The organism is Thermosporothrix hazakensis (genome assembly GCF_003253565.1).
GTDB classification, from domain to species: Bacteria; Chloroflexota; Ktedonobacteria; order Ktedonobacterales; family Ktedonobacteraceae; genus Thermosporothrix; species Thermosporothrix hazakensis.
Genome location: NZ_QKUF01000008.1, coordinates 57672 through 173014 on the forward strand (window position 1 = coordinate 57672; position 115343 = coordinate 173014).

General features: G+C 54.1%; 99 protein-coding genes, 1 tRNA gene and 1 riboswitch (1 of these 101 only partly in view). Of the genes, 52 read left to right on the forward strand and 48 right to left on the reverse strand.

Annotated features, from left to right (window positions below; genetic code table 11):
- The 3 genes from EI42_RS13390 to EI42_RS13400 form a co-directional block, all read left to right on the forward strand.
- Positions 1–54, forward strand: partial view of a glycosyltransferase family 9 protein gene (locus EI42_RS13390; RefSeq protein WP_111322764.1) — the 3' end only. The gene continues 1053 nt to the left of window position 1, outside the view; only the last 54 of its 1107 coding nucleotides appear in the window; the start codon falls outside the window, past its left edge; the stop codon is at positions 52–54.
- 49 nt (positions 55–103) lie between these two features.
- Positions 104–1015, forward strand: a complete 912-nt coding sequence (locus EI42_RS13395; RefSeq protein WP_111322766.1) for a Gfo/Idh/MocA family protein — start codon at positions 104–106, stop codon at positions 1013–1015.
- A 141-nt stretch (positions 1016–1156) separates the two neighbouring features.
- On the forward strand, positions 1157–1570 hold the full coding sequence (locus EI42_RS13400; RefSeq protein WP_111322768.1) for an NUDIX hydrolase: 414 nt from the start codon (positions 1157–1159) through the stop codon (positions 1568–1570).
- An 80-nt stretch (positions 1571–1650) separates the two neighbouring features.
- Here EI42_RS13400 and EI42_RS13405 read toward each other — a convergent pair whose 3' ends face one another.
- Positions 1651–2688, reverse strand: coding sequence for an NAD(P)-dependent oxidoreductase (locus tag EI42_RS13405; RefSeq protein WP_111322770.1), 1038 nt, complete (start codon positions 2686–2688; stop codon positions 1651–1653).
- Positions 2689–2860: 172 nt separating this feature from the next.
- Positions 2861–3058 carry a hypothetical protein gene (locus EI42_RS13410; protein WP_111322772.1) on the reverse strand — a complete coding sequence of 66 codons (198 nt, stop codon included), beginning with the start codon at positions 3056–3058 and terminating at the stop codon, positions 2861–2863.
- Between the two features lie 571 nt (positions 3059–3629).
- Between EI42_RS13410 and EI42_RS13415 the strand changes: the two genes are divergently transcribed.
- The 3 genes from EI42_RS13415 (at position 3630) to EI42_RS13425 (ending at position 6229) form a co-directional block, all read left to right on the forward strand.
- Positions 3630–4121, forward strand: coding sequence for a hypothetical protein (locus tag EI42_RS13415; protein WP_111322774.1), 492 nt, complete (start codon positions 3630–3632; stop codon positions 4119–4121).
- A 27-nt stretch (positions 4122–4148) separates the two neighbouring features.
- Positions 4149–5189 carry a hypothetical protein gene (locus EI42_RS13420; RefSeq protein WP_111322776.1) on the forward strand — a complete coding sequence of 347 codons (1041 nt, stop codon included), beginning with the start codon at positions 4149–4151 and terminating at the stop codon, positions 5187–5189.
- 83 nt (positions 5190–5272) lie between these two features.
- Complete coding sequence (locus tag EI42_RS13425; RefSeq protein WP_111322778.1) at positions 5273–6229, forward strand: NAD-dependent epimerase/dehydratase family protein; 957 nt, start codon at positions 5273–5275, stop codon at positions 6227–6229.
- Positions 6230–6276: 47 nt separating this feature from the next.
- Here the strand turns inward: EI42_RS13425 and EI42_RS13430 are convergent, their stop codons facing one another.
- A complete protein-coding gene (locus tag EI42_RS13430; protein WP_111322780.1) occupies positions 6277–7686 on the reverse strand; it encodes a sensor histidine kinase in 1410 nt (469 codons plus the stop codon).
- Positions 7687–8363: 677 nt separating this feature from the next.
- Between EI42_RS13430 and EI42_RS13435 the strand changes: the two genes are divergently transcribed.
- From EI42_RS13435 to EI42_RS13445, 3 genes are all read left to right on the forward strand, one after another.
- On the forward strand, positions 8364–9641 hold the full coding sequence (locus tag EI42_RS13435) for an amidohydrolase (RefSeq protein ID WP_111322782.1): 1278 nt from the start codon (positions 8364–8366) through the stop codon (positions 9639–9641).
- Positions 9642–9799: 158 nt separating this feature from the next.
- Positions 9800–10492 carry a hypothetical protein gene (locus EI42_RS13440; protein ID WP_111322784.1) on the forward strand — a complete coding sequence of 231 codons (693 nt, stop codon included), beginning with the start codon at positions 9800–9802 and terminating at the stop codon, positions 10490–10492.
- Positions 10493–11122: 630 nt separating this feature from the next.
- The gene (locus EI42_RS13445; protein WP_111322786.1) at positions 11123–12013 is read left to right on the forward strand and encodes a CPBP family intramembrane glutamic endopeptidase; all 891 of its coding nucleotides are present in this window, start codon (positions 11123–11125) and stop codon (positions 12011–12013) included.
- 228 nt (positions 12014–12241) lie between these two features.
- Here the strand turns inward: EI42_RS13445 and EI42_RS13450 are convergent, their stop codons facing one another.
- Complete coding sequence (locus EI42_RS13450; RefSeq protein WP_111322788.1) at positions 12242–12817, reverse strand: HXXEE domain-containing protein; 576 nt, start codon at positions 12815–12817, stop codon at positions 12242–12244.
- A 17-nt stretch (positions 12818–12834) separates the two neighbouring features.
- On the reverse strand, positions 12835–13437 hold the full coding sequence (locus EI42_RS13455; protein WP_111322790.1) for a TetR/AcrR family transcriptional regulator: 603 nt from the start codon (positions 13435–13437) through the stop codon (positions 12835–12837).
- Positions 13438–13586: 149 nt separating this feature from the next.
- On the opposite strand from EI42_RS13455, the gene EI42_RS13460 reads away from it, so the two are divergent.
- Complete coding sequence (locus EI42_RS13460; protein WP_170142601.1) at positions 13587–15029, forward strand: multicopper oxidase family protein; 1443 nt, start codon at positions 13587–13589, stop codon at positions 15027–15029.
- A gap of 33 nt (positions 15030–15062) precedes the next feature.
- On the opposite strand, the gene EI42_RS13465 is transcribed toward EI42_RS13460, so the two are convergent.
- Complete coding sequence (locus EI42_RS13465; RefSeq protein ID WP_111322794.1) at positions 15063–15557, reverse strand: LURP-one-related/scramblase family protein; 495 nt, start codon at positions 15555–15557, stop codon at positions 15063–15065.
- Between the two features lie 564 nt (positions 15558–16121).
- On the opposite strand from EI42_RS13465, the gene EI42_RS13470 reads away from it, so the two are divergent.
- Together EI42_RS13470 and EI42_RS13480 are read left to right on the forward strand one after the other, a co-directional pair.
- Entirely contained in the window at positions 16122–16958 is an 837-nt protein-coding gene (locus tag EI42_RS13470; protein ID WP_111322796.1) for a sugar phosphate isomerase/epimerase family protein, read from the forward strand.
- Positions 16959–17419: 461 nt separating this feature from the next.
- A complete protein-coding gene (locus tag EI42_RS13480) occupies positions 17420–18049 on the forward strand; it encodes a LysE/ArgO family amino acid transporter (protein ID WP_111322800.1) in 630 nt (209 codons plus the stop codon).
- A gap of 99 nt (positions 18050–18148) precedes the next feature.
- Here EI42_RS13480 and EI42_RS13485 read toward each other — a convergent pair whose 3' ends face one another.
- Positions 18149–18631, reverse strand: coding sequence for a GNAT family N-acetyltransferase (locus EI42_RS13485; protein ID WP_111322801.1), 483 nt, complete (start codon positions 18629–18631; stop codon positions 18149–18151).
- A gap of 635 nt (positions 18632–19266) precedes the next feature.
- The gene (locus tag EI42_RS13490) at positions 19267–20994 is read right to left on the reverse strand and encodes a hypothetical protein (protein ID WP_111322803.1); all 1728 of its coding nucleotides are present in this window, start codon (positions 20992–20994) and stop codon (positions 19267–19269) included.
- A 327-nt stretch (positions 20995–21321) separates the two neighbouring features.
- Here EI42_RS13490 and EI42_RS13495 point away from each other — a divergent pair, with 327 nt between their 5' ends.
- The 5 genes from EI42_RS13495 to EI42_RS13515 all read left to right on the forward strand — a co-directional run bounded on the left by EI42_RS13495 (position 21322) and on the right by EI42_RS13515 (position 27794).
- Positions 21322–22425 carry a LacI family DNA-binding transcriptional regulator gene (locus tag EI42_RS13495; protein ID WP_111322805.1) on the forward strand — a complete coding sequence of 368 codons (1104 nt, stop codon included), beginning with the start codon at positions 21322–21324 and terminating at the stop codon, positions 22423–22425.
- A 164-nt stretch (positions 22426–22589) separates the two neighbouring features.
- Positions 22590–24293 carry an ABC transporter substrate-binding protein gene (locus EI42_RS13500; RefSeq protein ID WP_246046268.1) on the forward strand — a complete coding sequence of 568 codons (1704 nt, stop codon included), beginning with the start codon at positions 22590–22592 and terminating at the stop codon, positions 24291–24293.
- A gap of 75 nt (positions 24294–24368) precedes the next feature.
- Positions 24369–25346, forward strand: coding sequence for an ABC transporter permease (locus EI42_RS13505; protein WP_111322809.1), 978 nt, complete (start codon positions 24369–24371; stop codon positions 25344–25346).
- Between the two features lie 16 nt (positions 25347–25362).
- Positions 25363–26343: an ABC transporter permease gene (locus EI42_RS13510; RefSeq protein ID WP_111322811.1), complete on the forward strand. Its 981-nt coding sequence runs from the start codon at positions 25363–25365 to the stop codon at positions 26341–26343.
- A gap of 53 nt (positions 26344–26396) precedes the next feature.
- Positions 26397–27794, forward strand: a complete 1398-nt coding sequence (locus tag EI42_RS13515; RefSeq protein WP_111322813.1) for a GH1 family beta-glucosidase — start codon at positions 26397–26399, stop codon at positions 27792–27794.
- Between the two features lie 469 nt (positions 27795–28263).
- Here EI42_RS13515 and EI42_RS13520 read toward each other — a convergent pair whose 3' ends face one another.
- Genes EI42_RS13520 through EI42_RS13535 form a run of 4 tightly spaced genes read right to left on the reverse strand, consistent with a single transcriptional unit; the run spans position 28264 to position 32965 of the window.
- Positions 28264–29055, reverse strand: coding sequence for an enoyl-CoA hydratase family protein (locus EI42_RS13520; protein WP_111322815.1), 792 nt, complete (start codon positions 29053–29055; stop codon positions 28264–28266).
- Between the two features lie 14 nt (positions 29056–29069).
- Complete coding sequence (locus EI42_RS13525; RefSeq protein WP_111322817.1) at positions 29070–29864, reverse strand: SDR family NAD(P)-dependent oxidoreductase; 795 nt, start codon at positions 29862–29864, stop codon at positions 29070–29072.
- Positions 29865–29920: 56 nt separating this feature from the next.
- On the reverse strand, positions 29921–32065 hold the full coding sequence (locus EI42_RS13530; protein ID WP_111322819.1) for an oxidoreductase: 2145 nt from the start codon (positions 32063–32065) through the stop codon (positions 29921–29923).
- A 33-nt stretch (positions 32066–32098) separates the two neighbouring features.
- Positions 32099–32965, reverse strand: coding sequence for an LLM class flavin-dependent oxidoreductase (locus EI42_RS13535; RefSeq protein ID WP_111322821.1), 867 nt, complete (start codon positions 32963–32965; stop codon positions 32099–32101).
- A 360-nt stretch (positions 32966–33325) separates the two neighbouring features.
- On the opposite strand from EI42_RS13535, the gene EI42_RS13540 reads away from it, so the two are divergent.
- The gene (locus EI42_RS13540; RefSeq protein WP_111322823.1) at positions 33326–34255 is read left to right on the forward strand and encodes a GNAT family N-acetyltransferase; all 930 of its coding nucleotides are present in this window, start codon (positions 33326–33328) and stop codon (positions 34253–34255) included.
- A 100-nt stretch (positions 34256–34355) separates the two neighbouring features.
- Here EI42_RS13540 and EI42_RS13545 read toward each other — a convergent pair whose 3' ends face one another.
- Entirely contained in the window at positions 34356–35525 is a 1170-nt protein-coding gene (locus EI42_RS13545; protein ID WP_111322825.1) for a zinc-dependent alcohol dehydrogenase, read from the reverse strand.
- Positions 35522–36310 (reverse strand): SRPBCC family protein, encoded by a 789-nt coding sequence (locus EI42_RS13550; protein ID WP_111322827.1) that lies wholly within the window; start codon positions 36308–36310, stop codon positions 35522–35524. The genes EI42_RS13545 and EI42_RS13550 overlap by 4 nt, the downstream gene beginning before the upstream one ends.
- Positions 36311–36532: 222 nt before the next feature.
- On the opposite strand from EI42_RS13550, the gene EI42_RS13555 reads away from it, so the two are divergent.
- Positions 36533–37264 carry a GNAT family N-acetyltransferase gene (locus EI42_RS13555; RefSeq protein ID WP_111322829.1) on the forward strand — a complete coding sequence of 244 codons (732 nt, stop codon included), beginning with the start codon at positions 36533–36535 and terminating at the stop codon, positions 37262–37264.
- A 5-nt stretch (positions 37265–37269) separates the two neighbouring features.
- Here the strand turns inward: EI42_RS13555 and EI42_RS13560 are convergent, their stop codons facing one another.
- Both EI42_RS13560 and EI42_RS13565 read right to left on the reverse strand, forming a co-directional pair.
- On the reverse strand, positions 37270–38523 hold the full coding sequence (locus EI42_RS13560; protein ID WP_111322831.1) for an adenosylhomocysteinase: 1254 nt from the start codon (positions 38521–38523) through the stop codon (positions 37270–37272).
- A gap of 29 nt (positions 38524–38552) precedes the next feature.
- On the reverse strand, positions 38553–39278 hold the full coding sequence (locus EI42_RS13565) for a TrmB family transcriptional regulator (RefSeq protein WP_111322833.1): 726 nt from the start codon (positions 39276–39278) through the stop codon (positions 38553–38555).
- A 353-nt stretch (positions 39279–39631) separates the two neighbouring features.
- On the opposite strand from EI42_RS13565, the gene EI42_RS13570 reads away from it, so the two are divergent.
- The gene (locus EI42_RS13570; protein ID WP_111322835.1) at positions 39632–40036 is read left to right on the forward strand and encodes a hypothetical protein; all 405 of its coding nucleotides are present in this window, start codon (positions 39632–39634) and stop codon (positions 40034–40036) included.
- Here EI42_RS13570 and EI42_RS34345 read toward each other — a convergent pair.
- Both EI42_RS34345 and EI42_RS13575 read right to left on the reverse strand, forming a co-directional pair.
- Positions 40033–40164: a hypothetical protein gene (locus EI42_RS34345; protein WP_281278844.1), complete on the reverse strand. Its 132-nt coding sequence runs from the start codon at positions 40162–40164 to the stop codon at positions 40033–40035. The genes EI42_RS13570 and EI42_RS34345 overlap by 4 nt on opposite strands.
- 212 nt (positions 40165–40376) lie before the next feature.
- Positions 40377–41159, reverse strand: coding sequence for a phosphorylated adapter RNA export RNA-binding domain-containing protein (locus EI42_RS13575; RefSeq protein WP_111322837.1), 783 nt, complete (start codon positions 41157–41159; stop codon positions 40377–40379).
- 320 nt (positions 41160–41479) lie between these two features.
- A riboswitch (FMN riboswitch) is annotated at positions 41480–41630 on the forward strand.
- Between the two features lie 411 nt (positions 41631–42041).
- On the opposite strand from EI42_RS13575, the gene ribA reads away from it, so the two are divergent.
- Genes ribA through EI42_RS13590 form a run of 3 tightly spaced genes read left to right on the forward strand, consistent with a single transcriptional unit; the run spans position 42042 to position 44449 of the window.
- A complete protein-coding gene (ribA, locus tag EI42_RS13580; protein WP_111322839.1) occupies positions 42042–43253 on the forward strand; it encodes a GTP cyclohydrolase II in 1212 nt (403 codons plus the stop codon).
- A gap of 10 nt (positions 43254–43263) precedes the next feature.
- On the forward strand, positions 43264–43731 hold the full coding sequence (ribH, locus tag EI42_RS13585; RefSeq protein WP_111322841.1) for a 6,7-dimethyl-8-ribityllumazine synthase: 468 nt from the start codon (positions 43264–43266) through the stop codon (positions 43729–43731).
- Positions 43732–43747: 16 nt separating this feature from the next.
- Positions 43748–44449 carry a riboflavin synthase gene (locus EI42_RS13590; RefSeq protein WP_170142602.1) on the forward strand — a complete coding sequence of 234 codons (702 nt, stop codon included), beginning with the start codon at positions 43748–43750 and terminating at the stop codon, positions 44447–44449.
- Here EI42_RS13590 and EI42_RS13595 read toward each other — a convergent pair.
- Positions 44385–45068, reverse strand: coding sequence for a LamG domain-containing protein (locus tag EI42_RS13595; protein WP_111322845.1), 684 nt, complete (start codon positions 45066–45068; stop codon positions 44385–44387). The genes EI42_RS13590 and EI42_RS13595 overlap by 65 nt on opposite strands.
- A gap of 286 nt (positions 45069–45354) precedes the next feature.
- Here EI42_RS13595 and EI42_RS13600 point away from each other — a divergent pair, with 286 nt between their 5' ends.
- From EI42_RS13600 to EI42_RS13615, 4 genes are all read left to right on the forward strand, one after another.
- Entirely contained in the window at positions 45355–45786 is a 432-nt protein-coding gene (locus EI42_RS13600; protein ID WP_111322847.1) for a nitroreductase family deazaflavin-dependent oxidoreductase, read from the forward strand.
- 283 nt (positions 45787–46069) lie between these two features.
- Positions 46070–47509, forward strand: coding sequence for an amino acid permease (locus EI42_RS13605; RefSeq protein ID WP_111322849.1), 1440 nt, complete (start codon positions 46070–46072; stop codon positions 47507–47509).
- 225 nt (positions 47510–47734) lie between these two features.
- Positions 47735–48598 carry a hypothetical protein gene (locus EI42_RS13610; RefSeq protein WP_111322851.1) on the forward strand — a complete coding sequence of 288 codons (864 nt, stop codon included), beginning with the start codon at positions 47735–47737 and terminating at the stop codon, positions 48596–48598.
- Between the two features lie 190 nt (positions 48599–48788).
- Positions 48789–49745: a hypothetical protein gene (locus tag EI42_RS13615; protein ID WP_111322853.1), complete on the forward strand. Its 957-nt coding sequence runs from the start codon at positions 48789–48791 to the stop codon at positions 49743–49745.
- Here EI42_RS13615 and EI42_RS34875 read toward each other — a convergent pair.
- The gene (locus EI42_RS34875; RefSeq protein ID WP_428843953.1) at positions 49716–49928 is read right to left on the reverse strand and encodes a hypothetical protein; all 213 of its coding nucleotides are present in this window, start codon (positions 49926–49928) and stop codon (positions 49716–49718) included. The genes EI42_RS13615 and EI42_RS34875 overlap by 30 nt on opposite strands.
- A 125-nt stretch (positions 49929–50053) precedes the next feature.
- Between EI42_RS34875 and thiC the strand changes: the two genes are divergently transcribed.
- Complete coding sequence (thiC, locus tag EI42_RS13620) at positions 50054–51826, forward strand: phosphomethylpyrimidine synthase ThiC (RefSeq protein ID WP_111322855.1); 1773 nt, start codon at positions 50054–50056, stop codon at positions 51824–51826.
- Positions 51827–51884: 58 nt separating this feature from the next.
- On the opposite strand, the gene EI42_RS13625 is transcribed toward thiC, so the two are convergent.
- From EI42_RS13625 to EI42_RS13635, 3 genes are all read right to left on the reverse strand, one after another.
- Positions 51885–52856 (reverse strand): neprosin family prolyl endopeptidase, encoded by a 972-nt coding sequence (locus EI42_RS13625; protein WP_170142603.1) that lies wholly within the window; start codon positions 52854–52856, stop codon positions 51885–51887.
- Between the two features lie 201 nt (positions 52857–53057).
- Positions 53058–54236, reverse strand: a complete 1179-nt coding sequence (locus tag EI42_RS13630; protein WP_211326161.1) for a S53 family peptidase — start codon at positions 54234–54236, stop codon at positions 53058–53060.
- Between the two features lie 542 nt (positions 54237–54778).
- The gene (locus EI42_RS13635) at positions 54779–56659 is read right to left on the reverse strand and encodes a WD40 repeat domain-containing serine/threonine protein kinase (protein ID WP_111322859.1); all 1881 of its coding nucleotides are present in this window, start codon (positions 56657–56659) and stop codon (positions 54779–54781) included.
- A gap of 185 nt (positions 56660–56844) precedes the next feature.
- Between EI42_RS13635 and EI42_RS13640 the strand changes: the two genes are divergently transcribed.
- Positions 56845–56931 (forward strand) — tRNA-Leu (locus EI42_RS13640).
- 55 nt (positions 56932–56986) lie between these two features.
- Here EI42_RS13640 and EI42_RS13645 read toward each other — a convergent pair.
- The 3 genes from EI42_RS13645 to EI42_RS13655 form a co-directional block, all read right to left on the reverse strand.
- Complete coding sequence (locus EI42_RS13645; RefSeq protein WP_111322861.1) at positions 56987–58897, reverse strand: glycosyltransferase; 1911 nt, start codon at positions 58895–58897, stop codon at positions 56987–56989.
- A gap of 445 nt (positions 58898–59342) precedes the next feature.
- Positions 59343–59822 carry a hypothetical protein gene (locus tag EI42_RS13650; RefSeq protein ID WP_146505368.1) on the reverse strand — a complete coding sequence of 160 codons (480 nt, stop codon included), beginning with the start codon at positions 59820–59822 and terminating at the stop codon, positions 59343–59345.
- 16 nt (positions 59823–59838) lie between these two features.
- Positions 59839–60537 (reverse strand): hypothetical protein, encoded by a 699-nt coding sequence (locus EI42_RS13655; protein WP_111322865.1) that lies wholly within the window; start codon positions 60535–60537, stop codon positions 59839–59841.
- 935 nt (positions 60538–61472) lie between these two features.
- On the opposite strand from EI42_RS13655, the gene EI42_RS13665 reads away from it, so the two are divergent.
- On the forward strand, positions 61473–62798 hold the full coding sequence (locus tag EI42_RS13665; RefSeq protein ID WP_111322869.1) for a peptidoglycan recognition protein family protein: 1326 nt from the start codon (positions 61473–61475) through the stop codon (positions 62796–62798).
- Between the two features lie 57 nt (positions 62799–62855).
- Here the strand turns inward: EI42_RS13665 and EI42_RS13670 are convergent, their stop codons facing one another.
- Entirely contained in the window at positions 62856–64712 is a 1857-nt protein-coding gene (locus EI42_RS13670; RefSeq protein WP_111322871.1) for a DUF4832 domain-containing protein, read from the reverse strand.
- Positions 64713–64925: 213 nt separating this feature from the next.
- Here EI42_RS13670 and EI42_RS13675 point away from each other — a divergent pair, with 213 nt between their 5' ends.
- The 4 genes from EI42_RS13675 (at position 64926) to EI42_RS13690 (ending at position 67936) form a co-directional block, all read left to right on the forward strand.
- Complete coding sequence (locus tag EI42_RS13675) at positions 64926–65597, forward strand: hypothetical protein (RefSeq protein ID WP_111322873.1); 672 nt, start codon at positions 64926–64928, stop codon at positions 65595–65597.
- Between the two features lie 62 nt (positions 65598–65659).
- On the forward strand, positions 65660–66472 hold the full coding sequence (locus EI42_RS13680; RefSeq protein ID WP_170142604.1) for a nucleotidyltransferase domain-containing protein: 813 nt from the start codon (positions 65660–65662) through the stop codon (positions 66470–66472).
- A gap of 15 nt (positions 66473–66487) precedes the next feature.
- Complete coding sequence (locus tag EI42_RS13685) at positions 66488–67453, forward strand: aldo/keto reductase (RefSeq protein ID WP_111322877.1); 966 nt, start codon at positions 66488–66490, stop codon at positions 67451–67453.
- Between the two features lie 219 nt (positions 67454–67672).
- A complete protein-coding gene (locus tag EI42_RS13690; protein WP_211326162.1) occupies positions 67673–67936 on the forward strand; it encodes a hypothetical protein in 264 nt (87 codons plus the stop codon).
- Between the two features lie 127 nt (positions 67937–68063).
- Here EI42_RS13690 and EI42_RS13695 read toward each other — a convergent pair whose 3' ends face one another.
- From EI42_RS13695 to EI42_RS13720, 6 genes are all read right to left on the reverse strand, one after another.
- Entirely contained in the window at positions 68064–68270 is a 207-nt protein-coding gene (locus EI42_RS13695) for a hypothetical protein (RefSeq protein ID WP_111322881.1), read from the reverse strand.
- An 18-nt stretch (positions 68271–68288) separates the two neighbouring features.
- Positions 68289–69632, reverse strand: coding sequence for a phenylacetate--CoA ligase family protein (locus EI42_RS13700; RefSeq protein ID WP_111322883.1), 1344 nt, complete (start codon positions 69630–69632; stop codon positions 68289–68291).
- 113 nt (positions 69633–69745) lie between these two features.
- Positions 69746–70897 (reverse strand): acyl-CoA dehydrogenase family protein, encoded by a 1152-nt coding sequence (locus EI42_RS13705; RefSeq protein WP_111322885.1) that lies wholly within the window; start codon positions 70895–70897, stop codon positions 69746–69748.
- Between the two features lie 26 nt (positions 70898–70923).
- A complete protein-coding gene (locus EI42_RS13710) occupies positions 70924–71328 on the reverse strand; it encodes a RidA family protein (RefSeq protein WP_111322887.1) in 405 nt (134 codons plus the stop codon).
- Between the two features lie 80 nt (positions 71329–71408).
- Positions 71409–72254: a class I SAM-dependent methyltransferase gene (locus tag EI42_RS13715; protein ID WP_111322889.1), complete on the reverse strand. Its 846-nt coding sequence runs from the start codon at positions 72252–72254 to the stop codon at positions 71409–71411.
- Between the two features lie 136 nt (positions 72255–72390).
- Positions 72391–73212 (reverse strand): metallophosphoesterase family protein, encoded by an 822-nt coding sequence (locus tag EI42_RS13720; protein WP_111322891.1) that lies wholly within the window; start codon positions 73210–73212, stop codon positions 72391–72393.
- A gap of 317 nt (positions 73213–73529) precedes the next feature.
- On the opposite strand from EI42_RS13720, the gene EI42_RS13725 reads away from it, so the two are divergent.
- Together EI42_RS13725 and EI42_RS13730 are read left to right on the forward strand one after the other, a co-directional pair.
- Positions 73530–74579, forward strand: a complete 1050-nt coding sequence (locus EI42_RS13725; protein ID WP_111322893.1) for a S66 family peptidase — start codon at positions 73530–73532, stop codon at positions 74577–74579.
- A gap of 32 nt (positions 74580–74611) precedes the next feature.
- Positions 74612–76312: a thiamine pyrophosphate-binding protein gene (locus EI42_RS13730; RefSeq protein WP_111322895.1), complete on the forward strand. Its 1701-nt coding sequence runs from the start codon at positions 74612–74614 to the stop codon at positions 76310–76312.
- A 90-nt stretch (positions 76313–76402) separates the two neighbouring features.
- On the opposite strand, the gene EI42_RS13735 is transcribed toward EI42_RS13730, so the two are convergent.
- The 3 genes from EI42_RS13735 to glk form a co-directional block, all read right to left on the reverse strand.
- A complete protein-coding gene (locus EI42_RS13735; RefSeq protein WP_170142605.1) occupies positions 76403–77560 on the reverse strand; it encodes a cytochrome P450 in 1158 nt (385 codons plus the stop codon).
- 442 nt (positions 77561–78002) lie between these two features.
- Positions 78003–78719 carry a PadR family transcriptional regulator gene (locus tag EI42_RS13740; RefSeq protein WP_111322899.1) on the reverse strand — a complete coding sequence of 239 codons (717 nt, stop codon included), beginning with the start codon at positions 78717–78719 and terminating at the stop codon, positions 78003–78005.
- 116 nt (positions 78720–78835) lie between these two features.
- Positions 78836–79822: a glucokinase gene (gene glk, locus EI42_RS13745; RefSeq protein WP_111322901.1), complete on the reverse strand. Its 987-nt coding sequence runs from the start codon at positions 79820–79822 to the stop codon at positions 78836–78838.
- A 257-nt stretch (positions 79823–80079) separates the two neighbouring features.
- Here glk and EI42_RS13750 point away from each other — a divergent pair, with 257 nt between their 5' ends.
- The 5 genes from EI42_RS13750 (at position 80080) to EI42_RS13770 (ending at position 86754) form a co-directional block, all read left to right on the forward strand.
- Positions 80080–80604: an RNA polymerase sigma factor gene (locus tag EI42_RS13750; RefSeq protein WP_211326163.1), complete on the forward strand. Its 525-nt coding sequence runs from the start codon at positions 80080–80082 to the stop codon at positions 80602–80604.
- Positions 80594–82210, forward strand: coding sequence for an outer membrane protein assembly factor BamB family protein (locus tag EI42_RS13755; RefSeq protein WP_111322905.1), 1617 nt, complete (start codon positions 80594–80596; stop codon positions 82208–82210). The genes EI42_RS13750 and EI42_RS13755 overlap by 11 nt, the downstream gene beginning before the upstream one ends.
- A gap of 643 nt (positions 82211–82853) precedes the next feature.
- Positions 82854–83045 carry a hypothetical protein gene (locus EI42_RS13760; RefSeq protein WP_111322907.1) on the forward strand — a complete coding sequence of 64 codons (192 nt, stop codon included), beginning with the start codon at positions 82854–82856 and terminating at the stop codon, positions 83043–83045.
- Positions 83046–83333: 288 nt separating this feature from the next.
- Positions 83334–85355, forward strand: a complete 2022-nt coding sequence (locus EI42_RS13765; protein WP_111323091.1) for an ABC transporter permease subunit — start codon at positions 83334–83336, stop codon at positions 85353–85355.
- A 46-nt stretch (positions 85356–85401) separates the two neighbouring features.
- Complete coding sequence (locus EI42_RS13770; protein WP_111322909.1) at positions 85402–86754, forward strand: ABC transporter ATP-binding protein; 1353 nt, start codon at positions 85402–85404, stop codon at positions 86752–86754.
- 64 nt (positions 86755–86818) lie between these two features.
- Here the strand turns inward: EI42_RS13770 and EI42_RS13775 are convergent, their stop codons facing one another.
- Positions 86819–88873, reverse strand: a complete 2055-nt coding sequence (locus tag EI42_RS13775) for a protein kinase domain-containing protein (RefSeq protein ID WP_111322911.1) — start codon at positions 88871–88873, stop codon at positions 86819–86821.
- A 378-nt stretch (positions 88874–89251) separates the two neighbouring features.
- Between EI42_RS13775 and EI42_RS13785 the strand changes: the two genes are divergently transcribed.
- Complete coding sequence (locus tag EI42_RS13785) at positions 89252–90640, forward strand: mercuric reductase (protein WP_111322915.1); 1389 nt, start codon at positions 89252–89254, stop codon at positions 90638–90640.
- A gap of 703 nt (positions 90641–91343) precedes the next feature.
- A complete protein-coding gene (locus EI42_RS13790) occupies positions 91344–93365 on the forward strand; it encodes a WD40 repeat domain-containing serine/threonine-protein kinase (protein ID WP_111322917.1) in 2022 nt (673 codons plus the stop codon).
- Between the two features lie 57 nt (positions 93366–93422).
- Here the strand turns inward: EI42_RS13790 and EI42_RS13795 are convergent, their stop codons facing one another.
- Positions 93423–95165, reverse strand: coding sequence for a peptide ABC transporter substrate-binding protein (locus EI42_RS13795; RefSeq protein ID WP_111323093.1), 1743 nt, complete (start codon positions 95163–95165; stop codon positions 93423–93425).
- Positions 95166–95504: 339 nt separating this feature from the next.
- Between EI42_RS13795 and EI42_RS34350 the strand changes: the two genes are divergently transcribed.
- Positions 95505–95633 (forward strand): hypothetical protein, encoded by a 129-nt coding sequence (locus EI42_RS34350; RefSeq protein WP_281278843.1) that lies wholly within the window; start codon positions 95505–95507, stop codon positions 95631–95633.
- Between the two features lie 127 nt (positions 95634–95760).
- On the opposite strand, the gene EI42_RS13800 is transcribed toward EI42_RS34350, so the two are convergent.
- From EI42_RS13800 to EI42_RS13810, 3 genes are all read right to left on the reverse strand, one after another.
- The gene (locus EI42_RS13800; RefSeq protein ID WP_111322919.1) at positions 95761–96642 is read right to left on the reverse strand and encodes an SDR family oxidoreductase; all 882 of its coding nucleotides are present in this window, start codon (positions 96640–96642) and stop codon (positions 95761–95763) included.
- 163 nt (positions 96643–96805) lie between these two features.
- Positions 96806–98656 (reverse strand): N-acetylmuramoyl-L-alanine amidase, encoded by a 1851-nt coding sequence (locus tag EI42_RS13805; protein ID WP_111322921.1) that lies wholly within the window; start codon positions 98654–98656, stop codon positions 96806–96808.
- 240 nt (positions 98657–98896) lie between these two features.
- Entirely contained in the window at positions 98897–100042 is a 1146-nt protein-coding gene (locus EI42_RS13810) for a WD40/YVTN/BNR-like repeat-containing protein (protein WP_111322923.1), read from the reverse strand.
- A gap of 169 nt (positions 100043–100211) precedes the next feature.
- On the opposite strand from EI42_RS13810, the gene cobT reads away from it, so the two are divergent.
- The 5 genes from cobT to EI42_RS13835 all read left to right on the forward strand — a co-directional run bounded on the left by cobT (position 100212) and on the right by EI42_RS13835 (position 107618).
- Positions 100212–101285 (forward strand): nicotinate-nucleotide--dimethylbenzimidazole phosphoribosyltransferase, encoded by a 1074-nt coding sequence (cobT, locus tag EI42_RS13815; RefSeq protein ID WP_246046267.1) that lies wholly within the window; start codon positions 100212–100214, stop codon positions 101283–101285.
- 334 nt (positions 101286–101619) lie between these two features.
- Positions 101620–103257 (forward strand): S8 family serine peptidase, encoded by a 1638-nt coding sequence (locus tag EI42_RS13820; protein ID WP_111322927.1) that lies wholly within the window; start codon positions 101620–101622, stop codon positions 103255–103257.
- A 193-nt stretch (positions 103258–103450) separates the two neighbouring features.
- Positions 103451–105103 (forward strand): S8 family serine peptidase, encoded by a 1653-nt coding sequence (locus tag EI42_RS13825; protein WP_111322929.1) that lies wholly within the window; start codon positions 103451–103453, stop codon positions 105101–105103.
- Positions 105104–105482: 379 nt separating this feature from the next.
- Positions 105483–107075, forward strand: a complete 1593-nt coding sequence (locus EI42_RS13830) for a S8 family peptidase (protein ID WP_170142606.1) — start codon at positions 105483–105485, stop codon at positions 107073–107075.
- 117 nt (positions 107076–107192) lie between these two features.
- Positions 107193–107618 (forward strand): OsmC family protein, encoded by a 426-nt coding sequence (locus EI42_RS13835; protein WP_170142607.1) that lies wholly within the window; start codon positions 107193–107195, stop codon positions 107616–107618.
- Between the two features lie 25 nt (positions 107619–107643).
- Here the strand turns inward: EI42_RS13835 and EI42_RS13840 are convergent, their stop codons facing one another.
- The 6 genes from EI42_RS13840 to EI42_RS13865 all read right to left on the reverse strand — a co-directional run bounded on the left by EI42_RS13840 (position 107644) and on the right by EI42_RS13865 (position 110529).
- A complete protein-coding gene (locus tag EI42_RS13840; protein WP_170142608.1) occupies positions 107644–108039 on the reverse strand; it encodes a DUF4383 domain-containing protein in 396 nt (131 codons plus the stop codon).
- A gap of 101 nt (positions 108040–108140) precedes the next feature.
- Complete coding sequence (locus tag EI42_RS13845; RefSeq protein ID WP_111322937.1) at positions 108141–108506, reverse strand: PLDc N-terminal domain-containing protein; 366 nt, start codon at positions 108504–108506, stop codon at positions 108141–108143.
- Between the two features lie 146 nt (positions 108507–108652).
- Complete coding sequence (locus EI42_RS13850; protein WP_111322939.1) at positions 108653–109090, reverse strand: PLDc N-terminal domain-containing protein; 438 nt, start codon at positions 109088–109090, stop codon at positions 108653–108655.
- Positions 109091–109235: 145 nt separating this feature from the next.
- Positions 109236–109652: a PLDc N-terminal domain-containing protein gene (locus EI42_RS13855; protein ID WP_111323095.1), complete on the reverse strand. Its 417-nt coding sequence runs from the start codon at positions 109650–109652 to the stop codon at positions 109236–109238.
- Positions 109653–109677: 25 nt separating this feature from the next.
- A complete protein-coding gene (locus EI42_RS13860) occupies positions 109678–110100 on the reverse strand; it encodes a PLD nuclease N-terminal domain-containing protein (RefSeq protein ID WP_111322941.1) in 423 nt (140 codons plus the stop codon).
- A gap of 207 nt (positions 110101–110307) precedes the next feature.
- Complete coding sequence (locus EI42_RS13865) at positions 110308–110529, reverse strand: PLDc N-terminal domain-containing protein (protein WP_111322943.1); 222 nt, start codon at positions 110527–110529, stop codon at positions 110308–110310.
- 245 nt (positions 110530–110774) lie between these two features.
- Here EI42_RS13865 and EI42_RS13870 point away from each other — a divergent pair, with 245 nt between their 5' ends.
- The 3 genes from EI42_RS13870 to EI42_RS13880 all read left to right on the forward strand — a co-directional run bounded on the left by EI42_RS13870 (position 110775) and on the right by EI42_RS13880 (position 114749).
- Positions 110775–111686, forward strand: coding sequence for a hypothetical protein (locus tag EI42_RS13870; RefSeq protein WP_111322945.1), 912 nt, complete (start codon positions 110775–110777; stop codon positions 111684–111686).
- A 422-nt stretch (positions 111687–112108) separates the two neighbouring features.
- Entirely contained in the window at positions 112109–113329 is a 1221-nt protein-coding gene (locus tag EI42_RS13875; protein WP_111322947.1) for a 6-phosphofructokinase, read from the forward strand.
- A gap of 142 nt (positions 113330–113471) precedes the next feature.
- Entirely contained in the window at positions 113472–114749 is a 1278-nt protein-coding gene (locus tag EI42_RS13880; protein WP_111322949.1) for a phospholipase D-like domain-containing protein, read from the forward strand.
- Positions 114750–114810: 61 nt separating this feature from the next.
- Here the strand turns inward: EI42_RS13880 and EI42_RS13885 are convergent, their stop codons facing one another.
- Entirely contained in the window at positions 114811–115197 is a 387-nt protein-coding gene (locus tag EI42_RS13885; RefSeq protein WP_111322951.1) for a tautomerase family protein, read from the reverse strand.
- Positions 115198–115343 lie beyond the last annotated feature (146 nt).

Sequence of the window (115343 nt, forward strand, 5' to 3'; positions counted from 1 at the left end):
ACACAGATCTTTCCAGATATGGAAGAGTTTCAGTATCGCTCATCTTCTTCTTGATGCTATAATAGTGAAACGAGATGGTGCATCAGGCAGGAGAAAGAGAGTTATGAACAGGCTACGTATAGGAATGGTCGGGCTGGGTTCGATCGCACAACGAGTATATCTGCCACTGCTCACGCGAGAACAGGAGTGGAGCTTTGCAGGCGTCTTCACGCCGAATGTCAGCAAGCGACATGCCATCAGTTCGGCGTATCGGGTGCCTGAATTTGCCTCACTGGCGGATCTGATCCAGGGCTGTGATGCAGCATTTGTGCACAGTTCAACTATCAGTCACTTTGAAGTGGTCTCACAATTGCTTCGTCACGACATCGATGTCTATGTTGATAAGCCGCTGGCCGCCACATTGGATGAAGCGGAACGGCTCGTAGAGCTCAGCCAGAAAACCGGGTGCAAGCTTATGGTTGGCTTCAATCGCCGCTTTGCCCCCTTTTATCTGAAACTGAAGGAACAGGCTCCCCGGGCGGCCTGGATTCGTATGGAGAAACATCGACGAGCCGGGCTCAATAGCACCGTCGCGGAAACGCTGCTCGATGACTATATTCATCTGGTCGATACCGTGCGCTGGCTCGGCGAAACCGACACGATGCAGGCTCAAGGCTGGCTCCAGGCTGATGAGCTGAATCGGCTCCACTACGCCTACCACACCTATACGTTGCCCAACAATCGCCTTGCTACAACCGCCATGCACCGCCAGGCGGGCAGTGATCTTGAACTCCTTGAGCTTGTCACAACCGGGCGTATAGTGCGTGTCAGAAATATGGAGATTCTGGAGGTAGAAGAGGAGGGAGCCTGTGTGGTTCAGACCGCAGCCGCCTGGGATACCATTCTGAAACGCCGCGGCTTTGAAGCTGCCATCAACCACTTTATCCGCTCGATTCTTGGTGACACTATACCTTTAAGCAATGGTGAAGAAGCCCTGAAAACACAACTCTTACTCACATCTCTGCTGAATAGCTGAAGCCGGTTGTATAGCCCATTCCGGCTTCTAGCTCCCCTTTCCCGCTGACTATGAGAGAACTCTTCTGCTACACTATCCTTGAAATGGAGAGCTCAGCAACTTCCACTTGCTCCAATATGACGAAAGGTTCTTTATTCAATCATGCCACAGCATATCTATACCGTTGGATTACTTCTTCTACGGCAGAATCAAGTTCTACTGGTGCGAAAGCGTAATACCATTTATTTCATGCTTCCAGGAGGAAAGATCGATCCGGGTGAAACAGAGCTTGCCAGCCTGGCACGTGAGATTCAGGAAGAGCTGCTTTGCCAGGTAGTACCCGAAACGCTGCATTTCCTGGGTGATTTTACCGAAATTGCGGCAAACGAGCCTGACGCACAGGTACATATGAAGCTCTATAGCGGGCAGGTTAGCGGAGAGATCCAGCCAGCACGCGAAATCGCCGAGGTCTCCTGGTTTGATCCGCACAAGCAGCAGGATATCCTGCTTGCGCCGCTGGTCAAAAAGCAGGTGCTTCCATTCCTTCTGGAGCAAAACGCTCTCACTCTAGAATAGAGAGATCAACTATTTGGCAAAAAGGAACTCTGGTCCTTTCTTGGAGAAGAGGGACCAGAGTGCGGCTTTTCATCTATTCCTCAACTCTTTTCCTGAGGCAAGGGCACCAGATTACGTGGATGATTATCCAGGAATGCTTGAATATTCTCTACCGTGATATCCAGAATGCGGTAAAGCGCCTCCTTCGTGTTAAAGCCGATATGAGGCGTAATGACAACATTATCCCGATGCTGTAGCTGCTTGCTCAATGCGACAAGCTTCTGTTGCTCTCTAGATGCTTCTGAGTACAATAATTCCTCCTCATACTGTAAATACGCCTCGCCCTCCAGGACGTCCAGTCCTGCACCACCCAGAAGCCCATTGTCCAGCGCCCAGACCAGCGCATCAGTATCGACCAGAGTACCGCGTGCAGTATTAATCAACAATGCTCCGCGCTTCATTTTTGAAAACGCCGGCCGATTCAACATATGATAGGTGGAAGGCAACGCCGGCACATGCAAGCTGACGATATCTGCTACTGAGAGCAGCATATCCATGTCGACATAGCGAAAACCCAGGACTTCAGCAATCAGCCGATTCTGCACCACGTCAAAGGCCACAACATCCATACCGAACCCTTTTGCAATACGAATCATGTGCAGCCCGATTGCGCCCGCACCCACAACACCAAGCATCTTCCCATAGAGATCAAAGCCCTGAAGCCCTTCGAGTGAGAAGTCATCGTGCTGTGTGCGCGTAGCAGCCAGGTTGACCTTACGAGAAAGCGTCAGCATCAGCGCGAAGGCAAATTCAGCAACCGTCCTCTCGCCATACGCTGGCACGTTTGTGATAGCGATACCTTGCTGTGCCGCCGCTTCCAGATCGATATGATCATAACCGGTAGAACGCGTGGCAATCAGGCGCAAACGCGGCATCTTCTTCAATTCATCCAGCCCGATCCTGGTATTCACGAAAGGGATGTAAATCTCGACTTTTGCCAGTTCTGCCTGATCAACGTCGGACAAGTTTTCTTCTGTATACTTCAGCGAAACCCGCTTGCCAAGCTCATGCGCGAGATAGCGGCCTTCTTCATCAGTGGTGGTTGTTGCAAGGGCAGAGACAGGCATTGTATTCTTCATCTCTTGCTCCCCTCCTCGAATGGAATTCCAGTTTTTATGCACAATAAACGATAGTCTATTCTCTCTCATTGTATAAAGAGCGGGGAAAAACACAGCGTTTTACAACTATGCTCTATAGACTATGGCTATATCCCCGAGAAGAGCGGAGCGCGCACATCAGTCCTATCTTCTATCACAGGCCACTGTCGAGCTTTACACCCTGCATCCTATTCCTACTGCCCACCCGGGCATAACGCTCGGGAAAGCGCGGCGTGAGCGCCTGACGAGCTGCATCAGCCCCAGGGGGAGCCGGGTCCTCACGCCGATTCGCCAGAAAAACAAATGGCCCGATAATCACAACAAGCGCAAGCAGAATTGTGCCAATCCACAAGGCAGGGCTTCGCAGAAGTTGCTTTCTGTACTACAGAAGATATATTTTTACTCGCAGTATAAGCGAAACGGCATCTGTCGCCAAAAGGGTTGTCTCCCTCTATTGTAGATAGCACCCGATAGCAGCAATGAAATGATTACTTCTATGCTGTTGTTCTATCTGCACTTTCTTCTGAATATCTCTATTCTATCCTTACATGCATAATAGAATCAATTACTTTCGTTACCATACCTATTGCAGTATGCTATTTCGCCATGCTTCCAGGTATACTTTCTCTACTATATAAACTATAAGAAAAGTGCCCTCGATCCACTCTTTGGAAGTAAACATTGCATTCTGTCTATAGGAGTGATAGTATATGAGCGAAGCATGAAACTTTTGCTATACATCTATCATTAGATGTAAAAAAGGAAAGGAAAAGGAAGGACTGAAACAGGGAACTCTCTTCTGTTGAGGGCAAAGCCTGGTCTTTCTCTTTACAAGAAGCGAGCAGCGAAAGTGATTGTCTGAGAGGCAGAAATGCACTTTTGCAGCATGATAAACAAAGACGAAAGAACTCTCTACGCGCAATATGGGGAAAACATATTATTTACGGCTTCCCGTTCTGATTACCTTTCTCAAAGGACAGACATGCACTCTTATCACTTCTGCTGGTAAATGGGGTACTGGTTACGTTTATATACAAAACGGGAATATTGTACAATATCTCATTAAGGGACAAAATGGCACGCTGGAAGGGTCTCACGCACAGCACATCCTGGAACAGTGCCAGGAATGGCAGGTTGAGTTCCAGTCCAATGAGCCGATATCGACCCGTCCTCTTCCCCTCCCTCAACTCAGCCCTTCTCCTCTTCCGCAAAAGAACGTGTTGCGCCCGAAAAAACCGCTTGATCCCGCGCTACTTCAGGGCTTAACGGCCAGGCAACGCATGGTTATTCGGATGGTATTGACCATGATAAACGGGCAAAGAAGTGCGCAACAAATCAAGCAACAACTGAATTTACCACCCCAACTGATCGATGAGGTAATAGATCTGTTACGCAGATTTGACATCATCGAGTAATATTTTTCCTGTCTAAGGAGCAACTGTATGCGTCGTCTCTTAGAGTGGTGGTATCGCATCGCCTTGCCGAACAAAGAGCCAGATCCGACACCGATGGGGCGCGAACGGCAGCGCTATGCACGCCTCACAAGTATTATTCTCCTTGCGAACGCGGTGCTGTTTTTACCTGCCGCACCAATTATGATTTTTAATTCACCCAAAAGCCCGTCTTCGCCACCAATCGCTATTGTCATGATTCTCCTTCTGATCATCACATATGTCTTTGGGCGTATCGGGAAGCAGGTGCTCTCGGCCAGTTCGCTGATTCTCTACATTCTCTTCGCCGTTTCAGCCGTCATGGCAACCAACCCGCTGGATCCTTCGATGCTGCCGCTGCTCAACCTGCTCACGGTAGCCGTCATCCTTGCCGGGGCGCTCCTGCCACCAATTGCATCGCTTATTGTCGGAGCTATCGGCTGTGTCGAAACACTACTGATAACAACGCTGGTGCCGCATACTACCGCTTATGAAGCAATGATGCGAGATGAACTTTATACTATCACGATTATGCTTCCGATCATGATTCAGCTTGTCGTTGCAATCGTGGTCTATGTGATCATGCGTCACTTGCTCCATGCTATTCAGCGAGCGGATCAGGCAGAAGAGATTGTTGCGCTACAACGAGAAATCGCGGAGTTTGAGCGCAGTCGCTCCGCCGAAAAAGAGGCGCTTGAAGAGGGATTGCGCAAAATTGCGGAGACACATGCACAGATTGCAAATGGCGATATGCACGCGCGTGTCTCACTCAGTGAGGGCCACGTCCTCTGGTCGGTTGCTATCCCGCTCAACAATTTGTTGAATCGCATGCAGCGCTTGAAGCTCGATTCTGACATGCTGGCAAGCACACAGCTCGCGGCACAACGGATTGCTGAAAGCCTGCATCACGAGATCGCGACCGGTCACTTTTCTCCGTTGCCAGGCACCGGCACGCCGCTTGATCCAGTCATTATCGAATTGAACAAGCTCCTTGCAGCCCGTTCTACGCAACCCCCATCGACGCCGTCACGCCCGGCATGGCCCGCCTTCTAAGGGGGAACGGGATATTTTCGTCTCAGATTTTGCAATATAATTTGTAGCATCTCTATTTTTGAAGAGGAGATTGACATTCTTCTATGAAAATTCTGTTGACCGGTGCCTTTGGAAACGTGGGTTTCCATACGCTTCAAGAGCTTCTGAAGCGGGGCCATACCGTTCGTTGCTTCGATCTACGCAATCAGGCCACCGAGAAAAAAGCACGCCAGATTCAAGGAAAAGCTGAGATTGTCTGGGGGAACCTGACCAATACACCTTCTGTAGAAGCTGCCGTTGCAGGCCAGGAACTGATTATTCACTTCGGTGCAATCATTCCACCCGCAGTTGATGAAAACAAGCAGCTTGCCTATGATGTGAACGTGAATGGGACCCGGCGCATCATTGAAGCCGCCCAAAAGCAACCAATCAAGCCTCGCATCTTCTTCTCATCAACGCTGGACGTCTTCGGCCATACGCAGGATAAAGAGCCGCCACGCCGGGTGACCGATCCCATGCAAGCGACCGACGATTATAGCAGCCACAAAATCGAGTCCGAGGGCATGATCCGCAATTCCGGCCTGGAATGGTGCATTTTTCGCTTTGCCGATGTGCCGCCCCTCAGTCCGCGTCCGCCACACCCGATTATGTTCACCATCCCGCTTGATACGCGCTTCGAGATGGTTCATCCCTTCGATGTGGCCTTCGCAGTTGCCAATGCAATCGAGCGGCCCGTGTGGGGGAAAATCCTGCTCATTGGCGGCGGCAAGTCCTGTCAGGTACGTTACCGCGATTATCTACGGAGCTCGCTGGAGGGCTCGGGCGTGGGCATGCTTCCCGAAGAGGCTTTCGGACATGAGCCCTATTGCACTGATTGGCTCGATACAACCGAAAGTCAGGAATTGCTGCAATATCAGCGTCATAGCTTTGAGGAGATCATGCGCGACGTGAATAAAGCGACTCGCCCGCCTGCTCCCATTCGGCTTATCATGCCGCTGCTCCGCCCTTCAATTCGCAAATCGATCCTGAAAATGTCACCTTACTGGCAGGCACGGAAATAAAGCAGACAGCAAGACGCGGGGAGCTCTCTTCTGGCTTCTCGCGCCTCTTATCCTCTAGAGCCCCTCCATTGAGGGAGAAGAATGTGAAAAGTGCTTCCCTGCCCCTGCCCGCTCTCAACCCACAACCCACCACGATGCAACGCCACCACATGCTTGCAAATTGCCAGACCCAGACCGAGGCCATCGACTTCGCGAGTCATACGAGTGTCAACGCGATAGAAGCGATCAAAAATGCGTTCCATATGTTCAGGCGCAATTCCCATTCCTTCATCTTTGACGCAAATCTCAACCCAGGCTGTTTCCTCCGGCGGCATTGCTGGTACCACGATCACGCGACGATGCCCAGAGCGTTCCGCCAGGCTCGGGAAGCTCTCCAGGCCGACATGCTGCATACCAATCTCAACCGTTCCGCCTCCAGGGGAGTAGCGGGCAGCATTTTCCAGAACATGTTCAAAAATGTCACACAGGAGCCGCCGATCTCCATCAACAACAAACTCATCTCCCTTCTCAGGCCGCGGGAAGCGATACACAATCGGCTGCAATTCCTTCTTGCGCATTTTGCTCTCTTGCTCTAATGCCTGCTGCACGTTCAAAATAGATTCTTGAATGACATAGATAAGATTTACAGCATCAGGAGAGAAAGGGTGAATCTGCGTCTCTAGCTGTGATATTTCGAGCAACTGCCCCACGATCCTCTCAAGCCGTTTTCCCGCCTGGTTGATTGCAACCAGAAACTCATGGCGCTCCTGCCGGGTAATCTGTTGATCATGCCGGAGCAGCGTGGTCGCGTATCCCTGAATCGAGGCAAGCGGACCGCGCAGCTCATGGCTGACCGTCGCCAGTAATTCGGCCTTCAAAAACTCTATTTTCTGCTCGCTTCGTTGATAAGCAAGCTCTTCCAGATCATGCATCCGGCGAATCAACAGCATATCAAGGAGAAGTGCATCTATTATATCTGCAAGATAAGGAAGGAGCGCTTGCGTCTTCAATAATAAATCTCTGCCATCTGACCCCCATTCCAGAAAAAAGAAACCCTCCCATTGTATATATGATTGAGAGGAGGCGTCTTGTTGTTGGGATTGGAGCGGGAGCTGAATTGTCCGGTGCCAAAGCAGCGTAGGAGTCTCAAGGGGCAAGCTCTCGAACTCTTCTTCCCGTGACCTCAGCTTCAATAGCTGCTGCACTTCTTGCGGCTGAAATCGAGAAAACGCCGCTATAGGAGCCATCGTCTGAAAAGCATCGGCCTGATACGATGTTTGAACACTGCCGGGTGCACACAAAATCCAGGCTCCACGTTGAGCATGAGAGAACGTGAGAAGGCGCTTCAGAAGCTCGGAGGCAAGTACTTGCAGAGTTTCCTGCGGAGCTGCGAAGGACCCTCGTATATATTGTGCCAGACGCACTAGATCAGTTAACGCCGCTTCAATAGCGGGTTCCTGAGAATAATTTGGCTGCATAGAATGGCTCCTTGTTGCGGGTTACTGCTCTTCGTTGACATGACAGAAAAAATACCGACAATTTCCATTATAAGAAAAACGGCTTTCAAGCGAAATCCTTTCAACAGCATTATCGTCACAATTGGATCACAAGTTTCAAAAGAAAGCGTAAAACAGGTTCCAGAGGCGAATAGGGCGTTCTTTGCTCTCTGCTACGAGGCTCTGCCCTGCGCTTTGCACTCCAAACTTCGCCCGCTATTGAACAGAAGAAACATTCTTTTAACGTTTTTATCATCTTTTTATCATTTTTATCTTTCTACCCCTTCTAACGTGGAAAGAGACGGGACAAACACCACGGAGAACCCGTTCCTGCTTCCTTGCTCCAATAGAGCCCTTCCTATTTCACAAAGTGAAGAGAGTATATATCAATTTCGGGTTCCACTAGAAGGAGAGGCGATACCTATGCGACTCACCTGTCTCCTGGTAAGCTCATACCATCGGAGATCGAACACACTACATTCCCTTTACTACATCTGTCAGTGGAGCTTGTATAGATATTTGTTCCCATATCAATACAATCAGCAAACAGCTATCAGGTTCCCCGTATAATGGATATATATGCAGATATAGAATAGAGGCCTCTTCCCTATTTCGATCAAAAAATGACTCAATAGCAAAAACAGGAGAAAGAGGTTATTATGCGCAAACAAACGCAGTCGGCACAAGAGCGCTTCCAGAGCGTTCTTGCAGGGCTTGATAACGTGTATCACGATGTAGAAAGCCTCTACCTCTATCTGCACCAGAATCCTGAGCTCTCGATGCAAGAGCACGAAACCGCGACAAAAGTTGCAGACTGGTTGAGGCAGGCAGGCTATGATGTGACAACAGGAGTCGGAAAGACCGGAGTTGTTGGTCTGCTCCGCAATGGTCAGGGCCCAACGGTGATGCTTCGAGGAGATATGGACGCGCTCCCGATCAAGGAAAAGACCAACCTCCCATATGCCAGCAAGAAGGTTGTCACCAATAGTGAGGGAGAAGAGGTTCCGGTGATGCATGCATGCGGCCACGATCTGCACACAAGCTGCCTTGTTGGTACGGCATCGCTCCTTCAGCAGAGTCTGCATGCCTGGCGAGGCACCGTGATGATTGTCGCACAGCCCGGAGAAGAGACAATGACTGGCGCAAAAGAGATGCTTAAGGATGGGCTCTTTACGCGCTTCCCTCGACCAGATGTCGCTATCGCTCAGCATACGAACCCGCTTCCAGTCGGCACCATTGGCTATCACATTGGCGATACAATGACATCGGTCGTCAATATGAAAATCACCATTTTTGGGAAAGGCGGACACGGCTCCCGGCCTCAGAATTGTGTTGATCCGGTGCTCATCGCCGCCGCTATTGTTATGCGCCTGCAAACAATTGTCGCACGCGAGGTCCCGCCCAACGACACAGCTATCATCACAGTGGGATCAATTCATAGTGGAACAAGCTACAACATTATTCCAGACACAGCAACACTTCAGCTTACGGTGCGGGCCTATACGAAGGAGATCCGTGAACACATATTGGAAGCGATTCGCCGTATTGTCAAAGCCGAGGCGGAGGCCTCTCATGCCTCCAAAGAACCAGATATAGAGATTGTTGAGTTCGGAGAAACGCTGCATAACGACCGTGAGCCGCTTGAACGAATAGTAGAGGCGCTCAAGCCCTTCTTTGGTGAGCAACATGTTATGGAAACGCCACCAATGGAGGCAAGCGAGGATTTCTCATTCTTCGGACACGTACCCGATGGCGCAGGCATCCCGTCCGCCTATTACTTTCTGGGAGTTACCAACAAGCAGCTTTACGCCGAAAAAGGGATCGACAACGTTCCAGAGCCGCATTCTCCATACTATGCGCCCGATCGTGAGCCCGCTCTAAAAGCCGGTGTACAGGCCCTCACTGTTGCTGCACTGGCCATGCTTGGAGCTCCATAACACTCCGAGATGGGCAGAGAATCTCTGCCCGTCTTCCCCTTCTTTCTCTCATTATATAGTATTTGTCAAGAAAGCACATCGTCCAGAAGGCAGATGTATCTTCCTGTTTTTTCATGTATCCTCAAATCAACCACCCAAAAGAGAGCCAGGAGGAAGACATGACTGAACAGCGAACGATTGCAGAGAAGTTGACCCATGTCTTATGGATCGGCGGAACCCCGGGCGCAGGAAAATCCTCTATTTGTCAATTCATTTCTCGTATCTATGTTTTTCTTGATTACCGGGTTGACCCCCGCCAACGAGATCACTCCGCTCGACGCCTTGCACAAAAAGACGAACAGCATCGCCGCTGGTTACAGAAAAACATGAAACAGCGCTGGCTGGAAACGCCGACAGATGTCCTGGCACAAGACTTCATTCAGGCAGGCCAGGACCTTTCCCTCGTGCTTGAAGATCTGCTTGCAATGCCCACTGAACCGATGATAGTCGCTGAGGGAAATTTTATGCCAGAGGCGGTTCTTCCCTACCTTTCCAGCCCTCAGCAGGCTATCTGGCTGGTTCCTACAAAAGCATTCAACGAATATGCAAGGCGCACCCGCTTTGAAGAGCAGAAGAAGAGATTCCATGCCATCTCAACCTATCCTGCACCAGAGGATCCAGAGCGCCATTTGCGCGCGCTCGTTGAACGAGATGCACTTATTACTTGTCATGTCAAAGCGCAGGCACAACGGCTTCAGCTTCCCTGTTACGAAATCGATGGAAGCCGCTCACTTGCCGAAATGACAGAGCTTGTCGAGCAGCATTTTTACCCCTATATTGTTGAGCATATGTCGAAGCTCAAGCCGCTCTAACAGCCGCACTCTATCCCTTCTACTCATAGGCATACTTTGACAGAGCCCACCACTCTCAGATAGAGGAGAGAAACCGCTTTGCCCACAGGAGTACATTATGATGCAACATACCTATCTCCAGCACACCCGAAGAGCTTCAGGCCTTCCTGGAACCAATCAAGCAGTTCTCTCACCCCAACCCTGGTTGGACCTCCGACATCGTGCTTGTCACCAGTGTCCGAGGCCGCTACACCGTGATGAAGCATTTCAGGAATTCGTGCAGGACCTGAGGGAAGTGTGTATTGTCTGGCTGGAGAACAGGCCCGCTCCCCGAGGGAAACGACGCGCTTCACAACTATTATTCCCGGGCCGAGAAACGAGTTCCAAACCGGGTAGCGTGATTCCCTCAAGCTTCGACTGGCAGTATTCCCGGGCAATGCAACGAACAGAGGAACCCCCACACAGCATGTGTCTTTTGTTAAACAACCAATTTAGTGGAATGAGCGTAGATATAGCAACAGGAGCGTCAGAATACGTGATTCCGAAACGCTCTAGCAATAGCGCATCTTGTTTTCTCGGTTAGAAGCAGCTATCCAGGTATTCATCATTTGCACAGGAGCATAACTAAACACACACAAAGGATGCAATCTCATGGATGCAGTACACAACCAAACAGAAGCACAGCGAGTCGACTGGCGAGGCATTATCTGGTACACCCTGCTTGCCTATATCATTTCGTGGGCCATCTTTTTCTTGAAATACGTCGGTGTGCCCTTCTCCATCCGCGCAAGCGTTGGGATGTTCGGCCCGCTTGTCGCCTGTGTTCTCGTTCGCCTCATCCGGCATGAAGGCTTCGCGGACGCCGGATTACGCTTGCAGAAGAAGGGGCTTCGTGGCTCTTTCTGGCTGTACCTGGCCGCTTACATTATTCCTGTTGTCTTGATCGCTCTAAGCTATGGACTTGCAGTTTTATTCAACTGGCAACCCTGGGAACCGGAGAAACAATATCAACTGATAGTGCAAACGCTCCCGGCAGAGACACGCCAGCAGATCACTATGCCGATGCTCTATAGCATCACGATTGGACAGGCTGCGACGCTCAGCGTTCTCCTGACCATGATCGCGACCCTCGGCGAAGAGCTGGGCTGGCGCGGCTATCTCCTGCCCCGTCTGACGCCGTTAGGGGGCATCAAGGCATCACTCATTATCGGCGTGATCTGGGGGTTCTGGCACGCGCCGCTTATCCTGATCGACGGGTATGAATACGCCGGTCTCTATCCGGTTCTCGGCATCTTCTTCTTTCTGCTGATCACCATTCCATTTAGCTTCCTGCTTACCTGGCTGAGGTTCCGCACCGGAAGCATCTGGCCATGTGTGCTTGCGCACGCGGTTATTAACAGCTTTGCATCGCTCGGGATCGTGCTCTTTATCCCGCTGGGCAACCCTTACCTGTCGGCTCCAGTCGGCCTGGCAGGCGTCATTATCTGGTTTGCATTCGCGATCTTTCTTGTCGCCACGAAGCGTGTGCAACACCCCGCATAATAAGCCTGTATCCCTCTCTTTGCTTTAAAGAGAGGGATTTTTCTTCTCCTCCCTGAAGACATTCTCCTTATTGAAAAACGTGTATTCCTGTTGTATCATGAGAGGAGTGAAAAGAGAAACAGTGCCTCCTCCCCTTATTGCAGCATCACTCAACTGAAGCTAGAGCAGAGTACTCGTAGGAAGGATGTCACTATTTCATGAAACATAAGCTCTCTCCTATGCGTCTGTTTATTCATTTGGGATGAACTCTTTCGCGAGCTGCCGAACGCCGACCAGCCCGGGAAGCGCCAGCACGCCCGAAATCATCTGAGCGTCTTTCCACGCCTCGGCGCTCATGAACCCCTCACGTCGCAGCCTCCGCGATACATACCACGAATAGGGCAACACAAGCAGAATAGCCGTTACGACTCCGGGTGAATAGCCCCGGAAGGCAACCACTTGAGCTATATGTGTAAAGACATGCAGAAAGAAGAGAGCAAGCGCCCCGTGAAACAGACCCCATGACTGCCGCTTACTTGTCGCCAGATAGGCGGCCAGCGTGATCAGGATAAACTCAAGGGCTACCGCTCCTATCATCTGTGGCGTTGTAATCATGGCGATGCGACTCAATGGCCCGGGAAGTCTCTTCTCATGCCGCTTCACAAACCGCTCCATTGTCAGTATTTCCTCGAAATCATGCAGGAAAAAGACCAGTGGAAAAGCCCACACCAGCACCCGAATACTCACACGCTTCTCTATTTGTGCAACCAGGGGAGCGCAAAACGGGGCAAGCTTATGCCTGTTCTTCTTGCTTGTATCATGCATGCTGTCTCTCTTCCTCTCTACACTCGGGCTGTAATGCCCGCAAGAATCGTATCAACAAGGGATTCAGGAAAAGGGGTGGCTGTCGGGAAAAGATCGCCTGAGATAAACACATGGTAGACAAGAGGCCCGATTATCAGGTGAATACAGGTTGCAATATCGATATCGGGGCGCACTTCCCCACGCTCAACCGCTCGCTCCAGCCGCTGCGCCAGCTCTTGCAGATGAGGGGCAATCACGTGCTGCTGGTACCGCGCAAAGAGTTCAGGGTTCCCCACAATGGTCGTTCCCAGTTGCACAATCAGTGCCCCAAGCTTTGATGAGCTAAACAGCCAGAGGAAAGCCTGTATCAGAGAAAGCAGATCCTCACGAAGATTCCCCGTATCCACAAAAGGAAGATCAGCGGCCAGGCTGGCGAGCGCATCGACAATCAGCGCCTCACGGGAAGGCCAGCGACGATAAATAGCCGGTTTCCCGACCTTCGCCCGCGCCGCAACTGCTTCGATACTGAACGCCTCAAACCCCTGCTCCTCCAGCAAGTCAATCGTTGCGTCCAGAATAGCCTGATGTGTCTGGACGCTGCGAGGGCGTCCACGCCTCTGCACAGGGTGCTCGTTTTCCATATGTTCCCATTTCCTATTTTATTACGTTACGTTCCGTAATGAAAATACCACGAAATTGGCTGAAAAGCAAGGGGTTTGGAACTACTGGTACAGTAGAAGTGGAAATATACTTGCGCTCTCTAAGAGCAGGATACAAGAGGAGTGAAGCAATGCAGGGGCATGACAGCAGATGGACACGAAGGCAGTTCCTGGCCGTAGCGGGCATCAGTACAGGGCTGACTGTTCTAGGAGGCTGTGCGCCGTTCCCTGAGACATCGCCCCCCAGTGTCACCCCAAAACCAAGCGGAAGAGTCCAGGAGTATACACTTGACGCAAAAGAGGACTCAATAACAATCAATGGGAAGCCAGTAAAAACATGGATCTATAGTGCAGGAGCACTTTCATTGCCTCAATTACGCGTGCGAGAAGGCGATACACTACGCGTCAAACTGACCAACAAACTGCCACAGGATACCACCATTCACTGGCATGGTCTGACGCTTGATAACAAAATGGACGGCGTTCCAGATCTCACGCAATCCCCAGTTGCCCGTAATCAAACCTTCACCTATGAATTCACGGCTCCCTTCTCTGGTACCTATTATTATTCCTCGTTTGTTGGCACGCAGGCAGATCGTTTCCTCTATGGACCGCTGATTATTGATCCAGCAAACGAGCAGCGTAACTTCGACTACGAATTTATCATTATGCTTGACGATTGGATCGATGGCGTCGCAGGCTCACCGGATGATGCACTCAAAAAGCTACAATCGGGCGGCATCACCACAACAAGCGCAGTGAAAGGCGAGAGCGCCCCGGATCTCAACTACCCGCTCTATCTGATCAATGGAACAAGCGCAGAGACGCCCTATGAGATGACGATTAAGAACAACAGCAGACTGTTGCTCCGCTTCATCAACGCGGCGGCTTCAACTATTTTTCACGTCGCGCTTCAGGGACATCGAATGCAGGTCACGCATGCAGATGGACACGAGATCGCTCCGGTTGAGGTGGATGCACTGCGTATCGGCATGGGTGAGCGCTACGACACTATTGTTACAGCCAACCATCCGGGCGTATGGCAACTGGCCGCACGCGTCGAGGGCACCCAAAAAACCATGACGCGAGCACTCCTGCGCTATCAGGGAGAGAAAGCAAAGGCTCCACCCGCCGATGCGCTTCCAGCCGAGCTTTCGCGGCAAACTCTGCAATATAGCATGCTCAAAGCGGGCCCAGGCGTCGCGGTCATGCCCAACAGACAACCCGATACGGTGACCCAGATCCAACTGAACGGCGATCCAAAAAAGTATACATGGACCATCAACGGCGAGCGTTACCCGAATGTCACGCCCATTTCGGTCGCAAAGGGCAACCTGATCCGGTTTGAGATCCAGAATCAAAGTCCGCTCCCACAACCGATGCATCTTCACGGACAACTCTTCCAGCTCGATAACGGCACCGGTCACGGCCCCCTCAAAGACACCGTGCTGATCGATCCCGGCCAGAAGCTTGCCATTCTCTGGACAGCGAGCAATCCCGGACAATGGGCCTTCCACAGCAACAACGTCTATCATCGAGCCAGTGGAATGCTCGGCGTGGTGAAGGTCGAGTAGCAAGCGGTCGACCTTCATCCTGCCCTTGCATACTTAATCCTTGATACGATCCTCTTTCATCTCGTCCAGAATGATAGCAATCGCGACAATAAACGGTCCGTCAATCTCGGGAGCAGTATCAACGGTATAGCTATCACCAAAGATGGCGAACTCGCGGCTGACGTGACCGAGAACACGACCATACTGATCGACAATCTCAAAATCCCATTCCTTAAAATTGCCGCGTACCTGGAGCACGACGCTATCCCTGGTCACGATCTCGAAACGAGCTCCATGCGTCGCCTCGTGCTTCCGATGGATCGTCGCGACCTCGGCATCTCCCTTAAACAACTCATACTGGCGCGTATCGGCCAGGACCCGCTGCTTGACACGCATCACCTCCTCGCCAGTCTGCTTATCATACATCGTGAAGTGATCGCCAATACTGATGAGTCTCGCCTTCACTTCATAGAGCACTTCGCCGTTATCCCCTCGCACGGTAAAGTTGTCACCCAGGGGAAAGATCCATTCTTTGACATGATAACGCATTTTCGTACTTTCCTTGCATTCTTTCTCGAAATAACTGGATGGCCGTCCTCTGGCCTCACCTCAAGTGTACCATTACCGTCGATTTCAGGGTAGCGCACCTGCCCGATTGTCACCAGACCCTTTTCATGATTTCTCGGCGCCAGAAGCCACTCTCCCTGCTTTCAAAAAAGAATACAGGTACTATCTGGCTCTCGCGATGGAGCCCAATTCATATCACCTTCTCGCATGGAACGAACAGTATATGCAGCATAAAAACGATTCCTCATAAGCTCCATTTCGATCACAGCGACTGCTTGTTCGGCTATGGCTCAGGTTGCGCTTGATAGCACAAACATGACATAATAATTGATTATTTCTCTATTCTTCATTTCAGTCCTCAACAACGGTTGTGGATTGCAGCAAGGCCCATCTGCACAGGGAATATCTGGCAACGCGGCAGTGTTCGAGCGCGTTATCAAACTTCCCACATGTAATTTCGTTTCACATTTGACTTTTCACTTGTTGCTTTATTTGTTTCAATCCTGAATGTAAGCTTGATTTCAATCCTGGAAAGAGGTGTACCCCATGAAAATAGGGTTCAGTACGCTATCCTGCCCGGCCTGGACACTTGAACAAACCATCAAGGCGGCCCTGGAGTTCGGCTACACTGGCGTTGAGCTTCGCCTGCTCGACGGAGAGGTGCTTGACCCCCTACAGGACCGACAGAAAATCATCGACGCGGTTGCAGCTTTCCGCGCTGCAAAGATCGAGGTCTGCTGCCTGGATACCTCCTGTCGACTCAATCAGCCAGACGAAGAGCAGCAAAATCAGATGCTGACCGAGCTTCGCGCCTGGATCGCCCTTGCGCAGGAAGTAGAAGTCCCGTTGCTCCGTGTTTTTGGTGGCATGACCCCCACAAACATCACGCCCACACCCACAGAGGAGCAGGAAGACGAACGGGTTCTCTCGTCCTTCCAGCACATCACGCCGGACGCCGAAGCCGCGAATGTCACCATTGCGCTGGAAACCCATGACGCATTCAGTTCCTCTCGGCGCATCGCCCGCATTCTCGCAAAGGTTCCTTCGCCCAACATTGGCGTGATCTGGGATAGCCATCACCCTTTTCGTGTGGGCGAAACAGCCGAAGAGGTATACCAAAACCTGGGACCGCGCATCGTCCATACCCACGTCAAGGATGCCGTTCAGACAACTGAGGGCACATGGGATCTTGTCTTGCTTGGTGACGGTGAAGTTCCGGTCGAAGAGATGCTGATTCAGCTCAAGACGCACGGATATAATGGTTGGGTCGTCGTTGAATGGGAAAAGAAATGGCATCCCGAGATCCCCGATCCTGAGTTCGCGCTTCCACAGCATATGTCCTACCTTTCCACCCTTCTGCCTGCTCTCGACACGCTTCGTTAACCGCAGCAAACGCTCATCAGAAGGCAATCAAGCCCGACATTTTTCACTCGATGAGCAAAGGGAAACGGGGGACGCTTCCGGGAGTAGCTTGCACCTGCAAGTCACCTCGAGAGCAGCACCCCGATTCCTCGCGAAATGGAAACAATAACATCCGACATCCTCCGCAATCGCACGCGCACTTCTCGCTCTGAACCTGTGTTCGATATGCGCTTATCATACGCCTCATCAACATATATGTCAATACTTTGCGACAAATTTGCGACAAATATCATACCAGCAGGAAAAGTATCACTGAACTAACAAACCGGAAAAAGGAGAACAATGTGCTACAATGTAATCCATGATGGAGTGGAAGAAAAATCAGCATTTCCTTTCGCCCGGCTTTCCAGGCCAGCTCAGGATATTGAAACCGACAGATCGACATAGTATGATATGAGCTAAAAATGAAACAGCGAGGGAACATGCAGCCACTCTTTACCGCACTCGTGCAGGGATTTCTGCTCGGCGCCAGTCTCATTATTGCAATAGGAGCACAAAATGCGTTTGTGCTGAGACAGGGTCTGAAAAGACAGCATGTTTTTATCACCGCAGCCCTTTGCACCCTATGCGATATCATTTTGATTCTTCTGGGCGTAGGAGGGCTTGGAACCCTTATTACCAGTATTCCCATTCTGAGCATGATTGCGACCTGGGGTGGCGCCGCATTTTTGCTCTTCTACGGCTTTCGCTCGTTTCGCTCCGTCTTCCAGAACAACGAGGGGCTTGAAATGGGCAAAGCGGCGGCAGTGGTGCGCGTTCGCGATACAGTGCTTGCGGTCCTCGCCTTCAGCCTGCTCAACCCGCATGTCTATCTGGATACAGTCGTTCTGATAGGAAGCATTAGCACCCATTATCAGGGGATACAGCGCGCCTGGTTTGCGGTTGGCGCTATGTGTGCCTCGCTCTCCTGGTTTTTCTCGCTGGCCTATGGAGCCGCGTGGCTGGCCCCGTTATTCCGCCGTCCGCTGGCATGGAAAATCCTTGATGGCCTGATCGGTTGTGTGATGTGGGGTATTGCCTTCTCGCTCATCTGGTCAGCATTTCCGCACTGAGCAACCAGGTTCAGGAGCGCGGTTTCATCATCCTGAAAGCGCATGGAAAGAACACTGATCCATGAAACCACGCTCACAAACAGCTCAACAAGCAGCGTGTCAACGCGATCGAGAATGGAACTCCTGTACCACGTCTCCCCAGGCGTTTTCCTGGGTTTCATGATAGCGCCCATCTGTATACTCGGCGATCACCTTGCGCCAGAACGCCTGGGCGGGAAGATTACCCGCTTCCTGCTTCACCTTCCAGCGACCAGGGAACTCATCAAAGATTCGACAGGCAACCATGCGCCCGATGCCCTGCTTGCGATATTTCCGTAATACAAAAAATTCAGCGATACTATGCGTTGGCTGTCCATCGAGACGGCGCACCAGGACAAAGCCAGCCAGACGGCCATTCACCCGAATCAAAAAAGGATAGCGCCCCGGCTCAATCCAATAATGATCGAGATAGGTATAATCAAACAGGCCATGCTCGTTGACATCCTCACCGTCAAACTCGCTATAATCATACTGGCAGAGCTCCATCAGATGGCGCAACACAATTTTCTGATCAGCCGATGCTCTTTGCAATTCTACCTGCATAAGACAGGCCCTCCCCCCTTTTGTTTCCATGCCCTACAAGCTTACAACACACTCCATTGTCTTGGGAAGAGGCACAAGCCAAAAGAACCCCCCGCGATCTCCGACAGCCATTCCAGGCGGCTTTACAGGGAGGCCCGTTTCTTTTTCCATTCCTGGCGTTTAAAAATGGACGGACTACCCGTTTTAATTTGAATGGGTTACCCATCCAGAATTGAACGGCTCTCCCGGGGTTACCCGTTCAAAATTAGACGGGATACCCGTTTAAAATTAGACGGCTCTCCCGGGGTTACCCGTCCAAAATTAAACGCAACATAGAATCTTATTATACATAAACTCTATTACACAGAATGCGAGAGAGAGAATCTCTTTCTGGCGTTTACAAATGGATGCCTGACACACAGAAGCAGGATATAAAAAACACAGAATGCGAGAGAAAGAGGGTATTGACAGCTCAGGTATACTATGTACATACGCTCATCTTTACGCATTCGCACTCGCGCTCAGCTTTTCTTGCTTCAATATGAATTTTGCGCTTGACGACAGTTTTTGATGAAGAGGCTCACTGGAGGAGGAGGGAGGCCACCAAAAGAGAGAAAGGTGCAGCAGATATAATCCACTGCACCCCTACACACGTTCTAGCTGCGATCGAAAAACTCCTCGCGACTGGCAGGATCAGGCCGTTGAGCCAGAGCCATCGCCGAGAGATAGGGATCAGAGCGAGCAAGCAACTGATTCGCCTCATATGCAATTGCACGATAATTGATATGACCGCCCGGGCGCACACGCTGCCTGGTCATATAGAGCGCTTGCTTCGGATCCCCATGCATCCAGAGGTCAACGCGATGAGCAAGCGGCAACAGGTTCAACACGAACGAGTAATCTATGGTCGAGCCGCACGTCTCTGTCACCTGCTCAATGAACGCCTGCAAGCGAGCATAATATGTTGTAAGGTCGCGCTCAAAGGCAGTTCGGAACTCGGCAAAGGCGGGAATCTCCGTCAGATAGAGCGGTAGCCCAAAGCCATGACCCAGAATCTGCTGAACTGTCTCGCGGCTCAACGGCTCGCCAAAGAGCAGCGGAAGCGGGAAAAAGCGACCCCAGGCACGATGTCGATTCAGGTCGCGCAGCTCACCGAGGAAGCTTTCAACCACAAGCGTCATCCTGGTCGTGCGCGCAAAGCTCGGCAGCTCGTTATAGTTCGTATGATCCGCGAAGAGGCAGGCGCTTATCTGGCGGCGCACCTCATCAGCGCATGAATGAACCCATTGCAGCAGGGCCTCGCGCTCAAGGCCGGGCCAGAGCACGAGCAGGTATTGCGCAACCATGCGTTCCGCCTCGGTGTAGTGTGCATCCAGCAGAACCACGCGTTGTGAAACGCAGGTCGGTTCTTGTTGTTGTATTGGCACGCTTTGCAATAGATCTGTCTTCTGCTCGATAAACTGCTTGAGCGCCTGAATATTCCGTCCTGCGGTCAGCGCAGGATCAGTATGCCGAATCAGACTCGGAGCCTCTGCCCGGTAGTGCAGCACCTCTTCCTCTTCACGAGAAGGAGCAAGCAGCCGCTCGATCTGCTCCGCGACCCTATGATAGTACGGCAAAGGCGATGCCTTCAGTTCGGCAAGGATCCGCGACCAATCACGCGCCGAGGTCTCAAAGGAAAGCCCGCTCCACTGGCCCAACAGCAGGAAGGAGCGCACACAATCGAGCACTCGCGAGGTCAGCGCGTTCTTCTGCTGCTTATCAGTCATATCGACAGCATAAAACTGCTCGAACGCACGCAGCAGGGTTTCTTTATGCTGTGTAAAAAGCATCAGCGACAGGCGACCGAGCTCTTGATAGGCCTCTTCCAGTCGCTCCATCTCCGGCCCCTGAACCGCAAGATAATGCTTCAGCGGGTGCAGGACAGCCCGGCCAAAAGCGGCTTGATACCGGGTCGATTTCTCCTGTCCGGAATTGATCGTGCCCTCTGAGAACAGCGCAAGACAGAGATGCATCGGCACGCGTCCCATATCGACCGCCAGGCGAGCCATATCGCCAACCGAGGCATGACCATACCCCCGAAACATCTCTTCAATCTTCTGGTCTGGATCGACACCCTTTTCGCCCATCTCATGCAAAATAGTCCAGGGCATCCCGGAGGCACGTGACTGGCGAGCTCCAGCCCAGGCACGGTGAGCTGCCGTGCGTCTCTCAGCGCTGGCAACTGTCGTTGTCACAACAGTGCCCGTTTCCACATCTTCCAGACAAATCAGGCGCAATCCCGTTACATCAGGTGCATAGGTAAACCAGCGATACGAGCCGCTGCAATACTCCTGTTCAACCGGGATCTCGGGCTTTTTCTTCCCGGGCGACTTCCGTTCCATTCGACTCCTCCAATCGCGCGCCACCCGGCCAGGGAAGCGCGGCACACAATTTTCGATTGTTCTCTTAGCAGCGCCGTTAAACAATCATTGTTTTAGCAACGCTATTGTAGAGGAGAAGGGCAAGAAGTGCAATCGCTTGCCGAAACAGAAACGCCCCATACGCTCCCCAATTTGGGAACGGAAACCCTTGACAAGGAATATATCCATGATTATACTTACCTGTAACCGCTACCGTAAACGGTTACGAGAACGGTTACGAGAGAGAAAATAGGAAAATTCTCTCAGAGCAACGGCGCTCTACTTGACAGAGAGGATAGAAGGCACACAATGGCTGATAAGGTAACGATTAATGACATTGCACGACTGGCAGGCGTGTCCAAAGCGACCGTTTCACGGGTGCTGAATCGCAAACCCGATGTCGATCCGGCAACGCGGGAGCGCATTCTGCACATCATCGAAGAACAAAGCTTTGTGCCAAATATGGCGGCATCAGGCCTGGCAGGCGGACAGAGTCGACTCATCGGTGTGCTTGTACCCTCACTCACCTGGCATTTTATCCCCTACATCATTCGTGGAGTCGCCGAGGCCGTAGCACAGACCTCATATGATCTGGTGCTCTATAGCATGAATGATCTGGAGCAGGACAAGAGTGACGCTCTTGCCCGCATCCTCACAACCAAGCTCACAGCGGGGCTGCTTGGCATCGTTCCAGGCCAATCGGCAAAGTATGTGACGCGGTTGCATAAACATGGCATGCCTATAGTAATCATCGACGACCAGATCCAACCACCGGCACATATTCCCTGGGTTGGTGTTGACAACCTTTCGGGCGCATACACGGCTGTCCGTCACCTCATTCGCCTCGGACATCGACGCATAGCCCACATACGCGGCCCGATGCGCAACCTCTGCTGCCAGGAGCGGCACCAGGGCTACTGCAAAGCCTTGCAGGAAGCGGGAATTACCCCCAACCCTGAATGGATTCTCGACGGAGATTTCACCTCGGAGGGCGGCGAAATAGCTGCACGCAAGCTGTTTGCTCTGCCACCAGAGAAAAGACCTACCGCCATTTTTGCCAGTAGCGATCCAACCGCTTACGGGATTATCTCAGCGGCAGAAGAAGCAGGTGTTCGCATCCCCGGTGATATTGCACTGGTCGGGTTTGACGATCTGGAAACTTCGGCCTATATTCGTCCCGGTTTGACAACAATCCGCCAACCCTTTGTTGAGATGGGGCGAAAGGCGATGGAGCTGCTCTTTTCGATGCTCAACACACAACCCTTGTCGAAACAGCCCCTGTTGCATCAGCCATTTGGTGCAGCCAATCAAACGGAAAGTGAGCCCGTACGCGTCTATCTTGATACTCGTTTAGTTGTACGCGCATCTTGCGGCGCCTCCCAGGGCCCTCAATCCTTTGCGCAAGCAGTCTAAGCTCCGCAGGAAAACCACAAAGCATTTGTACAGTTCAATATTTTGCCTTATGGATCAGGGTAGATCCATTCATCCTGTTGTTAGGTTAGAAGGACAGAGAGCGCTGATATCTATTCTTCAAGGAATGGACATCATGGATCTGACTTCGTATCAGGAGGTAATCTGTGTCAACGCACTCCTTATTTACACCGTTCAAACGGCCAAAGAAGGCCGCTCTACCAGGAATACTTCTGACCGCTATGATGCTGCTCACCATCATCCTGACAGCATGTGGCGGTGGCGCCAACAACAATAATTCGGCAAAAGGGAACCAGGCCCTGACGGTCGCTCCCTCTCCGCAGGGCGACTTCTCCAAAAACTTCAACCCGATTGCAGCGCAGCCGACCTATGGCACACAGGGCTATATCTTTGAGACGCTTCTGTACTTCAACCGCGTCAATGGCAGCATCAAGCCCTGGTTGGCTGAAGACTACAAGTTCTCTGACGATGCAAAAACGCTGACCTTTAAGCTTCGTCAAAATGTCAAATGGAATGACGGTCAACCGTTCACTGCTGAGGACGTGGTATTCACGCTTGAGCTACCCAAAAAGAACCCCGCAGCCGACACAGGCGGCCTGTGGACCTGGCTGAAAGATGTCACTATGGTCGACGCTCATACCGTCACTGTGACCCTCAAGCAGGCCTATACACCGATTCTGTGGCAGTTAGGTGGTTCGACCTACATACTGCCCAAACATGTCTGGGAAAAAGTGGACGACCCGATTAAATTTATCAATGACAATCCAGTCGGCACCGGTCCGTATAAGCTCAAATCCTTCACGCCTCAGCTCGTCACCCTGGCCAAGAATGACCAGTACTGGCAGGAAGGTAAGCCCCAGGTCAAAGAGATTCGGGTTGTGGCTTTCAGCTCCAACACTAACGCCGAACTGGCCCTGAGCCGAGGTGAGATCGACTGGACCGGCCTTTTCATCCCCGACATCGATAAAACGTTCGTCAGCAAAAATAAGGATCATCATCACTACTGGTTCCCGCCCTCGAACGTGATTGTGCTGTACATGAACCTGACAAAGGCCCCCTTCAATGATCTGAAAGTGCGTCAGGCGCTGAGCTACGCTATCGACCGAGCCCAGATCGTCAAAGATGCTGAGAACGGCTATACCGTGCCAGCCTCCCCGACCGGACTGGTACTGCCAAACGAGCAGAAGTATCTCGCCTCCGAGTACCAGAACCTTGAATTCAAGCAGGATATGGAGAAGGCAAAGCAGCTTCTGGAATCCGCTGGCTTCAAGAAGGGCTCCGACGGCATCTATGCTGGCCCCGATGGCAAGAAGCTTTCCTTCAACATCAACGTCGTTTCCGGTTGGACCGACTGGGTGACCGCCGCGCAGATCATCTCGAAGAATCTTAAAGAGCTGGGCATCCAGGCAAACGTGAACACGATCGCCTATAATGCATACTTCAACGCGCTCCAGCTCGGCACGTACGAGACCTCGATTAGCTGGACCAACAATGGGCCTACCCCGTACTTCCTGCTGGAGGGCCTGCTGCACAGCACCAGGTCAGCAGATATCGGCAAGGCCGCTGTCTCCAACTTCGAGCGCTGGAAAGATGCTGAGACCGACAAGCTCTTAGATCAGTATGCCACCACAACGAATGAGGACAAGCAGAAAGAGGCCATTCAGGGCATCCAGAAGATTATGGTAGAGAAGCTTCCGGTTGTGCCTCTGTTCTATGGTCCGACATGGTACGAGTACAACTCGTCCCGCTTCACTGGCTGGCCTGACAAGGACAATGCGTATTCGGTACCCGCTCCTTTCACGTATCCTGATGCAGCAGTGACCGTGCTGAACCTGAAGCCAGCACAATAAGCTGCGGTGTGGGGTACAGCACTGTATCCCACACTTTCCCCACTTCGGTGAAGTGACGCGAAAGGAGTTATGGGTATGCGACAATTACTACGTCGTCTGTTTTTCTATTTGCTCGCTTTTTGGGCCTCGCTGACACTCAACTTCTTTATTCCACGTCTGGCCCCGGGCAACCCCGCAGGCGCTATGCTGGCTCGCTTTCAGGGACGCCTGCCACCTGAAGCCGTGAATGCACTTCTCCTTCAGTTTGGAGTGACCAACGAGCCACTCTGGATGCAGTACATACATTATTTAAATAGTCTGCTCCACGGTGATCTTGGCCTTTCTATCACCTACTATCCAACGCCTGTTTCAGCCATGCTGGCGCAAGAGCTCCCGTGGACCATCGCGCTCGTCGGAACCTCGGTGCTCATCAGCTTTGCTGTTGGGACGCTGATCGGCATCATCATCGCCTGGAAACGCGGCTCGTGGCTTGATACCATTCTGCCACCGATTATGAACTTTCTTGCCGCGATACCATACTTCTGGCTGGCCCTCCTGACGCTCTACATCCTGGCCTATACCATGAACTGGTTTCCGATCAGTGGCGGCTATTCGCTCGGCATGCTACCTGAATTCTCGTTCGACTTCATCAGCGATGCCATCTCACATGGCATCCTGCCAGCGCTGACCATTGTTGTCTCGTCTGTTTCCGGCTGGATGCTCGGCATGCGCAACGCGATGATCACCACGCTTTCAGAAGACTACGTGCTGATGGCGCAGGCAAAGGGCCTGACACCTCGCCGCGTGATGGTGGCGTATGCGGCTCGAAACGCCATTCTGCCAAACCTGACCGGCTTTGCCCTGTCGCTCGGTTCCGTGGTTGGCGGCGCCCTGCTGACCGAGATGGTGTTCTCATACCCCGGCATCGGGTTCGCGCTGCTACAGGCAGTTCACAACTCAGATTACCCGCTTCTTCAGGCGATCTTCCTGCTTATCACGCTGACTGTGCTGGTCGCCAACCTGCTGGTTGATCTGATCTATCTGGTACTTGATCCGCGCACACGACAAGGATAGGGGGTAAAAAGAGCGTATGAGCCTGGGTACAACTGCACCGATACCAAATCAGCCCGAAGCGACTGCTGAAGCAACGCTCAAACAACCCGGCCGATTGAGCATGCGACTCGCTGATATCCGACGCCTGCTCACTCAGAACCCGAAAGTGCTGATTGGCGTCATCATTGTGGGCTTTTTTGTGCTGGTTGCCCTGATCGGACCACTACTGGTACAGAAGGATCCAACCTTCTCGTATCCCGATAAGCTGGCAGCACCGTCGGCTGAACACTGGTTTGGTACAACCAAGCTTGGCGAAGATGTCTTTACTCAGTTGATCTACGGTACGCGTTCCTCCATTCTCTGGGGCTTCCTGACCGGCATCTTCGTGACAGTCATTTCTGTTGTTGTTGGCCTGACCGCTGGCTATTTTGGCGGCCTGGTCGATGACATCATTTCGCTGATTATTAACGTTTTTCTTGTGCTACCCGCCTTTCCGCTGGCCGTCCTGATTGCGGCCTATATTCCGTTTAAAGGCTCGATTACCGTGACGATCGTGATCGCTCTGACAAGCTGGGCCTGGGGCGCACGTGTCCTTCGCGGACAAACCCTCTCGATGCGCAAACGGGACTTCATCGAGGCCGCCCGTTCCAGCGGCGAAAGCAGCTTTCACATCATCTTCTGGGAGATTCTCCCCAACCAACTGGCAATCATTGCCGCGAACATCATTGGCACGGTTGTGTATGTTATTCTCGCCGAGGCCGGCCTGGAATTCCTCGGCCTGGGCGATACCACTACCGTAAGCTGGGGCACCATGTTCTACTGGGCGCAGAACAACGATGCGCTCTTGCTGGGCGCGTGGTGGTGGTTCCTACCACCGGGCGTCTGCATTGCATTGCTTGGCGCTGGCCTTTCCTTGATCAACTTTGGAATCGATGAATACGCCGATCCGCGCCTGCGCCGGGAGCGCATTCCAAAAGCGATTCTGCGCAAACTCCGTATGCTCCAGAAGGGACAATAAAGCGCAACAGAGTCGTTTATCACAACGAAAGAACAAAGGGTTTTAATGACGATATGAGCACCACCAGGAATATCTTACTGACCGAAACCGAGCGCTCGCTTGCCGCCTCCTTCCCGGCCTCCTTCCACTGGGGAGCTGCAACCGCTTCCTATCAGATTGAGGGCGCGACCAGAGAAGATGGACGTGGCCCTTCCATCTGGGACGCCTTTTCCGAAACGCCCGGCAAGGTTTATCAGGGTCATACGGGTGAGGTTGCAGCCGACCACTATCACCGCATGGCTGAAGATGTCGCGCTGATGGCGAAACTCGGTCTGGATAGCTACCGCTTCTCGATTGCATGGCCGCGTATCCTGCCCAAAGGAACCGGAGCCATCAACGAGAAGGGGCTGGATTTCTATGATCGGCTGGTTGACGCCCTCCTTGCACATCAGATTCAGCCATATGTCACGCTCTATCACTGGGATCTTCCCCTGACGCTCCATCAGCGTGGCGGCTGGCTCTCGCGTGAAACCGCCTTCGCGTTCGCCGACTATGCCGAAATTGTCGCTCGTCGCCTCGGTGATCGCGTCAAGCACTGGATAACGCTGAATGAGCCGTGGTGCTCAGCCTATCTTGGCTATGCTGTCGGTGTGCACGCACCCGGTATGCAAGACAGACAGGCAGCAGTAAATGCCGGTCATCACCTCCTGCTCGCTCACGGGCTGGCTGTGCCACGCGTTCGGGCCGCTTCGCCTGATTGCAAGCTTGGTCTCGCGCTGAATCTCGGTCCCAGGTATCCCGGTGACGACCGCCCGGAGACCGCTCGTGACCTGGATCGAGCCGATATGTTCGCGAATCGCTGGCTGCTCGATCCGCTCTATCGTGGCAGTTATCCAGCACAGCTTTTCGAGCTGATGGAGCTGGACGCCCCTCCGATTGAAGAGGGCGACCTGACGATCATCTCGACACCAATCGATTTTCTGGGCCTCAACTACTACACCCGCGCCGTTGTGTACGGGCAGGAACAGCCACCACATCCGGACGCCTGCAAGGAGTCGAACCCCGCCGACGCCACATATACCGCGATGCAGTGGGAGATCTTCCCTCAGGGCCTGCGTGATATGCTCGTGCGCCTGCATCAGGAATACCATATTCCATCGCTGTACATTACCGAGAACGGCGCAGCCTTCAACGATACCTGGAATGGTGGCGAGACGATCAGCGATCCAGGGCGCGTCAGCTACCTGCGTGACCATATCGCAGCGGTTGCCGACGCGATTCGCGATGGCGCACCAGTTGATGGCTATTTCGTCTGGTCGCTCATGGACAACTTCGAGTGGGCCTACGGCTACGACAAGCGCTTCGGCATCGTCTACGTCGACTACGAGAGCCAGCAGCGCGTTATCAAGGAAAGCGGGCGCTGGTACGCGCAACATATTGCAGCCTTCCACGATATACATCGGCCCTTGTAACCTCCTTGAAGCAGTATCCGCATCCCTCGGGTGCTGCTTCCCTTTCTCCTCCTTCCAGCACAACTTTTCGACGTTCAGCACGTAGTATTTGTTCGTTTACTTGTCTGCTTGTTTATGTATCCAATCCTCAACCGTCACAGGAGTTGCTGCAAGTACTCAGCATAGACAAGTTAGCTCGATAGATACAGGTGATCGTGTTTTGGAGCTTGAAAGCATGCTTTCTCGCCTTCACTTCACTCACTTCTGTTTATATCAGATTGCGCGTCTTCAATCAAGAACAAAAGTACCTTAGTACCAGGAACAATTTTCAAAGAAAGAGTCGATTTAGCAAGAAAGGAATATTCCCTAAAAGGAACTGCATAGCAAGCATACAGACGCCAGAGTAGCTTTAGAGGCCCGCTAATAGCTCTTTCATGCAGAGGAGAGGAAAGCCATACAGAAGAGGCCTCCTCTCGCTACAGAAGCTCGTTTACCGTCCATTAAAGCGCGGGGACTCCTTTGCCTTAAACGCTTCATAAAAGCGGCGATGATCCTCACCCATCAACAGGAGCGCCTGCGCCTGCGCCTCTACCTCAAGCGCCGAAGTCAGGTCCATATGCTGCTCTTGATTCAGCAGCCGCTTTGTCATTGCAAGCGCAAACGTCGGCCCCTGAGCCAGTCGCGAGGCCCATTCCCGCGCCGTCGAAAGCAGCTCTGTATGGGGGACAACCCGATTCACCAGGCCGTAGCGCTCAGCCGTCGCCGCGTCTATCGTATCGCCGAAATACAACAGCTCGCTTGCTCGGCCCATCCCAACAACACGCGGCAACAGATAGGCCGCTCCCATGTCCGCCCCGGTCAGCCCAACCTTCGAGAAGAGAAACGCGATTCGTGCCCTCTCCGAGGCCAGACGCAGATCAGAAGCCAACGCAAGCACAGCCCCGGCTCCTGCCGTCATTCCGTTCAATGCCGCGATAATGGGCTTCTCAAGCATCCGCATATTGTGTACGACTTCTCCGGTCATCCTCGTAAAATCAAGGTGCGCCTTCATATCGCGTTGCAGCAGTTCCCCGATGATTTTATGCACATCTCCGCCCGAACAGAAGCCCTCGCCGGCTCCCGTCAAAATCACAACCTGCACGCCGTCGTTCCGCCTCAGATCAGCAAAGAGATCCCGCAGTTGCGCATACACCTCGAACGTCAGCGCGTTCATCACCTCAGGCCGATTCAGGGTAATCGTTGCGACGCTATCCTGCACCTCGTAGAGAAAGTCATAGCTCATCAGTTCCCTCTTTTCTATGACATAACCGCTCCACCATCAAGATTAATGGCCTGCCCTGTAATACCTTTACTGATGTCTTGAGCAAGATACAGCGCGAGCCCGGCAACCTCATCAGGCTCGATTAACCGTTGTTGTGGACTCATCTTTGCCAGCGTTGCCCGTATCTCCTGTTCTGTTTTTCCGGTCAGTCTCATCATATTCTGAACGTTTCCGTCGGTCATCGGCGTATCAACATAACCGGGACAGATCGCGTTAACGGTGATGTTATAGGGAAGCAATTCGGCAGCGAGCGCTCTTGTCAGGCCCAGAACGCCGTGTTTTGAGGCTGTATATGCCGCGATATAACGATCTCCAATACGCGACGCAATTGAGGCAATCGTGATAATGCGCCCGCTCTTCTGAGCGATAAAACGGGGAACAAAGGCTTTACAGACATAGTAGACGCTGGTCAGGTTGATCGCAAGCATGCGGTGCCAGAGCTCGTCAGGGTGATCCAGAAACTTATGGCTTCCGGCATTTCCGGCATTATTAACCAGAATATCACAGCCTCCCAGGCCAGACGCCAGCGTTTCGGCCATATGGCGTACCTGCTCGGGGTTGGTCACATCGCAGGTAACGGCCAGGCTTCGGCGCCCCATCGCCTCGATCTCGTGAACCAGCGTATCCAGATCCGCTGCCGTGCGAGCTGTGACACCCACATCAGCACCCGCCCGAGCAAGCGTCAGCGCGATACTGCGCCCGATGCCGCGGCCCGCCCCTGTGACGACCGCTCGCTTGCCTTGCAACGGCGCGTACACCTCGTTCGCCATACCTGTTTCTCCTCTCTCAAAATAATCGTTGCTTTCTCACTCTATGGTTTCTCACTTCAGATAGAATCGGCCGATTCCAGTATACAGAGATCAGCGCGACTGGCAGCAAGCACCGTATTGACTGCATTCTTATCCGTCAGATAGCCGCCAACCAGCGTCGGAAGCCCGACCACGTTCCGAATAGAATCGCTGAAAGCAGTCAGGTAGCCGCGCCGGTACCCCAATTCGCTTGCAGGTGTTGTCTGGCCCGCCTGAATCCAGAAAAGATCACAGCCTCGCTCACGGAACGCCGTTGCCACCTGTACAGCCTCCTCCACATCAGCACCTCCCTTGACGCCATCACTGGCAGAAAGCACAATCCCAAGCGGCTTCTCAGCAGGCCATACACGCCGCACCGCCTCAAAGACCTCAAGCGGATAGCGCATCCGTCGCTCCAGCGATCCACCATACGCATCGGTACGCTGATTGGTCAATGGTGAAAGGAAGCTGGCGAGCAGATAGCCGTGTGCGCAATGGAGAAACAGGAGATCAGCCCCCGTTTCTGCTGCCAGCACAGCCGCAGCCACAAAGGCCTGGCGCACGCGCTCTAACGCCTCGGCGTCCATTGCTTTCGGCGTCTGGCTGAAAGGAGTGTAGGGCAGCGGCGAGGGAGCGAGCAGCGGCCATGTGTTCGTCTGAAGTGGCCTATCGAGCCCATTCCCACGCGGTCGAGTCGCGCCGCGCCTGCCAGCATGCCCGATCTGCAAGCCAACGCGTGCCCCTGGCGTCGCATGAACCGCCTGCACAAGCGCTTTCCAGGCCGCTCCATGCTCCGACTGATACAGACCCGGACAGTGGGGCGTTATTCGGCCCTCCGGCGACACAGCCGCGATCTCACCGAGCACCAGGCCCGCACCCGAAGCCGCTATAGAGGCCATCTGAGAACAGTATTCATTGCTGATTCGGCCATCCTGTGCGGGGACAGCAGCCAGCGGAGCACTCACGATCCTGTTGCTCAGCGCAAGACCACGCAACGCGAAAGGCGTAAAGAGCGGAGGCGGCGCAACAAGCGGCTCTACAGCATCATTCCTCTGCCGTGCCCACCACCTATCTACCGCATCACCGAAACGGCTATCGCGCAGGCGTAAATCATCGTAGGTCATACGCCCGCTCCGAGTGAGAAGCTGGAAAGCAAAGGGGAGTGGCTCAAGACGGAGATAGCGGCTTATCGATTCAAAATAGAGGCGGCTTTCATTCGCAGCCTGCTGAAATAGTTCAACGACCGGCCTGCGTTCCTGCTCATACTCGTCGAGCGCTCGTGGCAGATCATCATGCAGCTCCAGTACTCGCGCCAGGCTGATTGCATCCTCCATCGCCAGCTTTGTGCCAGAGCCGATGGAGAAGTGCGCCGTATGCACTGCATCCCCCAGAAGCACGATGTTCTGATAAGACCACTTACGCGTCTTGAGCGTGGGGAAGTTGATCCAGCGCGAGTTGTTGGCAAGCAACGACGCCCCTTTCAAATCCCTTGCGAAGAGGCGCTGACAATAGGCCACGCTTTCGGCCTCGCTCGCCTGATCCAGCCCCGCCCGCAGCCATGTATCCTCATGGCATTCCACTATAAATGTGCTGGAAGTGCCGCTTGAAGGATAGGCATGCACCTGAAAAAGCCCATGCTCATTCTCACGAAACAGGAAGGTGAAAGCATCCAGCACGCGATCAACACCGAGCCAGATATAACGCGCCTTCCCGAGCTCAATCGCAGGGCGGAGCACGTCAGCCAGCTCCCTGCGCACCACACTGTGAATGCCGTCAGCGGCGATCAGCAAATCATAGTTCTCGTTGAGCTCCGCAAGGCCGTGCAGCTCATGCCGAAAACAGAGCGTCACCCCCAGTTCCAGACAGCGCTGTTGCAGGATATGTAAGAGAGTATGACGCGCGATACTCGCAATAACGTGTCCTCCGCACTGAATCACCTCATCCCGGTAGTGCACATCTATTGCATCCCAGATCACAAAATGCTCGCTGATCTGCTCAAAGCTCTTGTAGTCAGCGCGCTGAAAAGAAGCAAGCGTCCGATCAGAAAACACGACGCCCCACCCATAGGTCACGTCGGCTGGATTGCGTTCGAGAACGGTGATCTCCCAATCGCGGTGAGCCTTTTTGAGCAGCAAGGCGCTATACAGGCCTGCCGGGCCACCGCCAGCAACAATAATCTTCATAACAAACAGCCTGAAGCCTTTCTCATGTCTCGACTAGAAGCGCTCGTAGTCGATACCTGCCAGAACTTCAGCAAGGCGCTTGAGCTGGTCAAGGGAAGCAACCGTAGGGAGTAATACAAGCTCATCACAGCCAGCCTCAGCATAGCCGCGAATATACTGTGCAATCGCCTGTGGCGTGGTTAACAAACCTGACGCCACTTTTTCCGCGAAAGTTCCGGTAAACGCGTAATACTCCTTCAGATAGCGTTCTCCGGAAAGAAGGTCATCTTCATCTCCAAGCGCGAAATAGGCTTGTGCCCAGAGTTGCGGCTTCCCCGGCCTTCTCATATCACTCCATGCAGCACGCGTTTTATCGGCAGCACGAGCAAACGACCTGGGTGGACCGCCACCATGGACATAGCCGTTGGCATAGCGGGCAATACGCGTAAACACCTGATCGTTCTGCCCGCCAACAAGGACCGGAGGCCCCTCAGGATGAGCCGGAGACGGGCCAATAGCAGGATCTTCCCAATATGCCCGTAAGAGCGAAAGCTGCTCGACAAAGCGCTTTCCACGTGAACGATACTCGATACCGGCGGCTTCGTAATCCTCGCGGCGGGCTCCAACAGCCATCCCCAGAACCAGACGTCCACCGGACAAGGCGTCAATACTGGCAGACGCCTTCGCAAGCCGAAGCGTGTTATAAAGAGGTCCAATAATAATCATCGTGACCAGCCGCGTGCGTTGCGTCACAGCCGCAGCGGAGGCCAGAGCGACGAGAGGATCAAACGTGTCATAGCAGAGCCGATCAACCACACCGAGGCTGGAAAACGGGCCTGTATCGGCCAAACGAGCCCACTCGATCAAGAGATGACCGTCCACCCCGGGCACGCCAGCGGGCAAGCCCACACCTATGCGCATAATGCAACCCCCTTGTTGCTTGAATTTCCTGCCAGGGATACTTTCAGTATGCCACATTCGTTCCCTTTCTCTCAAGCCCCGCTTGTTTTCATAGCAGATTCTTCTTGTCCGATTTTTTCTCTACCGCCTCAAACCGGACAAGCACAAATAGGAGAGCGCTCTTCCCGGCACAACAGGGTCAGAATAGAGCTATACTCGTATCATCAGCAGCGGGCACCTGTTTGTATACGTTCCACGCGCAACACCGTATCTTGAGTAGTATGCAACAAACAAAAAAGAAGACATGAAGAGCGAGCAGGGATTCTAGCGCATATCGCTCTATCGTGCTCTGCTATCTGGCAGGAAGAAAGAGAGAAACGTATGCAAAGCAACAGTACTATCCATTATCGAAACTTCAATCCGCAGAGCGATTTCACCGCGCTTCTCAGGCTTCTCGAAGCAGCAAAGGAAGCTGACCAGAGCAATGAAGATGTCAGCGAGGAGACACAACGCGAATGGCTTGATCTGTTCGCGCAGGAGCCAGAGGAGGCCCGCCGCGTTGCCTGCGCCGCTGATGAGCTGGTTGGCTATGGTTTTGTGCTCAAAGCGCCGCTTGATAAAGAAGCCGATCTCGCGGTAACTGTTCACCCGGCATGGCGTGGGAGCGGCATCGGAAGCCGGCTTCTGGCCGATCTGGAACAGCATGCTCGCTCGCGTGGAGCCACGTTTACGCGTGCCTACGCTGATGTCCGCCATCAGGAGGCAAACCGCTTTCTGCGGCAGCGAGGCTATGAGCCCGTTTCGACCTATACGCGCCTGAATATCGCGGCAGATACTCCCTTCCCGCAACCAACCTTCCCGGAAGGCTTCGTACTGAAACCATATGAGCAGGTACAGGATGTCGATGTCTTGCTTGAAGCGGTCAATCGTGGCTATGAAGGTCTATGGGGACACCACACGATCAGGCGCGAGGAGCTGGCTGAAAGGTTGCCAGAACAGGACACAGCGGGGCGGCTCCTGCTCTTTGCCCCTGATGGTCACGTTGTTGGGCTGACCTGGGCGAAGCTAAAGCAACCATCCGGCCTGATCGATGCTCCCGGTGTGGTTCCCGAATATCGCACAGCAGGCCTCTATCTTCCGTTGACGCTCGCGGCACTCACCTGGCTTCAGGAGCGGGGGGCAACCTCAATTGATCTCGAATCATGGGGTGATGCTCCCGAAACGATTGACCTCTATCGCACGCTTGGTTTTGTGACGGTTCAGGAAGAGCTCTCATACCAACACTCGCTGGGGGCCGGGACTGCACTATAACCAGAACGCACAGCCACTTTAGCTGAAGAAATACTGCGGGCAGCCAGGTAAATGGCTACCCGCAGTGAGAAGCACAAAACCAACAAGGGAGATGGAGAACTCACGGACGAAATACTACCCGCAAGCATTCATCCTCTTTATGCTTGAATAGCTCGAAGCCCTGGGCGGCCTCGTCCAGACTCATGCGATGGGTGACGACAAACGTGGGGTCAACCTCGCCCTTTGCCACGCGCTCCATCAACATGTGTGTATAGCGCTGTGCGTGCATCTGGCTCATGCGCAGCGTCAGCCCCTTCGTGAAGGCCGCACCAAGCGGGAACTTATCTAAGAAGCCGCCATAGACGCCCATGATTGAGACCACGCCGCCCTTACGACACGCCTGTATCGCCTGCCGTACCGCAGTCGCTCGATCAGTTGTCAGGCGAACGGTCTGCCGTACCTTATCATAGAGGCCAAGCAGGCTTGGGCCATGCGCCTCCATTCCGACCGCATCAATACAGGCGTCAGGACCCCTTCCACCTGTCATCTGCTTGAGTTCCTCTACCACATCTGTTCCCTCATAATTCAGCGGCACCGCATGACAATAATCTCTGGCAACGCGCAACCGCTCGGGAAAGCGGTCGATCGCAATCACCTGCTCTGCACCAAGCATCCGAGCACTAATCATTGCGAACAGGCCAACCGCGCCACATCCCCAGACAGCCACGGTATCGCCCGGCTTGATATCGCAGTAGTCAGCACCCGTGTAGCCCGTCGGGAAGGCATCCGAGATAAACAGCGCTTGCTCGTCCGACACACCATCCGGCACCTTGACCGGCCCGATATCCGCAAAGGGAACACGCACATACTCCGCGTGGCTGCCTCCATAGCCGCCGTACAGGTGCGAATATCCGTAGATCCCGGCGGGCGCAAAACCATACATTGCCTCTGCCATCCAGGCATTCGGGTTCGAGTTGTCACACAAGGACCACAGGTTATTGCGGCAATAGTAGCATTTTCCGCAGGCGATTACCGATGGCACAACAACACGATCCCCCTTCCGAAGCGTCTTGACCTCTTTCCCCACCTCAACAACTTCACCCATGAACTCATGGCCAATCACATCGCCCTTCTGCATTGTAGGGATATAGCCATCATAAAGATGCAGGTCTGAGCCACAAATAGTTGTGGCCGTTACCTTCACAATCGCATCACGCGGGTTGATGATTTGTGGATCAGGAACGCGCTCGATCTGCACATTCGTGATCCCGTTCCAGCAGACAGCCCTCATGCATTCCTCCTTGCTTCCTTTTCGCTCTCCCGGGGCTGTGCCTGAGGCAGCTCGCCTGCTTCCATCAGCGCTTTCAAACGGCGCAACTCTTCTCGCACAAGCTGTTCAGGCACTCGACTGAGAATCATGCCAGAAGGTATGATATTCAACAACGACAGCTTGTCAGGGCGCTTAAACTCAACTTCCAGTGTCACAATCGTACCCTGATCAGCGGGCGCAGGGTCAAAGCGGATCCGCCCGCCCACGCTCTCCAGCCGCTCCCCCATAAAACGCCAGGCAATCAGGCGCTCGGGTATATCCTCAGTTAGAACGGAATCCCACTCGACGAACTCACCTCCGGGCAGGCGTACCAGCCAGTGCCAGGACTTGTCTCCGATGGGCGTGATCTGTTCAACAAACGGATGAACTGGCACCGTCCCGGCGAAGTCTCGCCAGAAATGATACAGCTCGTCAGCAGGCCGCAGGATAGTCACGGCTCGCTTGACTCTGACACCAGAGCCGTCAGGAAGCGGCATCACGGTACTCGGGCTCTCCTTAACCGTGTTGAGATCAAGCAAGCGATACAACACACTTCTCCCGGTGAGCCCACGATAGAGCAGCAGACCACCAAGCGCAGTTGTCAATCCCACCGTTTTGCGCCGCCAGAGCCCACAGAGTGTCAGCGCTGCTCCCGCGATCGTCGAAAGAAGGCGCTCTTCTCGCCCGACATTGACCTGCTGCCAGGAACGAGGATCATACTTGAGTTGTAATGTATCCCGTTGATCTTGTTCTGATGCAACCGTCATCGCTCCTTGACTCCATTTCCGCTTTTATGGCTCATTCGTCTACTATAGATGCAACTTTACAGCTTACAGGCCCGGGCCCAACATACGTAGAAAAGACTCCGTATACTTTCCATTGCACGAATCAGCAAAGAAAAAAGTGGCAGGATCATGTACAAAAGACGAAGTTAGCTCTATACTGAGATCATCAATACAGACGCGTCGGATTCTTGAAATAGAGGATGTATGTCGACTGAGGTAGCAATCAGGGAGTTTCTGGCAGGGTGGACCTACAGCCGCTCATTCCCGGGAACAGCGTATCAGCATTATAAGCCGCTTTTCCATGTTCACTTTGGGGATAGGAGATATGGCCGCTTTGATGAGCTCCTGCTTCTCGAACCAGCAGAACCTGCGCACGTTATCAGGTGCGCTGCTTGCCTGATAACCGGACCGCACTGGCTCACCATCTTTGCATCTGGGCAGGATCAAGCGGCTCTAGAAGCGGCTTACACGCGCGCTGGCTACAAACTGAGATATCAAGAAACGCTGATGGAAAAGGCGCTTGCAGCCGAGCAGCCGCCCGTTCTACCGGCCAGGCTCTCGTTGCAAACGCTCTCACACGTATCAGATCAGGCGTGGCAGGAGCGCTTTTTTGCCGCGCTCCCATCTTATGCGCAAATGGCTCTGGAAGCGCCCCGGCTCACGCACTATCGGGTGCTTATCGAAGGGAAGAGTGTGGCCAGCGCCCGTAGTAGCATCACACCGCATTCCAGCCTCTGCGTTGATGAGGTATACACTGATCCTGCATTTCGCCGCCGTGGCCTGGCTTCCATCTTGATACAGCAGTTGCTTTATGATGCTTCTCTCTCAGGCATACACACAAGCGTCCTGCTCGCCAGCGAGATGGGCAAACCGCTCTACCTCAAGCTGGGCTACCGCGCCCTCGCTACCGCCCTGATCTTCGAGAAGAAGGAGTGATCTGCCTACTCCGCCGTCCCATACTGCCATGACGCCTGATAGGTAAGCTGATCAGCGTTGAGCGTATCAAGCCGGATGCCAAGCGCTTTCAGCTTCAACTGTGCCACACGCTCATCAAGCTCAGCAGGCACGTTGTGGACCCCGGGAGGCAACCGGTGTTCCGTACAGAGCAGGTAATAGGTGCTGAGCGCCTGACCCGCGAAACTGAGATCCATCAATGCGGCTGGACTGGCTTCAGCCGCAACCTGACCCACAAGTCGCCCCTGACCAAGCAGGTAGACATTGCGCCCGTTGGGTAGTTGATATTCAACCAGATGATCCCGAATTTCCTGGGTCTGCACGGCGGTCTGCTCAAGCGCCGCTACATCGATCTCAACATTGAAATGGCCGGAATTCGCGAGCAGCGCGCCATCCTTCATCTGCAAAATGTGCTCTTTGCGAATCACACCTTTCATCCCCGTCGCAGTCACAAAGATGTCTCCAAGCGGAGCAGCCTCTTCCATTGGCAATACCTGAAAGCCTTCAAAGTACGCTTCCAGCGCTCTGGTCGGGTTGATCTCGCACACGATCACGCGAGCGCCCATGCCTCGCGCCCTCGCAGCAATCCCGCGGCCACACCATCCATAGCCCGCAACTACAAATGTCGAGCCAGCAAGCAGTGTATTGGTTGCGCGTAGAATACCGTCTATCGTGTTCTGCCCCGTTCCAAAGCGATTATCGAAATAATGCTTTGTCGGCGTATCATTGACCGCGATTACCGGAAAGCGTAGTAGCTTATCCGAAGCAAGCGCACGAGTACGAACAACACCCGTGGTTGTTTCTTCAATACCAGCGACAACGCTTCCTGATGATGACCGTTTGTGCAGCTCAACGATCAAGTCGGCGCCATCATCCATGACCAGGTGCGGATCAATATCAAGAACTTGTTCAACATGACGTCGATATGTCGGGAGGTCTTCACCATTTATCGCATACACCTGCATTCCCTCCTCAACCAGAGCCGCACAGACATCATCAAAGGTAGAAAGCGGGTTAGAAGCGCAGAGAGCAATTTCAGCTCCACCCGCATGCAGGGTTGAAAGCAGCACAGCCGTCTCGGTCGTGATGTGGAGTGAAACAGCCAGACGCTTGCCTTGAAACGGCTGTTGCGCCGCAAACTCTTCTCGAAGCTGATTCAGCACTGGCATATGACGTGCCGCCCAGCGGATCCGCTTTCGTCCACGTTCTGCCAGAGCAATATCACGAATGTCGTAGTTCACAGAATGCATCCTTTCATTACAGGACTCGATCAAGCGACCGAGTGTCGAAGACGCCGTTGTTTCCGCTCTTCCCAATCCAACCAACTCTTCTCGGAGCGCTGCAGGGTGTCGAGAGATGCGGCACTATCAATCAGCGTCTGCTGCGTAAAGAAGCCACGAAGAGCAAACAAGAGAGCCGTATTCGAGCTTGCAACAGCCTGAGCATTCTCTGTCTCCTCCGCCGTTCCGACAAGCGCTTCGGTATCGTCGCAGAGCAACAGCAGCGTTCCCTGCTTGACCTGCCGGGAAATCACGTGACAGCCACGCGCCTGCTTCAACGACTCGGACAGCTCACGCAGACAATCCGGGGAACCAGCTACCGACACGGTAAAACGCGCTCCCTCGATCATCGCTCGCGCCCGATCCAGAATGGCCTGACGACCGCGTACCACCCAGAATTCAGCCAGATTCTGCCCCTGTGCCAGCGTGGCGATCGAGTCGGTGAGCGCATTCAGCGTATTTTCCATCGTGGAGCGCATTTGTGCAAGAAACAGGCGAGGTTCCAGCGCCCGATAACGCGGCGGATTGCCCGGCTGGACCAACGCCAATCCCTTTTCAACCAGACGCTCAAGCACTTCATAGCTGCGCGAAAGCGGCACCTGGGAGTGCTTCCCAACCTCGTAACCGGTCAATGCATCGTGCTTGAGCAGGGTATAATATGCCTCGGCCTCATACTTGTTCAGGCCAACCTGTTGCAATAGCTCTACTGTCGTCATCTCTCTCTCCAATATAGTAACCACTATAGTAGTTACTAGTATAGACGAAACCGCAGCAGGAATTCAAGGCCCTCTTAAACAGCAGATTCCGCCTGTTGTCTCCGGAAAACGATGCATGATTGCTGAAAAAGGGCAATACATGGTAAAAATAAAAGAGAAGACAGTGAAAGAGCAGATGACGGAGAATACGGCAAATTCAGGGTTAGCAAGAAAAGAGGAATATCCTGCTTGACCGGCCCCGGGCCTCTGTCGGGTTCCGGCTGTTCTTCTATTGCTGTTATATCGGGATTACGCTTTTCTTCTCAGGGTGCCTGCTGCTCATCTGGCTGGTCGAGAAGACACCGCCAGCGGGGTTGATTGTTCCCGGGGTCACGTTCGCGCTGCTGGTCATCTGCTTCTGTACGATTCTTGCGTTGGTCCAGCGGACCGGACAGAGAATCACCTATATGATCGACGACAACGGACTTCATCTCTATAGCGGCAAGCAGCCACTGGAGCCAGGCAAACCAACCCGGCTCAACGGCATCGTCTTTCATCAGACCATTCCATTGAGCCAGATTCAGAGCACATCAAAAGTGGCAACCACCGGTAGCCTGCTTGGTTGGGGCACCAAAGATGCCGGCCTCCGTCATCGCTTTCGAGATTGTGTTCTGTTGACAATCAGGTCAACCGCAACCTACAGGTATCATTTCTATATCAGCCCTTCCAATGCATGTATCAAGATTGTATTTCAAGCCATCGAGAGCAAACTGCGTTAGCGGATGCCCCAGTAAATACACTTGCTCGCCAGCCACTCTATAGGCGTAAACAGGCCAGGGGCGATCTTTTCTCCAGCAATATTAATAACCGGGTCAGCCGCTGTCATGCGCTCCGTTTCTTGATCCATCTTTTATCCTCAGTTGAGAGAACAGGAAGCCCATGCCACTTGTTGCGAGCATGGTTTCCCTCGCAGGCGATGCAAATGATCTCTCTATACAACGATATCCGGTTTCAGTTCGCAAGAAACCTCACGAGGACAGCGTCTGTAAGCCCGGGCTGCTCTGGTTGACAGAATGCAAACCAGAGCAGCGCTTCTCAACGGGGTTCTCGCTACTGGCACTATTTGCCGGGCTGCTTTGCTCGTTGAGCGCTTTGCAGATTCTTCGTGGTTGTATTAGAAGCAAAAACGGCAATATTCTTCATTTGCTCATCGAGATGGGGATAACCTTCAACAATCAAGACATCGTCCTCATCCTTAATCGCGTCCGCGACCTTACGCCACTGTTTCTTACTGATGAACAAAGTATAGCTGGTAGTAGGTTGAGCCGGAACCGGCAACCCTTTTGGCAAAGGCGGAATCTTCGCTGCCTGTAGCGCTGTCATCACAAAGCTTCCCCGTTCAATTACTCGCCCGGGACGTCCTATTACCGTAATCTTCACCGTTCGCACCTGCCCTTTCTCTACCGACGCCAGATCTCGAAGCGCGCCAAACCGTGTCTCCCAGGTTATACCGGGTACTGTAGTTGAGGCATCTTCATTGTCCTTGCGAGATGCACCTTGCCACATAAAAATTTTCCGAAAAATTTCAGGAGGGATCTGTTGCCGGACCAGATGGAAGAAAACCCCTCCCGGTGTCCGTCTGCGCGAGCCATCCGGCAGCATCAAGCCACCATCAGCTTCAACACGCTGCGTCTCATCCAGGGCTCGCAACGCATTCTCAATCCCCCAGAGCCGCACAATCTTTTCGATCTGGACGCGAGGTGTTTTCTCGGTTTCGCCCAGTTTCTCGGCAATCATTGCCGCTACTTCCAGTCTCCGACTCTGCTGAACCGATGACGTTGCTTGTTTGCGCTGTGGATGAGGCGCATTTCCCTTACCTCGTGGTCGTTCCGCTGATTGCATGAGTTCCTCTCTTCCACGCTTGCCAGAATGATCTGCTTCTTAACCAGCTACAAAGATTGTACCGTTTCACAAGTTCCTTGTCAAAGGGCAAGTACTTTTTGTACATTCGACTTTGGCTTTAACTTTTTCGCGTTTTCTTTTTCGATTCGCACAAGCAAACCCATCAGGAGGCAGTCCGCTCTCAGCAGCGACGGAGCGCCTGCCAGCTCGCAGGGAAGATTGAACTTTTTCTACTCAAAGTGTTTTTCGTGCCAGACATCTAGCAAAACACAGATTTTTATGGTATCTTAGAGATAGTGATTCTCTACAATTGAATATAGTAATGTCTTCGGGGCAGGGTGAGGGACATGAAACTCCCAATTCCCGACCGGTGGTACAGCCCACGACCTGCTTGCATAGTCTCTGTGCATAGTAGCTGACCTGGGGAAGTTCCAGGGCCGACGGTGACAGTCCGGATGGAAGAAGGCAACTCACACAGTATGCTCTGCTGTGTTCTCTCTGACATGCAGAAGCCGTACCACGGCGCTCTCTCTGCAAAACGGGTATCATCTCAACGCCCACAAACACCTTTCCTTCCATCCCCTTTGTTGCTCGCTTTCCCTGCTGGCTATCATCCCGATTTCATGTTGATGCAGACCACGTTCGTACGTACATACGGACGATAGGACGCTATGCCTTTCTGCGCTGAAGCGCGTTCTCGTATCGGGGGTCTCCCGGCCCGGGAACACCTGTCTACTGAGAAGTTGGCCCCTTCGCTGGCAATTCGTTCAGGAGGTAGTGCTATTGTACTGTTGCCAGTATATAAGCGATGCGAGATCAGGGCAAAACAGGTAATTATTGAAAAAGTGAAGAATTGCAGCGATACAATATGGAGGAGAGAGAATGAATACACCCTTTATTAGTGTGCGAGATGCAATTGATGTTGTTCGTCAAGGAAACATGATTCTGATCTGTGATGACGAATCACGAGAAAATGAGGCTGACCTGTGTATAGCTGCACAGTTTGTCACTCCTGAAGTAATAACATTTATGATGCGCAATGCCTGCGGCTTAATCTGCGTCGCGCTGACTGGCCAGCGGCTGGACACGCTTCAGCTCCCCGTCTTTGACCAATCAGACCAGCCCCTTCAGGGAACGGCCTTCACGCTCTCAGTTGATGCTCGCCACGGGACAACAACCGGTATTTCAGCCCACGACCGCGCGCGAACGATCCGGGTGCTGGTTGATCCTGCCACCCGACCGGAGGATCTGGCACGCCCCGGACATATCTTCCCCCTTCGGGCCGCCACTCAAGGGACACTGGAACGACGCGGGCATACAGAAGCGTCTGTTGATTTGATGAGCATCGCCGGGCTGGAAGCGGCTGCCGTCATCTGCGAGGTCCTCAACGAGCATGGTGAGCCCGCCCGCGGCGAGGAGCTTCACCGGCTGGCTCAACAGTGGAATATTCCTGTTCTTACCGTTGAGGCAATCGCCAGCTATCGCCGTCAGCAGCTTGTCAGCCCCGTTGCATCGACCAGGCTCCCGACACCTTTCGCGACCTTTCAGGTCACCGATTACCTTGAGCATCGGACCGGTCAGCACACCCTGGCGCTGGTACTCGGCGATCTGCACGCTCCCGATGCAGAACCACCGCTTGTACGCCTGCATTCTTCCTGCCTGACCGGCGACATCTTCGGCTCACAGCGCTGTGACTGTCAGGCTCAGCTTCATGCAGCCATGCAGGCGATCGCCGATGAGGGACGTGGTGTCCTGCTCTACCTGCCTCAGGAGGGCCGCGGGATTGGCTTGATGGCAAAGCTACAGGCCTATGCTTTGCAGGATCAGGGCCATGATACCATTACCGCCAATGAGCGGCTCGGTTATCCTGCCGATGCGAGAGACTATACATCTGCACTTGCAATCCTCCATACGCTTGGGGTAAAGCGAGTGCGTCTGCTGACAAACAACCCGCAGAAGCTTCAGGCGCTGGCGCAGGGCGGTATCGAGGTAGAGCGCGTCGCTCTCGAAACCACACCCACACCGCATAACATCACCTATCTCACTACCAAGCAACAGCGTATGGGCCACGCACTGACGATGCTTCATGGATAAGGAGTGATAGATGAAACACATGCTTCCACCCACACCGGATAAAAACGGCTCAGGGCTCTCGATTGGCATTCTCGTTGCTCGCTACAACTGGCCAATCACCGGGGCAACTCTCGCACTGACCTGCGAGGAACTGCAGCGGCTCGGGGTCGCGGAGCACGCCATCACCATTCACAGCGTGCCCGGTAGCTTCGAGCTCCCTCTTCTCGCCCAGACAATGCTACAGAGTAAGCGGTATGACGCGCTGATCTGCATCGGCTGCGTGATGAAGGGTGAGACAAGACATGACGTTATTGTAAGCGACGCAACAGCTCAAGGTCTGATGCGGCTTGCACTGGACTACCAGCGACCGGTGATTCTGGGCGTGATGTGCGCGGAAACACAGGCGCAAGCCGAGGCACGCATTGAACGCGGAATCGAATATGCTCGCGCTGCAGTCGAGATGGCGCGGGCACAACAGCATCTACTTCACAATAAATAGCGAAATGGAGGAAAGAATGTTTTCAGGAATTGTCGAGGAAATCGGGATCATTCAAGAGATCACAGCAACCAGTCTGACCATTCAGGCACAGAAGGTGCTTGCCGATCTTGAGGAGAAGGATAGCATTGCGGTCGATGGCACCTGTCTTACCGTTATTGCTCGGGGTGCCACCTCCTTTACGGTCGAAACGGTTCCCGAAACGGTACGCCGCACACGGCTCCGCAGCCTTCGTCCCGGAGATCGAGTCAATCTGGAACGCTCTGTGCCCGCCAGTGGCCGCATCGGAGGGCACACCGTGCAGGGCCACATCGAAGCAACCGTTCGCGTTCGCTCTGTGGAAATAGACGGTATCGCTCTGCTGGTTGCTATCGAGTTACCGGAAGCACTGCGCCCTTACGTAGTGCCAAAAGGCTTTATTGCGTTAAACGGCGTCAGCCTGACAGTAATCGAGGTTTTCAGCGATCATTTCACTATTACCCTCATTCCTTATACCCGGGAACATACGAATCTGGGAGAGGTACAGCCGGGCACTCTCTTAAATGTTGAAACCGATATTCTCGGGCGCTATGTTGTCCAGTACCTGGCGCTTCAACAAAAAAGCGAACCTGCTGAAGTCCTCTTCCCTAATTTAGCAGAATCTCGGTCCCTTCAGGCTACTTATATTCGTATACTCGAAAATCACTCACTCGCGCGACAATGCGGCTGCACTCAAGCGTGATTTGCTTCTGAGAGAGCTGCTTTGATTGGATACTGGTCGCTCCGCTCATCCGTCTTTCATTGACCAGAAACTCGACCCGGGGACCGCGCACCTCCACCCGATAGGTACGCCACTCGTCTCCGGGCTCGAAATCAAATACCTGCGGCTGCGCGGAGCCCATGTTCTCCTGCGGCTCTATCAGCGTTTCCATCAGAGGATGCACCGCATAGGTATGACTATCTCCGGCCAGCAGCCCCAGAACCTCAGCAGTATATCCGTCCTTCTCTCCATCTTTCGCCGCTGCAAGTCGATAATGCCCGCCATTTGCAGGCACCGAGACAACCTGCAAGCGAAACTCTATCGCGTAATCGGGCGTTTTTGGCGTATAGGGAAGCGTAATCGAGAGATCAGGCAGAACCTGCGTCTCCAGATAATTCTTCACCACCTTCCACCCTTTTGAGGGCTTCCATTCATCCAGCCCCTTCGACCAATCGGCTGTATACACCAGTTGGGCGGTCGCTACATGTTGGGTTACTGTCGGCGTCGCGCCCGTCTGCGGGGCCGAGCCAGACGAGCAGGAGAGAAAAAACAGGGAGAGAATCAGGATAAGCCCGCAATGCAAGCGGTAGATCTTGTTCAAGCGCACTGCTCCTTTCATACGGCCATGCTTTATACAGGTAGAGTGGATGAGTGAAACATGCGCTAAGCGCTTCATTAGCTTCACTATTCTTACAAAGAAATACGTATCTTCAATGGAATATCTTTCATCAGCCATCATCATTACAATTATGCTTCTCTATTCCTCTTTTTGGCTTCATAATGAAAAACATGTAGAGAGAAATCGTACTCTGTTACTGGTCCTTCAGCGAGAACGTTCTAAGAATTGAGAGGAATGCACGTTTTTTCAGCCACAAAAGGAGACAGCAATGCAACGAAAGTACAGGCTCTCATTCTGGCGCAAAGCAGTCAATCAGATTGCCATACGGCTTCTCAAGGCAGGGATTCCGCTTGGCACAACCTATCTGCTTACGGTCCGGGGCCGGAAAAGTGGCTTACTACACACCATTCCTGTCACGCTGGTCGAAGAAGGTGGACGCCGCTGGCTCGTAGCGCCCTATGGAGCTGTCAACTGGGTGAAAAATGCCCGTGCTGCTGGCGAGGTGACAATCTCTCGGGGCAAAGAGGGCACCACCTATCGCGTCAAAGAACTGGAGCCCGCTGAGGCCGCGCCAATCCTGAAACGCTATATTCAGCGCGTTGGCATCGTACGCCCCTTCTTCTCTGCTACGTCAGGTGCTCCCCTCGCCGCTTTTGAGGCCGAAGCAAAGGAACATCCGGTCTTCCTGTTACAGGCCTGATCCTCAATTTTCTCGCCCTCTCAGCCAGGAACACGGCTCTCACAGCTTGAATAGGCTTCAACAGATGAGAGTATATACGATTTTACCATTTTCTATGAATAGGATGGGAAAGAACGCAACAATACCAGAGATAAGATGCACCATTTCTGAAACTCAATCTCAGCCAGATGACTTATAATAAGAAAGGGTTTCTCGTCACAGGTGATCAGCATACCTCTCTCCTTTGACCTGACATCAGCAGAGAACATCGCACCACAACACTACAACTGGAAAGTGAGCAACTATGAGTGTATTGTTGCGAAAGAAAGATATCGATGTATTACAGCAAGAAGCTGAGCATGAAAAGGATTTGAAGCGTAGCCTGGGCCCCTGGAGCCTGACCGCTCTTGGTCTGGGCGCGATTATTGGCGTCGGCATATTTGTGCTAACCGGCGTTGCAGCAGCGACACAGGCCGGTCCAGCCGTGATTATCTCTTTCATCATCGCGGGCTGTGCAAGCGCGGCGGCTGCGCTCTGTTATGCTGAATTTGCAAGTTTGATTCCCGTCGCGGGCAGCGCCTACACCTATAGTTATGCAGTGCTTGGTGAATTGCTGGCATGGGTTATCGGCTGGGATCTGTTAATTGAGTACACCCTTGTGGTTTCCTCCGTGGCAATCGGCCTCTCAGGCTATTTCAACAGTTTGCTATCAAGCGTTGGTATTCAGCTTCCAGCCGCCATTTCTGGCGCTCCCAGTACGGGGCCCGGACGTGTTGTTGACCTGTTTGCCATCCTCTTCTGTCTCTTTACCGCATGGCTGCTTACCCGAGGGATTAAAGAGAGCGCGCGCTTCAACACGGTTGCCGTAATCATTAAGCTGACCGTTGTTGTTGTCATCATCGTTATCGGGGCGTTCTTTGTGAAGCCCGAAAACTGGCACCCCTTTGCGCCGTTCGGCTTCTCAGGCATCATGGGAGGCGCGGCACTGGTGTTCTTTGCCGTTTTTGGCTATGATGCGATGAGTACAGCAGCCGAGGAAGCGAAGAATCCACAGCGGGACATCCCCTTTGCCATTCTTGCCTCGCTTGGCATCGCCCTTGTTTTCTACATTCTGATCAGCCTGGTACTGACCGGGATCGTGCCCTATCAAACACTTAACAACTCGGCTCCGGTTGCCAACGCGTTCCAGGCGATTCATATGCCCTTTGTCTCTACCCTGGTCTCAATTGGAGCGCTGGCCGGCATTACAAGCGTGCTCTTTGCCTTTATGCTTGCTGCGGCACGCGTCTGGTTCGCGCTCAGTCGGGATGGGCTCCTGCCCTCCTGGTTCGCCAAAACGCACCCCGTCCATAAAACGCCCTATCGTCCAACCTGGCTGCTCGGTATTATTACAGCGGCGGTTGCGGGCTTTACGCCGATCGCAGTTGTCACTGAGCTGGTCAATATTGGTACATTGAGCGCTTTTATCATTGTCTGCGCCTCAATCATTATCCTCCGGAAGCGGCGCCCTGACCTCAAACGCGGCTTCAAAACGCCACTTGTGCCACTTCTGCCGATTATCGGAATAGGCTTCTCGCTCTGGCTGATCCTGAGCCTGCAACCGATCACCTGGCTTCGTTTCGGCATCTGGCTGGCAATTGGCCTGCTGATCTACTTCCTGTATGGCATTCGATCAAGCAAGCTGGCACGAAAACAGGAAACCGACAGCCCAAAAGCGGCCGAGGGTATTCCTGACACCGTCTAGCTGCTTGCCAGAAAACAGCTCTCTTTGTGAAATCCAGGTCGCGATTGTTCTCTGCTGTTCGTTCATTCCGGTAGGAACTGAGGCTCTTCGGGCACTCCTGAAGGGCCTTTTTCTTTCCATTCAACTTTATAGCAGGAAAAACGTATATTTCTTATAATTCTACATTTCTATAGTCCTATATCGCACCCGCTTCAATCAGTATTCTGCTTCTACTGGAGAAAAAACATGCGCCAAGTACAACAACAGAGCGAGCAGCCCGAACAGCGACAGACAAAAGGCTTCGATGCATTCCAGGTATGGTACGCGTACAGGCACATCAATTATGCAGTGCTGTATTTCTTCTTCCTTACACTCTTGCTTACCATGATCAACAACACTATTCTTTCATACTTCGTCTTCTTTGCCTGGCTGTTGCTTCTCTTCTTGATTCCACTGGGAATTGTCATCTATCTCCATATTCGCTCGTTTCAGGTTCAAAAGCGGATCGATTTTTTACGCTCTTCAGCCCCTCACACACAACGCATCCTGGAGCCGCAACCTCTCCCCGATGCGCATGTGCTTCACCCACCACTGATAGTACGCATGCGCTTTCACTGGTTTGCATGGCTCTCCGGACTCCTCGTCTGGCTTGGCCTGGTGTTCATACCTCTGATAACCCAGTTCGGGCCAACCATCGCTGGCTTTTTTCTCAACTTACCACTTGGGCTTGGTCTGCTGGTCCTCTTACTCGCACTCTACGTTCTGGACCCCTTCCGCGGTCCCTTGCTCTATCCCTCATTCACGATTACTGAGAGCGGCATCACGGCACACTACCTCTGGCATAGGGCCGTGACCATCAGATGGGATGAGGTGCGCTATTTCGCCCTGACCGGTTACAAAACAAATGCCGCAACCGAAACCTATGAACTCAGCGACGGAACCCATACGATTCGCTGGCGCAACCCATTCAGCCATAACCTCTCTTTCTATAAACCGACCATGTCGCGTGAGGAGTATGAACGGTTCTTTCGGGATCTTCCGGCCTTCATTCGGGCCAAAACGGGCCGCCCACTCCTTGACCTGCGCTTTCAGAAATTCTTTCTCTGGTAGCGACTACTCTTTTTCTAGTTTTACATCCTTTACACTTTTCTCAGCTTTTTCTATAATAGGAGTAGCCTTTTCTACAGCATAAACAGAACATACCTGTGACCATACGTCATTCACCCTGCGCTTCTACTCAACTGCCAGAGCAAGCGAAAAGGCAAGCCGAAAAGTACAAGGATGTCAGGAGATTCTAGAAATGATACGCCAGCACACCGCTCAGGACGGCTCTCCCCTCAGCGGCTTCGATCCCAGCAAGAAAAGCGCCCGGCTTTCCAGCTATTTCCTGCTTCAGCTCGCGCTGCTCTTTGCACTCGCCTTTCTCGTAATGACACTGGATATGTATCGGTCCAGCGGGCCCCTTGCTTTTATTACGTTCAGTATTCTTTTACTTGCGCTCGTGCTTATCATCATTTATTTTAATAGCTATAACAGGAAAAGACTACAGAAGCTCCAGCAGGCACGCGCGTCAGCACTCCACTCACAGCGCTATCTGGGGCGGCTACGGCCTCTCGCCGAGCAGGAACGGCCGGCTCTCCCCTGGACCCTGCCACAGCCGCCAGACAGCATACTCTTTATCGTTGTTCCTCTCCTTGCAGTCGCCAACACCTTCCTGTTATATCTTGTTACGCTTCCGCTCCCGGTATACACATTTGTCGCTGTTATGCCACAGATACAGGCGACGTTACCGTATGCCCGCACCGCGCTGCTGCTCCTCACACCGCTGCTTTTCATCGCGAATATTCCACTTTTTCGCAGTATCAAAGCGTACCGCTATCCCGCACTGGACGTCACCAACGATGGGATCGTTGCACAGTATCCCGGCCAGCGCATAATTACCATACCGTGGCATGAGATCCACTATGCCGCGCTTATCATTGACCCGCACTACCCCGGCTTCACCTTTCTTGAAATCAGCGATGGAAGCAACGCAATCGATCTATGGAGCCCTATGAGCCCATTCTTCCTTCTCTCAACAAACCGCATTCAGAGCTATCTCAAGCAGGTGACATACCTCTTTCTCCTGATAGAAGAAAAGAGTGGCAAGCGGCTGCTGGAATTGGAGCTTCCTTCCAAAAAGCAACCAAACAAGGACTACAAGAGTCCGCTAAAATATGGTATGCTACTAGAAGAGCGTCATGACGACGCCAGATAACGTCACAGGTAACTGGTTTGCTAGGGGAGCGAGAAGCTGAGAGGCGGGATCAAGCCCACCAACCCTTTGAACCTGATCTCGGTAAGTCACACGGGCTTTTCGGTCGCGTGTGGAAGACGAGCGTAGGGAATGCAACCATACGACGAAGGCCATGTCTGCTGGCTCGACGATGGGAGCGTTCATGGTCTTTTCTTTTTGCCTGAACGCACCACTCGATCAACAGTATTGCTTCGTCTACTCCTCCTTGCAGCCGGTAACCGCCATTGCGCTATGCTCACAGGCATAGAAGCGACAAATGGAGGGTACACATGCCGGAACATTCTTTTCAAGCACAGCAACCTTTTCCCGGTAGTCGCAAAGTCTATGTGCAGGGACCACGGCCAGACATTCGAGTCCCGATGCGCGAAATTCCCCTTACTCCTACACCGAACCGCACTGGCGGCGTGAGCGAAAATGCACCGCTGCGCGTCTACGACACGAGTGGCCCCTATACTGACCCCAACGCCCACATCGACATTTATAAGGGGCTCCCGCCACATCGCCGCGCCTGGATTCTTGAGCGAGGCGACGTCGAGGAGTACGAGGGGCGGGCCGTTCTCCCGGTCGATAACGGCTACAAGCCCGGTGACAGCCGCGCTCACGATGCGGTGTTTCAGGGCACGCGCAAGCCGCTCCGCGCGAAACCCGGACGCACCGTTACCCAGATGCACTATGCCCGCCAGGGAATCATCACACCCGAAATGCAGTACATCGCCGTGCGCGAGCAGCTCGACCCGGAATTCATACGCTCCGAGGTAGCCCGTGGACGCGCCATCATCCCGGCCAATATTAACCATCCCGAAAGCGAGCCCATGATTATCGGACGCCATTTCCTGACCAAGATCAACGCCAATATCGGCAATTCGGCGGTCACCTCCTCTATTCAGGAAGAGGTGGAGAAGATGGTCTGGGCGACACGATGGGGCGCTGATACGGTGATGGATCTCTCGACCGGCAAAAACATCCATACAACACGAGAATGGATCATCCGCAATTCACCGGTTCCCATCGGCACGGTGCCTATCTATCAGGCGCTCGAAAAGGTCGGCGGCAAGCCTGAAGAGCTTACCTGGGAGATCTATCGTGACACCTTGATCGAGCAGGCAGAACAGGGCGTCGACTACTTTACTATTCATGCGGGCGTCCGGTTGGCCTATGTACCACTTACCGCTCGTCGTGTGACCGGGATCGTCTCGCGTGGTGGCTCGATTCTGGCAGCGTGGTGCCTGGCACACCATCAGGAGAACTTCCTGTACACGCACTTTGAAGAGATCTGTGAGATCATGAAAGCGTATGATATCGCCTTCTCGCTTGGTGATGGATTGCGTCCCGGCTCGATTGCCGATGCAAACGACGAGGCCCAATTTGCCGAACTGGAAACGCTTGGCGAGCTGACCCGCATTGCGTGGAAACATGACGTGCAGGTCATGATCGAGGGCCCCGGCCACATTCCCATGCACCTGATTCGGGAGAACGTCGAGAAGCAGATGGAGCTCTGTCAGGAGGCACCATTCTATACACTCGGCCCGCTGACAACCGATATCGCGCCGGGCTATGACCATATCACCTCGGCCATTGGAGCGGCTATGATTGGCTGGTTCGGGACGGCAATGCTCTGTTATGTCACGCCCAAAGAGCACCTCGGGCTGCCAAACAAGCAGGATGTCAAAGCGGGCGTCATCGCCTACAAGATCGCTGCGCATGCCGCCGACCTGGCAAAGGGCCATCCAGGCGCTCAGCAGTGGGATGACGCCATGTCAAAGGCACGTTTTGAGTTCCGCTGGCGTGACCAGTTCAACCTGTCGCTTGACCCTGAAACGGCGCTTGCCTATCATGATGAAACGCTTCCGGCAGAACCGGCAAAAACCGCGCACTTCTGCTCGATGTGTGGACCACGTTTTTGCAGCATGCGCATTACCCAGGATATCCGCGACTATGCGCAGAGCAAGGGGCTACAGCCCTCACAGATCATCACTGTGGGCATGGCTGAGAAGGCACGAGAGTTCCGGGAAAAGGGAAGCAAGCTGTATCAGGAGCAATAGCAGAAAAGAAGGGAAGCTTCTCGCCTTGAGGAGCTGCCCTTCGCTGTGCTGCGGCAGGCTAGCAGCCGGGACCACCATAGCGGAAAGCGTTCGGCTGCTGAATCCAGCCATAGTCAAAACAGGAGGTCTCGCCCGCACTGACATTGACATTGGCGGTAACGGCTGTATTTGCCGTGGTATAGACATACATCGATTGAATCCGCGCTGAGCCATTCTGAGAACCGAAGATCCCATTCCCCATCTGAGTGTGTGAGCCGCCGCCAGAAGCGACCTCACCGAACCACTGAAGCTGTGTTGTCTTGCTGAAATCCTCACCCTTGCTGGTCCAGATAGAGTCAGGGAAATAGCCAATCCAATCATTATCGTAGTTCAGCCACCAGTTCCCCTGATAGTGGTAGATCGCATAATGATGCAGCGAACCATCGCTCGCAAGCTGCATGCCGGGATAATGGGCATTGGACACCTGCACAAAGCCGCAGCCATTGTAGCAGTTCCCCTGATCGTTGACCCACGAGAAAACAAACAGATGCGGCTTGTCGTCTCCATTGTTCACGGCCCGATCAACCGTCCAACCGATCTCAACGATCTGGCGACCATGTGGCCCATAGTTCAGTGCTGCGATCTCGGCCAGGGTGTGGTAATCCTGCGAGCTCAAATAGGGCTGATGCTGCGTAAAGTCCGCCGGGGTGCCAAGCGACTCGACATTCTGAATGCCGGTCACATAATGATAGCCCGCGCTGATAGTAGCCTGCTGAGGCATCGGGGGCGCATGCTTACCGGACTTCTTCGCGACCGGTTGCGGGACCTGTCCTGCCGGGCAGATTGGCTTTGCGGCTGGCTTCCTTGCGCTTGTCTGCTTGATATCTGTCTGTACCCGAGGAAGCGCTACCTGAGGTGCTTTGACACAGGTATACTCTTTCTTCACGCCTGTCTGCTCACTTCGGGCAAAAGCAGTACCGAAGCACATGAACAGCAGACAGCAGGTCAGAACCAGGACCAGAAACACACGAGAACCTGGTTTCTGTCGCATCGTAGAAGGACTCCTTTCCAACGGTGCATGTAATATCCTTTCCGTCATTCTCTTCCCCGTAACAGCACAACATGCGTCTATTTTTCGGGAAGAGAACGGAGCAAGATCAGGTGTCGTCACAAGCGCTGCGTTTCGCAGAGTGCCAGCACGCGCGCTTTCCGTGCGTGGAGAAGGTTGCCTGCCCTCAAGCAAGCGAGCGCGTTAGAAGGCGCCTGTTCCGTTCGGCGTTCCCAGACCAGTCGGACCATCATAGCCAGTACCGGCTGTACAGAGATACTTCACCGAACAGGAGCCATTGCTTCCACTGACAATGTCAAAGAGGCTGCCAGTATGGCTGTAGGGATAGGAGCCATAGGTGATACTGGACGTGTTGCCAGCCAGCGCGTACACCGCCGCGATAATCGGAGCTGAAGCACTGGTCCCACCATAGACCGCCCAACCATTGCCACCATACGTGTTATACACCGAAACGCCGGTGTAGGGATCAGCAACCGCAGAAACATCAGCGATCGCGCGTTTATTGCAGCCTGTGTCCTGCTGCCAGCTCGGCTTAGGAACATACTTGCTACAACCGCTTCCGGCACCGTTCCATGCTGTTTCCGTCCAGCCACGGGAGTTACTGGCACGTTTCAACGAGGTACCACCGACTGCCGTCACATACTGTGAGGTAGCCGGAAATGCCGTACCATAGCCGCTGTCACCCGTGCTGACCGTGATCGCCACGCCGGGATGCTTGAAGTACGTCACCTCGTCGGTTGTCTCCTGCCGATACTCAGAGCCACCATAGCTGTTGCTGACCGCTACCGCACCCAGGCGAACAGCCGTATTCACTGATGCGCCAAGATCTTCCATATAGGCAGAGTCGGCTTCCACCAGCAGGATATGACAATTCGGACAAATAGCACTGACCATATCCAGGTCAAGGGCGATCTCACCGGCCCACCCCGAATCGGGCTGGGGGTAGTTGGTGCCGCCGTTCTGATCGACCTTCTTGAAACAGCCGTTTGCCGTCGTGCAAGGCGGCAAGCCAAACTGTTGCCGATAGACCGCTAAGTCCTGCTCGGCGTTAGGGTCGTCATAGGCATCAACAATAGCAACCGTCTTACCAGCACCCGCTGTCGACGATGGCAGTTTGTAGGCCGACTGCAAATCAGCCGGATTCAAGCCCTGTGGACCGGCAGCGAGCGTCTGAATGTCGCCCCCCTCCAGGCGCAACGCCATACAGTGAGCATAGCGAGGCGCAACCTCTCCACAGACTTTTGTTACATGCTTGCGGGAATTTGTCGTTTGAGCGCTTGCCCCTTGGGTCAGTACCAGGCTACAGAGCAAGACACCCAGAATGGAGAACACAAAGGTAGAGGATCGTAGGATTCGTTTCACAGCATGTCCTTTCTTTCCTGCATCCTTGCTGGCAGGAACAACCTGTGATAACAGTAGAAAATGCGAGATGCGCTCTGCAATCCGCTGAGGGCAGGCAACAAAGGCAGACGCAAAGCCGATCGCATGTACCTCATTGCAGTTCCCAGGTACATGCTCGGTTCCTCGCCATTTCCTTGAGAAGAAGCATACACGACTTCCCTTATTCCTCAATTACTTGATACTTTCTCTCATGTTTCTCTCAGGGAGATTATTTTTCAAACTCCTCTCATTGCACTTGTACTGCGCCCTCCGCTTGCAGAAATAACGACTTCTTTTACAAATGAATGGGCAAAACCGCGACGTCCGCTTACATAAGATCATGCAGAGGACAGCGCTTTTCTTATGTAAGAGCAGGGAGCGAATACGCTGCATAGAGAGGAAGATTTCTTTACTGGCTTCTCCTCTCCTTTCCTTACACTTTTCCAGCTCTTTTGCATCTAAAAGAGAAACCCGACTGCTTCTCTATCGAAACAGCCGGGTAAATACTATCAAGGAATACCTGGCTATACGCGCGCCTGCCAGATATGCACCGTTCCATCATTGCTCGCAGAGGCAATCCGCGCCCCGTCCGGAGACCAGACAACCGCATTCAGCGCCGCCAGATGGCCCTGATACTGGAAGCGGACACGGCCATCCAGCCCATTACAAAGACGAACGCTCTTATCTGTACCACTCCCGCCAGTCGCGAGCCAGTAGCCGCGGTGGGCCCATGCCAGCGTACGCGGCCAGCAACCGGGCTCATCATACCCACGAAAGGTATATGCCAGCGTGCCTGTGTCCGCCTGCCAGACCTGCACCAATCGATCGGATGCAGCAGAAGCCAATAATACCCCATCCGCAGACCAGCTAAGCGCATGAATGGTAGAAGCGGGCGCGTGCCCCTGAAAAAGCGTCACCTCCTGAAAGCGTGGCTCATTTCCATTCTCGCTCAGCTTCCAGACCTGAACCACACCATCCGAGCCGCCAAAGGCGATAGAGCGCCCGTCAGGAGACCAGATAACTGTTTTCATGCGGGCGCCATCCATTGTCTTGCTTCCCCCGGTGAAGTAGACCTTGCCACTCATTCGATTCCAGACCTGTACAGTGCCGTCACTGCTTGCCGAAGCCAGCAATGAGGGCTGTCTGTGCGACCAGGCAAGCCCATGTACTGGCGCTGCATGCCCCACAAATGCACCAACCTGCCGACCAGTTGCGGCCTCCCAGATCTGCGCGGTACCGTCATACCCGCAGGAAGCAACCAACCTGCTGTCAGGAGACCAGGCAAGGGATGCAATCAGGCTCTCTCCGCGTGCATGGCCGTCATAGATATACAGGGTGTCGCCTCGCGTTGCCTCCCAGATATGCACCTTTCCCAGATGATCGCCCGACGCAATATACTGGCCATCCGGTGACCAGGCAAGCGCCGTGACAGCGTGCTCGCACCCCGCACTGTGCCCCTGATAGATCAGGTACGTTGAACCAATCGCTCCATAAGCGTGAGTATCCTGAGTGTCAGCCTCATCTATAAACGGCTCTACCAGTTCGCGAATCAGCTCGGCGGGCGGATTCCAGGCAGTGAAAGTGCTAGCGGGTAGAATATCGTTCACCACGTCTTGAGCCGCAACCTGTTGCAGGGTGTCGCGCACATCTGCCATCCGCGCCGGACGCTTCTCCGCATCAAGTTCCAGCATCGAGGCAATCAGGCCCTCAAGTGCGGGATTCCCGAGCGAGAGCGGCGGAAAGAGAAACGGCGTGTCGGCAGGATCACGTCCAGAAAAGAGGTAGTGTAACAGCGCTCCCAGACTATAGATATCAGAACGCGGGGTTGTCTGGGCCCGTCCGTACTGTTCGGGCGCCGCATACCCGGGCGAACCAAAGGCGACTGTATCATGAGCCTGCCCCGGCTTAAAATGCCGCGCAATGCCAAAATCAATTAAATAGAGATGTCCCGATGCAGTCCGCATCACATTTGAGGGCTTGAGATCGCGAAAAATAATCGGGGGTTCATGCTCATGGAGGTATTCAAGCACGTCACAAAGCTGCCGTGCAATCTCAAAAATTTCGGGAGCAGGCAACCAGGCGTGCGCTGCGCGAAGTCGTTGTAAATACTGTTCCAGCGACTCACCCTGAATATAATCCATGACCAGATATGCCTTGCTGCCTTCTTGAAATTGCTCATAAATACGGGGCAGATTGGGATGCAATAGATCGGCGAGAATCAAGGCCTCATGGGTGAACGCGGCGGTCGCCTCATCCCGATCTTGAGGCGTGTTCGATAGCAACATCATTTCTTTAATCGCAACCAGACGATTACCTAACCCGGTATCTCTCGCTTTATAAATAGAGCCAAAACCTCCGCGCCCTATTTCCTCAAGTATTGCATAACGTTGGTGCAAAAGTTCCATAACACATACTCCTTCTCTACACCTATATCTCTAGATATACGTTCTGCACAGAGATATGTTCTCTTCAATTGAGGAGGGAATACAGAAGGGTTGAGGTTTTTTGAAAAATGGCCGATTTTGTCGAGGTTTTCTCTTGACAACCGCCTCGATTTCCTGTAATATAAGCCCAGTCGAAAGGACAATATGCCGAAGTGGTGAAACTGGTAGACACGCAACGTTCAGGGCGTTGTACTCGCAAGGGTGTGTGGGTTCGAATCCCACCTTCGGCACCAACAAAAAAAGCGCCGGTGGTTTTTCACCGACGCTCTTTTTCTTTTCTGTCTGCTTTTATGCACACTGCATCTGGTCTTCGCCCTCTTCCTCATCAGCCACACCAGACCATTCCTTCCGGGCCAGCTCAGCAACCCAGCGGAAGCGTCCTTCGAGTCGCTCATTCTTCAGCAACGTCAATGCCAGATAGAGCCAGCAAATGGCGTTAGGCACCGTCAGGTAGTCTTTTCCAGCCAGCTCGACCGCTGCCATGCTCATGCGCTCGTACAGGCTCGTATCGGTCAGCAGATCATAGATGTGCTGCGCGACCTGAACCGTGTTGTCAACCTCGACGAGATGACCGTTGACACCGTTGACAATTTGCAGAGGGATACCACCAACGTGGTACGCCACAACCGGCTTGCCCTTCATCAGTGCCTCGGTCACTTTCACCTCGAATCCCTCTTTTGTAGAGAGTTGCAGCACAACGCTACTCTTGCGCAGCAGGGTATTGAGCAACTGGTCACGATGTGGCAGGCGTGCAACCTTGACATCGGATGCGAGCGCTGCGTACAGATCTGAGCGCAGCAGCTCCTGCACATGGTTGAAGATGGGCACGCCATCGGGATCGTCTACCGAGCCATTCCCGGCGATCACGAGCTGAGGAACCGGCTGCTGCCGCTCCTGGAGCATGATGCACAGTCGGCGATACGCTTCCAGCACATCAGGAATGCCCTTTGAAGGATCGAAACGCGCAATCTGCACGATGTACGGGCGCGTCAGATCGAGCGGCGTCTGTCCCTCGCGTTCCAGAATCTCATTGAAGAAATGCAGATAGTGCTCCATCTGCTCTTCACTCAGCTCTTTGTTCAGCCCATCCAGTGGATCGGTGGTTGCAGGCATGTAGAGCACTTTATCATCAGGGACGTTTTTCGGGACAAACATGCTCATTGGATGACTGACAAAGTAATCAGCATCCTTGATGGTCTGCCAGAGAAATTCCCAGGTGATGTTCTGTGGCGTTCCCGGCTGAGACGCCAGACTGCTGACGATCTGAATATGCGAACGATAGATGATATGCGCGTGCGGGTTTGCCTGCTTGATATACGGGATCAGTCCAGCAGGCTGCGGATCATCGATCACCAGCACATCGGCCTGCTTGAAGACATCATGCAGCAGATGAGCATTTTCAGCCGACCAGGCATTGAATACCGCTTTATCTTCATCGGTCAACACCACATCGGGCGCTGCGACTGCCTGCAAGACGTTATGGAACTTGCGCTTTGTGATATCGAAGACCTCAGCATTCGGTACCAGAACGTACCAATGGGCGTCAACATTCATCAGACGCAACAACCGGATCAGGGCATGCCGCATCAGAGCAACGCCACCACCACGCGGTGTCGCGTTCACAAAGACCAGCCGCTTCCCCTGAAACGCCTGAACCAGACGCGAAAGCAGCGCGAAATCCTGCGGAACGGTTACGGCTCGATAGTCATCAAGCGTCACCAGATCCGCAACCCCAACTTCTTGCGAGAGGCTGAGAGGAATCTGAACCACGTTCTGGGCATCGAAATTGGCGGCCACTTCTCGCACCAGCTTTTCTAATGGCTCCTCGCGCGGTGCAGCTATAATAAAGGGAACAATATCTTCTTTCAGCCAGAGTCGCGAGAACAGGTGAGCAAGGGTATCATCTTTGCGTATGGCCGCTGCAATAATTTGCTGATGCCGTTGCGCAACAAGCTCGCTCAGCCATGCGGACAGCTCTTCTCCCACATTCCCCGAAAGCTGGCGGGTTTCAGTCAGAACGCTATCGCCCACAAGCTCAACAAGCGTGACACCATTGTCAGAGCTCTCCAGACCAATAAATGCAGTTAGAGGTGTCTTTACAGAAGGAGTAGAGTGCTCCGGCTGTTGTACCCGCACTACCGGAGCCCCGGCTACAGGCATCTCTTCAACGACTTCACTGGCGTTGGTAAGTTGCGTCATTTCGGTAAATCCTCTCAAAATTCTAGTAGTAGTAAGATGATTCCAGATACATGGATGAACCTTGTACGATTCAACATCGACACATTTTCCAGTTTGCTCAGGGAATTTCAATAGATTTTTAATCTGGATTAAGCTTTCGCTGAAAACTGAAAATGGGCCGAAGAATGATGAAATGGAAGGGTTCAGTATAAGGCGAGAGGAAAGTGTACCATGAACGGGTGTACATGGGCGCTTCCCGAAAAAACGTCCGTCCTTTCTCTTGCTCTTCTCTCTACTTATGAGAACACTTTGATGTGTCTCTTTATTTCATCTATTAGTATTATGATACAAAAAGCAGACAACCACAAGAGAAAGATATTTGCTTTTCCATAAAAAAAGTGGCTACCAGCGTGCTGATACGCACAAATACTGATAGCCACTTTTAGCTATAGAGAATTGAGAAAGGTTATTCGGCTGGAGAATATCCACCTTCTTCGTCTGTCTCGCGCTCTTCCAGCCGCTCTATCCCTTTCCGCGCTCGAGGTTTCGGTGGATACTGTGTGCTCCCTGCCACATGCTCCGAACCACTGCTTGTATATTGGTCGGTGCCAAGATCGTTCCCCGGAGGATGGGCGTAATCGCCGGTCCCGATCAGGTCCTTATCCTGCTTTATCCGGTCGCGATCCTGGCCCGTATTCTGTTTCTGACGGGGCTTCTCACGTTCAGCCATAGTACACTGCTCCTTCTTGCTTCTAGCCTTCTTTCCTTGCTCTCTGAGAGCACGATTCGGAGCCTCAGAAGGTAACAGCTTCTGCTTGCTGACCGCGTCCGGACGGCATGACGCGCATTCCCAGAGTGGCAGCCCGGTCTTTTCCACCACATAGCCGGGCAACTGTGCAAAGAGCGCTTCCGCCTTCAGGGGATCAAATTTGACGCTCGAACTCATCTGTAGCATCACGTATCTACCAATAGCGCACTGTTTGCAGCGGGCGACCGGTGATCTCCCGCCGATATATCACGCTTTCCAGCAAGGGCAGCCCGGTCTTTTCCACCACATAGCCGGGCAACTGTGCAAAGAGCTTCTCGACATGTAAGGCAGGCTCATACCCGCTATCAAACCAGATCTGCCGCCCGGGATCGCGCCAGCGCAGAAACTGAACGCCATCTGAGATCTCATAGATCGCATGCCGTTCTTTCGCCCTGTAACATACAAAATACTTCACTGTATCCCATTGCATGGCTACCTGCTTGCCCCCATACAGAGCGAGTATTCCATCCTCATCAACAAACAGGGAGGGCCAGCGGTAGGGCATGCTCTGAGAGGTGTAGAGAAACAGGATCCAGCACAGGAAGGCGAGCAAAAGCGGTACGACAGCAAACATTCTGAGGGTAACAAGCTCTTCAGGATGCGTTGAGCCCTGAGCCTGGAAGAAAGCACAGAGACATCCCACCCAGGAAAGGACTGCAAACACACAGGCTGCTCTGCTCAGGGTTCTGGCTGACGAGTACTTTTTCTCTACGTTGATCTGTAGCTCAAAGCGTTTCAGCTTCACCTCTTCCTGTATCTCTATCTGCTTGTAATCGCTTGTTTTACCATGTAATAGATTCTTACGCGTCTCCATCGTTTGAAAAGTCGCGCTATCAAAAAGAATCGCCAGCACCCATCCTCCTCCTATCAATACGAGCAGCAAGCACAGTATAATCACAAAGGGGTCAAAAATAGATTCCTGCTATTATATAGTATGATTCGATTGTAAGTGCAACAAAGGCGACATTCAGCATAGCTCTGGTGAGAGTCGCTTTGCGATCCTTCGCTAAAGGATCGAAACCGATCCTCGAACTCATCTGTATCATCGCGTATCTACCATTTCCAGAACCCTATGAGACTAACTGCGCGAAGATTCGGTCGCGCTTCCGAGCATCGATCAAAGGAAGTCCTGTTCGGGCCACGAAGATTGACGGAAGCTCACTGAGTCCCTCTTGCCCCTGATAGTCAAAGGAGGCCGCCAGCCCGCTTACCAAGCATACTCGATAGGAGTGCGGTCTGTCCAGAAGGCAAGAGAAAGAGGGAAAAGGCATAATTGTCTTTTCAGGGATATTCAGGCTCTTCCTTCTTCGGGCGCACCACAGGCCAACAGTCCAGCGACTCCATAGCCGCTTCAAGATCCGGAGAGCCCACACGCAAAACCGAGCCCCGTACGCCCGAAACGCCGGGACAGCATTCCCGTCCTGCAATCGAGTTCTCCAGAGCACTGGACCCACAACGTTGCCCACGACGATGATCACCCCATTTTCTTCACCCTTCCCTGGGAAATTTGGTTCTCGCGGCGGAACCTCTGGTTGTGATCCTGCGTGCGCCCGGCCCGGGATATGGGTGCATAAAGCCGCCTGTAGTACCAGGTAACGCCCTGGTAGAGCGAGGAGCAGATGATAGATTTTATACCCTCCCGGAAGGCCTATCCCTACTTGTAGAAACGTGATGACACATCTATAATTGTGCTAAAGTAAAAGTAATTCATACTTTTCTATGAGCTCACCGGGAAAGACCGAGATACATCATTGTTGATCTTTGAATAGCACTGGGAGATTACCATTCATGTGTCAAGATTGCCAGCGTAACAGGACTGGCCCTCACACCGCTCCAATGCGCGTGCGCCCGACAACCGAACCAATGCCCAGGACGCCGGTTCCACGGCGAGCTTCGGCGAGACAGCAACCACCTCGCATCAGCCCGACGCGTCGCTATCTGATTACCGATACCGCACCGTTGCCGCGCCCTCGCGAAAAGACCAGCCGCCGTCATCTGTTGAAAGCCAGTATTATCGCGATCGGCATGGGTGCTGCAACAGCACTAGGAGCGCTTGAGGTCCGAAGTCTGATCACCCATGAACCGGTGATCACGATCTTTCCCGGCACCTCGCTCTTCCCGGATGCACATACCCTGCCAAACGACACGCCAGCCATTCATAATACGAGCGCCTGGAAAGCGCGACCGCCATCCGGGCCGCTCCCGATCTTACCACAGAAAAGCACCAAGATTCTGATTCATCAGACACAGACATCCAATACCGGAGATACCTCGCTCGGGCACGCCTACTCGCTCGCTCGCACAATCCAGAATTTCCATATGGATGCGAACGGTTGGCCCGATACCGGACAGCATTTCACCGTCACTCGAGGCGGTTACATTCTGGAAGGGCGGCATAACAGTGTTCAGGCGCTGATGTCGGGTTCCTATCATGTCGTCGGCGCACACTGCCCCGAGTTGAATAGCGAGGCGATCGGCATCGAGAACGAAGGAACCTACTTTAGCGATCTGCCGCCAGAAGCGCACTGGAACGCTCTGATCTCCTTCTGCATCTTCATCTGTAAACAATACGGGTTTGGCGCAGAAGGCATCTTCGGGCACTGGGATTTCAGCAACACGGACTGCCCCGGCACGCGTTTCTACTCGCAGCTTCCACGCCTGCGCAAAGAGGTTGCTCAGCGCCTCGGACAAAGCATGCCCCCGCTCACGTGGCCCGATCACCGCCCGGGAACCAGCGGCGAAACGGTTCGCACCCTGCGCACCCTGCTCAATCTGCACTATCGCAATCTCGGCGTTTCCGACGACTTTAATGACGAGACCGAGGATGCGCTGAAGCGCTTTCAGACGGAACACCGGCTTCCGGCGAATGCCTACACAACCGCAAAAACATGGGAGGCGCTTGTCATGCCGCTCAATAAGAAAAGTACCGGTGATGTTGTTCGTGCCGTGCAGAGTCATCTGCGGATGAAGGGCTTCGGCGCTGACGTCAACGGGCGCTTCGATGGCAAGACGATCAGCGCCTTGCAGAAGCTCCAGCAGCTCCACGGGCTGCCCGCCACCGAGGAAGTCGACCTCAAAACATGGTGCGCATTGCTCGGCGGCGTCATCGGCTAGCGCAAAGCACCAGAAAAGGGGAGACCTTCTTGCTCCCCTTTTTCTTTGTTGTGCAGCTTATTGTATCCGAATCGCGCCCAGTGTATATGAGCCATCAGCAAGCGGGCCCGGCTTGATGCTGAGTTGCAGCGGGCGGTAAAAGCCCTGAGTGTCACGTACCTGAAGCGTCAGCGTGTAAGTGCCACGCGCCAGCGTCTCAGGCAGCACGAAACTCTCATCGTCGCTCGTCGTGCTCTGTGGCCCGATGCTCATCAGAGACAGATTTGACTCATCCGACCAGACCACACGCCCATCTGCATTCCGCAACTGATAGACGACGCTCCACGGATGGTAGACAGGAGCAACGCCATCGTTGGCCCATTGCACGCTGATCACCATCCTGCCACCCGGCGCAACCGTCGTTGACAATGTTACATCGTTCAGCACAAAACGATATCCCGACCGGCGGAAAATCTCCAGAAGCGCTTGCTGCTGCGCGTGAGTATAGCTGGAGAAGTCGCGCAGGTTGCCGCCTCCGTCGCCCACAACCGAGGCGCGGAACGTCTGGATATCGGTCAAAGCCTGTTGAAAATCGGGGTCCTTCCCAAAGTCAAAGTAGATCGGCGCTTTCGGCCATATCGCCTCTACCGCCTGGACGTTTGCTCGTGCTCCATCAAGATCGCGTGTGCCAAGCCCGTTCACACGCAGACCCACCGGAAGCGCCCGTTGTAAGCCAAGCGCATACTTCAGCGCGTCCAACTGATAGGGGAACATCAAGAAGCGCTTCCCCGGGAACGCGTTCACCTGAAGATCGATAAGCTTCTTCATCTCCTCAAGCGAGAGCGTATCTGCTTGCTTATCGTCGGAACAACTTGCACGCCACTCGCCCATGCACCCATACAGGCCAATATCGATCCAACCGAGGCTCTTCTGATCCCCGAATTTTGCCCCGAGCTGCTGGAAAAGCTGCTCCGCACGGGGCAGGAATTGCGGATCTTTGTAGCCCTTCAGATCATCCGGCAGGCATTTCTGACCCGGAACCTCGGCCATGACGCGCAGATTGAGCATATACTGACGGCTTTGTGCCTGCTTCAGTTGGTGCTCTAACTGCCCGAAGGTATACTGATGCGCGGTCGGTTCCAGATCGCGCCAGCAGAGCCGAAGAAAGGTATCCGTGGTCGGCCAGCCATCGGGCCGCTGCTCATCGCCATAGAACTGAGCGCCCCGCTGTGGATTGCTCAACTCGCGCCCGCTGGTATCAGGGGTCGGAGTCGGGACAGTTTGGGTAGGCTCTGGCGTTGCCGTCTTGCCCGGCGTCGGAGTTTTGCCCGCTGGCGGGGTATGCTCTGCCGTCGGTTGGGACGAAGGGGGTTGTGACGACTGTGTGGGCGTCTCCTCGGCTGGTGTTTCTGTGTTCACCGGAATTTCTGTGTCATCATATGGGCCGGTATAACCGGGAGGAGCGCCACCAGAGCCGGTCGAATCCGAGTCATCATCCTGAATATCGGACTCGTCGGGCGTCGCGGTCGGCGTGACCGTTTCGGTTGGCGTCACGGTTTCGGTCGCCCCAAAAGTAACAGAGAGAGAAGACCAGTCATTGACGCTTGCGATGCTGGTCGTTGTTGGTTTAGCCTGTGTTTTGATTGGCTTGCCCGTGCTGCCGTATGCATCGATCACCACGCCCCCCGAGAGGAACATGAGCAGCACCACGGCCAGCATCACCATAAATACACGCCTGTTCAGCCAGGTGACGGTTGTCAGGGCTTTGTGTCTCCGCGCCACAACGGTTGCTTTGGGCATCGTTGTCACAACCAGCGGGACCGCGGAGAGGATGCGATGGTTCAGTGAATGAAGCGGCAAGCCAACTCGGTTGTTCAGGCTCTTCCTACTTGCCTTTGGCGGTTCAGGACCCCTTTTCAGTCTCTCCTGAGCCACAAAAAAACCTCGCCTCTTTCTCTCAACTGGAAAGCATTTTCAACAAAGAATATCCCCATCCATCTACGGCGCTTTCCTACAGTATTGTATCCTACTGCATGCTATTTCGCAAGGTCCACAGTTCGCTGTGGTACCGATGGGCCCGCTGCAACCATTTGAACTGCTCGGGCGTTTTGGTCTATAGAGAGCATGTAGAAGGAGGAACACCCGATCATGCAGCAGGCTGATAACCAACCCTTACAGCCCGAATATGCGCAACAATTACTTCGACGTCAGAACGTGCTGCAAGCCGAAGCAAAGGCCGTCATCCAGGAACTGCATCTGCACTCCCTGCTGCGTTCGGTCGGAACCGTACGACAGGTGGGCAGCTCCTCGCTTGGCCTGCTCGTCTGGCGTGATATTGATTTCGGCGTGTCCAGTCCCGGACTGAGCAGCGCACGTGCCTACGAGCTGATGAAGCCGCTTTATCTCAATCCTCGCATGAAAGAGATTCGCTACTTTAATGAAGGGCCACTGGTCCCCGCGCACAAGAAACCCGGGAACCGCTATTATTACGCGCTGGTCTACCAGTTCGGGCAGGAGAAGCAGGAATGGAAAATTGACATCTCCTTCTGGCTCGATGAGGAACCACGTGCTGAGCCGCTTCAGGACAGGATGGAACGCGAACTCACTCCCGAGCTACGCGGCGTGATCCTCTGGCTGAAAGAGATATGGCACAGCCTGCCAACCTACCGCGCGCAGGTCTATAGCGTCGATATCTACGAAGCGGTGTTGGATCATGGCGTACGCACTCCCGCCGAGTTTGATGCATATCTCGCAAAGCGGGAGAAGCCAACGCGTGCCGCTTCTGCTGGCATGATCCAGAGCGAGCGCCGCTATGCCTGACCGCCTCTGGACAAAGCGCTCTTTCTCCATTATGATTGCAGGAGGACATGAGGAGCGAAAGGATGAAAGAGATGCAATTACCGCTTCCAACCTCCCTGCTTCTGGAGCGCTTTGACGCTCCTGGAGTGCGCTCGATCATCATCACAGGAAGCTATGCGCGCGGCAAGGCCAACCCGTACAGCGACCTTGATCTTGTGCGCCTGACCGACGGAAGCGAGGTCCCGGGCGAAGGGAGCTATCTGCTTGACGGCGTATTTGTCGTTGTCAGCAACAAGAGCCCGGACGCACTTGAGGCCTGCTTTACCGACCCGCGTCGGGCTGTGGCGGCAATCGGCGCGTTGCAGACCGCGATTCCACTGCTTGACCGCGATGCCTATTTCACCCGGCTTCAGCAGCGAGCCCGGGCCTTCACCTGGACCGATGAGCTGCAACAGCAAGCAAACCGCTTCGCCAGTGAAGAGCTCGTCGGGCTGATTGAAGAGGTGCGTAAGGGCCTGGCAGGCCTGCGGAGCAAGGATATCGGGCGCATGCTCAACGCACAATTTGGCCTCACCTGGTCCCTTTCTCGTGTGATGATGGTCCAGCAAGGGATGGTGTTTGCATCCAGCGATAATGCTGTATATGAGGGGGTTGCAACCAGAATCGGCTTGCAGTCACGATGGGTCAGACTGCGGCGTCAGGCGTTTGGCATTGAGGACGAGCACGGCACGACGCCAACGCTGCGCGAGCAGATCATAGCCGGGCTCTGGCTCTATGTCGAGACTGTTTGTCTGCTTGAAGCGGTTCTGCAAGCGGAAGACGCGCCGCTGATTCAGCATACCGTCGAACTGATCCGACGCGACACGCCACCTCTGCCAGGATTCGAGCAATACTAGAGAAAGGAAACAAGCGTGCACTATCGTCGTTTAGGACGCACCGGCCTGAAAGTGTCGGCCCTCTGCCTGGGCGCGATGCAGTGGGGCTATACCACCGACGAAAAGACAGCGTTCGCCGTCATGGATGCCTTTGTAGAGCGCGGCGGCACCTTTTTTGATACCGCAGACTTCTACTCGCGCTGGATCAGCGAAGAGCTGGCAGGCATCTCTGAAACGATTATCGGGCGCTGGCTCAAGGCGCGGCAGAACCGTGACCGCGTGGTGATCGCGACCAAAGTCTATCAGCCGATGGGCACAGGCCCCAATGATCGTGGGCTCTCACGCCAGCATATCATACAGGCGGTCGAAGACTCATTACGCCGCCTGCAAACCGATTATATCGATCTCTACCAGGCGCATGCTTTCGATGCCGAAACCCCGATCGATGAGACGTTACGCGCCTTCGATGACCTGCAACGCGCGGGCAAGGTGCGCTATGTCGGCGCGGCCAATTATCCCGCCTGGCGGTTGATGGAAGCGCTCTGGAAGGCCGACACGGGGCAGACGGTGCGCTACGATTCGCTGCAACCACACTATAATCTGGTGCATCGGGCCGAGTTTGAAAGCGAGCTGCAAACCCTCTGTGAGCAGTATCAGCTCGGGGTGATTCCCTATAGCTCGCTTGCCGGTGGCTTTCTGACCGGCAAATATCAGCGAAACAGGCGGCCCGAAAGCAAGCGTGCTGATAGCGTCCTTAAACGCTACGATAACAAACGCTCATGGGCGATTCTTGAAACAGTGGAACGTATCGCCATCGAACAGGAAACCACACCCTCAGCCGTCGCGCTCGCCTGGCTGCTGGCGCAACCGACAGTGACCGCACCTATTACCGGAGCCAACTCCGTCGAGCAGCTTCTGATCAGCCTTGCCGCGCTGGATCTCTCCCTATCCCCTGCTCAGCTTCAGAAGCTCAATACGGTCTCCAATTGGCAGCAGGAGTAGCCGTATTGGCTACCCTGTCTCCCTCCTTTTCTTCTACTCCGTATCTATGATAGAATATCCATCACCCCATTTTGATTGACCGCTTTCGATTCAAACTCTAGGAAGGGAGTCATTCCGCCGATTAGAAATAGTATGCAGGAAAGATGCCCTGCTGTATCTCTTCTATACATACTTTTCTATACATAAAGAGAAGGAATGACGCCTATTGGAGCTTACACTATGGATATCGTTCTTGATACAGTGTGCACCTTTGACAAAGTAGTGAATCAATTTCTCGCGGAATATTGTGAAATCGGAGAAGACCTTCGCATCACGGATGATGAACTATTTCATGAATTCCGCCAATACTGGTTACAGGTCACGCATGATGACCATTACCCCGCCCTGCTCGGACAGTTCCGTGTCTACCTGACAGAACACGGCTATCGTTCAAGCAGTGGCAAACACCCCGAGTGGTACGGGCTGACGCTGCGTAAACGCTAGCCTCAGCCGCAATTTCCCCCCGGTCTCTCCCCTCCTCCCCTGTGCCACCTATCCCTGCGGATTGGCGAGGGCAAGAAGCAGGCTTCCAGCACCAGGAAACCTGCTCCTCGAGCCGCCAGGCCCGCATCTAGACGCCATAATCGTAAAGCTGCTCAAACTGAAGATGCAGGTCATTCGTTACCTGCCACATCGAGGCCAGCGCTTTGCGCACATTGCAGGTAGCACATGGCGGCAAATCAGAGCGAGCAGCCAGCTTTTTCAGTGCCTCATAGGTCTCCAGCAGCTCCTGTTCGGCCTCGGACAGCGGTTTATTGAGTAGATCCTTTTGCTGCATGCTTACACCTCCTGCACTTTAATACTGCGCAACCGGTCGCGCATCTATCAAACGTCGTGCCTTTAACTCAAAATGCGGCAGCGTGCCATATTCCATCAGTTCAAGGTTGAAACGCAGCCCCTCATGCGCATTCGCAAGATCCTTGCCGAGCTGCTGCCGGAGCTGCTCCCATTCGCCCTCGTGGCCCGGCTTCAACTCCAGCCTGATCGTGATTTCATCCTGAAGATTGTCTTTGCGCCAGAGGTAGATCTGAAACTCATCAATGGATGCGTATTCACGAATAATGGCTTCTACAGCGCGTGGATAGACATTCGTGCCACGAATCAGCTTCATATCGTCCCAACGTCCGCGTATGCCACCTTCGTAGATATCCCAGGTACGCCCACAGGTACAGGTGCTGGCAGGAACGCGCACAACCATATCTTTCGAGCGGTAGCGAATCGCCGGAATGAAGCCGCGCCCGAATGAGGTCACAACCCGCTCCCCGAGCTCCCCATAGCCAACCGGCTCGCCGGTCTGAGGATGAAGAACCTCTTCAAGAAAATGGTCCTCAATAATATGGGTACCACCCGGCTGATGCGAGCACTCAAAAATCATGATGGTGCCAACTTCGGTCATGCCCGCTGTATCACCGACCCTGGCTCCCCAGGCCTCTTCAAGCTGGCGCTTGACCGCCGGAATAGAGCCCGCTGGCTCGCCTGATAATATCAGTTTATTGACGCGGCCCTCCTTCACGATATCAATGCCCAGTTCCTGCGCCTTCTGCCACATGTGCAGCGCATAGGTAGGAGTCGAGCAGACAGTAGTCGCACCCATTTCGATAATCTGCTTGATACGCGCCTCGGTTGTCTGCGCTCCACCCGGGATTACAAGCGCCCCGAGCTTCTCGCAGCAGTAGTGAGCGCCCCAGAAGCCAATGAAGGAGCCATAGCCGAAAGCAAAATACACGGTGTCGGTGGGCCGTACACCAAACGCCCAGAAGCCGTAGGCCCACATCTCGCTGATCCAGTCCCAGTCTTTCATGCTATCCAGCACACGAATCGGCGTGCGACCGGAGGTGCCCGACGTCAGGTGATAGCGAATAGCATTGGTCTGGTCGGTTGCCAGCAGGTCGCCGAAAAGAGGGTTGTCTATCTGGGCTTCCATCCACTCCTCACGCGTCATCAGCGGAATACGACGGATATCGTCCAGGCGTTGTAGCTGATCGGGGTGAAAACCGGCGGCCTCAAAGCGCCGCTTATGAAATGGGCTCTTTGCGTACGCCCATTCACACATACGTCGCAGCTTATGCAGTTGCAGGGCCTGTAGCTCTTCGCGGGGAAGGGTCTCGGTTTTGGGATTCCAGTACTCGGGGTAGGCCATGCGCATTCCTCCTTTTCACGCGCCACCATGCGCGGTCTCAGGAACGCCGAACATAACGTCGCTCGTTATGCCGCTTTACTGCTATACAAACGTCTCTGTTCGTACTTTGTGCGCTACTTCTCTTTTCCAAGAAGGTCGCGTGCAATAATCACTCGCTGGATGTGACTTGTTCCCTCGTAAATCTGCAAACCCTTGATATCGCGATAAAAGCGCTCGACGGGGTATTCGTTGGAGTAGCCGCGATTGCCATGCAACAGGACCGCCTCTGATGCGGCCTTCATCGCGGCTTCGGTCGCAAATAGCTTGGCGATAGAGGTCGCCCGGGTGGTTGGTAAACCCTGATCTTTCAGCCATGCCGCGCGATAGGTGAGCAGGCGAGCGGCATCAACCGAGGCAGCCATGTCGGCCAGCGTTGCCTGAAGCATCTGAAAATCGCCGATCCGTTGTCCGAACTGGCGGCGCTCCCGGGCATAGACAATACAGGCATCCAGGCAGCCCTGCGCAATCCCGACAGCCCCGGCAGCGACCCCCAGACGGCCCCGATCCAGCGCCGACATCGCCACCTTGAAGCCCTCGCCCGGCTCCCCAAGCAGCGCGCTCTTCGGCACACGACACCCCTCCAATGTGATGCGGGCATGCTCCGAGGCGCGATGACCGAGCTCCTTTCCGGGCATGGGGTGCCGCACAAAGCCGGGAGTATCGGTCTCGACCAGAAACGCACAGATTCCTTTGTGCCGCTTCTCTGGCGCCTGCGTGGCAAAGACGATCGCGAGGCGCGCACTGAGACCATTGGTAATCCAGATCTTTTCACCGGACAACAGAAAGTGGTCGCCCTCGTCCTTCGCCAGTGTTTGCATGCTTGCTGCGTCGGAACCGGCCTGCGCCTCAGTCAGCGCATAGCAGCCGATCCACTCGCCCCGCGCCAGCAGCGGCAAATAGCGCTGTTTCTGCTCCTCGGTCCCCCACTCCTGAATGCAGAGAGCAACCAGGCTGGCATGAACCGTCAGGAAGCCACGCACCGACGAATCGACGCGCCCCAGTTCTTCGCACAGCAGCGCATAGCTGACGAAGTCCATGCCGGAGCCACCGTAACGCTGCTCAAGCGGGCCGGCCAGCAAACCCAGTTCAGCAAGGCGCGGGACCAGGTGTGCGGGAAATACGCCGCTCTCATCCGCCTGACGAGCTACAGGGGCAACCTCTTCCTGTGCGAAACGCCGGGCGCGTGCTTGAATCCGTTGTTGTTCCGGGGTCAAAGCAAAATCCATAAAGCCATAGCGCTCCTTTCCGACTGCTACGCGTGAAGCATCGCTATCCCCTGAATCTCGATCAGCACATCATCATCGAAAAAGCGCGATATCTCTAAAAGAGCGATTGCAGGGTAATAGCGCCCGAAGAAGGAGCGATGCACCTGCCCTAATTCCTCTAGATGTGCTTTATACTCGTCGCGATCCCGCACAAAGAACGTGAGCTGAACAATGTCTGTCATTGTGCCGCCAGCACGCTCGACGACGGTTTTCAGGTTCTGGAGCACCTGCCTGTATTGCTCGACCAGATCGCCGGGTGCCACGATCTGGCCCTGCGCATTGAGGGCGGTCTGTCCGGCCAGAAAAAGCAGGCGGCCACCTTCAACCAGGATGCCGTGATTGTAGCCGCCTGGCCGGGCAAGTTCTGGAGGATTTACAATCTCTTTTTGCATAGAGGCCTCTCTGACTCTATTCAACAAACATACGGTGTTGAACATAGTATATCATGTTTCGAGGCCTTTTTCGCTTTCTCTTATTCCTGTGGTTTAAAGCCAATTCCCGACTGCAAAAACCAGATACCACAGAAATTCTCTTGCTGCATCTCTGCCGTTGCCCGGGCATAGAGCATGTCGAGCTCCTCCTGCGTGCTGATGCCAGAGCGAACAATCAGAGGTTGCAGCAGCTTCATCACGGTCGCTGCATTCTCAAACGCCGATGTATGGGCAGGCATACCAGCCGAATAGTTCATCACATGGCCGCGCTGCTCGATATTCACAAAGCCCGCCTCTTGCAGCAAACGTCCCTGGACCGCCGTCACACCCGCGAAGTCGCCAGTCTCGGTGAAACAATGGCCCGCCTTGCGCATCGCCTGAATAAACAGGGAGTTGTAGCGTGTCAGCGAGGGGCTGGTGGTGATGCCGCCCAGCATCTCGCATTCAATGGTACAGAACACGCCACCAGGCCGCAGGACGCGCAGGCACTCCCGCAGGAGATGCGGCCAGTTCTCAGCGCTCAAAAACGAGGTTATCAGCCGCGCATGAACCACATCGAAAGAGGCATCGGGATAGTCCAGACCGGGCCTGACGTCCTTCTGATAGAACTCAACGTGCTGCAAACCCTCATCTTGCACACACATATTCGCATATGCAATCATAATCGAGCTGATATCGACGCCTATCACATGACAATGCGGATAGCGCCGCGCCACTTCCAGCGCCCATTCACCTGGACCGCAGGCAATATCGAGAACCGCTTGCGCCCGTCCCAGAACATCTTCACGCGGAAACAGACCACAGTATTGTGTCAACGCCTGTGCTTGCTTGGTAAGACGAGCCATTTCAGCCACATTTTCGGCATCGGTCATATAGCTGGATGACATACGCTGTCCTTTCCTTCAAAATGAAATAGAGAGAAAAATATCTCTCTCCAGTATATAGCATGCATGCTTGCTTCTGGAACTCATACAGGCATTTTCTCTCTTTTCGCGGCCCGATGTGCAGGAATAGCAACGGGGTTCAGGACAGAATCTCGCGCAGATAGCCCTGCATCCCTCGCTCCTGCCTCCATTGGCGCGGATAGCCAAGCGAGACCTCTTCAAAACGAACCCCATCAACGTAATCGGTAGCGCGAATATGCAAATGGCCATACACGACCACCGAAGCCCCATAGCGCGTGTGCCACTGCTCGGTATACGTCGTGCCACACCAGGGCGCAAAGCGCGGGATACGCTGAAGCCGCCGGGTGAACTGCTGTCGCAAGGGAAAGTGATTCACCAGCACAACCGATTGCGCCGGAGCAAGCGCCTGAAGTCGTCGCTCGGTATAATCGCAGCGTGCGGCGCACCAGGCGGCCCGCGATGGGTAGGGATCGGCATGGAGCACATATTCATCGGCACAGACCGAATGCTGTTCCGCGGCCCATGCAACGACCTGATCCAGTGGCACCGAAGCCGGACGAAAACTATAATCATAGAGCACAAAAAGCGGCGCAATAACCGTCTGACCGCCGTCCCCGGGCCAGGGGACATAGGGATCTTCCGGGGTCAGCGCTCCATGCTCCCGGCAAATCTGCACCAGCCGTTGATACTTTGCCTCTCCACGCAGCTCGTCTCTGCCATCACGCCCGGGAAGCGTCCAGAGGTCATGATTTCCCGGCACCCAGAACAGCCGGGCGAACCGCCGGGAGAGCTCGCTGAGCGCAAAATGAAGCTGCTCCTCCGTTTCGCCGACATCGCCCGCCAGAATCAACCAATCTTCCGGGTAGGCAGGAAGAGCCTTCAGCGCCTCCCGGTTGGCATCATGCCCTATATGAATATCACTGATTGCATACAGTTTCATGCTTCTTACTCCGCTTTTTTCTGAGCCTCTGCGACCCTATAGTGCAAAGCAAACACCACATATCGTGTATCTGTCAAGCAATGACCCCTCGGTGCACACGAAAGAGAGCAAGCGAGGAGTGCACGGGCATCCCGGGCGCGTCTGAGATTGAAATCAGTGGATTGGCAAACGGGCACCACTTCGGGTACAATGAACAGTATATCGACTACCGCGACAGGAGGAGCGCTATCGAGGGCTTTCCTCCTTTTTCATGGTTTTCGTATTCTCTCACATTCTCTATACATAGCGTACGGCAGAAATTCAAAAAAGGTGGTCTGATGTTTACACGGAATTTCCAGTATCCTGCACCGGTGCAAGCAGGCGACAAAGTAGCGATCCTCTCCCCCTCATCTGGCCTGCCCGAAATCTTCCCCGATGTCTACGAACTGGGTCTACAGCGCTTGCGCGATCTCTTCGGACTTCAGCCTGTTGAGTATCCAACCACGCGAAAAATGCACTCTCGCCCCGAAGATCGAGCACGCGATATCCATGCCGCCTTTCGCGATCCTGAGATCAAGGCCCTGATCGCCTCTATTGGTGGAGACGATCAACTAAAAGTGTTAAAGTACCTTGATCCCGAGCTGATCCGCGCAAACCCGAAGCCATTTTTCGGGTACAGTGATAATACCAATCTGCACAACTATCTCTGGAATCTGGGTATTGTCTCATATCATGGCGGCTCGATTCTGGTGCACTTCGGGCGTGGGGGCTCCATGCATCCCGACACGGTTACCTCGCTCAAGCAGGCGCTCTTCACCCGGGGAGAATATGAGCTCAAGCCCGCTCTCCACTGGACCGACGAGCCCGGAGACTGGCGAGACCCCGAGTTTGTCAGGAAGGAGCCGCACATGTTCCCCGGAGAAGGCTGGACCTGGCACAATGCCGGGGAGGTCATCGAAGGCACCACCTGGGGCGGAAACCTGGAAATTCTGGACTGGAATATGCGAGCCAATCGCTACATCCAGCCCGTGGAGAGCTATGCCGGCTCCATCTTCTACATCGAGACCTCTGAAGAGATGCCATCTGCTCTTGAGGTTTATCGCATCCTGATGTGCATGGGTGAACGCGGCCTGTTGAAACAGTTCCCTGCCGTGATCGTGGGGCGCCCAAAGGCCTGGGACCACAATCAGCCATTCACAGCCGAACAGAAGGCACGTTACTATCAAGAGCAACGAGACGCCATTCTACAGGCGTTTCATGAATATAATCCAGCGGCAACGATCGTCTTTAACGTCGATTTCGGGCATACCGACCCGCAATTGATTCTTCCAAATGGCGGCAAAGCGCGAATTGACGGCGTTCAGAAGCGGATCTTTGTCACCTACTAGACCCGGCTCTCAGCAAGGAAGGAGAGAGAAGCATGAACACCGCTCAGGTTCTGGTTGAACTGCTGAAGGCGTATAAAGTGCAGCATATTTTTGGCGTTCCAGGTGATACCACCATGCACTTCTATGATGCGCTCTATGCAGCACGAGACGACATACAACATATTATGGCACGCGACGAGCGATCAGCGGCTTTTATGGCGGATACCTATGCACGGCTCTCGCACCGGCCAGGGATTACCGAGGCGCCAAGCGGTGGCGGCGCAACCTATGTGATCCCGGGCATTGCCGAAGCAAACGGCTCGTCGGTTCCCATGATCGTTTTTACCTCGGATGTGCCGGTTGTTGACGAGGGGAAAGGCACCCTGACCGCGATCGATCAGGCGCGGCTGCTTGAGGCAGCGACCAAGTGGCGAGGTGTCGTCAAACGGCCCTCCATGCTCCCGGACATCGTACAACGTGCGTTCCGGGCCGCTACTACCGGACGCGGCGGTGTCGCTCATATCGTCCTGCCCGAAGATGTTTTAGGGGAAGAGCTGCCCTCACCTGCATTGCACGCCGAAGAAGCGTGCACGGTCTATCCAGCCTATCGCACGCAGGCCCCCCGGGTCGCGCTGGAAGCCATACTTGACGCCCTGCTGAAGGCCAGCCGGCCCCTGATTATCGCGGGTGGCGGTGCTGTGCTCTCCGGTGCATGGGATGAGATCACCGCGCTTGCCGAGCGGCTGCATATTCCAGTGGCAACGACTATCAACGGAAAAGGCAGCATCAACGAGATGCACCCGTGGAGCGTCGGCGTCATCGGCGGAAATGGCGCACGGCCCTACGCGAATCAGCTTATGGCCGAGGCTGATTGTATTTTCTACCTGGGCTCGAAGGTCAACTCGCTGACGACGCTCAAGGGCACGGTTCCAGCCCCTACAGCAACCGTGTTGCAGCTCAACGTCGATCCGCTTGAGCTCGGTAATAACGTGCCCGCCACTGTCGCAGCCTGTGGAGACATCAAGGAATCGCTTGCCGCCCTGCTTGAGCTGATTTCGCAGCGCAGCATCTCGGCGCCACAGCGCAGCGTGACCCCGGAGAAGCTTGAGGAGCTGGCAGCCCCCTTCTGGGAAGCCGTCGCCCGCAACGCAACGCGTCCCGATGTGCCCGTTGTGCCGCAGAGAATCATTGAAACTCTCTGGCAGCACACGCCCGAAGATGTCGTTGTTGTGGCCGATCCCGGCACGATGACGCCCTTTACCGCTTCCCAGTTCCGCACCCGGCGTCCCGGTCGCTCGGTTGTGATTCCCCGGGCACATGGAGGCCTCGGCTACGCGCTTCCTGCGACCGTTGGTGCCTACTACGCCCGCCCCGGAGAACGCATCGTTGGCCTCGTAGGCGATGGCTCATTCGGCATGTCCGGTACCGAGCTGGCAACCATCGGCATGCTGAAACTACCCATCACGCTGATTCACTTCAATAACGGCTCGTTTGGCTGGATCAAGATGTTGCAACACCTCTACTACGGTCAGCGCTACCTGAGCGTCGATTTTACCGGGAAAATGGACGCGGCAACGGTCGCCGAGGGCTTCGGCGTACGCGGCATTCGCATCACACACCCCGACCAGCTTGTTGACGCGATCACTGAGGGACTGGCAAGCAATGAGCCGGTCTTTATCGATGTGCACACACGCTCCGAGCTCGACGAGGTGCCGCCTGTTCATGCCTGGCAGCAAGCCCTCTCACAGCGATAGCAGCATAACACAAAAGCCCTTCTTCTTTGTGACGAGGAAGGGCTTCTTTTCAGCATTCATATCAACGATTCCGCAGAGAACGAGGAGCCGTTATGCTCCCCAGGCCATCGGTAGGCGGAGCACGCGCAACCCGGCAGGACCGGCGCCAGAAGCGGTCTCAATGAGCTCAACAGGAACAGTCCAGCGCCCCGGGAAGCGATCAAGCATCTCGCTGAGCGCAACCTTCACCCCCAGACGAGCCAGCGGCGCCCCCAGACAGGCATAGATCCCATGTCCAAAGGCAAGGTGCTGATTCAACGGGCGCTTGATGTCAAAGTCTTCGGGCTGCTGAAAGCGCTTCTTATCACGATTCGCGGTATCAATCCAGACAATAACCCGCTCGCCCGTGCTCAACTGCTGGCCACCAAGTATTGTATCAGCAGTTACAACACGAGAGACCGCATGCACCGATGGCATAAAGCGTAAGACCTCTTCAATGGCCGAAGGGATCAAGGCCGGATTCTCGCGCAACGCTTCCAGCACTCCTGGATACCGCTCAAAGCACAGGACGACATTACACAGCAGCGTCTGGAGTGCATCATGCCCCACCGCCAGCAGCAGCGTGATGAACTCCAGAAGCTCCTGCTCATCATACCCATCATTCAGCATCAGGGTGAGCAGGTCGTCCTGCGGCTGACGGCGCTTCTCGCGCACTATCTCATGGACAAGAGAGCGCATATGTTTCAGCTCGTGCGCCGTCACTTCCTCGCCATCCCCCCGTTGCCAGGAACCTGACGTCAGGACATACGACCATCGTTCAAACGCGTCTTGATAGCGAGCGGGAATCCCGAGCAATTCGGAAATAAGGAGGTCTGGTAACGGGTTCGCCAGCACCTGAATCAGCTCAATACGCCCGCTGGTGTAGTCAATACGATCAAAGAGGAGACGAGCGCTGGCAGTAATACGGGACTCTAGCTGCTCCAGCAACTCGGAAGTCAGGGTCTTCATGACACTCGTGCGTAAGCGTTGATATCGCTCAGGATCCCGCTTGAGTGTTTCAACAAAGCCAGGGAGCACCTGCGGGTACGCCTGCTGACCGGGCTCAAGCGCAAACAGTTCACGATCACCCAGGACACGCGCTACATCTTCATACGAAACGACATTCCAGGCCTGCAAGGTTGCATCAAAGAAAACGGTCTGCTCCAGATTACGGGACCACTCCACAGCCGAGAAGAGAAGATCCTTCTGGGTTCGTTGTATCAACTGCATGCTTTCTTTCTCTTTCTTCAGTATCTTCGTACTCATCTATTGAAACAGAAGACAGATACAATTTATTCTCCTGAACGAGAGAGAGGCCGCATTTTGGCAGGGTTTTCCTTCCTCTCGTTCGGCTTCCAGTCTGGTTTAAGGCAATTTTTTGTCATACTAAAAAATGGAAAGTGAATAGAACACATAGGAGAAGATATGTTACCTTTTTGCGCGCTCGCAAGGTCGCAGAGAGCGAAAGGGGGCGCGACCCGACGAGAGCAGAGGCAAAAACGAAAAGATCGGCAATAGAGCTGAATGTAATACCGGGCCAGCAGTAAGCTCATCCGTTGACCTCCTTCCTCGGGAGCATCAAGCGGAGTGCGGGCAGGTGCCAGCATACTCCGACATGAGGACCCGCCAGACAATCACGAAGGGTAACAGTTCCGGGGAAAGAGCGCCTTGCCTACTCTTTCGGCTCGGCTCTGTCATCCGGTGGATTGCTACTCTCGGACAGAATACTCAGCAGCTCTTTGCGCACATGTTCCAGTAGAGAGCGCAAGCGCGGGAGCAGTTCCGGACGCATCATCACGCTACGACTGGTCATCCCGAAGAGGCGCATCACTTCGGCGGCCTCGCGCCCGAGATCACGCAGTTCATGCTTGAGTTGATGCTTTTGCGCCGCCACGCGTTTCCAGTTCATCTCCCAACGCGCCTCAGGGCCTTTCTGATGGCTTATCAGGAAATCCCGCCCGGCATCTGTAATGCTGTACACCTTGCGTCCATCGCTCTCACGAACGGAGACAAAGCCACGATCTTCGAGCATCTGTAACGTCGGATACACCGAACCGGCGCTCGGCACATAGAAGCCGCCCGACTTCTCTTCCAGCTCTTTCATCATCTCGTAGCCGTGCATTGAGCGCTCCTGTAGCAGTTCCAGCAGCGCAAATTTGAGGTCGCCGCGTCCGAAGAAACGTCGCCCGTGATGCGGGTTGAATGGGCCTTCCTGGCCAAACGGGCCTTCAGGGCCAAACGGGCCCTCAGGACCGAAGATGTTGCGCCGCATACGCATCTCATGATGATGCCGCCGCTGTTCGTGACCGTGTCCTCTTCGTTGCCACTCGTGCGTCTGCGGGCCAGTAAAGCCGAAGGCAAAGCGCCTGTTGAATCGTCCACCAAACATAAGGGTATAACTCCTTTCCTGCAAACCGATATATCGTTATATCGTTATCGATAGTGTAAACGATATATCGGTTTCTGTCAAGGGTTATTCACTTGTTCTTTTGGCGTACGTAAAAATTAGTGGGTGAAGCCAAAATGGGCGGCGCCAATCAGGCCCACCTCAGAGGTGAGGATGACCTGCACGGGGATCCGGGCGAGCAAGCCAGAGAAGCGCCCTTTGTGCTTGAACGCTTCCATAAAGGTAGATTCCTTCATAAAAGGGAGGATGTGGCAGGGTACGCCGCCTCCGATATAGATGCCGCCGGTTGCCAGCACTTTGAGTGCCATATTCCCGGCCTCGGCACCCAGAATCGAGACAAACATGCGCACAGTCTCCACGCAGAGTTGCACGGCTTTGTCAGCCTGCGCGGCCTGCACGATCACAGGGGTACGATCTTTCGCGGAGGCCAGAGCTTCGGTCAGCCAGCTCGGCTCTTCATAGCGACCGGTTGATTTCAAATAATCGTAGATATTGGGAAGGCCAATCCCGGAACAGACCATTTCAAAGCTCACATGCGGTAATTTCTGCATCAGGAAACGCAGGAGCTCAAGCTGTTCCGGCGTGATCGGGGCAAAGGACGCATGCCCGCCCTCGGTAGCATGGGAACGATAGCCGCCGTCTTCATAGGTCAGAAATGCCTCGCCCAGGCCAGTTCCAGGGGCAACCACGCCAAGCGTTCCATGCTCAACAGGCGTGCCCTCGTTCAGGCAATAGAGCTCATCCTGATGCAGCAGTGGCACGCCCGCCGCGATTGCTTCAAGATCGTTCAGCAGAAAGACATGAGGAATTTGTAACTCTTTCTCCAATTCGTCTGCATCAATACTCCACGGCAGATTTGTGATATTCGCCTTATTGTTTAAGACCGGACCCGCAACGCCAAAGCAGGCAGCGGTAAAAGTATAATCGCCACCCACCTGCTTCAGAAAATCACGTACCAGTTCAGCCATACTGGAATACTGGTTACACCGCAGCTTCATCTGGGCAACTGGAGTTCGTAATGTATCGGGAGAGGCAAAAATAGCGAGGTTCGCCTTTGTACCGCCTATATCACCGGCAAGCAGCATATTTTATTCTCCATCTTACTCAAATAGTCTCAGGTTATGGTAAATGAGCTAACCTATAATGACTAGATGATATCATATATTTTTCACTTTTCGGTAGCATATCCGGAAAGGCCCGGCAGTCAACAAGCCCGATCAAGTCGCCCATCTCTTCAGTCCTCTTCTTCATCTCGGTGTGACATTTCCCCGGGCTCCACGATATATAAGCGAGATCTCAGAAATGGACAATTGAAATGCAGCAACAAAGTCAGCGTATTCACATGGACATCTATACAGAGCTGTACCAGCTTCATGCACCGGCCCTTTTCGCCTATCTGCTGAAACGGCTGCAATCGCGGGACGACGCCGAAGACGTGTTATATGAAGCCTTCCTGGCTGCCCTTGAGCATCCCCATTTCAGTAAGCTCGATGTGCAAAGACAGCGTGCATGGCTCTGGCGCGTAGCCCAAAATAAGATGATCGATCAGCATCGCCGTAATAGCCGTCACCCAAAAGTAGCATTGGGCGCTATTGGTGATAGCCTCTTTGAGGACGAAAATGACGGGCCAGAGTATCAGCTTCTTAAACAGGAAGAATATGCATTTCTGCATTCATCGCTAGAGAAGCTCCCATCTGTGCAGCAAGAAGTACTCCGTCTTCGCTTCGGGCATAGTCTCAGTTGCGAAGAGATAGCAAAAATATTGGGTAAAAGCAGCGGGGCGATTCGGATGATTCTTACCCGCACCATGAAGAACCTGCGCTCTATCTATAAAAGAACCAGAGGAGATAAAATGTATGATGCATGAAGAGAACACTTTTTCTCCTGATATAATAGACGAACAGACAGACCGTGCATCTGCTTCCTTTGTCTCCGAAGATGATGCGCGCCTGGTTCGGTCGCTCTATAGCTTCTATCAGCCGCTCTCGAAGAAGAATCAGCGCTCGCTGGAGCGCGTCCAGAAGCGCCTGAAAAGGGCTCTCGCCGCCCATCAAACTGCCGCGCAAGACGACAGTGACGATATGATGTTCTCGCTCCCAAAAGCGCAACCAAAGAAGGCCAGAAGAACGTATCTCCGTACATTCAGCCTGCTTGCTGCTGTGCTTCTGGTCGCGCTTCTGGTCGGCAGCATGGCCTATCTGTTCTCCAAAATCAATCGCAGCGGCCTGGGAGGCCCGCGGAATAGCTACACTATTACCTTTGACGGCGCCTGTAAGCCACAGCAAACTACGCCCAAAGAGCCAAACACGCCGGGGATCTATATGATCAGCTTTGATACCGGACAGACCGCTGTGCTTGAGCGACGCGACCCGAACACTCATCAACTGCTCTGGTCTCGGAACCTCGCGCCCTATACGGTGTCGCCAGTCAACCCGTTCACCGTCGCCGGGCATCTTGTCTATGTCAGTGCCTATACCAGCGGCTCGAACAGGCTGACCGATAATGTGCTGCTGACCATCAACGCGGAGAGCGGCGAAGTGCTCGGGAAAACCACTTTCGGGAGCTCCTCGTTCCCGCTGCCACAGGGCTCATCCGAACAGCGGAGCAGTGACTATGACACCGGCTTTCTGAGCGGGCCCGTCTATGCTGATGGCAAGATCTTTGTCGGGCAGCGCAACGGCAAGTTTTATGCTGTAGACGCGAAAACGGGCCAGAAGTGCTGGGAATATAACTCGCACACGATCGCCTACAGCAATGAAGGCAGCGGTCTTGACGCAAACCGGCCCTTCGTCCAGAACGGCGTGGTCTATGCCAGCATCTACAATACGGTGTTCGCGCTCGACAGCAAGACCGGTCGCGAGCTCTGGTATCAGCAGATTGATGAGACCCAGTACTACGATGCGCCACTGCTGATCAACGGCAAACTCTATCTGAAATCAACGCATACCAGCGTGCACCATTTAGCGCCCGATATTCCGAGCTACATTTATGCACTTGATCCGCGTGATGGCCAAACGCTCTGGTCTCAACAGATCAGTCAGCCCATCTATCAGAATATCACGATTGCCAACGACACAGTGTATGCCAGTACGTATGACGGATCACTTATCACGCTGAACGCTAAAAGCGGCCAGCTCGGCTGGACGAAGCAACTTTCCGAGCAAGCATACCTGGATACGCCGCTTGTCGATACAGATACCGTTTATATCGTCAGCACCCGGGCAGGAACCGCGAACAGTACGGTGAACACCATCTTTGCCTTGAATCGCACAGATGGTCGGATTAAATGGCAGCATCCGTTCCAGGGGGGCGGCTCCATCGGGCTGGACAAGAACGCGGTTCTGGTCGCCACGCCGCCGGGCTCGCTTGTAGCACTGCAAGCCGCAAACGGTGATACCCTCTGGACAGTGACAGGCAACAAGCAGACTGCAAAAGATACACAGTCGATACCTCTCCTTCTCGTCGTCAAATAAGCCCGGGAGAAGGGGCCTTACGCCTCTTCTCCTCTTGCTCTACGTACTCAGGGATGCTCAAGATTTGCTCAAAATTGTGTGCTTTCTTCCTGACAGGGGCTATTTCTCTTGACTTCTGCTGCCGATATGAGCTATAGTAGTCAGGGAGTGAGAAAAAGACCCTCGCTCCGTTCCATTGAAACGCACACCAGGAGAAAACATGTATGGACGGTGACAGTAGTAGACGTCCTGACGAACCTTACCCTAGTACTGGTGCTGGCGATGAAACAAGGATAAGTGAAAATCACTGCGAGAGCGGCGCTAGAAGATAAGCCGCTTTCTCAATGCCTCAATAGATCCTCACTTACCCGCACTTCTCGCCTGGTACCAGCCAACACAACACTATATGGCGAGAAGTGTGAGGGATTATCCTCAATTGTGCCCTGCGCTCTTTTCTGAGCAGAACGCGTTCTGTTGAACGTGCAGCCCTTTGTGGCTTGCGTTGTTTTCCCTCATCTTCCACCAATCCCGGGCATCGTTGCGCCCTTTGCAGTGACGCATAGCATGACATCTATGTTTCTGTTCTATGTGCCTGTTTATCCAACGTGCGCGAAAACCCGATTATGCTTGAACTCTTTTATTCTGTCAGGGAGGTAAACAACGTATGGGCTCGGCTCCACAGCAGAAAACACAGCAATCTTTGGCCTGCCTTTCAGGCGTTCAGCGGCGGCTCGCTTTGACGCGGTATTCTCTATCCGAGCAGACGAATGAGGCGGAGCGCAAGCGCATCCCCGAACCCGATAGCGCTCGCACGGGCTCGCTGGGCCGCGAAACTGGCAAACTCAAGTCACGTTGACTGACAGGTGCCGGGGTCTGATTGCCAGAGAGATCGCTTGTTTGCAAGCATACATCGAAGCAGATCAATACTCGGATCCCGGCAGCTTCTTCCTTTTCACGCCTTCTCATGACTTTTCCAGGTGCATGAGTGGCTCTTTTATGCCCGAAAAGATAGGCAATACCTGAAAACTGGTTTTATCCTGTCTCACTATTCTCTACACCTCAGAGTGAGCTAAACTACTATTTTATCGATCGAACACGGGTGCAATACAACAGTATGACCTGTCGAAAGGAGGTACAAACTATGATGCGCTTTCTCCTACCTGCGGCAGGCTCGCTGAAGCCAGAACGCTACTTTTCACGCTGGGATTTCGTGATTATTCCGCTGTTTATGGTGCTTCTAGCGCTGCTTACCATTGCCTTCAAGGGCGCATCTCGGCCCTTCGATGAGCACACACCAGATCTTCTGGTCAGCCTTGATCCCGTGCATCTGCCTTATTATGGGCTACGCACCATTTTTCGGATGCTCATTGCGGTACTCTGTAGCCTGCTGTTCACCTTTCTTTACGCCACCGTCGCGGCGAAATCGCGCAAGGCGGAAAAGGTGCTGATCCCGATTCTCGATTTCTTGCAGTCGTTGCCCATTCTTGGCTTTCTGACGGTCACGACCACCATTTTTCTGGGTCTTTTTCATGGGAATATGCTTGGTCTGGAAGCGGCCAGTATCTTTGCCATTTTTACCTCTCAGGTCTGGAATATGACCTTTAGCTTTTATCATTCGCTCGTGACCGTGCCGAAAGAACTGAAAGAGGCGGCGGCGGTCCTGCGGCTGTCGGCATGGCAGAAATTCTGGAAGCTGGAAGTGCCCTTCTCGATGCAGGGCTTAATCTGGAACACGATGATGTCCGTTTCGGGGGGCTGGTTCTTTGTGGTGGCCTCGGAGGTCATCAGCGTCGTGGGGCGCGATCATAGCCAGTATCTGCCGGGGCTTGGCTCCTATATCGCGCTGGCAATTGATCGCGGGAACATCCCTGCAATGGTCTATGCGGCGCTCGCGCTGCTGCTGCTGGTGCTGCTGTATGATCAGCTTGCCTTCCGGCCTATCGTTGCCTGGTCCGACAAGTTCAAATTCGAGCAGTCGGGCGCGCAGGAAAAGCCCGGTTCCTGGATGCTGACACTGATCCAGCGCTCGCGTTTCCTGCACACTCTGGCGAGGTTTCCGGCAACGCTCTTTGAGCGCGTGACCCTCTCTACTGGTCGTGGGGACCGGCCCGGCAAGCCGCTTGAGCAGCCAGCGACCACGCGAAGAAGTGCCCGCTGGACAGACGCTCTCTGGAATGGCGTGATTCTGCTTGGTTTTGTGGCGTTTGCCTGGATGCTTGCGCACTATATGCTTGGTCCATCGCTTGGTTTCGCGAACGGGCGGCTGCTGCAACCCAATCCCAACCTGAACACCGGGATGACACCCGAGGTTGCCCGACAGTTCCAGCAGGCCGGCGTCACAGTCGGCCAGGATCAGACCGTGTACCTGTCAAACGTGTGCGCAGCAAGCAAGCAGGGAACACAGATCTCACCCGCGCTGAACATGACCTTGCATGCATCCGGCGTCGCGACGCCCGCCAACCTGCAAGTCCGCTGCGCCGAGGCCATGACAGAGCCCGGACAGGTTGCGATTGCGGAGATTGGAGAGGCGATCGGGCTCGGCCTGCTGACCATGCTGCGTGTCGCGGTCATGATTGTCATCGCGGCGCTGATCTGGGTGCCGGTTGGAGTCTGGATCGGTCTGCGACCACGCCTCGCCCAGTCGATTCAGCCACTGGCGCAGTTCCTGGCGGCATTCCCGGCGAACCTGCTGTTCCCGCTGGCAGTTGTGTTGATCGCGCATTTCTCGCTCAACCCTGAAATCTGGCTCTCGCCGCTGATCGTGCTTGGTACACAGTGGTACATCCTGTTCAATGTGATCGCGGGAACGCTCAGCATTCCCAATGATCTGAAAGAATCCGCCCGCGTCATGGGGTTACGCCCCTGGGGCTGGCTCTGGTGGAAGAAGCTCATCATTCCGGGTGTCTTCCCCTCCCTTGTCACCGGAGGTATTACGGCCTCTGGCGGCTCCTGGAACGCCTCCATTGTTGCAGAGGTGGTGTCCTGGGGATCGACCACGCTGGTAGCAACCGGCCTCGGAGCCTTTATTGCTCGATGGAGTACCGGCGAATTCAACCCGCATGTAGCGCTCGGCATGCTGATTATGGGACTGCTCGTGCTCACCTTTAATCGGCTGCTCTGGCGGCGTCTCTATCGACTGGCCGAAGAGCGTTTCAGCCTGGCATAGGCTCCACTAGCGAAAAACAGAGAAAGGTGCAAGGAGGATATCTACTATGAAAACACTGATCAAAGAGCTTACAAAGCAGAATACAGCGCGAAACGCGGGCGCTCCTCTTCTCAAAGCAAGCAACCTGACAAAATCGTTTAAAACGCCCGAGGGTCATGATCTGCACGTCCTCGAAAATATCAACCTGACCCTGCATGAGGGTGAGATTGTGGCGCTGCTCGGTCGCTCGGGGTCCGGAAAGTCCACGCTGCTCCGCTCACTCATCGGGCTGATTACGCCCACCACTGGCAGTGTGACCTATCGCAACCGTCCGGTTGTTGGTCCGATGCCGGGTATGGCAATGGTTTTTCAGACATTCGCTCTCTTCCCCTGGCTGACGGTACAGCAGAACGTTGAACTCGGGCTGGAAACTATGGGTGTTCCAGCGGCTGAACGCGCTCGTCGAGCTCTGGAAGCCATCGACATTATTGGCCTTGATGGCTTTGAGTCGGCCTACCCGAAGGAGCTGTCGGGCGGTATGCGGCAGCGAGTCGGCTTTGCGCGGGCCCTCGTCACCAATCCCGACATCCTCTTTATGGATGAGCCGTTCAGTGCGCTGGATGTGCTGACCGCCGAGCGCCTGCGGAGCGAGCTCCTGGAGCTGTGGCAGAAGCAGCGTATCTCCATGCGCTCTCTGCTGATCGTCACGCATAACATCGAGGAAGCAGTCATTATGGCGGATCGCATCGTTGTCCTGAGCGCCAACCCCGGGCGCATCCGCGCCGAGATTCCGGTGACGTTGCCGCGACCGCGCAACCGCGAACAGCCAGAGTTCCGCGAGCTGGTCGAGCACATCTATACGATTATGACGACGCCAGAGAAGCCGACCGCCACGCCGCTAGCCGGAGCAGATCGCACCTCGATCGCCTACCGGTTGCCGGGCGCTTCTATCGAGCAGCTTGGGAGCCTGCTTGAATTGCTGGCAAAAGAGACCCACAAGGGCCGCGCCGATCTGCCGTATCTGGCTTCGTCGATGCAACTGGAAGTTGACGACCTGTTCCCGCTGACCGACGCTGCCGAGCTGCTTGGCTTCGCCCGGGTCGAGGAGGGCGATATCATCCTGTTGCCAACCGGCCAGACATTCGCGCGCGGCGACACCGAGGAACAGAAGCAGATCTTTGCCAGCCAGCTTATCGCGCATGTGCCGCTGGTCACTCATATTCAGTCTGTGCTGCACACTCGGCCCGATCACCGCGCACCAGAAGAGCGCTTCCTGCGTGAACTGGAAGACTTTATGAGCAGCGAGGACGCCGAAACCCTGCTCTCAACCGCGATCGACTGGGGGCGCTATGCGGAGCTCTTCGCCTATGACTACAATGCAGGCGTGCTTTCGCTGGAAAGCGAGCAGCCTCAAGCGTAATGAGAAAGAGCAGTGAGAACGTTTGCCCGTTGTCACTGCTCCCTTTTTGCTGGCGCTGCGAAGCTTATGGCTTGCCAATCGTGAAGGTGATCGCGTCGGGTGAGCTCGGAAGATGCAACCCGAAACCACTCACATGTATCAGGCCCTCTTTCACCCCATACTTCTTTTTGAGGATCGATAGCGCCTCATCCTGCGACTTTCCAGCTATATCTTTCGCGGCCTGCTTCTGCACCTCGCTAAACTGATAAATCCAGAGATCAGCGGTGGAGACAGTCAACCATCCTTTGTTACTGATAATGGAACCTGTGATTTTCGGTTCAAATGCCTTCGAAAGGTTGTAATGCGGACCATACTGCTTCTGCACCTTTTCCTGCATATGGTGCAGCATTGCCGCTGTGACCTCCTCCCTGTCATAGGCGACCTGGGAACAGACAAGGGTACCGCTCACCGTCACCGAGGAGGCCGGATCGCCAGCTTTATGATTATTCTGAAACTTTCGCTCACAGGAAGGGCTATCCAGCAGCACTTCACCGGGGCGCACTTGCTTCTGTATGCTCGCTTCTGCTTCCTTTTGCAGTTTATTCTGAAGCGCGTTTTCCGCGTTGCTGACATCCACTTCCTGAATAATTGGTCCATCATAGGGATCTTTGCCGCCAGTAAACGCCTCGGGATTCTCAATATAGACAGTGACGTTTTCGCCCGTTATTTCATAGAGACCCGAAATGGTATAGGGAGCAATATTCCCGACCGTGCCCGCCTTTGTCACTCGCGCATTCACCGTTGTTGAGCCAATAGAGTTCAGGAAGATATTGGCATCAGTCGTGACTGTCAACCCATTATCCAGGTTGATGATGAGATAGGTGTTGAACAATATCCGGGGAACACTGGCGTTCGAGAGCACCAGCTTCCCGTGCGCCTCTGTCCCGTCTATATGTCCATTCCTGCTCGCCTTCACCGTCTGCGCCTGTTTGGAAGATGTGACGCGGAGCAAGCGACCTTTGAACTGCTGCTGTGCAATATTGCTCTGGCTCGTCAGTTGATAGGGACCCAGAGACTCCGTTACCTGGTGCGAGATTGGCGTTATCTTGATCGATGCACTGCTTGCCGGTAAGATGTTGTGCAAGAGGATGCCAAGCGACGCGAGCACGATCACCGCGACCAGAGCAAGGCACCCGATACGCAACCCCTTGCGAGGCTTCGCACTGGTTGTGTATGGCGGTGGCGTGGGAAATTGCAGCGACTCAGGCGCCTGCCGGATCGTCGGCTCTTCCTCACGCTGGAATACCTCTTCTTCGGGCGCCTCTTCCTCGGGCTCCTCGATTGGTGGCGGCTGGCTGGATACGACATCTTTACGAGCGATACGGATCGTCGGCGCTTCCGCTATAGCAGACGGGATATCGAGCGCCTTCAATAGATCTTCTATAGTAGAAAATCGTCGCTCGGGCTGCGGGTCACGCGCTTCCAGCAATGCCTGCTGAATCGCTACGGGAATGGAAGCCTCGAACACGAGCGGCTCCGTCGGTTGCTTTCCGGTTACCAATTCGTACGCGACTCCGGCAAGTGCATAGATATCTCCCTGCCTGCTGTATGCCTGTTCCGTTGGCGTATAAGGCCGACTGAGCGTGGTATCAGCCGGCTCAAACGGCAGGTATCCGGCAAGCCGAGCCGTGCTGTCACCCGTCAATAGAATGGCCTCGGGGGTCAGGCATCCATGCACCAGCCCCTGCTGATGAAGTGCATCCAACGCATGGCCGACCGCTCCAATGATAGCGCGCATCTCGTCTATCGAGAAGGGCTGACCGGAGGCAAGCAAGCGCAAACGGGCAGTCTCTCCGCGCGCCACCTCCTCATGAAGCACCAGAAATGGCGCATCTGCATCCATGCCACAGTCAAGAACGGGAAGTAGTGACGGGTGCTGCACTTCCGTCAGTTTGTGCCCTCGATCCAGAAAGGCATGACGTTCTTGCGCACTCGAAAAGTGGACCTCGGGCCAGAGCTTGAGCGCCCGGATGTCTCCCTGCTGCTCAATGAGAAACGTCCAGTTTGAGAGAGGTTGCGAAGCAGTCGGCGAAACAAAGATAATTCGATTTGTCCCTATCGTGTCACCAATATCTTTCATCTTTCACCGTTCTTCTTTCCTTCTACCTCTTCCATAGAAGAGATGATGATACAGAATAAGACAGAAATGATTACAGTGAAAAGTACGGAAACATCTTTCTCTCCTGTTCCTCTTCAGTATAGCATTTCTCTCCTTTTCTTTCATATGATCTATCTCACATTCTTCTTCTTTGTACTGCTGAGCTTCAGCTGCCCCGCTGATTTTCTATCTATGATCGTTGCACTTACGCTTGAATGATGCCGAAAAGCGGGCTTTCCTTGAGGAAATCTGTGTTAGCCGAGCAATCACACGGCCCCGGAGGCAGTCCCCACAACCGAAACGCATATCTCTTCGTGCAAGAACTAAGAAGAACCAGGATTAGAAAAGCGAGGAAAAAGAATGGCAAACACAACCTATGATGCTATTATCATCGGCTCTGGCCAGGGAGGCGGCCCCATCGCGACCGACCTGGCGCAGGCTGGCCACAAGACAGCACTCATAGAACGGGAGCATGTCGGCGGAACCTGTGTCAATGTTGGCTGTACCCCGACAAAAACGATGATTGCCAGCGCCCGGGCCGCCTATGTGGTCAAGCGCGCTGCCGATTTTGGCGTGTATACCGGACCGGTCAATGTCGATATGCGCCGCGTTCGGCAGCGCAAGCGTGATATTGTCACCAGCTATCGTCAGAGCAGTGAGCAGCGCACCGAACAGATCCAGAACCTCGATCTCCTGCGCGGAGAAGCCTCCTTCAGCGGACCCAAAACACTGACCGTCCGCTTCACCAATGGTGAAACCCGCCAGTTGACCGCCAACACAATTATTATTGATACCGGCGATAGCCCCGCCATCCCCCCGATCGATGGTCTGGATACAGTTCCATACCTGGACTCAACCTCCATTATGGAGCTGGACAGCGTGCCCGAGCACCTTGTCGTAGTCGGAGCGGGCTATGTCGCGCTGGAATTCGCCCAGATGTTCCGCCGCTTTGGCAGTCAGGTCACGATCCTGCAACGGGGCCCGCAGATCCTCTCGAAAGAAGATGAGGATATCGCCAGCGAGATGGCAAAGATCTTGCAGGAAGATGGGATCACTATTCGCACAGGAACCAGCCCTACCCATGTGCAGAAGGCCGCCGAGAACACGATTCACATCACTGTCAAAAGCGAGAAGGGCGAGGAGACGCTGACCGCCTCACACCTCCTACTCGCCACCGGACGCAGGCCAAATACCAGACATCTCAACCTTGAGGCGGCAGGCATCAAGACGGATCAGAAGGGCTATGTTCAGGTCAATGAGCGCCTGGAAACCAATGTCACGGGCGTGTATGCAATCGGCGATGTGAAGGGAGGGCCGGCCTTTACCCATATCTCCTATGACGATTATCGCATCTTACGCGCCAACCTGTTGCACCACGGCAGCGCCACTACCCGGGGCCGCCTCGTGCCGTATACGATCTTCACCGATCCCCAGTTAGGGCGCGTGGGGCTGAGCGAGAAAGAGGCAAAAGCGCAGAACATCACCTACCGCGTGGCCCGACTCCCGATGAGCTCCGTTTCTCGTGCACTGGAAGTAGATGAACCCAGAGGTGTAATGAAGGCGCTTATTGATCCTGAAAGCAAGCAGATCCTGGGTTGCGCTATACTGGGAATCGATGGCGGGGAAATCATGAGCATGATCGAGATAGCAATGATGGGAAAGCTTCCCTACACCGCGCTGAAAGATGGCGTATTCACGCATCCGACGCTGGCTGAGTCGCTGAACTCGCTCTTCACTTCTATCGAGTAGACGTTTGCTTCTATACCGCTTCCTCGGGCAAAGAAGAAGCGGTATAGCTCCTCTGTTTCTTCAGCATATCACAAAAATACTTCCTGTACTCTTCCTCAAAAAATGAAACTATAGGAAGAACCTCCCACTTCCTTTTCTTCAGAGAAAACCGGTCTCAAAACAGGAGAAAATCGTTTCGCAGATAATCAAAAAAATTCAAGGAATAGGGCTATCTCTTTGCGCCTTCGAGGACAAGGAGACACAATTGAATTCTTCAATGCTTTCCTGTATAATATGCCGCAAAGCAGCTCGGCATTGTTTCAGCAAAACAGGAAGCTATGACAAGCGCTCTTTGCTGCACGCACGAGCAGAAAAAAGGAGAAAGCACCGACGATGGGGGTCAGAAAGAGGTGCCTTTCCTCAGAAAAGGGAAGATGAGGAATATGATATCTCCTCGTTTCTCTGTGTTGGTCTGAGAGCCGTTTCTTTTGCCCCCTCTTCCCATACATCGCCGCATTGGGGCCATACGATGAGTCTACTGTATATCAAGCAAGCGTCCAATGACTGGAACAATGCGGCACAGAACCGTGCTGATCTCTGGCTCAGATTATAGATCATTGATGGATTTACGATACAGTAAAACTGAAGTTCGTCTCCGGTGAGGCTGCCTCACCCGATTTCAGGAACAGGCAAACAATGAATGAAGCACCAATAGAGGAATGGTATGTTCACGTGTTTAAATCCTTACGAGCGCCACTCGTTCCCGGGACTTCCCGCCGACAGACTGGTCTGCGAAGCGCCCGGATGCGGCTTCCTTCTCGCGGGAGCGCCCATCGGCCAGTGGAGCGTGACTTCACTGCTCAAATCTTCCCGGCGCATGGACCTGTATCTCGCGACAGTCGCGGTTCCCGGAACACGGAGCGTCAGAGACAGGGTTGTGATTCGCGTCTTGCGACAGATAAACTCCACCATCTTCCTGCGTTCAAAGCTGCTTCAGACCCTCTATCACGCCCACATTCACCCGCTCTTACGCGCTGATAAAATTGGCCGGGGTGATCTGCTGGCGCTTATTTCGCCGTTCGAGGAAAATGGCTCGCTCGCCGCCTACCTGGAAAAGCGGTCGCGCCTCTCTTTCCAGGCGGTTGGAGGCATTATTCACCAGATCGCGGAGGCGCTGCACCTTGCGCATGGCGTCCGCATCATCCACGGGCATCTCAAGCCGGAGAACTGCCTGCTTGTCGCGCCCGGCAAACTCCAGGTCTGCGATTTCTACTATTCGTTTGTAGGCTGCGAGAATCCCGCTGTACCCGATCCGTACACCGCTCCGGAGCAGCTTGAGGGCAAAGCCGAGGCGGCCTCGGATCAATTTGCCCTCGCTTCACTAGCATATCTGCTGCTGAGACAGCGCGTGCTGCCGCCGTCCTCTGGATACCTCGGAGGCGAGTATCAGCCGCTCATTTCGCCCATGCATCCCCTTGATCTGACCCTGAGACGCGCCCGCAGCGGACAGATAGCCGAGCGCTTCCCCGATATCCGCACCTTTGACCTCGCCTTTCGGGCTGCCCTCGAAAGCATGCTCAGAACCGGGCAAACGGGCGAAATCAGCCCCGCACGCTCCCAGACGCTCACGAGCTGGCGTGATCCCGGGCGCATCTCCGCCCTTGCCGCACCGCCCCCACCCGAGACGACCATCAGGCCACAGCAATATTCTCCCTCACCGAGCAATCTTGCCAGCGTACCACCTATCGAGCTGCCGGAGCGTCCACCAGAACCGGTGGAGCAGCTTGTCACGCCATCTGTTCCCGAGACGGCCTTTCCCCGGGGAGCAACACAACTCTATCAATTCACCGGCCATACCGCCGCGATTCTCTCGTTGAGCTGGTCGCCTGATGGGCAATATCTCGCCTCTGGCGCACAGGATGGACAGATTCGGCTCTGGTCGGTTCAGCAGGACAGCGGGCGCTATCTTGGCATCTTGCAGGGGCACAAGGGCAAGGTACAGGGGCTCTGCTGGCTGCCCGACGGTAAGCATATCGCTACTGTATCCAGCGACGAGGCCGTACGCATCTGGGATATCACCTCGGGAGGTCATCCTGAGAGCACATGGAAAGGCCACGAGGGCGGCTCAACGACGATAGATCCGACCACCGATGGCGCGATGCTGGCAACCGGGGGGCGTGATGGCGTGGTGCGCGTCTGGGATCGCACAGGACAGGTCATCTCCCGGCGACTGGTACACCGTGATAAGGGTGTACAGGCGCTCGCGTGGTCGCCCAATCAGGAACTGCTGGCAACCGGGGGCGCAGATTGTTTTATCTCCGTCTGGGATGCCTCGTTAAATCGGCAGTTCGCCTACTGGCCCGCCCACTATGACGAGGTTCGCGCTCTGGCATGGAGCCCGAACGGTCGCTATCTGGCAAGCTACGGCGGGAAAAAGGATAACCGCATCTGCATCTGGGAGGCGCAGAGTGGCAAGCTGCTTGTCGCGATTGAGGACCACCGGCGTGAGGTGATCGGCATCCTCTGGAGCAGCGATTCAAACTGGCTGGTAAGCGCCGCAACAGATGGCTCTATCCGCTTCTGGCGTACCGATGAGGTGGAGATGAAGCAACAGGTCATGCAGATTCTGCCATCTTCGGCGCTCAATGGCTCGCCACTGCTGATGACCGGTTCGGCCTCGCAGCGCCGGCTGGCCCTCGCGACCAAACAACGAAATATCGCCATTTTCCAGATCGGTCAGCAGTAAAAAAACGAGAAGCTGAGCAAGCGCTTCAGCCTCTCGTTTCCAGTGGCAGATCAATACTTATTGATATGCTGAGACATCAGCACAGGGTTTCGCGTTGGTGATATAGATGTTACCCCAGTCCTCAGGTGGGATAAAGCTTTGCGCATTATCCACAATCCCGGTCACACACGGCTTTCGCACCATGCTATCGGCGTCCTGATACACCGGAATCCAGACGACGTCATTCACCAGCGCCTGTTCAGCCTGATGGTACTGTTGCATGCGCTGTTCCTCGTTCTGATTTACATCTGCCTGTTCCATCAACTTTTGATTCTCCTGTTGTTCCTGTGCCATTGGAGAATTGTTCTGCCCGTAGTTCATCGCGTTCTTGGGCGATCCCTTCCCGAACAGCAGTGTCAACCAGTTCTGTGGGTCGGGATAGTCCGCGCCCCATGTCAACTGCCACATCTGCATTCCATCAGGGTTATTGACGGTTCGATTACGCTCGGTCAGCAGCTTGTTATAGTCTACGTCATCCAGCTTGATGTTCACCCCAAGCACCTGACTCCACATCTGCTGGACGGCAGAGGCCTCGTTCCTGATATCAGCGGAGCCGCGCGAGGCGAACGTCAGCGTGATCTGGGGAAAATCTGCCCGAGTCATGTTCGACTCCTTCAGGCCCTCTTCAAACAGCTTCTTCGCCAGCGCTGGATCACCTTTGGTCGTTTTGACGCCCTGTGGCCCGGTCAGATTCTCGTTATAACCCGGCATATTGGCCGGTACGATATGGTTGGTCGGGATCACCGCTCCCTTGTAGACACTGTTGGCAATCGAATCCTTGTCAATCGCCAGATCAAACGCCTGACGGACCTTGAGGTTATCGAATGGCTTGACGAGGTAGTTCATCGTATAATAGCCAACAGTCAACTGAGGGATATTGAGAAACTGATTATTCGGAAGCTTCTTTGCTTGCTCAATCTGCTGTGAAGGCACATTTAAGGCCCAGTGAAGCTGGTTACTCTGATAAGCACGGTAGGCAGTATCTTCCTTCTGATAGAAGACCAGCACCACCTTCTTCAACTGGGGCTTCTTCCCGTAGTAGTTGGGGTTCGGCACAAACTCGATTTGCTTGCCACGCACATATTTTGATACTTTGAACGGTCCTGCGCCGCCGATTCCTTCGCTCAGGTGTTCAGCAAAATTATCGCCATACTTCTCAATCATTGAGCGCTGGACGACAAATGAGGTCTGATAGGTCAGCGTTTGCAGAAAATAGGCCGCCTTCTTCTCAGCTTGCAACACAACCGTTTGATCATCCGGCGTCAGGATAGAATGACCGATCAGCGTGGGAATTTTGCCATCAAAGCGCTTCTGTGAGTCCTTGATGAGGCCAAGATAGACCGTCGAGACGGCTGACTTCAATTCCGGTTTGAGAGCTCGATCAATACTGTAGGCCACATCCTTTGAAGTCAGCGGAGTACCATCGCTAAACTTCAGGTTCGGGCGCAGCTTAAAGGTCCAGGTGAGGCCGTCTGCTGAGACAGAGTGGCTTTCGGCAAGCTGGTCAACGACTTCAAGCTTGTTGTTCAGCTGCACCAGGCCGGTAAAGACCAGATTGACGGCGCGAATTGAGGCCTGTTCTGTCACCAGGGCAGGGTCAAATGATTGCAGTTCTGTCCGCCCACCGATGGGAATCGTTAGAATCTGCTGATCGTCGGGGGCTTTCCCTCCCGATTGCGTTGAGGAGCTGCCGCCGCCACAAGCCGCAAGCAACAGCATAAGCAGGAGTAAACTGACTGAAAGCACAGATTTTGAGCGCATATATTGATCCTCCGAATGTACGAAGCTCACGTGAAAAGGGAAAACGAATACATAACCTCCTTCCTACCCGGGAAAAAGATAAAGTTTTAGTGTATTACGTCATACGCCTTGAAAAACTCACACTCCGCAGAAACGTCGTCATCTCTCCACCTTGAGCACCAGCCTGAGGCGCTTTTTCTCTTAACTCATCCATTGTCTTGCTATCAGTATATATCTATTTCCTCCATTGCTGAGATAACCGCCCACATGAGGGCCATAGAATGAATACAACATCTACTATGTGTGGTTTGTAGAAATACCAGCGCTACTATTCTTTCCTTCCCGAAAGGAACTTCAAAAATGAAAGCAATCGAGCTATATCGCTATCAGCGAACAACAGCCCTTGCTCAACCCTGTGGTGGCGCTGGCATGCTCAAAACGACGATGACCGAACACCGATCAACGCCGCAAACCAGCGCGAGAAGGTGAAAGAGCTCGCAAAGTGGTGCCAGAGGTGCTTAGAAGACTGAAGATAGAGACCGACAAACTGATGCTTGAAGGCTTCTAGAAGCTATGGAGCGAGGGCCAGCGAATGCTTCTGGCCCTCATGATCAGATCACCGCACCGCGACCGACTCAAGGTGCGTCAGCTTCAGGCTTTCCTCCCATAGGCGCTCTTGCAGCACGCGATCATAGGAGACCAGCGCTGACTTCTTCGGCACGCCCTTGATGAAGTATTTGCCAGTAACGCCCTCAACCTCAGGAGAGGTCGCAAGATAGAGCGTGGTTCTGGCTCCCTCGTCGGGCTTGCTCCCAAGCAGTGGCAGGAGCAGCCCTACAAGCGTCTTCAGTACAGGACCGAGATCCTGCTGACCGATGTTTGTCGCGACAAACCCGGGATGCAAGCAGTTGACCGTAACCCCGGTTCCTTCCAGCCTGCGAGCCAGTGCATAGGTAAACAGGATCAGCGCCAGCTTCGATTGGCTGTACGCTCGCGGAAAACTGTAACGCCCCGTTTTCAACTGAAGATCAAACAGATCAATTGTGCCCGAAGATTGCATATCAGACGAAACATTGATAATACGCGCAGGGGCGCTTTCTTTGATCGTATCCAGAAGTAAGTTTGTCAGCAGAAACGGAGCCAGATAATTCACGGCCAGCGTCTCTTCTATGCCGTCCTCCGTCTCCTGCCGTGAAAAGTTACTAATACCGGCATTATTAATGAGTATATGAAGATGCGTATATCGATCTTTGAAGTGGGCCACGAACTGGCGAATAGACTCCTGAGAGGCAAGGTCAACCTGCATGAGGTCAACGTGCGGATTCCCGCTGTGCGCCTGAATCTCATTCTGTGCCGCTGCCCCTCGCGCCAGATCCCGGCATGCCATGACGACGTGAGCGCCTCTGTGAGCCAGCCCGAGCGCCGTCGCCTTGCCAATACCGGAGCTTGCCCCGGTCACCAGACAGACTTTTCCCTGTAACAGTCTGGATGCCAACATGATACGATGTCCTTTCTTTGTCTTTTTTCAGTGTCCTTTCTTTCTCCCTTACAACTACATATCCCCATCATACCTTTTTTGCTGGCAAAAGAGAAGAGGGCCGGCCCAACAGGCCGCACCCTCTCCCGAAGTAACCGAACCGCTCTCACTCTCCAAACACTCCCTAGTATCGATATGCTTCGGCAAGCTCGTCAACAGGCACCCACGCCTGACGATGGTTATAGTTAATCATGTACCAGATCCTGCCCGAACCGTCCTCGGCGATCTTCTCGGGCGAGACGAACAGCGCCCCATCAGGAGCGTTGCCTATCACGTACGAGGACGAGCTGAACGTTCTGGGCGAGCCATAGATCTTCACGTCATTGCCATCCGTCGAGTGAAGCTTGACGAGCCGCCCGAATGCGCCAAACTCGACCTTCACGCCATCGGGTACAGCAAGCCAGCCCTGCACAAACTGGGCCGGTTTGCTCGGATCAGGCTGCACCGAGAAATTGATCTTGTACATCATGTAACCGTTGTGCCCCTGATCACGCTTGATATCGGTGAAGACGTAGCTCTTCAGCGCGTCAATATTGTTATTCCCCTGGTAGGCGTATTGCGTATCCATAATCAGGGGACTGTTTGTGTCGGGCTCCTTGTAGATATAGAAATAGTTGAAGTTGGCAGGTGTTGGCTTTGAGCCCCCGTACATCTTCAGACTCGACTCAGGGAACAGCGTCAACGTGAACGGCTGTAGCTTGAGCTGCGTCTGACGCGCCTTGCTGTATTTGTCGATCGCGTTGAGGTAATAGCGCCACATCCAGTAGGCGCCGGGGTCATCATGATTGCTCAGTCCGATCGCCGGGGACGGAGTCGCACCATGCGCCACGAAATGCGTGGTATCGATAGGAATATGATACTTGTCGGCAAGGTAGGCGCTCAGTTTGGCCGATGCAAGATACATGGTCGCGTTGTACCAGAGATAGCCGGTATCTGCGTAGCCCTCATGCTCAATGCCGATGGAGTGATGATTGTACCAGATATTGCCCGCCTGATAGGCCGTGTCGCGCTCGTGGAGCACCTGATAGACGGTTCCATCGCTACCAACCACATAGTGTATGCTGACATCGTACTCCACTTTGGGGTTCAGGAAGATATTCAGCGCATCGGCGGCAGAGCCTTCGATATCGTGAATGACCACGCGATCAATCGGGTAGTCATCGGGACGGGACGAGGAGGAATCGTAGTTACAGATCACATGCTCAGAGGAACGAGCACAATCGCCGATTTCGGGCGGGATAATACAGTTAATGGCGTCTGGATATTCAACACCCTCATGGGAGTTGGTGCACCCGGCAGGAAGCTGAGGCGATTGCGCCATGCGCGAGACGACCTGCGCCTGAAATGTCTGCTTGTTTGGCTGCACCTGTTGCGGAGACACCGTGATTACTTCGCCGCTCTTCGTCTCAACGCTGAAGCCCTTCTGCAACAACTCGTAGACCTTATCAGCGTAGAGCGCGGCGATCGAGCGGCTATTCGAGCCGCTATAGAGGGCAACCGTGTTGTACCAGTCGTTCAGGGAAGTGGGCAGCTTCCCATTCAGTTCGATAGCCTGTGAACGCAGCACCGCAGCGCCTCCGCGAATGTTGGCCGCCGCGTCGCGCTTCAGTGCATCGGCGGGCAGCTTGAGGAGTTGAGCCGCCTTGTCAAGCGTGTTGACGCGCTCGTTTTTCACCAGATGCAGATATCCATAGCCACCATCAATGCTCGGATGCCAGTTGTTGTCACTCAGGCGCGACTCCTGATAGCTGATAGCCAGGAGCAGCGCTTCAGGAACTCCCGATTCCTGTGCAGCCCGGGTAAACAACGCGTGAAGCGTCCCTGCTGTCTGCTTCGTATCGGTAGAGGCTGCCAGCACAACGCCGGACTGGAGAAACAGCGTCCCGATAAGGAGCATGGCGCATGTCGCAAGAAAGAGCAGCACGCGAGGCCACCGAGCTTTCTCGCCTGCACACGTAAAGCGTCTTCCAGACATACAATAAATCCTTTTCTCGTTTGCTTCTTTCGATCCGAGACAATCAAGGCAAAAAGAATAATGCTTTTGTCCTGTGAAATAAGATGTCGTCCTTGAAAATCCAGGAACAGCAAAAATTCTTTCTACACTCTATATAGTACATTTTTGACCAAAAAAGCAAGCAAACACAGGGATTCTTGAGGAAGATGCAGGTTCTCACGAGAACATGGCTGGCATGCCCCATGAGAACCTGTTGCAGGCTTATCGAATGCTATAGGTAACCTTGCGCCAATGCGAGCCGCCATCCGCTGTCACATAGAGCGAACTCGCATCAACAGCCCACCCGTTCTGCATATCGACAAAGCTAAGCGCCCGAAAATGTCCAATGTTTGTGCTGATCTTTTTCCAGCTTTTGCCGGCATTGTCGGTAAAGTACATGGTTTGGCCCTCGGGATCCGAGCCCCAGGCATGTTGTGCATCCACAATGTAGAGATTTTCCAGCGACTCCCGAACCAGCGCCCCGGGCTCTTGCGGATAATCTGGTTGCCAGGTTTCACCACCATCATAGGTCTTATAGAGCAGGGTTCCCTCGGTCGGCTTGCCGTCCAGCTTTCCCTGCACATAGACCGGCATCATGCCATAATCGCCGATCAGAATGGGCGGCGTCGTACGATAGGCAAGCTGCTGACCTTCCAGCGTGGGCAGGCTCTGGCGCTTCCAGGTTTTCCCCTGATCGGTTGTTTTATAGAGCCAGGGTGCACCTGAAGGCTCGCTTCCGGTAGCCCACCCGGTGGTGGCATCCTTAAACGTCAGGCCATTCTTCACCCCGCGGCGTGGCAGGCCGCTTGCCGGATCTTCGGTTGTTGCCAGCTTCTCCCAGTGCTCCCCGCCGTCACGTGTATGAAAAAGAGCAACGACCATCGAGCCCGCATCACTCGCGCCCGTGCACTCAAGCCAGCCCTCATCGAGATTGATAAAATGGGGCGTCATCGCTCCGTGGAGAGGCAACCCGCTGAGCACCGAATCCTGCCAGCTTTGTCCACCATCTACCGTCCGATAGACGTGCACCTTCTGCTCATTTTGCAGCACAACCGAGAGCCAGCCCCGCAGCTCATCTCGAAACGCGCCACGCAGCAGCACAATCCTGCCCGGCGTATTCGGGGTTACGTCGTGCCAGCTCTGCCCGCCGTTCACCGTCCTGACAACACTTCGCTCTGTGACGGCCCACCCGTTGGTTTTATTCAGCATACGCAACACAAGCAGTGGATCGCGCCGGGGCGGCAGCGTCGGGCTCGGCGTCGGAGTCGATGCGCTCGATTCCATTGATGGCAACCCATTACACCCGACCAGAGCGCACGAGAGAAGAAGTAAAATACAGGTTATATAGCGCTTATAATGCCGGTTCATGAATAATCCTTTCAGAGCAACGCTTTTTGCTGCTACCAAAAAACACCCTGACAACTGAACACACCACTTCTTTCCCTTATTATGCCATAATCGGGCGTGAACTATCCGTGATAGAATGACAGTATTGATAGGAACCTATATACAAGACAGAAATGGAGACAAAGAATCCTTGAGCGAGTTTTCTACCATTCTGGCGACATCGCTGGCCTCTATTACCCCCCTTGATCGGGCCGCGATGGAACAGGCACGCCAGCGTCAGCAGCAGCTTACCAAGCCAGCCGGCAGCCTCGGTCGCCTGGAAGAGATCGCCATTCGGATCGCGGGCATGCAGCAAACCCCCGTTCCCCGCATCAACCATAAAGCCGTTATTGTGATGGCAGGCGATCACGGCGTCACCCGCGAGGGCGTCAGCGCGTATCCGGCAGCAGTCACGCCCCAGATGGTGCTCAATTTCTTGCAGGGAGGCGCGGCAATTAATGCTCTGGCGCGGCAGGCGAACGTGCAGATGATTATTGTTGATGTCGGCGTAGCTGCCGAGCTCTCTCACCCCGGGCTGCTCTCGCGCAAGGTCGCGTATGGCACCGCGAATATGGCTCAGGGGCCCGCCATGACACCGGAACAGATGATGCAGGCGCTGCTTGTCGGCATCGAGACGGCTCACGCGACGATCGCGCAGGGAGCCGACCTTCTGGCAATCGGCGAAATGGGCATCGGGAATACGACAGCCGCCAGCGCCATTGCAGCCGCGCTGCTCCAGTTGCCCGTCAGCGAGCTCACCGGGTATGGCACCGGGATCGATGAAGAGCAGCGTCAGCATAAAGTGCGCGTGATCGAACAGGCGCTGGCCGTCAATCAACCTGACCCCCTGAACCCGCTTGAGGTCCTGCGTTGTGTCGGTGGGCTGGAAATCGCGGGCCTGGTCGGCGTGCTGATCGGCGCAGTGGAACACCGCGTTCCCGTCGTGATTGATGGCTTTATTTCTACCGCCGCTGCGCTTGTTGCATCTACCTTACATCCCACCATTCGCGAGTATCTCTTTGCCGGACACGCCTCCGTCGAGCGCGGTCACCGCCTGATCCTGGAGCGGCTGGAGCTTCGCCCGCTGCTTCAGCTTGATATGCGACTCGGTGAGGGAACCGGCGCGGTACTTGCGATGCAGATCGTCGAGGCCGCTGTGTGTACCCATAGCGAGATGGCCACTTTTGCCGAAGCGGGCGTCAGTGATCGCCCCGAACACGCTTGATTGTCTCAGAACCGGTCAGCAAGCCGGTTCTTTTTTTCTCTCGCGCCCTCTTATTCACGCATATCAATCGAGCAGTTAAGATTCTCTCCCTGAAAGAGGAAAATTCCAGCTCCTCTCTTCACCTGATCTCAACCAGAAGTAAACCGCTTTTCCAGATAGTCCCATTATGCTGGAAAGGAATGTGTCATTTTAACATATGCCACTTCATTCAAAGTGAAGGAGAGGGGAACACGTGGAGGTGGACATCTCACTCGACAGCATCCCCGCTGCATCAACAGGGAACATCGTTTCAGCAGAAGGACGCCCGCGCGGCGCACGAAAGGACATGTAATTCATGCAAAGCAAGTACTATCGTACCCTGCTTCCTCTGGCCTTATTGCTGGCCGCATGCCTGTTCCTCAGCAGTCCACTTTTGGACGTACAGGGCATTGGCCCGGCAAAGAACTACATTCTGGTATTTCAACCGCAACAGCAAACCCTTCCTCAAACCGTCATCAGCAGAGGACATACTGTTGTCTATGACCTGAGCGCAGCCGGGGTAATGGTTGTGCGCACCCATATCCCTGACGACCTGATACATATTCCCGGCATCATCAGCGTTGCACCAGACCGCCCGCATATCACCATTCCCGCTAAACCGACAAAACCGCTCACTTCTGGCCTGCTTCATCCCCTTCAGGTGTCCAGCAAGGCCGAAGGCTGCGCGAGCAACGAAGCAGTCTGCCCGCAACAATGGGATCTGGAGCGCATTCATGTGCCTCAGGCCTGGGAAAAGACGCGCGGATCGAGAAAGGTACGCGTCGCTGTCCTCGATAGTGGACTGACTTCCACTCATGAAGCGCTTGGCGATAACTATGATAAAGAGGCCAGCAAGTCATTTGTTGAACCAACGAACTGCGCACAGGATTCGGATGTCAACAGCCTTGAGGACTTCAATGGACATGGCACCTGGACCGCGCTGCACATCGCTGGAAAGAACACCTCGCGCATGAGCGGCATCGCGCCCGAAACCACGCTGATCAACCTGCGTGTGCTCAACGCCTGCGGCATCGGAACCGATAGCTGGATTCTGGCCGCCTTGATGCATGCTCACAAGGTTGGCGCACAGATCGTCAGCATGTCGCTGGGCGGCTTTGTATGCGCGGATGGCGTCGTGAAGGAGTCCTACTATTGCCGCACCGAGAAAGACGCCAGAGATGGCGCTTCCACCTGGAAAGCTTACAACCAGACTATTTCCTATCTGTTGCAGCATGGAACGCTGGTGGTGGCCTCCGCAGGCAATGAGCACGTCCAGCTCGACCAGAACGGGCGCGTGATGGGAAAAAGCAGCGTCGGCTTTGGCGCGGAGAAGAACGACCCGAGCAACAACCTGTACGGGCTCCGTGAGATCCCCGCTGGCATTCCCGGCGTGCTGACCGTGAGCGCGACCAACCGCATCACCCAGGCCGCGCAGGCAGGTGAAACCAGGCACGGACAGTATGGGCAGGGACTCCGCGACCAGCTCGCCTACTACAGCAACTACGGGGCCCGTATCGATGTCTCAGCGCCCGGCGGCTCGCGAAACTATAACGTGCCACGCTTCGACTGCATTTCGACTCGCTGTGATGGCCTGACCCCCTCCTCGTCCGGCGGAGACGACCATACCGGCGTCTTTGGCGCGTTCGGTATTGATGAGAAGGGACAACTCTGTAGCAACTGCTATAGCTATTTGCAGGGCACCTCGATGGCCGCGCCAACCGTCTCCGGAGTCGCCGCACTGGTGCTTGCGCGTCATCCGGGCATGTCGGTGCAGGAGCTAACGAAGCTGCTCAAGCGCTCTGTCACGCCCTTCCTCGATAAGAACGCCACGCCGCCCGCCGCCAGCAATAGCAAGAGCCCCTACTATAACTATACGATCGATTATGATGCGGCTCCGATCAGCAATCACCTGATGGGAACAGGCATCATCGACGCGGCTCGCGCTGTATCCTGAGTCCTCATTCCGACAACTATCATCAGTGGGGGCGTTCGCTCGCCCTCACTCCTGCAATTCTCTCCTTTGTGGAATATGCAGAACGAGCACCACTTATAGTACATACGAATGTCCTTTTACTAGAAGTGCTTTATGTTTAGAAGTGGTATCAGTCGTATCATCATATCTGCAAGTGAAAGGATAGAGAATAGCAATGCAGGGAATGAGAAAAACGATCGGCGTACTGCTTCTCATCAGTCTGAGCTTCCTGGGCGCTCTGGCGCTGCTTCCTCAGCGGGTGCAGGCAGTATCGCCCGAACAAAACTACATCCTCCGCTACGATGATGCCAGCAGAATCGACATGCAGAACCTCACCCGAAGTGGGCACAGGGTCGTGCACGATTTGCGGCAGGCGGGCATACTGGTTGTCCGCTCGCACAGCCCTGAGCAGCTCCAGCGGCTTCCCGGGCTCGGCGATCTGATTCAGGATCGTCCACAACAGATGCTTCCACAGCACGAGTTCGTCACCGCCTATAGCGCGCCAGAGCTTCACGCTGGCGCACGGCAGAACGAGCAGGGCTGTGCTTCGGTCTCGACGTATTGTGCGCTGCAATGGGACCTGAAGCGGATTCATGTTCCCGAGGCATGGCGCGTGACGCAGGGCTCACCCACGATCACCGTTGCTGTACTGGACACAGGAATTACGTCGAGTCATGAACAGGTCGGGGCAAACTATGATAAAGCAGCCAGCCGCTCCTTTGTGCAACCAAGCCTCGAGTGCGCCCTTGACAAAGGGAACACCAGCAGCCTGGAAGACATGAACGGACATGGCACCTGGGTTGCAACCCATATCGCGGGCAAAAACGGGCTGCGCATGACCGGCATTGCACCACAGACCCGCCTGATTAACCTGCGGACCCTCAATGCCTGCGGCACCGGCTTCCATAGCTGGTTCTTTGCTGCAATGCTCTATGCAAATACGGTGGGCGCTCGCGTCGTCAATCTGTCGCTTGGCAGCTATATCTGTGCCGATGGTGTGGTGAAAGAGTCGTACTACTGCAACACACAGGAGAAAGCGCAGAACGGTCCCTCGCTCTGGCGCACCTATACGCAGGTCGTGCGCTATCTCCTCGATCACAACACGCTGGTCGTCGCGGCCGCTGGAAATGAGCACGTCAATCTCGATAAAGACGGGCGCGTTCTCAACAAGAGCAGCGTTGGCTATGCCGTGCAGGCAAACAACCCGGCAAACAGCCTCTATGGCACCCGCGAGGTTCCCGCCGGCCTTCCTGGCGTGATTGCCGTTGCCGCGATCAATCGAATAACCGCCATTGGACAGCCCGGCGAGACACGACACGGACAGTTTGGCGCGGGCAAAAGAGATCAGCTCGCGTTCTACAGCAACTATGGCGGACGTATCGATCTGGCGGCCCCGGGAGGCGCACGCAATTATAACGTCCCCCAATTCGACTGTGTAAATAACAACACAAAATGCAGCCGTCTTGATTTTTCCAGCCCCACCCAGGCCGACAATCCGGGCGTCTTTGGTGCGTATGGCGTGAACGCAAGCGGTCAGCCATGCTCCAATTGTTACGCTTTCCTGCAAGGAACCTCGATGGCCGCACCTCAGGTCACAGGCGTGGCGGCCCTGGCACTGGCAGCACATCCTGAGATGACGGCGTGGGAACTGGCAGCCTGGCTCAAAGACTCCTACACCTGGTATCACGATCCGAACGCGACGCCTCCCGCCGCCGATATGCCGAACAGCCCCTACACCAATTACAACATCAACTATAGCGGAAAAGGTCTTCCAGAGTGGAAATTAGGCGTAGGCGTGATTGATGCAGCCCGGGCGGTCCGCCCCTGAACACACGAAACGGCATGGGTCATTGCTGGCCCATGCTGTTTTTTTTGCGGCTTTTATCGAAGATGTTCAGAGCATTGAGAAAAGGAATCGTACAGGAAGAGCATATTTCTCTGTCTATATAGCTCATCAATAGAGCCTGGCTGTATCCTTTCCATAACCATTTCTTAACCAAATTTACACCATTTTATATTGATTCATGAATGGAGATATATCATAATAACAATGAAGAGGTGGAAGGAACCATACGAGAAGAAGCCGCAACTGCCAACCTTCCCCTCACGGCTCGCCCTGTGATATTGGTTGTTTCTTTAGAGGAAAGGACGTACACAACTCTATGAAACGCTACCGCGCAGCCATTCCTATCTTGGTGTTAGCAGGGATGCTAGCTCTGACCTTTCTTGCTTCCCTCCCTGAGCGTGTCGAGGCGGTCGCGAAGACTGATAATTACATCCTGCTTTACAATCAGCAGACGAAAATCGACAAGAACGCCCTGACAAAGAACGGGAACAAGATTATCTTCGACCTCAGTCAGGCAAAGGTGATGGTTGTCCGCTCAAACAACCCGAACGAGCTTAAGAAGGTTCCTGGCGTGATTGGCCTGGCAAAAGACAAGCGCTCCGTCCGCCTGCCGGGAAATGAAGTCAAGAACATTACCACAGTCCCGCAGACAAAGGCCGCAGCCGCGCAATGTGCCTCGGTCGAGACCTCCTGCCCGTTGCAGTGGGATCTGGCCCGCATCAACGTGCCTCAGGCCTGGAAGACTACCCAGGGCTCGAAAGCGGTGCGTGTGGCCGTCGTGGATACCGGTGTAAACTCGTCGCACGACGCGCTTGGATCCAACTATGACAAGGCGTCAAGCCGCTCCTTCGTGCAGCCTGACGCTGATTGCCCCCAGGAAGTTGACGCCAGCAACCCGGAGGACCAGCAGGGTCACGGCACCTGGGTTGCGACCCACATCGGCGGCAGAAACGGCACGCTGATGACCGGTATTGCCCCGAACACCACGCTGGTCGGCATTCGCGTCCTCAACGCCTGCGGTTATGGCTATGATAGCTGGATTCTGGCCGGTCTGATGTATGCCAGCACGATCAATGTCGACATCATCAATATGTCACTTGGCGGCTATGTCTGCGCCGAGGGCATCGTTCCTGAGTCCTACTACTGCAACAATGCCGAGAGCGTTGGCGACAGCCAGACCGTGTGGAAAACCTACACCCAGATCGTGAAATTCCTGATGGAGCGCGGCACGCTGATCATCGCCGCTGCCGGTAACGATCACGTTCGCCTTGATCGCGAAGGGCATGTTGCGGGCCCGAGCAGCGTCGCGTTCGCCGCCCCGATGAACCATCCCGCGAACAACCTCTATGGTCTGAGCGCCGTTCCCGCCGGGATCCCGGGTGTCATCACAGTTGCAGCCACGAACCGCATCACAGCAAAGGGTGGCCCTGATGAGACGCTCTACGGGCAGTATGGCGAGAACCTGAAGGATCAGCTCTCGTACTACAGTAACTTCGGACGCCGTATCGATGTCTCTGCACCGGGCGGCTCGGTAAACTACAATATTCCACCGTTCGACTGCAAGAGCACCGAGTGCTCGCGCCTCCGCTATACCAGCATGGCGAACGCAGACAACCCCGGCGATTTCGGCGCATGGGGTGTTGATGCCAATGGTAACCCCTGCGCGACCTGCTATGCCTTCGCTATTGGTACCTCGATGGCGGCCCCTCAGGTCGCTGGCGTGGCAGCCCTGGCGCTGGCAGCCCATCCGAATATGACAGCGAAGGAACTGTCGGCATGGCTGAAGAAATCAGTCACCCGCTTCCTGAACAAAAACGAGACGCCTTCCGCCGCCGAAGATCCGGCAAGCCCGCACTATAACTACGATATGGATTACGGCACGCCAGGCATTCCAACCTATGAAGAAATGGGCAAAGGCGTGATAGATGCAGCGAAAGCGGTTGCAGCAAAATAGCGCCGCCTATCCAGACATACTCTCTTAGCACATTGTGGGAACCATTCTCCTTTGTGGGAATGGTTCTTTTTTTGTGGTATGCTGAGATATCGTCTTTTTCAGGAGGACTTTGAAAGAATGGCTAATGAAATCTCTGTCCATGCGACACTGGACGGCAAGATGCGGTTTCAGGCGGAAACGGGAAGCGGTTTCACGTTGAGCATGGACGCAGCCCCGGAAAGTGGTGGCGAGAACTCAGCACCCCGCCCGACAGAGGTGATGCTTGCGTCTCTGGCTGGCTGTACTGGTATCACCCTGGTCTCGATTCTGCGCAAACAGCGTCAGGAAATCACCAGCTACGAACTGCACCTCCGCAGCGAGCGCACCAGCGCCCCCGGCACCTATACCACCATCACGGTTGAACACGTGCTGTCCGGGCCAACGCTCACCCTTGCTCGGGTTGAACGAGCGCTGGAACTGGCCGAACAGCACTGCACGGTGGGCATTCTACTCGGCAAAGCGCTTGAGATCAAGCATACGGTTCGCCTCGTCGAACATGCCTGATTGCTCTTGAGCCTTTCCCCTGGCACTATGCCGCGGGGACGGGCTCACGCCTGTAGGCAAAGCCAAAGTACAGAGCAATCGCACCCGCAACAAAGTGGAAAAGGTGATCCCCGATGTTCGCGTGCATAATACCAAGCAGACGATGATCAAAGTAGAGAAACGGATACAACAGCCCGAGCAGCGCAAGCACAACATACACCACGCCGAAAATCTGATTAAAGCGCCGATCCCACCCCATAATTACGCAACTCAACGCCAGAAAACCGGTTGCCAGATGAATGAAGTTATGCACAATATCGAGGTCCAGCCCCAGAAAATTCGCGGGCTGCATGGTTGATGTGTTGCCAATTCCCAGTACACCGACGATAAGAAACACAATGGTGACAATCAGGGTATAATAGCGGCTGGCAGTCCAGGGCATAGAAACGCTCCTTTTCACATGCCACATGGGTTAAACAGTTCTCTCTTTAGTATACCATCTCTCTTGCTCAGCCGCTTCCCTTTTACCCGAAATACAGCATATCAGGGCCAGGGATTCGGGGGGCCCCAATGCGTGCTTGCCCCCGGCGGTGGTGCAGGCGCTCCATATGTTGGAGGCGGAACAGGCGCTCCATAGGGCGGAAGCGACATCGGGTGCGAGGGCGGATAGGGTGTATAGAACATTATAAATTTGCGCTTCGGGCGATCAATCAGCATGTAGAGCAGCGAGCCGAGAAACGGGAAAAAGATCATCAACACTACCCAGACCACTTTCATCGTATCCGTAATACCCCGGTTGCTCAGGCAGTCAACCAGCATCCAGACCCAGAACACCACCAGCGCGATTGGCAAAACAACAAACAGCAAGATAACGCCCAGTAGAAATAATGTTGCTATGAATTCGGACATGTATGCCTCCTGAACGAACAGTCAGCCGAATAGAGAAACAGGGTTTTCTCGAAGATCAAAAGAGAAGACAGCTTTTTCATTTCGTCTCTTCAGTATAGCAGCTATTCGCTTTTTTCGCTAGATATTGTGCGTTCCTTCACCCTGATTCACCAGTCACTCCATTGTTGTTGTTGCTGCTGCTCCTGTGGCGGCTCGGGATAGGTCGCTTGTGGCTCCTCGTACTGTTCCCATTGGGCACGGGAAGGCGTGGCAGGCGCTTCAGAGGCCCAGTGAGGCTCGGGCAACTCCCGATAGTTTGCGTGATCATTTGCCGACCAGGATGGCAGCGGAGCCTGAACACGCGTCGGCTCATAATAATATCGAACTTTTGCCTTCTTCCTGTCGGTAAAAAAGTAGACCACAGGAGCAACAGGAGAGCACAGAAGCATCAGGATCACCCAGATCAGCTTCATGGTGTCGGAGATGCCCCGATTCCTGAGGCAGTGGATCAGCATCCAGAGAAAGAGGACCAGCGTCACGAGTGGGAACACCAGAAACAACAGGATAAAGCCCAGATTAAGGAGCATCAGCATGGATTCGGACATGTACGCCTCCTGAACGAGCGATCAGCCGAACAGCAAAATAGCATCTTCTAGAAGAATAGACGTAAAGAAGAACGTTTTGTTGCAGTCTCTTCAGTATAGTAGCTATTCGCTTTTCTCACCAGGTGCTGAACGTTCCCCTGATTCATCAGTCACGCCATTGTTGTTGCTGCTGCTCCTGTGGCGGTTCGGGATAGATCGCTCGTGGCTCCTCGTACTGTTCCCATTGGGCACGGGAAGGCGTGGCAGGCGCTTCAGAGGCCGAACGAGGCTCGGACCGCGCCTGATAGCTTGCATGATATGATGCCGACCAGGATGCCTGCCGAGCCTGAATGCGCATCGGCTCATAATAATACTGGATTTTCGCCTTCTTTCTGTCGGTAAAAAAATAGACAAAAGAGGCAATAGGAGAGAACAGGATCATCAACACCACCCAGAGCAATTTCATGGTGTCAGAGATACCCCGATTTTTGAGGCAATCGACCAGCATCCAGATCCAGAATACCACCAGCAGGATCGACAGAATAGCGATCACCGCAAATACAAGGAGAAAGAACAAAAACATGACAAGACCCATTTGTTCGCTCCATTCACTCTTTCTGTCGCTGCTGCTGCATCATTTCTTGCTCATGCGGCGCTTCCGGATAAGAAGCCATCGGCTCTTCATAGCGTTGCCAGTACGTTTCCGCTTCTTTGGGCTCTACAGGCACATATCCCTGCTCATAGGACCGCTCTTCCCGGGACTGTTCCTGCCCTTTATAATAATGCGCCGTATTCACCGGGGTATACTGGGGCGTCTCAACAGGCGGGGTTGTTCTCTGTCCCGAGAGCCTGCGCCCCCAGAAGATATAGAGGAACGTACCACCCCAGGGAATCAGCCAGATCAGCACAATCCAGAAGATTTTCTGCTCGTTCCTCAGCCGCCGGGCACAATCGACTGTTGCCCAGATCGACAGGAACACCCAGATCCACGAAGCGCCCCTACCGGCAAAGTCGAAAAAAAATGGAAACATTGTTCTCTCCTCGCTTTTCACGCCGTTTGAAGAGATACTCACTTTTTTTAAAAAGGAGTTGCATGCAGCTTATTCTATATAAAGGGTATGCACAGAAAACAGGCAATCCCTGAACTCGTTCTCTTCGCTGTATCCATACGGCTGGTATCAATACTATAGTACGTATATCCGATGACTCAGGTTGCCTCTTGCACCAAAAGTCCATAGTTAGCGCTCTCCTGGATAGCGATCACGGCGGTATTGCCAGCGTCTGCGCATCACATAGATGATCGCGCCAACGCCTGGCAGCAGGCCGATCAGGAGCAGCCAGCGCCGCTTGATACGCGGATCCAGTCGAGGATCACGCCAACAATCGATAAAGACCCAGATCCAGCATGCCACGCCCGCCGCCAGAATCAACGGGCCCATAAAGTCGGTTGATGCAACCATTCTTGCTCTCTCCTCTCATCGAGTGCACATTTCTGTCCTCCCTACTATAACCTAATATTCTCAGTCAAGAAACTCCCTCTTGCTGCTCACTTTTCCAGGATAAAGAAAAAATTTGCAAAGTTCTGCTATTTTTTACCAGGAAAGTATTGACATTTTTCCTGCTGACATGGTAATATTCTTTCAAAGAGCAGCAAAAATAATCAATAGAATATAAATTTTTGAACATTCTGAAAGGAAAAAAGTTCATGTGGCAGCAAGCATTCTCTATTCAAGGACATAAACCCCGCATCGTTTTCAGCACCATTGAGGGCAATATCACCGTTCGCACCTGGGAGAAAAAAGAGATCATGGTTGAAGCAGCCGAGCCAATTCAGGGGCTGCGCTTTGAAGCGGATACCCTCTTTGTCTCGCACTATCGCAGCGATGTCACCGCCTGGGTTCCGCGCATCAAAGGGCTCTTATTCAACTACACCAACACACAGGTCACAGTCGAACGCTCAACGGGTACCGTCTCCATCGAGCGCACAGGCTCCGTTGATATCCGCAACCACACCGGGCGCGGCTTTCTGGATCGCATCGAGGGCAGTGTCCACCTCTTCCAGATCAGCGATGGGGTAGAAAGCACCTCGATTGGTGGCAGTCTTGAAGCCTTTGAGCTGCCCTCGCTTCGCGTGCTTGGCTCCGTTGGTGGCAGCACCACCACCCGGCAATGCGGGCAGGTCGCTCTCGAAAATATCGGTGGCAGCCTGACGGCGACCGGTATTGGCGACATGCTTTCCTGCGAAAATATCGGCGGCAGCATTCACATTCAGGATAGCCCCCGAGCGGTCATCAATACGCCACGCGCAGGCGGCAGTGCCACGATTGAGCAGGTAGGCACGATTCGTTCGGTTCACGTTGGTGGCAGCCTGACCCTTGCCGGGAACATCACAAACGAGGGGCCAACCTCCTTCTTTGCAGGCGGCAGCATCACCTATCTCCTGCCTGCAAACCCGCATATGACCATTCAGGCTCATTGTGGCGGCAACATCCGCGGCAGCGCCGTTGCTCAGTCGCGCAACAATGCGGCCACGCTGATCTATGGTGAAGGGAGCAGTATGCTGACTCTGCACGCGGGTGGCAGCATCACAATACATGGCAATCAGGTCAACCGCTAAACACTGTGCCGGAAGGATGCAGCTTCTTTCCGGCATTTCATTGATATATATTGATATAAGCATCATTTTCACCACTCCCTACCTCAATTTCCGCTCTCCCTCATCGATTCTCTCTGGAGTATGAACAGGCTGTAGAGCACATTCCTCAAGCATAAAAAGAAGAATTCATAGTATTTCTTGAAAGATAGCTCTACCAGAACAAGGCATATCTCATTTTCAAAAGAAAGTACTACCGTTTTTGATGAAAACAGACAAAGAATTAACAGAATGCTGTATCTGTGGTATGCTTTGCCTCAAAGAGAGAATATTCCCTGTTTGGTAGCTCATCAGAGTTGCAGAGAGGAACAACAGAAAAGATCTTCCGGCGCATCTCTCGGGAGGGAGAAGGCGTCGAGGGACAAATGATGAGGAGGTTTTCTTCTATGCCTGCTAAAGTCACTCGTCCTATTCGCTCTCTTGGTGTTCTGACCGGCGGCGGCGACGTTCCCGGCCTGAATGCCGCCATCAAGGCGATGGTCTATCGGGCCGCGACAATGGATATTCGTGTCATGGGCCTGCGTCTGGGTTGGGAAGGCATCACCCTGCTGGATCGCAGCCGCTCCCGTGATGAGCTGGTGTTTCGGCTCGACGAGCCTGCGAGCTGGAAGGGAGGCTATCTCCTGCCACTCACTCGCCTCAACACACGCGACATCGACCGCCAGGGTGGCACCATTCTCCAATCAACACGCACCAATCCTGCCCGCATGAAGGTCGCCGATCTGCCGCCCCACCTCAAGCATTATGGGGAGGGAAAGCAGCCCGACGATCGCGTCGATCTGACCGATGAGGTCATCAAGAACCTTGAGTTCCTTGAGCTCGATGGACTGGTCGTCATTGGCGGAGATGATACGCTGAGCTTCGGCGCCAGGCTGGTTGAACGTGGCGTTCCTGTCTGGGGTATCCCCAAGACAATGGACAACGATGTGCCCGGTACCGAATACTGCATCGGCTTCCAGACTGCCATCAGCCGCGCCGCCGAGTTTATTAACCGTATTCGCTCAACTGCCGGTTCCCACGGGCAGACGGTCCTGTTCCGTATGTTCGGTCGCGACGCGGGCTTTACCGCGCTCGAAACCGCCGTTGTCACCTGGGCCGACCGCCTGATTATTCCCGAGGTGCCCGCAAACATCGACCATCTGGCCGAACTGATCGCGCATGACCGCGAGAACCCACAGCACTACTCAACGGTTGTGCTCTCCGAGGGGGCCAATCTGGGTGTTCCCGTCCCCGAGATAGGCGAGGCCGACGCGTATGGGCATCGCAAAAAGGCCAATGTCGCCGAATTTCTGGCCGAAGAGCTGACGAAACGCCTCAAAGGGGTGCGCTTCCTGCCGATCGATCTCACCTATTTCCTGCGCAGCGGTGAGCCAGAAGTGTATGACAAGCACATGGCGATCTTCTTCACCAACCTGATTATGAGCACGCTGGAAAAGGGTGAGCATGGCGTTATGGCCGCCTTCCGCGAGGGACAGTATATCGCCACCGATATTCCGGGAAAAACGCTCCCAGCCCGCCGGGTCAAACCCGAACAGTACCACCAGACACGTTATCGCCCCAATTTCGAGCATATTAGCGGACCGTATCAACCTCAACGCGAAGTCTAGCATTCTACAATGAAGTAAGAGGATGGGGAGCAGGGAAAGCACCTCAGCAAAGGACCGATGGCAATGACGCCATCTGTCCGTTCTATCGTGTACAATAGAGAGTGGCCTTTTTCTAAACTCAGCTTGAGAGGTTTACTTACCTATGACGACTTCACCGGAAACGGGACAGCGACCGCCACTCTTACGCCCGCGTATTCCTGTACGCAGCATTATACAGCGCGTTTTACTGGTCTTGTTCCTGCTGCAACTTCTAACCGCTGCCGTGTTGCAGGTTGTGTCAAGAATACGGCGTCTGAGACAGAAGGCGAAAACCTTTCCCCACCGCGAACTTGATGAGATCGCCGTTGGTGAAAATAACCATCTAAAGCTCTATAGCTATGGCTGCGATCTTTATGATGATATGCTCAAAGCAATTGACGAAGCAAAAGATTGTATCATGATCGAATCCTTTATCTGGAAGGGCGATGCCATAGGGAGAGCTTTTCGGGATCATCTGGCAAAGAAGGCAGAAGAGGGCGTTGATGTCTATGTCATCTTCGACGCGTTCGGCAATCTCGTTGTGCCACGGGCCTTTAAATCGTCCTTCCCCAAAAATGTGCATCTGTTCGAGTTCATGCCGGTACAACGCATCTGGCATATCTTCGACCCACGCCGCTACGCGCTGGATCATCGCAAGATTCTGGTGGTAGATGGCGAGATTAGCTTTATTGGTGGCTACAATATCGGCAGCGTGTACGCGACCCAGTGGCGCGATACGCATCTACGTATTCGGGGCGAGGCATCGGCTACACTGGCAAACTCGTTCATTGCCTTCTGGAATCGCTTCAAGCCGCATGGCATCGAGATTGAGCGCCACTACCAGACACAGTTCAATCCGCTGATCTCGGTCCATGGAAACGACGCGATCCGCCTGACCTTCCCGATTCGCGATATGTATATTGATGCAATTGATCGTGCCCAGAACTGCATTCTGCTGACAAATGCCTACTTTCTGCCTGATCATGCATTGCTCGCTGCGCTCAAAAATGCGGCACGACGTGGTGTTGATGTGCGCATTCTGGTTCCCTGGGTCTCAAATCATATCCTGACCGACTGGATCTCGCATGGCTACTTCCACGAGTGCCTGCAAGCTGGCATTCGGATTTTCAGCTATCGGCACTCCATGTTGCATGCAAAAACCTGCACCATCGATGACGAATGGTCCACTGTTGGCACGGCCAATCTGGATCGTCTGAGCTCCATTGGCAACTTTGAAATCAATGTCGAGATCTACAGCGAAGAGTTCGCACGGCAGATGCACACGCTCTTCGACTACGATACCTCCGACACATTTGAGCTTACGCTTGAGGATTGGGCAAAACGCCCCTGGTATGTTAAGGCCAGCGAAAAACTGCTGGCTCCCTGGCGCTTTATGATGTGAGATGCATGGAATCGGAAAAGGGGCGCGTCGATGCAGGCCGCCCCTTTCCGCTCTGACAGCGTTATACTTCTGCCCTCTGTGCTTCTCCATTGCCAAACGACCAATCAGCCCCGCTATTCTCAATCAGGTTGACAAAGACATCCTGTGACCGCACCCCCGGATTCTCCGCCAGCAGAGAGACTAACCGCCGATAGAACGCCTTCTTCTGCTCGACGGTCCGCCCACGGCGCATCGTGATTTGCAGGATCAGCAGATCATTACTCCGCTCAATCCCGAGATAGGTGGGATCATAGATCAGGCCGTCAGGCTCACACTCATGAAACACCTGAAAGCGATCATCCTGCGGAACGTCAATCGTCTCCACCATCGCCTGATGCACCGCCTCGCTGATTGCTGTCCGATACTCCGCCGATTTTCCACGCATTACACTGATTCTGACAAATGGCATAATCTCAAACTCCTTCTTTCTGATTGCTTGCACCCATCATAACAGCTCACTTTGTATCGAACAACACAATCTTTCTCAAGTAAAGTATCGATAATGCCGATAGATTAACAATTGTTGCGTGCCATAGTTGCTGCTGTGATACAACA

Bases quoted from the DNA above. Each gene is read 5' to 3' on its own strand.
- EI42_RS13395 (WP_111322766.1), top strand. From the start codon at position 104: ATGAACAGGCTACGTATAGGAATGGTCGGGCTGGGTTCGATCGCACAA.
- EI42_RS13795 (WP_111323093.1), bottom strand. From the start codon at position 95,165: ATGCGCTCAAAATCTGTGCTTTCAGTCAGTTTACTCCTGCTTATGCTG.
- EI42_RS13555 (WP_111322829.1), top strand. From the start codon at position 36,533: ATGTCGACTGAGGTAGCAATCAGGGAGTTTCTGGCAGGGTGGACCTAC.
- EI42_RS13860 (WP_111322941.1), bottom strand. From the start codon at position 110,100: ATGTTTCCATTTTTTTTCGACTTTGCCGGTAGGGGCGCTTCGTGGATC.
- EI42_RS13690 (WP_211326162.1), top strand. From the start codon at position 67,673: ATGGATATCGTTCTTGATACAGTGTGCACCTTTGACAAAGTAGTGAAT.
- EI42_RS13850 (WP_111322939.1), bottom strand. From the start codon at position 109,090: ATGTCCGAATCCATGCTGATGCTCCTTAATCTGGGCTTTATCCTGTTG.
- EI42_RS34345 (WP_281278844.1), bottom strand. From the start codon at position 40,164: ATGGATCAAGAAACGGAGCGCATGACAGCGGCTGACCCGGTTATTAAT.
- EI42_RS13760 (WP_111322907.1), top strand. From the start codon at position 82,854: ATGGGCTCGGCTCCACAGCAGAAAACACAGCAATCTTTGGCCTGCCTT.
- EI42_RS13435 (WP_111322782.1), top strand. From the start codon at position 8,364: ATGCGCAAACAAACGCAGTCGGCACAAGAGCGCTTCCAGAGCGTTCTT.
- ribH (WP_111322841.1), top strand. From the start codon at position 43,264: ATGAAACACATGCTTCCACCCACACCGGATAAAAACGGCTCAGGGCTC.
- EI42_RS13710 (WP_111322887.1), bottom strand. From the start codon at position 71,328: ATGCAAAAAGAGATTGTAAATCCTCCAGAACTTGCCCGGCCAGGCGGC.
- EI42_RS13400 (WP_111322768.1), top strand. From the start codon at position 1,157: ATGCCACAGCATATCTATACCGTTGGATTACTTCTTCTACGGCAGAAT.
- EI42_RS13875 (WP_111322947.1), top strand. From the start codon at position 112,109: ATGCCTGCTAAAGTCACTCGTCCTATTCGCTCTCTTGGTGTTCTGACC.
- EI42_RS13605 (WP_111322849.1), top strand. From the start codon at position 46,070: ATGAGTGTATTGTTGCGAAAGAAAGATATCGATGTATTACAGCAAGAA.
- EI42_RS13755 (WP_111322905.1), top strand. From the start codon at position 80,594: ATGATGCATGAAGAGAACACTTTTTCTCCTGATATAATAGACGAACAG.
- EI42_RS13790 (WP_111322917.1), top strand. From the start codon at position 91,344: ATGTTCACGTGTTTAAATCCTTACGAGCGCCACTCGTTCCCGGGACTT.
- EI42_RS13610 (WP_111322851.1), top strand. From the start codon at position 47,735: ATGCGCCAAGTACAACAACAGAGCGAGCAGCCCGAACAGCGACAGACA.
- EI42_RS13855 (WP_111323095.1), bottom strand. From the start codon at position 109,652: ATGTTTTTGTTCTTTCTCCTTGTATTTGCGGTGATCGCTATTCTGTCG.
- EI42_RS13425 (WP_111322778.1), top strand. From the start codon at position 5,273: ATGAAAATTCTGTTGACCGGTGCCTTTGGAAACGTGGGTTTCCATACG.
- EI42_RS13720 (WP_111322891.1), bottom strand. From the start codon at position 73,212: ATGAAACTGTATGCAATCAGTGATATTCATATAGGGCATGATGCCAAC.
- EI42_RS13830 (WP_170142606.1), top strand. From the start codon at position 105,483: ATGCTAGCTCTGACCTTTCTTGCTTCCCTCCCTGAGCGTGTCGAGGCG.
- EI42_RS13490 (WP_111322803.1), bottom strand. From the start codon at position 20,994: ATGGAACGGAAGTCGCCCGGGAAGAAAAAGCCCGAGATCCCGGTTGAA.
- EI42_RS13635 (WP_111322859.1), bottom strand. From the start codon at position 56,659: ATGGAACTTTTGCACCAACGTTATGCAATACTTGAGGAAATAGGGCGC.
- EI42_RS13825 (WP_111322929.1), top strand. From the start codon at position 103,451: ATGCAGGGAATGAGAAAAACGATCGGCGTACTGCTTCTCATCAGTCTG.
- thiC (WP_111322855.1), top strand. From the start codon at position 50,054: ATGCCGGAACATTCTTTTCAAGCACAGCAACCTTTTCCCGGTAGTCGC.
- EI42_RS13450 (WP_111322788.1), bottom strand. From the start codon at position 12,817: ATGCATGATACAAGCAAGAAGAACAGGCATAAGCTTGCCCCGTTTTGC.
- EI42_RS13625 (WP_170142603.1), bottom strand. From the start codon at position 52,856: ATGCGACAGAAACCAGGTTCTCGTGTGTTTCTGGTCCTGGTTCTGACC.
- EI42_RS13785 (WP_111322915.1), top strand. From the start codon at position 89,252: ATGGCAAACACAACCTATGATGCTATTATCATCGGCTCTGGCCAGGGA.
- EI42_RS13810 (WP_111322923.1), bottom strand. From the start codon at position 100,042: ATGAACCGGCATTATAAGCGCTATATAACCTGTATTTTACTTCTTCTC.
- EI42_RS13440 (WP_111322784.1), top strand. From the start codon at position 9,800: ATGACTGAACAGCGAACGATTGCAGAGAAGTTGACCCATGTCTTATGG.
- EI42_RS13540 (WP_111322823.1), top strand. From the start codon at position 33,326: ATGCAAAGCAACAGTACTATCCATTATCGAAACTTCAATCCGCAGAGC.
- ribA (WP_111322839.1), top strand. From the start codon at position 42,042: ATGAATACACCCTTTATTAGTGTGCGAGATGCAATTGATGTTGTTCGT.
- EI42_RS13800 (WP_111322919.1), bottom strand. From the start codon at position 96,642: ATGTTGGCATCCAGACTGTTACAGGGAAAAGTCTGTCTGGTGACCGGG.
- EI42_RS13650 (WP_146505368.1), bottom strand. From the start codon at position 59,822: ATGAGTTCGAGCGTCAAATTTGATCCCCTGAAGGCGGAAGCGCTCTTT.
- EI42_RS13550 (WP_111322827.1), bottom strand. From the start codon at position 36,310: ATGACGGTTGCATCAGAACAAGATCAACGGGATACATTACAACTCAAG.
- EI42_RS13695 (WP_111322881.1), bottom strand. From the start codon at position 68,270: ATGCAGCAAAAGGATCTACTCAATAAACCGCTGTCCGAGGCCGAACAG.
- EI42_RS13730 (WP_111322895.1), top strand. From the start codon at position 74,612: ATGAACACCGCTCAGGTTCTGGTTGAACTGCTGAAGGCGTATAAAGTG.
- EI42_RS13865 (WP_111322943.1), bottom strand. From the start codon at position 110,529: ATGGTTGCATCAACCGACTTTATGGGCCCGTTGATTCTGGCGGCGGGC.
- EI42_RS13535 (WP_111322821.1), bottom strand. From the start codon at position 32,965: ATGCGCATAGGTGTGGGCTTGCCCGCTGGCGTGCCCGGGGTGGACGGT.
- EI42_RS13880 (WP_111322949.1), top strand. From the start codon at position 113,472: ATGACGACTTCACCGGAAACGGGACAGCGACCGCCACTCTTACGCCCG.
- EI42_RS13700 (WP_111322883.1), bottom strand. From the start codon at position 69,632: ATGGCCTACCCCGAGTACTGGAATCCCAAAACCGAGACCCTTCCCCGC.
- EI42_RS13460 (WP_170142601.1), top strand. From the start codon at position 13,587: ATGCAGGGGCATGACAGCAGATGGACACGAAGGCAGTTCCTGGCCGTA.
- EI42_RS13645 (WP_111322861.1), bottom strand. From the start codon at position 58,897: ATGACGCAACTTACCAACGCCAGTGAAGTCGTTGAAGAGATGCCTGTA.
- EI42_RS13665 (WP_111322869.1), top strand. From the start codon at position 61,473: ATGTGTCAAGATTGCCAGCGTAACAGGACTGGCCCTCACACCGCTCCA.
- EI42_RS13510 (WP_111322811.1), top strand. From the start codon at position 25,363: ATGAGCCTGGGTACAACTGCACCGATACCAAATCAGCCCGAAGCGACT.
- EI42_RS13565 (WP_111322833.1), bottom strand. From the start codon at position 39,278: ATGACGACAGTAGAGCTATTGCAACAGGTTGGCCTGAACAAGTATGAG.
- EI42_RS34875 (WP_428843953.1), bottom strand. From the start codon at position 49,928: ATGAACGCTCCCATCGTCGAGCCAGCAGACATGGCCTTCGTCGTATGG.
- EI42_RS13575 (WP_111322837.1), bottom strand. From the start codon at position 41,159: ATGCAATCAGCGGAACGACCACGAGGTAAGGGAAATGCGCCTCATCCA.
- EI42_RS34350 (WP_281278843.1), top strand. From the start codon at position 95,505: ATGAAAGCAATCGAGCTATATCGCTATCAGCGAACAACAGCCCTTGCT.
- EI42_RS13750 (WP_211326163.1), top strand. From the start codon at position 80,080: ATGGACATCTATACAGAGCTGTACCAGCTTCATGCACCGGCCCTTTTC.
- EI42_RS13445 (WP_111322786.1), top strand. From the start codon at position 11,123: ATGGATGCAGTACACAACCAAACAGAAGCACAGCGAGTCGACTGGCGA.
- EI42_RS13615 (WP_111322853.1), top strand. From the start codon at position 48,789: ATGATACGCCAGCACACCGCTCAGGACGGCTCTCCCCTCAGCGGCTTC.
- EI42_RS13485 (WP_111322801.1), bottom strand. From the start codon at position 18,631: ATGCAGGTAGAATTGCAAAGAGCATCGGCTGATCAGAAAATTGTGTTG.
- EI42_RS13680 (WP_170142604.1), top strand. From the start codon at position 65,660: ATGAAAGAGATGCAATTACCGCTTCCAACCTCCCTGCTTCTGGAGCGC.
- EI42_RS13420 (WP_111322776.1), top strand. From the start codon at position 4,149: ATGCGTCGTCTCTTAGAGTGGTGGTATCGCATCGCCTTGCCGAACAAA.
- EI42_RS13740 (WP_111322899.1), bottom strand. From the start codon at position 78,719: ATGTTTGGTGGACGATTCAACAGGCGCTTTGCCTTCGGCTTTACTGGC.
- EI42_RS13590 (WP_170142602.1), top strand. From the start codon at position 43,748: ATGTTTTCAGGAATTGTCGAGGAAATCGGGATCATTCAAGAGATCACA.
- EI42_RS13770 (WP_111322909.1), top strand. From the start codon at position 85,402: ATGAAAACACTGATCAAAGAGCTTACAAAGCAGAATACAGCGCGAAAC.
- EI42_RS13715 (WP_111322889.1), bottom strand. From the start codon at position 72,254: ATGTCATCCAGCTATATGACCGATGCCGAAAATGTGGCTGAAATGGCT.
- EI42_RS13480 (WP_111322800.1), top strand. From the start codon at position 17,420: ATGCAGCCACTCTTTACCGCACTCGTGCAGGGATTTCTGCTCGGCGCC.
- EI42_RS13530 (WP_111322819.1), bottom strand. From the start codon at position 32,065: ATGAAGATTATTGTTGCTGGCGGTGGCCCGGCAGGCCTGTATAGCGCC.
- EI42_RS13775 (WP_111322911.1), bottom strand. From the start codon at position 88,873: ATGAAAGATATTGGTGACACGATAGGGACAAATCGAATTATCTTTGTT.
- EI42_RS13765 (WP_111323091.1), top strand. From the start codon at position 83,334: ATGCGCTTTCTCCTACCTGCGGCAGGCTCGCTGAAGCCAGAACGCTAC.
- EI42_RS13455 (WP_111322790.1), bottom strand. From the start codon at position 13,437: ATGGAAAACGAGCACCCTGTGCAGAGGCGTGGACGCCCTCGCAGCGTC.
- glk (WP_111322901.1), bottom strand. From the start codon at position 79,822: ATGCTGCTTGCCGGTGATATAGGCGGTACAAAGGCGAACCTCGCTATT.
- EI42_RS13820 (WP_111322927.1), top strand. From the start codon at position 101,620: ATGCAAAGCAAGTACTATCGTACCCTGCTTCCTCTGGCCTTATTGCTG.
- EI42_RS13675 (WP_111322873.1), top strand. From the start codon at position 64,926: ATGCAGCAGGCTGATAACCAACCCTTACAGCCCGAATATGCGCAACAA.
- EI42_RS13430 (WP_111322780.1), bottom strand. From the start codon at position 7,686: ATGCAGCCAAATTATTCTCAGGAACCCGCTATTGAAGCGGCGTTAACT.
- EI42_RS13545 (WP_111322825.1), bottom strand. From the start codon at position 35,525: ATGAGGGCTGTCTGCTGGAACGGGATCACGAATGTGCAGATCGAGCGC.
- EI42_RS13600 (WP_111322847.1), top strand. From the start codon at position 45,355: ATGCAACGAAAGTACAGGCTCTCATTCTGGCGCAAAGCAGTCAATCAG.
- EI42_RS13885 (WP_111322951.1), bottom strand. From the start codon at position 115,197: ATGCCATTTGTCAGAATCAGTGTAATGCGTGGAAAATCGGCGGAGTAT.
- EI42_RS13520 (WP_111322815.1), bottom strand. From the start codon at position 29,055: ATGAGCTATGACTTTCTCTACGAGGTGCAGGATAGCGTCGCAACGATT.
- EI42_RS13405 (WP_111322770.1), bottom strand. From the start codon at position 2,688: ATGAAGAATACAATGCCTGTCTCTGCCCTTGCAACAACCACCACTGAT.
- EI42_RS13470 (WP_111322796.1), top strand. From the start codon at position 16,122: ATGAAAATAGGGTTCAGTACGCTATCCTGCCCGGCCTGGACACTTGAA.
- EI42_RS13725 (WP_111322893.1), top strand. From the start codon at position 73,530: ATGTTTACACGGAATTTCCAGTATCCTGCACCGGTGCAAGCAGGCGAC.
- EI42_RS13805 (WP_111322921.1), bottom strand. From the start codon at position 98,656: ATGTCTGGAAGACGCTTTACGTGTGCAGGCGAGAAAGCTCGGTGGCCT.
- EI42_RS13505 (WP_111322809.1), top strand. From the start codon at position 24,369: ATGCGACAATTACTACGTCGTCTGTTTTTCTATTTGCTCGCTTTTTGG.
- EI42_RS13735 (WP_170142605.1), bottom strand. From the start codon at position 77,560: ATGCAGTTGATACAACGAACCCAGAAGGATCTTCTCTTCTCGGCTGTG.
- EI42_RS13525 (WP_111322817.1), bottom strand. From the start codon at position 29,864: ATGGCGAACGAGGTGTACGCGCCGTTGCAAGGCAAGCGAGCGGTCGTC.
- EI42_RS13465 (WP_111322794.1), bottom strand. From the start codon at position 15,557: ATGCGTTATCATGTCAAAGAATGGATCTTTCCCCTGGGTGACAACTTT.
- EI42_RS13515 (WP_111322813.1), top strand. From the start codon at position 26,397: ATGAGCACCACCAGGAATATCTTACTGACCGAAACCGAGCGCTCGCTT.
- EI42_RS13840 (WP_170142608.1), bottom strand. From the start codon at position 108,039: ATGCCCTGGACTGCCAGCCGCTATTATACCCTGATTGTCACCATTGTG.
- EI42_RS13835 (WP_170142607.1), top strand. From the start codon at position 107,193: ATGGCTAATGAAATCTCTGTCCATGCGACACTGGACGGCAAGATGCGG.
- EI42_RS13870 (WP_111322945.1), top strand. From the start codon at position 110,775: ATGTGGCAGCAAGCATTCTCTATTCAAGGACATAAACCCCGCATCGTT.
- EI42_RS13705 (WP_111322885.1), bottom strand. From the start codon at position 70,897: ATGGATTTTGCTTTGACCCCGGAACAACAACGGATTCAAGCACGCGCC.
- EI42_RS13495 (WP_111322805.1), top strand. From the start codon at position 21,322: ATGGCTGATAAGGTAACGATTAATGACATTGCACGACTGGCAGGCGTG.
- EI42_RS13845 (WP_111322937.1), bottom strand. From the start codon at position 108,506: ATGTCCGAATTCATAGCAACATTATTTCTACTGGGCGTTATCTTGCTG.
- EI42_RS13415 (WP_111322774.1), top strand. From the start codon at position 3,630: ATGGGGAAAACATATTATTTACGGCTTCCCGTTCTGATTACCTTTCTC.